107 protein-coding genes and 8 tRNA genes (2 of these 115 only partly in view) are annotated in these 114,066 nt (G+C 57.9%); 47 read left to right on the top strand and 68 right to left on the bottom strand.

Annotated features, from left to right (window positions below):
• From DKK66_RS02580 to DKK66_RS02590, 3 genes are all read right to left on the bottom strand, one after another.
• Nucleotides 1-116, bottom strand: partial view of a glycerate kinase gene (locus DKK66_RS02580; protein ID WP_131360811.1) — the start only. Its footprint begins 1,024 nt before the window's first position; 116 of the gene's 1,140 nt are visible here — the first part of the coding sequence; the start codon lies at nucleotides 114-116; the stop codon falls past the left edge of the window.
• Between the two features lie 89 nt (nucleotides 117-205).
• Nucleotides 206-610 (bottom strand): ProQ/FINO family protein, encoded by a 405-nt coding sequence (locus DKK66_RS02585; protein ID WP_045845699.1) that lies wholly within the window; start codon nucleotides 608-610, stop codon nucleotides 206-208.
• Nucleotides 611-821: 211 nt separating this feature from the next.
• Nucleotides 822-906, bottom strand: a tRNA-Leu gene (locus tag DKK66_RS02590).
• Nucleotides 907-1,124: 218 nt separating this feature from the next.
• On the opposite strand from DKK66_RS02590, the gene DKK66_RS02595 reads away from it, so the two are divergent.
• Complete coding sequence (locus tag DKK66_RS02595; protein WP_131355291.1) at nucleotides 1,125-2,321, top strand: amino acid aminotransferase; 1,197 nt, start codon at nucleotides 1,125-1,127, stop codon at nucleotides 2,319-2,321.
• Nucleotides 2,322-2,432: 111 nt separating this feature from the next.
• On the opposite strand, the gene DKK66_RS02600 is transcribed toward DKK66_RS02595, so the two are convergent.
• Complete coding sequence (locus DKK66_RS02600) at nucleotides 2,433-3,440, bottom strand: nucleoid-associated protein (RefSeq protein WP_131355294.1); 1,008 nt, start codon at nucleotides 3,438-3,440, stop codon at nucleotides 2,433-2,435.
• Nucleotides 3,441-3,790: 350 nt separating this feature from the next.
• Here DKK66_RS02600 and DKK66_RS02605 point away from each other — a divergent pair, with 350 nt between their 5' ends.
• The 5 genes from DKK66_RS02605 to DKK66_RS02625 all read left to right on the top strand — a co-directional run bounded on the left by DKK66_RS02605 (nucleotide 3,791) and on the right by DKK66_RS02625 (nucleotide 9,619).
• The gene (locus DKK66_RS02605) at nucleotides 3,791-4,342 is read left to right on the top strand and encodes a fimbrial protein (protein ID WP_131355297.1); all 552 of its coding nucleotides are present in this window, start codon (nucleotides 3,791-3,793) and stop codon (nucleotides 4,340-4,342) included.
• An 88-nt stretch (nucleotides 4,343-4,430) separates the two neighbouring features.
• Nucleotides 4,431-4,985: a fimbrial protein gene (locus tag DKK66_RS02610; protein WP_131355300.1), complete on the top strand. Its 555-nt coding sequence runs from the start codon at nucleotides 4,431-4,433 to the stop codon at nucleotides 4,983-4,985.
• Between the two features lie 80 nt (nucleotides 4,986-5,065).
• A complete protein-coding gene (locus DKK66_RS02615) occupies nucleotides 5,066-5,803 on the top strand; it encodes a molecular chaperone (RefSeq protein WP_165494095.1) in 738 nt (245 codons plus the stop codon).
• 35 nt (nucleotides 5,804-5,838) lie between these two features.
• The gene (locus tag DKK66_RS02620; RefSeq protein ID WP_131355306.1) at nucleotides 5,839-8,328 is read left to right on the top strand and encodes a fimbria/pilus outer membrane usher protein; all 2,490 of its coding nucleotides are present in this window, start codon (nucleotides 5,839-5,841) and stop codon (nucleotides 8,326-8,328) included.
• A gap of 226 nt (nucleotides 8,329-8,554) precedes the next feature.
• Nucleotides 8,555-9,619 (top strand): fimbrial protein, encoded by a 1,065-nt coding sequence (locus DKK66_RS02625; RefSeq protein ID WP_131355309.1) that lies wholly within the window; start codon nucleotides 8,555-8,557, stop codon nucleotides 9,617-9,619.
• A 75-nt stretch (nucleotides 9,620-9,694) separates the two neighbouring features.
• Here the strand turns inward: DKK66_RS02625 and DKK66_RS02630 are convergent.
• The 8 genes from DKK66_RS02630 to DKK66_RS02665 all read right to left on the bottom strand — a co-directional run bounded on the left by DKK66_RS02630 (nucleotide 9,695) and on the right by DKK66_RS02665 (nucleotide 13,160).
• A tRNA-Cys gene (locus DKK66_RS02630) sits at nucleotides 9,695-9,768 on the bottom strand.
• A gap of 42 nt (nucleotides 9,769-9,810) precedes the next feature.
• Nucleotides 9,811-9,886, bottom strand: a tRNA-Gly gene (locus tag DKK66_RS02635).
• 31 nt (nucleotides 9,887-9,917) lie between these two features.
• Nucleotides 9,918-9,993 (bottom strand) — tRNA-Gly (locus DKK66_RS02640).
• Between the two features lie 46 nt (nucleotides 9,994-10,039).
• A tRNA-Gly gene (locus tag DKK66_RS02645) sits at nucleotides 10,040-10,115 on the bottom strand.
• A gap of 28 nt (nucleotides 10,116-10,143) precedes the next feature.
• Nucleotides 10,144-10,219, bottom strand: a tRNA-Gly gene (locus tag DKK66_RS02650).
• 88 nt (nucleotides 10,220-10,307) lie between these two features.
• Nucleotides 10,308-10,889 (bottom strand): CDP-diacylglycerol--glycerol-3-phosphate 3-phosphatidyltransferase, encoded by a 582-nt coding sequence (gene pgsA / locus DKK66_RS02655; RefSeq protein ID WP_045845694.1) that lies wholly within the window; start codon nucleotides 10,887-10,889, stop codon nucleotides 10,308-10,310.
• Nucleotides 10,890-10,915: 26 nt separating this feature from the next.
• Nucleotides 10,916-12,721, bottom strand: coding sequence for an excinuclease ABC subunit UvrC (gene uvrC / locus DKK66_RS02660; protein WP_131355312.1), 1,806 nt, complete (start codon nucleotides 12,719-12,721; stop codon nucleotides 10,916-10,918).
• Between the two features lie 4 nt (nucleotides 12,722-12,725).
• Complete coding sequence (locus DKK66_RS02665) at nucleotides 12,726-13,160, bottom strand: DUF4124 domain-containing protein (RefSeq protein WP_045845692.1); 435 nt, start codon at nucleotides 13,158-13,160, stop codon at nucleotides 12,726-12,728.
• Between the two features lie 133 nt (nucleotides 13,161-13,293).
• Between DKK66_RS02665 and guaB the strand changes: the two genes are divergently transcribed.
• Nucleotides 13,294-14,757, top strand: coding sequence for an IMP dehydrogenase (gene guaB / locus DKK66_RS02670; protein WP_045845691.1), 1,464 nt, complete (start codon nucleotides 13,294-13,296; stop codon nucleotides 14,755-14,757).
• Nucleotides 14,758-14,837: 80 nt separating this feature from the next.
• Here the strand turns inward: guaB and DKK66_RS02675 are convergent, their stop codons facing one another.
• Nucleotides 14,838-15,323 (bottom strand): GyrI-like domain-containing protein, encoded by a 486-nt coding sequence (locus DKK66_RS02675; RefSeq protein ID WP_131355315.1) that lies wholly within the window; start codon nucleotides 15,321-15,323, stop codon nucleotides 14,838-14,840.
• Between the two features lie 260 nt (nucleotides 15,324-15,583).
• Here DKK66_RS02675 and DKK66_RS02680 point away from each other — a divergent pair, with 260 nt between their 5' ends.
• The gene (locus tag DKK66_RS02680) at nucleotides 15,584-16,456 is read left to right on the top strand and encodes an alpha/beta fold hydrolase (RefSeq protein WP_131355318.1); all 873 of its coding nucleotides are present in this window, start codon (nucleotides 15,584-15,586) and stop codon (nucleotides 16,454-16,456) included.
• A gap of 141 nt (nucleotides 16,457-16,597) precedes the next feature.
• Nucleotides 16,598-17,455 carry an HDOD domain-containing protein gene (locus tag DKK66_RS02685; RefSeq protein WP_131355321.1) on the top strand — a complete coding sequence of 286 codons (858 nt, stop codon included), beginning with the start codon at nucleotides 16,598-16,600 and terminating at the stop codon, nucleotides 17,453-17,455.
• A gap of 69 nt (nucleotides 17,456-17,524) precedes the next feature.
• Here the strand turns inward: DKK66_RS02685 and DKK66_RS02690 are convergent, their stop codons facing one another.
• The 8 genes from DKK66_RS02690 to ilvD form a co-directional block, all read right to left on the bottom strand.
• Nucleotides 17,525-19,015: a carboxypeptidase M32 gene (locus DKK66_RS02690; RefSeq protein ID WP_131355324.1), complete on the bottom strand. Its 1,491-nt coding sequence runs from the start codon at nucleotides 19,013-19,015 to the stop codon at nucleotides 17,525-17,527.
• 85 nt (nucleotides 19,016-19,100) lie between these two features.
• Nucleotides 19,101-19,802 carry a hypothetical protein gene (locus DKK66_RS02695; RefSeq protein ID WP_207389842.1) on the bottom strand — a complete coding sequence of 234 codons (702 nt, stop codon included), beginning with the start codon at nucleotides 19,800-19,802 and terminating at the stop codon, nucleotides 19,101-19,103.
• Nucleotides 19,803-19,967: 165 nt separating this feature from the next.
• The gene (gene ribD, locus DKK66_RS02700; RefSeq protein WP_131360813.1) at nucleotides 19,968-21,074 is read right to left on the bottom strand and encodes a bifunctional diaminohydroxyphosphoribosylaminopyrimidine deaminase/5-amino-6-(5-phosphoribosylamino)uracil reductase RibD; all 1,107 of its coding nucleotides are present in this window, start codon (nucleotides 21,072-21,074) and stop codon (nucleotides 19,968-19,970) included.
• A 105-nt stretch (nucleotides 21,075-21,179) separates the two neighbouring features.
• Complete coding sequence (gene nrdR, locus DKK66_RS02705; RefSeq protein WP_045845686.1) at nucleotides 21,180-21,638, bottom strand: transcriptional regulator NrdR; 459 nt, start codon at nucleotides 21,636-21,638, stop codon at nucleotides 21,180-21,182.
• A 147-nt stretch (nucleotides 21,639-21,785) separates the two neighbouring features.
• Nucleotides 21,786-23,033, bottom strand: a complete 1,248-nt coding sequence (gene glyA, locus DKK66_RS02710) for a serine hydroxymethyltransferase (RefSeq protein ID WP_045845685.1) — start codon at nucleotides 23,031-23,033, stop codon at nucleotides 21,786-21,788.
• A 120-nt stretch (nucleotides 23,034-23,153) separates the two neighbouring features.
• Nucleotides 23,154-24,257, bottom strand: a complete 1,104-nt coding sequence (locus DKK66_RS02715) for a hypothetical protein (protein WP_131355327.1) — start codon at nucleotides 24,255-24,257, stop codon at nucleotides 23,154-23,156.
• Nucleotides 24,258-25,011: 754 nt separating this feature from the next.
• Nucleotides 25,012-25,650: a glutathione transferase gene (gene yfcF, locus DKK66_RS02720; protein ID WP_131355331.1), complete on the bottom strand. Its 639-nt coding sequence runs from the start codon at nucleotides 25,648-25,650 to the stop codon at nucleotides 25,012-25,014.
• Between the two features lie 118 nt (nucleotides 25,651-25,768).
• A complete protein-coding gene (gene ilvD, locus DKK66_RS02725; RefSeq protein ID WP_062786133.1) occupies nucleotides 25,769-27,622 on the bottom strand; it encodes a dihydroxy-acid dehydratase in 1,854 nt (617 codons plus the stop codon).
• Nucleotides 27,623-27,820: 198 nt separating this feature from the next.
• Here ilvD and lgt point away from each other — a divergent pair, with 198 nt between their 5' ends.
• From lgt to DKK66_RS02765, 8 genes are all read left to right on the top strand, one after another.
• Entirely contained in the window at nucleotides 27,821-28,672 is an 852-nt protein-coding gene (gene lgt, locus DKK66_RS02730; protein ID WP_131355334.1) for a prolipoprotein diacylglyceryl transferase, read from the top strand.
• A gap of 130 nt (nucleotides 28,673-28,802) precedes the next feature.
• Entirely contained in the window at nucleotides 28,803-29,651 is an 849-nt protein-coding gene (locus DKK66_RS02735; protein WP_062786139.1) for a putative selenate ABC transporter substrate-binding protein, read from the top strand.
• On the top strand, nucleotides 29,648-30,445 hold the full coding sequence (locus DKK66_RS02740) for a phosphonate ABC transporter ATP-binding protein (RefSeq protein ID WP_131355337.1): 798 nt from the start codon (nucleotides 29,648-29,650) through the stop codon (nucleotides 30,443-30,445). The genes DKK66_RS02735 and DKK66_RS02740 overlap by 4 nt, the downstream gene beginning before the upstream one ends.
• A complete protein-coding gene (gene phnE, locus DKK66_RS02745; protein ID WP_242673559.1) occupies nucleotides 30,439-32,007 on the top strand; it encodes a phosphonate ABC transporter, permease protein PhnE in 1,569 nt (522 codons plus the stop codon). The genes DKK66_RS02740 and phnE overlap by 7 nt, the downstream gene beginning before the upstream one ends.
• Nucleotides 32,008-32,173: 166 nt before the next feature.
• Nucleotides 32,174-32,980 (top strand): ABC transporter substrate-binding protein, encoded by an 807-nt coding sequence (locus DKK66_RS02750; RefSeq protein ID WP_131355340.1) that lies wholly within the window; start codon nucleotides 32,174-32,176, stop codon nucleotides 32,978-32,980.
• Nucleotides 32,981-33,070: 90 nt separating this feature from the next.
• On the top strand, nucleotides 33,071-33,808 hold the full coding sequence (locus DKK66_RS02755; protein WP_207389843.1) for an amino acid ABC transporter permease: 738 nt from the start codon (nucleotides 33,071-33,073) through the stop codon (nucleotides 33,806-33,808).
• Nucleotides 33,805-34,479 (top strand): amino acid ABC transporter permease, encoded by a 675-nt coding sequence (locus DKK66_RS02760; RefSeq protein ID WP_131355343.1) that lies wholly within the window; start codon nucleotides 33,805-33,807, stop codon nucleotides 34,477-34,479. Before DKK66_RS02755 ends, DKK66_RS02760 begins: the two co-directional genes overlap by 4 nt.
• Nucleotides 34,480-34,673: 194 nt before the next feature.
• Nucleotides 34,674-35,441, top strand: a complete 768-nt coding sequence (locus DKK66_RS02765; RefSeq protein ID WP_131355346.1) for a 3',5'-cyclic-nucleotide phosphodiesterase — start codon at nucleotides 34,674-34,676, stop codon at nucleotides 35,439-35,441.
• Nucleotides 35,442-35,454: 13 nt separating this feature from the next.
• Here DKK66_RS02765 and DKK66_RS02770 read toward each other — a convergent pair whose 3' ends face one another.
• The 12 genes from DKK66_RS02770 to DKK66_RS02825 all read right to left on the bottom strand — a co-directional run bounded on the left by DKK66_RS02770 (nucleotide 35,455) and on the right by DKK66_RS02825 (nucleotide 46,520).
• Nucleotides 35,455-36,219 carry an ABC transporter substrate-binding protein gene (locus DKK66_RS02770; protein ID WP_131355350.1) on the bottom strand — a complete coding sequence of 255 codons (765 nt, stop codon included), beginning with the start codon at nucleotides 36,217-36,219 and terminating at the stop codon, nucleotides 35,455-35,457.
• A gap of 116 nt (nucleotides 36,220-36,335) precedes the next feature.
• Nucleotides 36,336-36,551 carry a heavy-metal-associated domain-containing protein gene (locus DKK66_RS02775; protein ID WP_045845673.1) on the bottom strand — a complete coding sequence of 72 codons (216 nt, stop codon included), beginning with the start codon at nucleotides 36,549-36,551 and terminating at the stop codon, nucleotides 36,336-36,338.
• Between the two features lie 16 nt (nucleotides 36,552-36,567).
• Nucleotides 36,568-38,916 (bottom strand): heavy metal translocating P-type ATPase, encoded by a 2,349-nt coding sequence (locus DKK66_RS02780; protein WP_131355353.1) that lies wholly within the window; start codon nucleotides 38,914-38,916, stop codon nucleotides 36,568-36,570.
• A gap of 123 nt (nucleotides 38,917-39,039) precedes the next feature.
• Entirely contained in the window at nucleotides 39,040-40,107 is a 1,068-nt protein-coding gene (gene corA / locus DKK66_RS02785; RefSeq protein ID WP_131355355.1) for a magnesium/cobalt transporter CorA, read from the bottom strand.
• A gap of 3 nt (nucleotides 40,108-40,110) precedes the next feature.
• Nucleotides 40,111-41,577 (bottom strand): exopolyphosphatase, encoded by a 1,467-nt coding sequence (ppx, locus tag DKK66_RS02790; protein WP_045845746.1) that lies wholly within the window; start codon nucleotides 41,575-41,577, stop codon nucleotides 40,111-40,113.
• A 173-nt stretch (nucleotides 41,578-41,750) separates the two neighbouring features.
• The gene (gene phoU, locus DKK66_RS02795; protein WP_062786160.1) at nucleotides 41,751-42,455 is read right to left on the bottom strand and encodes a phosphate signaling complex protein PhoU; all 705 of its coding nucleotides are present in this window, start codon (nucleotides 42,453-42,455) and stop codon (nucleotides 41,751-41,753) included.
• 123 nt (nucleotides 42,456-42,578) lie between these two features.
• On the bottom strand, nucleotides 42,579-43,238 hold the full coding sequence (gene rpiA / locus DKK66_RS02800; protein WP_131355358.1) for a ribose-5-phosphate isomerase RpiA: 660 nt from the start codon (nucleotides 43,236-43,238) through the stop codon (nucleotides 42,579-42,581).
• An 84-nt stretch (nucleotides 43,239-43,322) separates the two neighbouring features.
• A complete protein-coding gene (ispF, locus tag DKK66_RS02805) occupies nucleotides 43,323-43,802 on the bottom strand; it encodes a 2-C-methyl-D-erythritol 2,4-cyclodiphosphate synthase (protein WP_131355361.1) in 480 nt (159 codons plus the stop codon).
• A gap of 5 nt (nucleotides 43,803-43,807) precedes the next feature.
• Nucleotides 43,808-44,491 (bottom strand): 2-C-methyl-D-erythritol 4-phosphate cytidylyltransferase, encoded by a 684-nt coding sequence (gene ispD, locus DKK66_RS02810; RefSeq protein WP_131355363.1) that lies wholly within the window; start codon nucleotides 44,489-44,491, stop codon nucleotides 43,808-43,810.
• A complete protein-coding gene (gene dnaQ / locus DKK66_RS02815) occupies nucleotides 44,488-45,210 on the bottom strand; it encodes a DNA polymerase III subunit epsilon (protein ID WP_131355364.1) in 723 nt (240 codons plus the stop codon). The genes ispD and dnaQ overlap by 4 nt, the downstream gene beginning before the upstream one ends.
• 59 nt (nucleotides 45,211-45,269) lie before the next feature.
• On the bottom strand, nucleotides 45,270-45,713 hold the full coding sequence (gene rnhA, locus DKK66_RS02820; RefSeq protein WP_045845665.1) for a ribonuclease HI: 444 nt from the start codon (nucleotides 45,711-45,713) through the stop codon (nucleotides 45,270-45,272).
• Between the two features lie 42 nt (nucleotides 45,714-45,755).
• Nucleotides 45,756-46,520, bottom strand: coding sequence for a class I SAM-dependent methyltransferase (locus tag DKK66_RS02825; RefSeq protein WP_045845664.1), 765 nt, complete (start codon nucleotides 46,518-46,520; stop codon nucleotides 45,756-45,758).
• 20 nt (nucleotides 46,521-46,540) lie between these two features.
• On the opposite strand from DKK66_RS02825, the gene gloB reads away from it, so the two are divergent.
• On the top strand, nucleotides 46,541-47,299 hold the full coding sequence (gene gloB / locus DKK66_RS02830) for a hydroxyacylglutathione hydrolase (protein WP_131355367.1): 759 nt from the start codon (nucleotides 46,541-46,543) through the stop codon (nucleotides 47,297-47,299).
• Between the two features lie 166 nt (nucleotides 47,300-47,465).
• Entirely contained in the window at nucleotides 47,466-49,460 is a 1,995-nt protein-coding gene (locus DKK66_RS02835; protein WP_131355370.1) for a LysM peptidoglycan-binding domain-containing protein, read from the top strand.
• An 80-nt stretch (nucleotides 49,461-49,540) separates the two neighbouring features.
• Here the strand turns inward: DKK66_RS02835 and dtd are convergent, their stop codons facing one another.
• Entirely contained in the window at nucleotides 49,541-49,993 is a 453-nt protein-coding gene (dtd, locus tag DKK66_RS02840) for a D-aminoacyl-tRNA deacylase (protein WP_131355373.1), read from the bottom strand.
• Between the two features lie 51 nt (nucleotides 49,994-50,044).
• On the opposite strand from dtd, the gene DKK66_RS02845 reads away from it, so the two are divergent.
• On the top strand, nucleotides 50,045-50,884 hold the full coding sequence (locus DKK66_RS02845; protein ID WP_131355376.1) for a PhzF family phenazine biosynthesis protein: 840 nt from the start codon (nucleotides 50,045-50,047) through the stop codon (nucleotides 50,882-50,884).
• 50 nt (nucleotides 50,885-50,934) lie between these two features.
• On the top strand, nucleotides 50,935-51,708 hold the full coding sequence (gene yaaA / locus DKK66_RS02850; protein ID WP_131355379.1) for a peroxide stress protein YaaA: 774 nt from the start codon (nucleotides 50,935-50,937) through the stop codon (nucleotides 51,706-51,708).
• A gap of 11 nt (nucleotides 51,709-51,719) precedes the next feature.
• Here yaaA and DKK66_RS02855 read toward each other — a convergent pair whose 3' ends face one another.
• From DKK66_RS02855 to DKK66_RS02880, 6 genes are all read right to left on the bottom strand, one after another.
• Nucleotides 51,720-52,709 carry a 2-hydroxyacid dehydrogenase gene (locus DKK66_RS02855; protein ID WP_062786175.1) on the bottom strand — a complete coding sequence of 330 codons (990 nt, stop codon included), beginning with the start codon at nucleotides 52,707-52,709 and terminating at the stop codon, nucleotides 51,720-51,722.
• 161 nt (nucleotides 52,710-52,870) lie between these two features.
• Nucleotides 52,871-52,947: transfer RNA gene (locus tag DKK66_RS02860), tRNA-Met, on the bottom strand.
• 397 nt (nucleotides 52,948-53,344) lie between these two features.
• Nucleotides 53,345-53,965, bottom strand: coding sequence for a VC0807 family protein (locus tag DKK66_RS02865; protein ID WP_131355382.1), 621 nt, complete (start codon nucleotides 53,963-53,965; stop codon nucleotides 53,345-53,347).
• Between the two features lie 139 nt (nucleotides 53,966-54,104).
• Nucleotides 54,105-54,290: a hypothetical protein gene (locus DKK66_RS02870; protein ID WP_045845657.1), complete on the bottom strand. Its 186-nt coding sequence runs from the start codon at nucleotides 54,288-54,290 to the stop codon at nucleotides 54,105-54,107.
• 221 nt (nucleotides 54,291-54,511) lie between these two features.
• Nucleotides 54,512-56,572: a methionine--tRNA ligase gene (gene metG / locus DKK66_RS02875; protein WP_131355385.1), complete on the bottom strand. Its 2,061-nt coding sequence runs from the start codon at nucleotides 56,570-56,572 to the stop codon at nucleotides 54,512-54,514.
• Nucleotides 56,573-56,717: 145 nt separating this feature from the next.
• Nucleotides 56,718-57,977, bottom strand: coding sequence for an MFS transporter (locus tag DKK66_RS02880; protein ID WP_131355388.1), 1,260 nt, complete (start codon nucleotides 57,975-57,977; stop codon nucleotides 56,718-56,720).
• A 357-nt stretch (nucleotides 57,978-58,334) separates the two neighbouring features.
• Between DKK66_RS02880 and apbC the strand changes: the two genes are divergently transcribed.
• Genes apbC through DKK66_RS02900 form a run of 4 tightly spaced genes read left to right on the top strand, consistent with a single transcriptional unit; the run spans nucleotide 58,335 to nucleotide 60,941 of the window.
• Complete coding sequence (gene apbC / locus DKK66_RS02885) at nucleotides 58,335-59,426, top strand: iron-sulfur cluster carrier protein ApbC (protein WP_165494242.1); 1,092 nt, start codon at nucleotides 58,335-58,337, stop codon at nucleotides 59,424-59,426.
• Nucleotides 59,427-59,436: 10 nt separating this feature from the next.
• On the top strand, nucleotides 59,437-60,216 hold the full coding sequence (gene murI, locus DKK66_RS02890) for a glutamate racemase (protein WP_082695889.1): 780 nt from the start codon (nucleotides 59,437-59,439) through the stop codon (nucleotides 60,214-60,216).
• 3 nt (nucleotides 60,217-60,219) lie between these two features.
• A complete protein-coding gene (locus tag DKK66_RS02895; RefSeq protein ID WP_045845653.1) occupies nucleotides 60,220-60,672 on the top strand; it encodes a ribonuclease domain-containing protein in 453 nt (150 codons plus the stop codon).
• Entirely contained in the window at nucleotides 60,663-60,941 is a 279-nt protein-coding gene (locus DKK66_RS02900) for a barstar family protein (RefSeq protein ID WP_242673560.1), read from the top strand. The genes DKK66_RS02895 and DKK66_RS02900 overlap by 10 nt, the downstream gene beginning before the upstream one ends.
• 76 nt (nucleotides 60,942-61,017) lie before the next feature.
• Here the strand turns inward: DKK66_RS02900 and DKK66_RS02905 are convergent, their stop codons facing one another.
• Entirely contained in the window at nucleotides 61,018-62,169 is a 1,152-nt protein-coding gene (locus DKK66_RS02905; protein ID WP_207389844.1) for a pyridoxal phosphate-dependent aminotransferase, read from the bottom strand.
• A gap of 194 nt (nucleotides 62,170-62,363) precedes the next feature.
• Between DKK66_RS02905 and DKK66_RS02910 the strand changes: the two genes are divergently transcribed.
• The 4 genes from DKK66_RS02910 (at nucleotide 62,364) to alkB (ending at nucleotide 66,195) form a co-directional block, all read left to right on the top strand.
• Nucleotides 62,364-62,453 (top strand) — tRNA-Ser (locus DKK66_RS02910).
• A gap of 825 nt (nucleotides 62,454-63,278) precedes the next feature.
• On the top strand, nucleotides 63,279-64,298 hold the full coding sequence (locus DKK66_RS02915) for a porin (RefSeq protein ID WP_131355396.1): 1,020 nt from the start codon (nucleotides 63,279-63,281) through the stop codon (nucleotides 64,296-64,298).
• 159 nt (nucleotides 64,299-64,457) lie between these two features.
• On the top strand, nucleotides 64,458-65,558 hold the full coding sequence (gene ada, locus DKK66_RS02920; protein ID WP_131355399.1) for a bifunctional DNA-binding transcriptional regulator/O6-methylguanine-DNA methyltransferase Ada: 1,101 nt from the start codon (nucleotides 64,458-64,460) through the stop codon (nucleotides 65,556-65,558).
• Entirely contained in the window at nucleotides 65,548-66,195 is a 648-nt protein-coding gene (gene alkB, locus DKK66_RS02925) for a DNA oxidative demethylase AlkB (protein WP_131355402.1), read from the top strand. Before ada ends, alkB begins: the two co-directional genes overlap by 11 nt.
• A 58-nt stretch (nucleotides 66,196-66,253) precedes the next feature.
• On the opposite strand, the gene DKK66_RS02930 is transcribed toward alkB, so the two are convergent.
• The 8 genes from DKK66_RS02930 to DKK66_RS02965 form a co-directional block, all read right to left on the bottom strand.
• Nucleotides 66,254-67,480: a beta-ketoacyl synthase gene (locus tag DKK66_RS02930; RefSeq protein WP_131355405.1), complete on the bottom strand. Its 1,227-nt coding sequence runs from the start codon at nucleotides 67,478-67,480 to the stop codon at nucleotides 66,254-66,256.
• Nucleotides 67,477-67,713 carry an acyl carrier protein gene (locus DKK66_RS02935; RefSeq protein ID WP_045845640.1) on the bottom strand — a complete coding sequence of 79 codons (237 nt, stop codon included), beginning with the start codon at nucleotides 67,711-67,713 and terminating at the stop codon, nucleotides 67,477-67,479. The genes DKK66_RS02930 and DKK66_RS02935 overlap by 4 nt, the downstream gene beginning before the upstream one ends.
• A 259-nt stretch (nucleotides 67,714-67,972) precedes the next feature.
• On the bottom strand, nucleotides 67,973-69,397 hold the full coding sequence (locus tag DKK66_RS02940; protein ID WP_045845639.1) for an EAL and HDOD domain-containing protein: 1,425 nt from the start codon (nucleotides 69,395-69,397) through the stop codon (nucleotides 67,973-67,975).
• 48 nt (nucleotides 69,398-69,445) lie between these two features.
• A complete protein-coding gene (aroC, locus tag DKK66_RS02945) occupies nucleotides 69,446-70,546 on the bottom strand; it encodes a chorismate synthase (protein WP_045845638.1) in 1,101 nt (366 codons plus the stop codon).
• A gap of 75 nt (nucleotides 70,547-70,621) precedes the next feature.
• Nucleotides 70,622-71,254 carry a 2OG-Fe(II) oxygenase gene (locus tag DKK66_RS02950; RefSeq protein ID WP_131355412.1) on the bottom strand — a complete coding sequence of 211 codons (633 nt, stop codon included), beginning with the start codon at nucleotides 71,252-71,254 and terminating at the stop codon, nucleotides 70,622-70,624.
• Between the two features lie 64 nt (nucleotides 71,255-71,318).
• Nucleotides 71,319-72,242, bottom strand: a complete 924-nt coding sequence (locus tag DKK66_RS02955; RefSeq protein ID WP_131355415.1) for an alpha/beta fold hydrolase — start codon at nucleotides 72,240-72,242, stop codon at nucleotides 71,319-71,321.
• A 142-nt stretch (nucleotides 72,243-72,384) separates the two neighbouring features.
• Complete coding sequence (gene pepN / locus DKK66_RS02960; protein ID WP_131355418.1) at nucleotides 72,385-75,009, bottom strand: aminopeptidase N; 2,625 nt, start codon at nucleotides 75,007-75,009, stop codon at nucleotides 72,385-72,387.
• A 121-nt stretch (nucleotides 75,010-75,130) separates the two neighbouring features.
• Entirely contained in the window at nucleotides 75,131-76,912 is a 1,782-nt protein-coding gene (locus DKK66_RS02965) for a M61 family metallopeptidase (RefSeq protein WP_131355421.1), read from the bottom strand.
• A 455-nt stretch (nucleotides 76,913-77,367) separates the two neighbouring features.
• Between DKK66_RS02965 and ccoN the strand changes: the two genes are divergently transcribed.
• From ccoN to DKK66_RS03000, 7 genes are all read left to right on the top strand, one after another.
• Nucleotides 77,368-78,795 carry a cytochrome-c oxidase, cbb3-type subunit I gene (ccoN, locus tag DKK66_RS02970; RefSeq protein ID WP_131355424.1) on the top strand — a complete coding sequence of 476 codons (1,428 nt, stop codon included), beginning with the start codon at nucleotides 77,368-77,370 and terminating at the stop codon, nucleotides 78,793-78,795.
• 20 nt (nucleotides 78,796-78,815) lie between these two features.
• Nucleotides 78,816-79,430 (top strand): cytochrome-c oxidase, cbb3-type subunit II, encoded by a 615-nt coding sequence (gene ccoO / locus DKK66_RS02975; RefSeq protein WP_045845632.1) that lies wholly within the window; start codon nucleotides 78,816-78,818, stop codon nucleotides 79,428-79,430.
• Nucleotides 79,431-79,433: 3 nt separating this feature from the next.
• Nucleotides 79,434-79,628 carry a CcoQ/FixQ family Cbb3-type cytochrome c oxidase assembly chaperone gene (locus DKK66_RS02980; RefSeq protein ID WP_045845631.1) on the top strand — a complete coding sequence of 65 codons (195 nt, stop codon included), beginning with the start codon at nucleotides 79,434-79,436 and terminating at the stop codon, nucleotides 79,626-79,628.
• Nucleotides 79,625-80,539 (top strand): cytochrome-c oxidase, cbb3-type subunit III, encoded by a 915-nt coding sequence (ccoP, locus tag DKK66_RS02985; protein ID WP_131355427.1) that lies wholly within the window; start codon nucleotides 79,625-79,627, stop codon nucleotides 80,537-80,539. The genes DKK66_RS02980 and ccoP overlap by 4 nt, the downstream gene beginning before the upstream one ends.
• 147 nt (nucleotides 80,540-80,686) lie before the next feature.
• The gene (gene ccoG, locus DKK66_RS02990) at nucleotides 80,687-82,132 is read left to right on the top strand and encodes a cytochrome c oxidase accessory protein CcoG (protein ID WP_131355431.1); all 1,446 of its coding nucleotides are present in this window, start codon (nucleotides 80,687-80,689) and stop codon (nucleotides 82,130-82,132) included.
• Nucleotides 82,133-82,135: 3 nt separating this feature from the next.
• Entirely contained in the window at nucleotides 82,136-82,663 is a 528-nt protein-coding gene (locus DKK66_RS02995; RefSeq protein WP_045845628.1) for a FixH family protein, read from the top strand.
• The gene (locus DKK66_RS03000) at nucleotides 82,663-83,064 is read left to right on the top strand and encodes a YbaY family lipoprotein (RefSeq protein ID WP_165494096.1); all 402 of its coding nucleotides are present in this window, start codon (nucleotides 82,663-82,665) and stop codon (nucleotides 83,062-83,064) included. The genes DKK66_RS02995 and DKK66_RS03000 overlap by 1 nt, the downstream gene beginning before the upstream one ends.
• 64 nt (nucleotides 83,065-83,128) lie before the next feature.
• Here DKK66_RS03000 and DKK66_RS03005 read toward each other — a convergent pair whose 3' ends face one another.
• Nucleotides 83,129-84,520: a tryptophanase gene (locus DKK66_RS03005; protein ID WP_062786215.1), complete on the bottom strand. Its 1,392-nt coding sequence runs from the start codon at nucleotides 84,518-84,520 to the stop codon at nucleotides 83,129-83,131.
• 770 nt (nucleotides 84,521-85,290) lie between these two features.
• Here DKK66_RS03005 and DKK66_RS03010 point away from each other — a divergent pair.
• From DKK66_RS03010 to DKK66_RS03030, 5 genes are all read left to right on the top strand, one after another.
• A complete protein-coding gene (locus DKK66_RS03010; protein WP_165494097.1) occupies nucleotides 85,291-86,667 on the top strand; it encodes a peptide MFS transporter in 1,377 nt (458 codons plus the stop codon).
• 153 nt (nucleotides 86,668-86,820) lie between these two features.
• Nucleotides 86,821-88,293 carry a glycosyltransferase family 39 protein gene (locus DKK66_RS03015; RefSeq protein WP_131355439.1) on the top strand — a complete coding sequence of 491 codons (1,473 nt, stop codon included), beginning with the start codon at nucleotides 86,821-86,823 and terminating at the stop codon, nucleotides 88,291-88,293.
• Entirely contained in the window at nucleotides 88,290-89,321 is a 1,032-nt protein-coding gene (locus DKK66_RS03020; protein WP_242673561.1) for a glycosyltransferase family 2 protein, read from the top strand. The genes DKK66_RS03015 and DKK66_RS03020 overlap by 4 nt, the downstream gene beginning before the upstream one ends.
• Nucleotides 89,318-89,707: a GtrA family protein gene (locus tag DKK66_RS03025; protein ID WP_131355442.1), complete on the top strand. Its 390-nt coding sequence runs from the start codon at nucleotides 89,318-89,320 to the stop codon at nucleotides 89,705-89,707. Before DKK66_RS03020 ends, DKK66_RS03025 begins: the two co-directional genes overlap by 4 nt.
• Entirely contained in the window at nucleotides 89,704-90,510 is an 807-nt protein-coding gene (locus DKK66_RS03030; protein ID WP_242673562.1) for a ChbG/HpnK family deacetylase, read from the top strand. The genes DKK66_RS03025 and DKK66_RS03030 overlap by 4 nt, the downstream gene beginning before the upstream one ends.
• Here DKK66_RS03030 and DKK66_RS03035 read toward each other — a convergent pair.
• Both DKK66_RS03035 and DKK66_RS03040 read right to left on the bottom strand, forming a co-directional pair.
• Nucleotides 90,507-91,184: a TIGR01621 family pseudouridine synthase gene (locus tag DKK66_RS03035; protein ID WP_131355445.1), complete on the bottom strand. Its 678-nt coding sequence runs from the start codon at nucleotides 91,182-91,184 to the stop codon at nucleotides 90,507-90,509. The two genes, DKK66_RS03030 and DKK66_RS03035, sit on opposite strands and share 4 nt — an antisense overlap.
• Before the next feature lie 44 nt (nucleotides 91,185-91,228).
• The gene (locus DKK66_RS03040; protein WP_045845740.1) at nucleotides 91,229-91,714 is read right to left on the bottom strand and encodes an acyl-CoA thioesterase; all 486 of its coding nucleotides are present in this window, start codon (nucleotides 91,712-91,714) and stop codon (nucleotides 91,229-91,231) included.
• A 281-nt stretch (nucleotides 91,715-91,995) separates the two neighbouring features.
• Between DKK66_RS03040 and DKK66_RS03045 the strand changes: the two genes are divergently transcribed.
• Nucleotides 91,996-92,625: a putative metalloprotease CJM1_0395 family protein gene (locus DKK66_RS03045; RefSeq protein ID WP_207389845.1), complete on the top strand. Its 630-nt coding sequence runs from the start codon at nucleotides 91,996-91,998 to the stop codon at nucleotides 92,623-92,625.
• Between the two features lie 153 nt (nucleotides 92,626-92,778).
• On the opposite strand, the gene DKK66_RS03050 is transcribed toward DKK66_RS03045, so the two are convergent.
• A complete protein-coding gene (locus tag DKK66_RS03050) occupies nucleotides 92,779-93,462 on the bottom strand; it encodes an LrgB family protein (RefSeq protein WP_233160536.1) in 684 nt (227 codons plus the stop codon).
• 1 nt (nucleotide 93,463) lies between these two features.
• Nucleotides 93,464-93,883, bottom strand: a complete 420-nt coding sequence (locus tag DKK66_RS03055) for a CidA/LrgA family protein (RefSeq protein ID WP_045845620.1) — start codon at nucleotides 93,881-93,883, stop codon at nucleotides 93,464-93,466.
• A gap of 105 nt (nucleotides 93,884-93,988) precedes the next feature.
• Here DKK66_RS03055 and DKK66_RS03060 point away from each other — a divergent pair, with 105 nt between their 5' ends.
• Nucleotides 93,989-94,879 (top strand): LysR family transcriptional regulator, encoded by an 891-nt coding sequence (locus DKK66_RS03060; protein ID WP_045845738.1) that lies wholly within the window; start codon nucleotides 93,989-93,991, stop codon nucleotides 94,877-94,879.
• Entirely contained in the window at nucleotides 94,876-95,328 is a 453-nt protein-coding gene (locus DKK66_RS03065; RefSeq protein ID WP_131355448.1) for an LEA type 2 family protein, read from the top strand. Before DKK66_RS03060 ends, DKK66_RS03065 begins: the two co-directional genes overlap by 4 nt.
• Before the next feature lie 5 nt (nucleotides 95,329-95,333).
• Here DKK66_RS03065 and DKK66_RS03070 read toward each other — a convergent pair whose 3' ends face one another.
• From DKK66_RS03070 to DKK66_RS03135, 14 genes are all read right to left on the bottom strand, one after another.
• Nucleotides 95,334-95,768 (bottom strand): hypothetical protein, encoded by a 435-nt coding sequence (locus tag DKK66_RS03070; protein ID WP_131355451.1) that lies wholly within the window; start codon nucleotides 95,766-95,768, stop codon nucleotides 95,334-95,336.
• Between the two features lie 170 nt (nucleotides 95,769-95,938).
• Nucleotides 95,939-96,823 (bottom strand): succinate--CoA ligase subunit alpha, encoded by an 885-nt coding sequence (sucD, locus tag DKK66_RS03075; protein ID WP_045845617.1) that lies wholly within the window; start codon nucleotides 96,821-96,823, stop codon nucleotides 95,939-95,941.
• Nucleotides 96,824-96,850: 27 nt separating this feature from the next.
• On the bottom strand, nucleotides 96,851-98,020 hold the full coding sequence (gene sucC, locus DKK66_RS03080) for an ADP-forming succinate--CoA ligase subunit beta (RefSeq protein ID WP_045845616.1): 1,170 nt from the start codon (nucleotides 98,018-98,020) through the stop codon (nucleotides 96,851-96,853).
• 200 nt (nucleotides 98,021-98,220) lie between these two features.
• Nucleotides 98,221-99,654: a dihydrolipoyl dehydrogenase gene (gene lpdA / locus DKK66_RS03085; RefSeq protein WP_131355454.1), complete on the bottom strand. Its 1,434-nt coding sequence runs from the start codon at nucleotides 99,652-99,654 to the stop codon at nucleotides 98,221-98,223.
• Between the two features lie 13 nt (nucleotides 99,655-99,667).
• Nucleotides 99,668-99,856: a hypothetical protein gene (locus tag DKK66_RS03090; RefSeq protein ID WP_059287349.1), complete on the bottom strand. Its 189-nt coding sequence runs from the start codon at nucleotides 99,854-99,856 to the stop codon at nucleotides 99,668-99,670.
• A gap of 68 nt (nucleotides 99,857-99,924) precedes the next feature.
• The gene (gene odhB, locus DKK66_RS03095; RefSeq protein ID WP_045845613.1) at nucleotides 99,925-101,166 is read right to left on the bottom strand and encodes a 2-oxoglutarate dehydrogenase complex dihydrolipoyllysine-residue succinyltransferase; all 1,242 of its coding nucleotides are present in this window, start codon (nucleotides 101,164-101,166) and stop codon (nucleotides 99,925-99,927) included.
• A 67-nt stretch (nucleotides 101,167-101,233) separates the two neighbouring features.
• The gene (locus DKK66_RS03100) at nucleotides 101,234-104,062 is read right to left on the bottom strand and encodes a 2-oxoglutarate dehydrogenase E1 component (protein WP_131355457.1); all 2,829 of its coding nucleotides are present in this window, start codon (nucleotides 104,060-104,062) and stop codon (nucleotides 101,234-101,236) included.
• A 223-nt stretch (nucleotides 104,063-104,285) separates the two neighbouring features.
• A complete protein-coding gene (gene gltA / locus DKK66_RS03105; protein ID WP_062790705.1) occupies nucleotides 104,286-105,575 on the bottom strand; it encodes a citrate synthase in 1,290 nt (429 codons plus the stop codon).
• A 61-nt stretch (nucleotides 105,576-105,636) separates the two neighbouring features.
• Nucleotides 105,637-105,885, bottom strand: a complete 249-nt coding sequence (locus DKK66_RS03110; protein ID WP_045845611.1) for a succinate dehydrogenase assembly factor 2 — start codon at nucleotides 105,883-105,885, stop codon at nucleotides 105,637-105,639.
• Complete coding sequence (locus tag DKK66_RS03115) at nucleotides 105,882-106,592, bottom strand: succinate dehydrogenase iron-sulfur subunit (RefSeq protein ID WP_045845610.1); 711 nt, start codon at nucleotides 106,590-106,592, stop codon at nucleotides 105,882-105,884. Before DKK66_RS03115 ends, DKK66_RS03110 begins: the two co-directional genes overlap by 4 nt.
• Nucleotides 106,593-106,605: 13 nt before the next feature.
• Entirely contained in the window at nucleotides 106,606-108,378 is a 1,773-nt protein-coding gene (gene sdhA / locus DKK66_RS03120) for a succinate dehydrogenase flavoprotein subunit (RefSeq protein ID WP_045845609.1), read from the bottom strand.
• Nucleotides 108,378-108,722: a succinate dehydrogenase, hydrophobic membrane anchor protein gene (gene sdhD, locus DKK66_RS03125; protein ID WP_045845608.1), complete on the bottom strand. Its 345-nt coding sequence runs from the start codon at nucleotides 108,720-108,722 to the stop codon at nucleotides 108,378-108,380. Before sdhD ends, sdhA begins: the two co-directional genes overlap by 1 nt.
• Entirely contained in the window at nucleotides 108,716-109,090 is a 375-nt protein-coding gene (gene sdhC / locus DKK66_RS03130; RefSeq protein ID WP_045845607.1) for a succinate dehydrogenase, cytochrome b556 subunit, read from the bottom strand. The genes sdhD and sdhC overlap by 7 nt, the downstream gene beginning before the upstream one ends.
• A 225-nt stretch (nucleotides 109,091-109,315) precedes the next feature.
• A complete protein-coding gene (locus DKK66_RS03135) occupies nucleotides 109,316-110,050 on the bottom strand; it encodes a GntR family transcriptional regulator (RefSeq protein ID WP_045845736.1) in 735 nt (244 codons plus the stop codon).
• Nucleotides 110,051-110,254: 204 nt separating this feature from the next.
• Between DKK66_RS03135 and DKK66_RS03140 the strand changes: the two genes are divergently transcribed.
• From DKK66_RS03140 to lysS, 3 genes are all read left to right on the top strand, one after another.
• Nucleotides 110,255-111,235, top strand: a complete 981-nt coding sequence (locus DKK66_RS03140) for a malate dehydrogenase (RefSeq protein ID WP_045845606.1) — start codon at nucleotides 110,255-110,257, stop codon at nucleotides 111,233-111,235.
• A gap of 111 nt (nucleotides 111,236-111,346) precedes the next feature.
• A protein-coding gene (prfB, locus tag DKK66_RS03145) for a peptide chain release factor 2 (RefSeq protein WP_131355459.1) occupies nucleotides 111,347-112,454 on the top strand; the annotation gives its coding sequence in 2 pieces (ribosomal slippage) (nucleotides 111,347-111,430 and nucleotides 111,432-112,454; 1,107 coding nt in all).
• A gap of 122 nt (nucleotides 112,455-112,576) precedes the next feature.
• A protein-coding gene (gene lysS, locus DKK66_RS03150; protein ID WP_045845605.1) for a lysine--tRNA ligase crosses the window boundary here: on the top strand, nucleotides 112,577-114,066 show its 5' portion. Its footprint extends 19 nt past the window's final position; the window shows 1,490 of its 1,509 coding nt (coding positions 1-1,490); its start codon is at nucleotides 112,577-112,579; its stop codon lies off the right edge, out of view.

A 114,066-nucleotide genomic window follows, 5' to 3' on the forward strand; every position in this document is an offset into this window, starting at 1 on the left:
CGCAAAACACATTCCGCACGAGGATCTGCCCGTTCAATTCCGTGGCACATGGCACTTGCCACGTCAGCCGCATCCAGCGACCCCTTGAAGGAGTCAGGTGCAAGTACCCAGCGCATAGCACACCCCCATGACAAAAACAGCCAACATAAATGCAAAACCCCTCGTTGCCAAGGCAAGGAGGGGTCTGAAAACAGGGCTACTTCGCTTATTCAGTAGCAGCCTGATCGTTCTGTACAGCTTCGACAGCCGGGGTTTCCGCTGCGGGCTTGGGTGCCGACATCAGCTGGGCGGCCTTTTTCTCTTCGGCGCTCACTTCACCAGCAGGCTTGCCGGCAAGGTCAAAACGCTTGCCACCACGCGCCAGCGACTTCACGTAACGCGGCTTTCTGCAATGATTTGCCACCACGCGGGAAATCAGGGTTGCATCGAATTGCGGCAGGGCGGCAATCAGGCTCTCATGGATGCCCAGAGCCAGCGGACGGAATTGACGGAACACTTCGAACTTGCTGTATACATGTTCCGCAATCATTTCAGTCTGTTTTTTCTTGGACAGACTCTGAACAGCGGACTTGAGAGCAGCACCCAGTGCCGTTTCGGTATTTGGCTTCATGAACTTCTATCTAGATCCAGTGATGCTTTTGTAATGACAGGCAAGCCTGCCAGACAGGGGGAACGGCCTCAAACCGTCACAATGCCAACTTGTCGTTTGATCCACGACACCGCAGCGTCCTGTATGGTAATGCAGCTTGCCAAGCCGTGCCAGCAAAAGGCAGGAACGAATAGCAGCAGGACAGATTTGCGTATCAGGCTGGCAACGGTGATGGTGCGCCCAGCCGGGGTCGAACCGGCACAACCGAAGTCGAGGGATTTTAAGTCCCTTGCGTCTACCAATTTCGCCATGGGCGCACCGAGACGCGGATTATGCCAGTACTTGGGCACTGCGTCATCTTTCTAACGTGCATTTTGCTGCCACCCGGCAGAGAAGATGCGCATGGCTTGCTGCCAGAGCATGCTTTGCGCGAAGATGCACGATTAGCATTTGGCATCAGCCCAATCATCCAGACAGGGGCTGAATCGCTGCTCACTCATTCAATAACAATCCGCTACAAAGGAAGTACCGTCTCATGTTCGAACATATCGAAGCGTACCCAGGCGACCCCATTCTGACCCTGGTAGAAACATTTCATGCAGATCAACGTCCGCAAAAAGTGAACCTCGGCATCGGGCTTTATTATGATGAAGAAGGCCGTATCCCGCTGCTCTCTTCTGTGCAGAAAGCCGAAGCCGCGCGCGCAGCCAGCCCCTCGCCCCGCCCCTACCTGCCGATGGAAGGCGCTGCCAATTACCGTACAGCCGTTCAGCATTTGTTGTTTGGTGCAGCCCACAAGGCTGTCGTCGAGAAGCGCATCTCCACCATCCAGACCATTGGCGGTTCCGGCGCACTGAAGGTAGGCGCGGACTTCATCAAACGTTACTTTCCGCAGAGTGAAGCCTGGATCAGCAATCCCAGCTGGGATAACCACCGCGCCATCTTTGAAGGTGCGGGCATCAAAGTGCACGATTATCCCTACTACGACGCTGTCAGCGGTGGACTGCTGTTTGAGGAAATGCTTGCCACCATCAAGCAATTACCAGCCCAGAGCGTCGTGCTGCTGCACCCCTGCTGCCACAACCCGACCGGCGTTGACTTGACCCCGGCGCAATGGGACATCCTGATTCCGCTACTCAAGACTGGTCAGTTGATTCCATTCCTGGACATTGCCTACCAGGGTTTTGGCCAGGGTCTCGACGAAGATGCTTATGCCATTCGCAGCATGGCCGATGCCGGCATCAGCTTCTTTGTCAGCAACTCCTTCTCCAAAAATCTGTCCTTTTATGGCGAACGTTGCGGTGGGCTCTCCATCGTCTGTCAGGATGCGGAAGAAGCCACACGCGTACTGGGCCAAATGAAGGCCACCGTGCGTCGCAACTACTCCAGCCCTCCGACGCATGGCGGTCAGATCACCGCCGCCGTCATGAATGACCCGGCTCTGTTTGCAGAATGGCAAGAAGAAGTTGCCCAAATGCGCGTCCGCATCAAGGCCATGCGCCAAAGCCTGTACCAAGTCCTGAGCGAGCGCGTGCCCGGTCGTGACTTCAGCTACTTCGTCACACAGCAAGGCATGTTCAGTTACACCGGTCTCACTCCTGAACAGGTTGACCGGCTGCGTGAAGAATTTGCAGTCTATCTGGTGCGTTCTGGCCGGATGTGCGTGGCGGGCTTGAATAGTCGCAATGTGAATTATGTTGCCGAAGCCATGGCTGCCGTGCTGAAAAACTGACTATTACCAGCCAGCAAAAAGCCCGGTCTTGTACCGGGCTTTTCTCTTTTCTGTAGATACCGTTATCAGCTGACCGTGATAGAAAACATAGTCCTGACCGGCCGCGTCATCTCACTCTCTTTTGTGCAACTTCAACACCAAAGTCAGTTCACCTTCGCCATCATTCTGCGACTGGATATTCTTCAAGGTAATGCCACTAGGCAACAACACGCTGATACCGTGACCGATACCATATTTTGACAGCGACTTTTCCAGTCGCTTAGCCATGCTTTGCGCAGGCAGGCGGGCCTCGTCATCAAGGGCGAAACCATAAGTTTCCGCAGCATCATCAAAAGCCTGGCTGACCTGCTCCTTGCCAACAAACTTTTCTGCAATCGAGCTGACCTGAGCTGCGGACATTTCTTCCTCGGTTTCGCATACCGCCAGAAACTCATCCTTGAAGCGGGCCTGTTCCAACGGGTCGGCAATCTCTTCAGACAGCTGCTCCACCACGCTGGCAACCATCCGGCTACTACTCGTAGCATCCGGAACCCGCATGGCCTTGAGAAAATCATCCAGCCAGAATTTTGCCTGCTGACCTCCACGGTCCACCGCATACACAAGAGGGCCGGACTCCAGAATCAAAGCCCCTTTGTCAATCAACCTGGGGTTGATACCGGATGCATGGCGGATATCAAACACCTCACCAGCCTCAATAACAGAAAGGAAGTCATCACGCACTTCTGACTTGAACACCCCCAGACCACGTAACTCACACTCGCCATCCGACAAGCCGGAAAACAGGATGACAAACAAGTCACCGGCACTGATGTTGGGATGCTGTGAACGTGCATACAGGTGCTTGGCAATGCGCTGTGACAGTGCAAGGAAGTCGAGTTCACCCCGGAAAAACTGGCGGGTGTAATGGTAAATCTCGTTCAGATTGAGATCGGACTCATGAAAGAACTGATGCTTTTTCTTGTCCGACACCACACCACGCAGATAGCCACTAAGGATCAGCGACGAGACACCATCATCAACATCAGAAGCACGCTCAGACAACTGAAGCGGTTCACCTCGCGCCTGATTTCCCACCCGATGCACTACCAAGCGCTCAACGCGCGACTCGCCAATCAACATGTTCTGTCCTGCTACGCCAAAAAAGGTGAATTATTACCCTCAGCCAATGCTGTGACAAGAAATTGCCATATGACTTCATGAGATTATGACTAGTACCTAATGCAAATCATCATGACATATAACTTGCTCTTTACTATATAAATGACATTTAGCTAATCAAGCATTAGAGAATGTTATTAATTGGCCGTAAATTTAGAACAGCTTGATAGATAATTTGCAACCCACAGATGTTGGGAATTTTCCTAGACAATTCAGGGACTAGTCTTAATTACAGTCATCGTTGAGTTAGCGATAGTTACGTCACACAAGAACACTCTTGTTGACCAACAAACACTCGCCAAGGACTCATCATGAAAAAACTTCTGACTATCGCCAGCGCCCTCGCACTGGGTGGCTTCGCTACTCAAGCCTTCGCCTATGACGGCACCATCAATTTCACCGGCACCATTTCAAACGTAACCTGCACGCTTGCTGTGTCAGGCACTACCCCAGGCACCATTACACTGCCGACGGTGACCCAATCAGCATTGAAAGCTGTTGGTGATACAGCTGGCACAACGCAATTCAGTATCAAACTGTCTGCCTGCACGGGGACACCAGCACCGACACAGGCTGCTGCATGGTTTGAAACCGGCGCTGAAGTCAATGCAGCGGGCCGCTTGCTGACTACCGTGGGCGGCACAGCAACAGATACCTTGAGTATCGCTCTCTATAACATGGGTAGCGCAACCCCCATCGCCATTGGACAGGGCAATGGCAGCATTGGCAGCAGCGGCTCCCCGTTCCCGATCACCAGTGGCAGTGCAACGCTCAACTATCAAGCCAAATACTATGCTGAAAAAACAGGTGTTCCTGCAGGTGCAGTACAAGCCAAGGTGAACTACACCATTCAATACCAGTAAGCCTCAGATTCTGAGCGAATACTCAGCAGGCATGCATGGCAATCAACATCAATATCTATTGATTGCCATGCTGTACCAAGGATAAACGATGAAAAGATATATCGTACTCGCTAGTACAGCTGCGATGGCTGTGATTGCTGCCGAGGCTTACGCGTTTGACGGCACAATTAACTTCGCAGGAAATGTATCCAACGTAACCTGTACCATTGCTGCAGCAAGTGGCGACAATATTGGGACAGTGACGCTTCCAACCGTAACACAGTCTGCATTAAAAGCAGCTGGCGATACCGCAGGTACCACGCAATTCAATATTCAACTATCAAATTGTGCTGGCAACCCTGCTCCAACAAAAGCCGCTGCATGGTTTGAAACAGGCAGCGAAGTGAATGCTGCAGGACGTCTCATTGCAAGCGTTGAAGGTACGGCAACAAGTGCTTTAAGCATTGCACTATATAACATGGGAAGTCCAACCCCTATTGTGATTGGCCAAGGAGATGGAAGCCTGGGAAGCAGCGGCAGAGACTTTGACATTTCGGGATCAGGAACTACGCTGAAATACCAGGCAAAGTACTACGCAGAAACAACCGGCGTACCTCCTGGTAAGGTTCAGGCCAAGGTCAATTACACCATTCAATATCAATAATCGTTTGACACATCACAGATTGTTAACAAACAAAAAAGGAGATGCGCAGGTTATCTCCTTTTTTATTCCGGGGAAAGACAATGCCAATATTTAATAAAAGTAATTTCTTCACTCTATCGGCATTACTTGCGCTTAATTCAGCTAATGCAGACGTCTACATCAATGCTACCCGAGTGATTTATCCAGCCGAAAAGCGAGAAATTACATTCACTGTAGGTAATGGGGCGAACACGAAATCACTCATTCAGACTTGGGTTGATGAAGGAAATGCCAAAGACACTCCAGACAATTCCAAAGCACCATTCATTCTCACCCCACCGCTGGCCGTCATTGGAGCACAAAAAACACAAAACATAAGAATGAGCTACAGCGGTGAGCAGGCTCTACCTAGCGACAAGGAATCGCTATTCTGGATTAATGTTCTGGAAGCACCAAAAAACACACAGGATCCAAATGAATTAAGAATTTCACTACGCACCAGAATAAAACTATTTTACAGGCCAAGCGGGCTGGAAATGAAACCAGAGGAAGCACCACAAAATATTTCCTGGAAAATAGATCACAGCAATGGAAAATGGCTATTATCAGCTCAAAATAACAGCCCATACTTTATCACATTAAGTCAAGCAAAAATGAAAACGTCACAATTCACTGGAATTACAAAGTTAACACCACAAAACTCAATGATTCCTCCACAACAGACAATACAGTTGCCATTAGTAGCAGATAACGCACCAACAGAACCTGGAGTCAGCTTCAGTACTATTAATGACTATGGCGGGACGAGCGACTACAGCTCTAACTTAAGTCCGCACTAAAATATTTTAAATTTAACCATAGCAAGAAAAACATCATGACAACCATTACTGACTTCAAACAAAATAAAATCAGTTTACTGGTTTTGTGTGCCTTGAGCATGCCTTACGACTATGCGCTGGCTGGGGAAGAAAGCAAGGTTGCCCTATTTGATAAAAGCATGCTGTGGGGAAACTTAAAAGAGCTGGACATTTCCAAATATGAAGAAGGCAATATTATACCGGATGGCACGTATAGCATTGATATTGTCTTCAATGATACTCTTAAAGGGAGATATGAGCTTGCAGTAAAGAAAAATTCTGCCAATAGTCAATCAATGCCGTGCATTTCTCGTAAATTACTGATTACATTTGGAGTTAAAGAGGAAAGCCTGCCTCCGACTGTAGAAGACAGCGAATGCATCGACATCTCCAAATATATACCAGATGCATTCTATGCATTTGATACGAACGACCTATCATTGCGAATTAGTGTTCCTCAGATTGATGTTAAACATTACCCAAGGGATTACTCGCCTCCGGAAAAGTGGGAAGCAGGGATTCCAGCATTCCTTCTTGACTACAATGGCAACACCTATTTTTCCAAAAACAATAATAGCAACACGGAAAATGCTTATCTATCAACCAAATTAGGATTTAATTTTGGTGAATGGCAATTCAGAAATACAACTTCAATTAGTTGGGACAACAATAATGGCAGATCTGTCGTGCCAATGGAAAGCTATGTAAAAAAAGACATCGACTCGTTGCGGGCACAACTCGTTCTAGGTGATAGTTTCACCGATGGTGATTTATTTGATTCTGTCTCATTACGCGGTCTACGTTTAGTCACTGATGACCGCATGAAACCTGTTTCTCAAACAGGCTATGCACCTATTGTGCGTGGAATTGCCAATAGTAATGCTGTTGTGACAATCAAACAGAATGGATATGTCATCTCTGAAACAACAGTCGCGCCTGGCGCATTTGAAATTAGTGACATTCCGCCGGGTTCTTACAATGGTGACCTGGATGTGACTGTGACTGAAGCAGATGGGAAAAAGAGTACTTTCACAGTACCATTCTCTGCAGTTCCACGCTCCATGCGGGAAGGTTCAGACCGCTTTAATTTCAATATTGGTAAAGTACGCAATTTACTCAATACCAGTCCTATGCTTGGGCAATTTACTTATCAGCGCGGCTTGAGTAATTTATTGACGGGCAATACCGGACTTACCCTTTCCGAAGGGTACACTGCCTTCCAGGCCGGTACGGTATTCAATACCAGCCTTGGTGCAATTGGTGTTGATGCTACTCATTCCAATACAAAAATCAATGACACGCTGCTCAAGGGACAATCTTATCGTTTCAGCTTTAACAAGCTTTTTCTCAACACTGGGACAAACGTTACGCTTGCTGCTTATCGATACTCGACAAGTGGCTATTTCAGCGTGCGTGATGGTCTTAATGCGCGGGACCTAGCCGTCAAAAGTGCAGAAAACCCAGCCACTTCCTTTTCCAGGCTCCGTAGCCGTGCTGAAATAAATATTAACCAAACATTTAACCAGAGTAGCTCAGTATATTTAAATGCATCAGTACAGAACTACTGGAACTCTGACACTCGAAATGTGCAGTATCAGGCAGGTTTTAGAAAAAACCTGCGCTGGGGCTCTATAGGTGTCAGCGTGAACCAGGTACGCGACAACAATAACAATAAAGTTGCCACGATGATGTTTAACTTGTCCATCAATATGGATGGTGGAAAATCATTTAGCTCTACTCTTCAGCACGATACGGAAGGAAATAATAATCAGCAAGTTAGCCTTTCCGGTAATGCTGGAGAAGATAAAAGATGGAGCTACAATATTAATGCAAACAGAAATACCAATAGCACAACTGAAGATAATACCATTGGTGGAAGTGTAAATTACTCCGGCAGTAAAGCTTCTGTAAATGCAACTTCCAGTGTTAACAAAAACAGCAAACAACTTTCACTTGGTGTGACTGGTTCTGTACTTGCTACCACACATGGCATTTTCTTTGGCCAGAGCATGGGTGAGAGTGCAGCTATTGTTGAAGCCAAAGACGCTGAAGGCGCGGAAGTCATGCCTGCAGTTGGCGTGAAGATTGATCGTTCCGGTTATGCATTACTACCTTCATTGTCTCCATATAAACTGAATGATGTACAACTACAAACTGGCAGTATGAATGAAGGTGTTGAATTGCAGGGCAGTAGCAACCAAGCCGTGCCGCGAAGTGGTGCTGTAGTGTATGTCAACTTTAAAACATCAAAAGGATTACCCATTCTGTTTAAAGTAACACAGTCAAACGGTGAAGTACTGCCATTTGGTACGGATGTAATGGATGAAAATGACAATGTAGTTGGCAACATTGGTCAAAATGGGAAACTGCTGGCACGCGTCAAGAATGCGAAAGGCACTTTACATGCAACTTTGAACAATAAGAGAAGCTGTCGATTTAGTTATAGCACATTTGAAAATTCAAAACAAAACACTCTACAACAAGCCACCTGTAATTCGAGTGACTGACTATCAGAAAGCATAATGAATTTCTAGTATTTTGCGTAATACCGTTAACTGTTAACTCATTTTTTTGAATAAAATTTACAATGTCACAAAAATCGAAAATACAGGATCCTGCGAGAACTAGAGATGCATTGCGTGCGAATGAAATAAAAAACACATCTGACTAATATTTTAATATGCCTACTAACCAATCAACTTAAAAATAAAAAATATCAAGGAGTACCACGGCATGAAAATATTAATTAATTACAGAATTTCACTATTTATATTATTATTTTTCGCCACATCCTCCTATGCCTATTCCGCCCCAGTAGATTGCGGTGGCGGAATAAACGGAACGGTACCTGACATGACAATAAATGCTGGCCTAACCCCATCTCCACTCAACTATTCCGGCCCCGCAAATAAATCAGGATATGCTGGCGCACAATATTCCAACACTTGGTCTTATTTTAGCTGCAATGCAGGTTTTCAACCACAGCTTGCATATAGAGTTTGGGCTCAAGCAGATCCCTCTTTAAATTTCGATAAAAATGGATTGGTCACACTACCACTCGCACCAGGAGTCGGTTTAAAAATCATGCTAGGCATTCCTGGCACATCACTCTTTAATTTCAAAAACAATAGTAGAAATTATATAGGGCAAATACAACCTACAAATTCTTTATATATTACTGCAATACTTCCTGATTTAAGTCTACAATTTAATGGAATTTCGATTAAATCTGGTAGTTACACTATACCAGCAACGAAGCTACTGACAGTAGAACTAAGAGATCCAAGCGATACTGCAGGGAATGGAAATAAAGTTAGCTATGCCACCCTTTGGCTTAAATCCTTTACCATCAATGCAACTACAGCAACATGCACGGTAAATTCAAATAATTTACTAATTACATTCCCTAGCATAACTGCCAACTCAACGAATAATGTTAGTCTAGGCTCCGCATTATTTGCTAAAAATTTTTCAATTAATTTAAGTTGTCCAGCGACCAACGGGCCAAATATCTACACCACCTTCACAGACAATATCAACCCTGCTAATTTTACAAATATACTTAGTCTCGACCCAGCAAGTAGCGCACAAGGTATTGGCGTTCAGATAAAATATAATAATTCTCCAATAAAATTTGGGCCAGACTCCGGTTTACCAGCCACGACGAATCAGTTTTTATTAAAAAGTAACGTCAATGGACCAACAACATTTAATTTCGCTGCCCAGTTAATTAAAACTGGCGTAGTCTCTAGTGGAGACTATAAGGCAACTGCAACATTCACTTTAAGCTACCAATAAGGGCTTTACCGGAATCAACTAAATATTGATAGTGAAATAGAAAAAGCCCTTGCAGTTATCTGCAAGGGCTTTTTTTGGAGGCGCGAGCCGGAGTCGAACCGACCTACACGGATTTGCAATCCGGTGCATAACCGCTTTGCTACCGCGCCGTAGCTGGAATTCAAACAGCACATTGTCTGCTTGATAAAATGTGGAGCGGGAAACGAGGCTCGAACTCGCGACCTCAACCTTGGCAAGGTTGCGCTCTACCAACTGAGCTATTCCCGCGTCGTGGGTACTACGTGTTTGCTAGTGTAGGTGGAGCGGGAAACGAGGCTCGAACTCGCGACCTCAACCTTGGCAAGGTTGCGCTCTACCAACTGAGCTATTCCCGCATCGCATGGTACTACCAAACAATTTTACTACTGCCAATACAGTGGATGGAGCGGGAAACGAGGCTCGAACTCGCGACCTCAACCTTGGCAAGGTTGCGCTCTACCAACTGAGCTATTCCCGCGTCGCATATACTGCTGCAAATCAAGTAGTGGAGCGGGAAACGAGGCTCGAACTCGCGACCTCAACCTTGGCAAGGTTGCGCTCTACCAACTGAGCTATTCCCGCATACAACTTGGTTTGCTTCTCTTGTCTGCCACCGAAGTGGCGTCGAGAGAGTGAGAATTATAAGGGTTTCTCAGACCCTGTCAACACTTCACACATCAATTTTTTTACCGGAAAACTCGCGTGCAGCCATGCGCAGATAGTAAACCATTGACCACAAAGTCAAAATCACGGCAATCACCATGAAAATATTTCCCAGCAGCAAGGTGCTGACACCCGGCAAAAGCGGGCCAGCGTACAGCAAAAGCAAGATGGCCAGCATTTGTGCCGCCGTTTTCAGCTTGCCGATATAGGCCACGGCTACGCTGCCACGACTGCCCATGCCGGCCATCCACTCACGCAAGGCTGAGATGGTGATTTCCCGGCCGATGATGATCATGGCCATCCAGCCTGGCGTGCGGCCCATTTCAACCAGCAGGATGAGCGCAGCGGCCACAATCAGCTTGTCGGCCACCGGGTCCAGAAAAGCACCAAATGCCGATGTCTGTCCCAGCTTGCGTGCCAGAAAGCCATCCAGCCAGTCGGTCCAGGCGGCGAGAAAGAAGATGAGCGCGCCGACGTTGTTACGGTCGGTGGCCATCAGCATGGAATCTGGCAGGAAAAAGACGGCTACACACAGTGGTATCAGCGCAACGCGCAGCCAGGTTAGGAAGATCGGCAAATTGAAGGGCATGTAGTTAATCTGCTTATGGTTTTCGTTTAATGCAAAGCCTGGTAGATCTTTTCCGCGAGGGTTTGACTGATGCCATCTACCTGCGACAAATCGTCAATACTGGCTGCCACTACACCGCGTAAACCACCAAAGCGCAGCAACAATTGCTGACGTCGCTTGGCGCCAACGCCCGGAATCTCTTCCAGCGTGGATGCCGTGCGCGCCTTGGCGCGTCGTGCGCGGTGTCCGGTAATGGCAAAGCGATGCGCTTCGTCCCGGATGGTCTGGATCAGATGCAATGCCGGGTGGTCACTGCGCAATTGTAGCGTCTTTTGCTGATAAGGGAGGATGAGCGTTTCCAGCCCGGGCTTGCGCTCTTCGCCCTTGGCCACACCGATGATGGGCAAGGTGAGGCCCAGCTCGGCAAAAACATCCATGGCTACCCCAACCTGTCCCTTGCCGCCATCAATCAGTACGGCATCAGGCAAAGTCCCCTCCCCTGCCGCCAAACGGCTGTAGCGGCGGGTAAGCGCCTCGCGCATGGCTGCATAGTCGTCACCTGGTTTGGCCGTTTCGATATTGAAGCGGCGGTACTGGCCCGGCTGCATGGCTTCCTTGTCATACACCACACAAGAGGCCACCGTGGCTTCACCCATGGTATGGCTGATATCGAAACATTCCAGCCGCTGCACACCTTCCAGGCCCAGGGCTTCGTTGAGCTGTGCCAGGCGATGCTGCTGCGTGGCCTTGCTGCTCAGACGCTGGCTAATGGCCAGCGCAGCGTTCTTTTCCGCCATTTCCAGCCAGACGCGCCGTTCGCTGATGGGGTTGCTGACCAGATGAACCCGTCGCTCCGACTGTTGTTCCAGCAGTTCGCGCAATGCTGCTGATACATCCTGATTGACAATGATGACCGGCGGCATGGGCGCACCCAGATAATGCTGGGCGAGAAATGCGTCCAGATGGCTAGCGGCATCGTCGTCAACCGTCCCTTGGGGAAAGAAGCTCTTGTCTCCCAGATGGCGACCGCCACGTATCATCACCAGATTGATGCACACCAGCCCGCCATCGGCAACGGCGGCCACCACATCGCAATCCTGCTGGCTGGCATTACTGGAAACAAACTGCTTTTCCTGTACCCGGCTCAGGGCCTGGATCTGGTCGCGCAGTTCGGCCGCCTGCTCGAACTCCAGCGCCAGCGCAGCTTGTTCCATGCGCTGGGTCAGCGTGTCGATCAGCTCATTCTGCCTGCCTTGCAAAAAGGCTACGGCGCTTTGCACATCGCTGCGGTATTCCTCTGCCGAGATATGTTCGACACAAGGGCCGGAGCAGCGTTTGATCTGGTATAGCAGGCAGGGACGCGAGCGGTTGGCAAACACCGCGTCTTCACAGGTACGCAGGCGGAATACCTTTTGCAGGATCTGGATGCTTTCGCGTACAGCGTAGCTATTGGGATAAGGGCCAAAGAACTGATGCGGCTTCTTGGGTTCGCCCCGGTAATACGCCAGTTGCGGGAAGACATGACCGGACAGCATCAGATAGGGGTAGGACTTGTCATCCCGGAACAGGATGTTGTACTTGGGCGCCAGCGCCTTGATCAGGTTGTTTTCCAGAATCAGTGCTTCGGCTTCCGAGCGGGTCACCGTGGTTTCGATATTGGCAATCTGCCTAACCATCAGCTGGATACGCGGGGAGTGGTCGGTCTTCTGGAAATAAGAGCTGACCCGCTTTTTGAGGTCGATGGCCTTGCCCACATAAAGCACATTGCCCGACGTATCGAACATGCGATAAACGCCGGGCAAATTGGGAAGGTTGGCCAGTACCGATTGGGGATCGAAACTGTTTGTTGTCATGAGTTCACTGATTGCACCAGTTTTGCACATCCTGCTGGGCTTGCTGCAACAGCGCACTGCGCTGGCTGTCAGTGGCCAGCGCATTGCTGCCCGGCATCTTGATCCGGCCGTTTTGCTGAATCGCCGCCTGGTTTTCCCGCGCTCGCTTGCAGTTTTCCTGTGCGACCTTCTTGTTTTGTTCTTTCACCTTGGCATTGTCGGCCGCGATTTCTGCGTTCTTCTTGTCAGCTTCGCTTTGCGGGGCCGACTTGACCGCCTTGGCCGGGGATGAAGCAGGACCGTAAGCGCGTACATTCACCTGCTTGGCCTTGGAGCCTGGCGGCGGCTGATCAGAAAAAACAGTCTTGCCGTTGGCATCGACATACTGATACACCTCCGCCATGACCGGGGCGGACAGCACACATGCAACAAGCACACTCAGAATCGCAGGGGATTTCATTGTTTGGTGTCCTAAGCTGAAACATGCTGATTGTACGGTGTAGGCAGGCTGATCGCAAAAGCAAGCATCAGCATTTTTTGCAACACATCAACAGTCTCGGTATAATGCCGCTTTGCCGCAAAGGAAACGCCAGATGCGTATCATCGAGAAAGCCTATACTTTCGACGACGTTCTCCTCGTCCCGGCCCATTCTGAAGTTCTGCCGCGCGACGTAGTCCTCTCTACCAAACTCACCCGCAATATCACGCTGAACCTGCCTCTGGTTTCTGCCGCCATGGATACGGTTACCGAATCCTCGCTGGCCATTGCCATGGCACAGGAAGGCGGCATTGGCATCATTCACAAGAATATGTCGGCCGACAAGCAAGCTGCGGAAGTGTCCAAGGTAAAACGCCACGAAAGCGGCGTGGTCAAAGACCCGATCACCATTGCCCCGGACATGCTGGTGCGCGATCTGGTCCTGCTGACCCGCCAACACAAGATTTCCGGCCTGCCGGTGATCGAAAACGGCAAGGTTGTTGGCATTGTCACCAACCGTGACCTGCGTTTCGAAACCCGTCTGGAGCAAACCGTCGGTTCCATCATGACGCCGCGTGATCGCCTGATCACCGTGAAGGAAGGCGCCAGCATCGACGAAGCCCGCGAACTGATGCACACCCACCGCTTGGAGCGCGTGCTGGTGATCAACGATCAGTGGGAGCTGAAGGGTCTGATTACTGTCAAGGATATCGTCAAGACCAGCGAACACCCGAACGCCAACAAGGATAGCCAAGGCCGTCTGCGTGTAGGTGCTGCCGTAGGTACTGGTGGTGATACCGAACAGCGTGTGGCCGCACTGGTGGCAGCCGGCGTGGATGTAATCGTGGTGGATACCGCGCATGGCCACAGCCAGGGCGTGATCGAACGCGTGCGCTGGGTAAAGCAAACCTACCCGCAAGTCGATGTGATTGGCGGCAATATTGCTACCGCTGCTGCGGCTCGCGCCCTGGTGGAAGCCGGTGCCGATGGCGTGAAAGTGGGTATTGGCCCGGGTTCCATCTGCACCACCCGTATCGTGGCCGGTGTGGGCGTGCCGCAACTGACCGCCATTCACAATGTTTCCGAAGAACTGAAAGGCACTGGCGTGCCGATGATCGCCGACGGCGGCATCCGCTTCTCCGGCGACATCTCCAAGGCACTGGCTGCCGGTGGCAACTGCGTGATGCTGGGCGGCATGTTTGCCGGTACCGAAGAAGCACCGGGTGAAGTCGAGCTGTATCAGGGCCGTTCCTACAAGTCCTACCGCGGTATGGGCTCGCTGGGTGCCATGAGCCAGGGTTCGGCTGACCGTTACTTCCAGGACAGCTCCAACGCTGCCGACAAGTTCGTACCGGAAGGTATTGAAGGTCGCGTACCGTACAAGGGCCCGATCGCTGCCGTGATCCATCAGCTGATGGGCGGCCTGCGCTCCTCCATGGGTTACCTGGGCTGCGCCAACATCGATGAAATGCATGAAAAAGCCGGCTTTGTGGAAATCACCTCCGCCGGTATGCAGGAATCGCATGTACACGACGTACAAATCACCAAGGAAGCGCCGAACTACCACGTTTCGCGTTAATCCTCGGTCACAGCCGGTCCCCGACCGGCTGACGAAGAAAAGCCCGCATTTAACGATGCGGGCTTTTTTGTGTCTGTTACTCAGGCCAAGGGCAGCAACAAGCGGGTACGCCACGCCTCCGGTGCCACATCATGCGGACCGATCAAGGCTTCATCCAGCAAGGGGCGTTGGCCAAACTGCTCGCCACTACCTGGCAGCCACTCTTGCAGCAACCAGTTCCATGCCGCTGCCAGACCCTGATACGGCCCCTGATACACAATGCTGGCATAGCGCCCTGCCGCCAGCTCGCCATAGACAAAGCCCAGTTCTTGCACTTCGGCAGCAGTCAGTGACAAAGCCGGGGGCGGCGTCAGGCAAGCCGCTGCACGCAATGCCTGCGGCGCCACCGTGGCAGGGTCATCCAGGTACTGCCCGAATGCGCGCACGGTTTGTGGACAAGCCGCATGCTGCTGCATCAGCGTACGCAAGGCAGCAAATGCAGCAGCAATGCCGGAATAAGGCCCCTGGTGCGGCTTCATCAGCACCGGCAGCGGCTGTTGGTAATGGATGATTTCTATCTGATACATGATGGGCTCCGGTTTAATCTTGCAAAGCCAACAGCAAACGGCTGCGCAGCTGGGTGGGCGACGTATTGTAAGGGGAGTTCAGATACTGCCCGCAGCACAGCATATTGGCTGGACTCCCAGCGGCTGCCTCCCACATGCAACATATCACCTTTCGAATGTCATGCTGGCCTGCATGCACCATGTCTCTTACGCCTCATGATGAGCCGGCACTGATTTTTCCGTACACTGATGCCCTGCCCATTCCTGCCGACTAGCCTGCCATGCAACCTGTTAAGCCCAGCCGTAGCGAATTCATCACATTGATCCGGCACCACTACCACCTGCGCCACTGGGGAGATCCTGCAGCCCCCTTGCTGGTCATGCTGCATGGCTGGATGGATAGTTCGGCCACTTTCCAGTTTCTGGTGGATGCCCTGCCCGGCAACTGGCATGTGGTGGCACCCGACTGGCGCGGCTTTGGCGACAGCGCCTGGAATACCGGTAGCTATTATTTCCCGGATTACCTGGCCGATCTGGATGCCTTGCTGGATCATCTCTCGCCCAATCAGCCCGTACACCTGCTGGGTCACAGCATGGGGGCGATGGTTGCCGGCATTTATGCTGGCGTTAGGCCAGCGCGCATCGCGCGGCTGTCACTGGTGGAAGGCTTTGGCCTGAATGCCACGCGTCCGGCTGAAGCCCCGGGCCGCTATGCCCGCTGGCTGCGCGAACGACAGGAGCCGCCCGTCTTCAATCCCCTGGACAGTCTGGAAAGTGTTGCGGCCAAACTGATTGAACGCAGCCCGAGGCTGGAACAGCCCGCAGCCCTGTGGCTGGCAGCCTCACTGACCCGTTGCAATGAACAGGGCGAGCTGGTTTATCGCGCAGACCCGCGCCATAAAATGGTTAACCCGGTGCTGTACCGGCTGGAAGAAGCCAAGAGTTGCTGGCAGCGCATTACCGCACCAGTGCAATGGGTGATTGGCGGGGCCCACTGGGACCACCCCATGGCCAAAGGGGTGAGAGATACCCTGCCGGAACGTCGCGCCTGCTTTGCCCGCTTGCAGGAAGATGTCATTGCCGATGCAGGCCATATGGTGCAGTGGGAACAGCCGAAGCGCCTGGCGCAGGTCATTCAGTCCTTCCTGCTTTAAGCTGTATCCAGCAACGTTTTCAGACCAGCATCAAACACGCTTGACCAGTGTCAAAATTGGCAAACAAGTGCACAAGATGGGCCTACATTGCGTAAGAAGGCTGATAAAATGAACGATAACCCTACACTCTAGTTGCCCAGCATGACGCCCTTGATCAGCACCGACGAACGCGACGAGCTCCTGAAAAACCTGGTTATCCCTCCCCGCCCGGATGTGCTGGACAAGCTGATGGGCTTGCGTCAGGACCCTGATATCACCCTGCAAAAGCTGGATGACATCATCAATGAAGACCCGGCGTTATGCGTGGCCATGCTCAAGGCTGCCAATACGCCCATTCTGGGTCGCGGCCGGCACATCACTTCGGTGCATCAGGCAATCAGCCTGCTGGGTATCAAGAATGTCATCAGTCTGGTAAGCGGCCTGGTATTGCGCACCCGGCTGACGGCGGAAACTCCGCCGGCACTGGAACAGTTCTGGGATGGCACCTTGCAGATTGCCATGATCAGCTCTGCCCTGTGTGACCGCATTGTCCACGTCACCGACGACTGCCGCAGCTTTGCCCTGTTTCACAACTGCGGCATGGCCATCATGCTGATGCGTTTCCCCAGCTACAGTCGCACGCTGCGCCTGGTGGAAATGGCCAGTGATGATCGTGTCGGACTGGTGGAACAGGAACTGCACGGTACCCGTCACGATGTGGTGGGTTATCTGGTGGCCCGCAGCTGGAACATGCCGGAAAACTTTGCCAAAGCCATCCTGATGCAGAATGACGATACGGTGATGGATACCAGCCCGGATGCACCACTGGACCACGATGGCCGCATGATGGTGGCAGTCACCCGTGCAGCACGCCATGTATGGCGCACCCTGACCCCTGGCAAGGAAGATGCCGGCTGGGATGCCCGCAAGGATGAGGTGCTCAATTACCTGGGCATGTCGGATGTGGAATTTGAAGACTGGGTGGATGCCATGCATCAGGAGCTGGCAGTCACGGCATGAATGCAGTGCCGCCCCAACAAAAAACCGCGTGTCAGACACGCGGTTTTTTTTATTGCTGATGACGAACAATCAGCCCAGGTAGCGGGCTTGCAAATGCGTACGGAAATAGTCCGGATTCAGCGTTTCCCCGCATGCACGGCTTACCAGTTCTGCGGTGGAATAACGGCTGGCCTGGCTCCAGATGTTCTGCTCCAGCCAGTCAAACACGGCACTCAGCTCACCGGCTGCAATGCGTTGATCCAGGTCCGGCATACTGCGGCGCATCACGGCAAAGTACTGCGCGGCGTACATCGCACCCAGTGTGTAGCTGGGGAAATAACCGAAACTGCCGTCCGTCCAGTGAATATCCTGCAGGCAGCCTTGACGGTAATTGCCACGGGTGTCCACGCCCAGATAACTTTGCATTTTTTCATCCCACAATGCCGGAATGTCTTCAGGCTCGATATCGCCTTCAATCAGCGCCTTCTCGATTTCATAGCGCAAGATGACATGGGCGGGATAGCACAACTCGTCGGCATCCACCCGGATGTAACCCGGATGCACCCGGCTGTAGAGCAAGGCCAGGTTGTCCGGAGCAAAGGCCGGCTGCGTGCCCAGATGCTCGCCGATCAACGGTGAAATCAGCGACAGGAAGGCCGGGTTACGGCCCAGTTGCATCTCGAAAGACAGGCTCTGGCTTTCATGGATGCCCATGGAGCGTGCACGTCCTACCGGCAGATGCAGCAAGTCGCGCGGCAAGCCCTGCTCGTAACGGGCATGCCCGGTTTCGTGGATGATGCCCATCAGGCTTTGCATGAAGTCATCTTCCCGGTAACGCGTGGTGATACGCACGTCTTCCGGCACGCCACCGCAGAAGGGATGCACGCTGACATCCAGCCGGCCGGCATCAAAGTCGAAACCCAGCAGACCCATCACAGCCAGGCCCAGTTGACGCTGCTGCTCCACCGGGAAGCTTCCTTGCGGCAGCAGCAGCTTCTCCTGCGCCTGCTTTTCCATGACCTGGGCAATCAGCCCCGGCAGCCAGCTTTTGACCGCAGCAAAGATGCGGTCGATATCGGCGCTTTGCATGCCCGGCTCGTACTTGTTCATCAGGGCATCGTAAGGCGTGCAGCCCTGGGCGGATGCCAGCAATTGCGCTTCCTGACGCGACAGCTTCACCACTTCGCGGAAGTTCTGCAAAAAGCCGGTCCAGTCATTGTTGGCACGCTGTTCACGCCAGGCATGTTCACAACGGGCACCAGCCAGCGCCTGGGCTTCCACCAGTTCGGCCGGCAACAGATTGGCCTGCTGCCACTCCCGGCGCATCTCGCGCAGGCTGGCTTGTTCGAATTCGGTTTTGGCTTCCTGCTCGGCCTGTTGCAGTTCTTGTGCCAGCGCGGGGTCGGTGAGGGTGGCATGCATCAGCACCTCCAGCTCGGCCTGTGCGGCTGCCCGCGCTTCATTGCCCTTGGCGGGCATCATGGTGGCTTGGTCCCAACCGGCGATGGCAGCCAGATGGGCATAACGGTGCAAACGGGTAAACCGGGTCAGCAAGGATGCATAAGCCGAGGATTGCGACATGCAAACTCCAATGGGTGGGCCGTGCAGCGCAGCCGTTTGTCAGGCGTGGTCTGCTGCTCCGGCAAGGTTGATGGTATGGCGCTCTTCAGTGCTGGCGGGTGGTATTACCCGGTTGCATCAGGCCTAGCGGTTGGGCAGCCTCTTCGGCAAGGTGAATCCGCTCATGCGCCGGCGGGAATGACAGCCAGTAATAGAAGTACTCCCGCGCCAGCTGGACAAAGGCTTTCTGGTTTTGCGCATCGCTCAGGTGCAGCAGCATGGCATCCACCACCATGCGGAAGCTGTCCGGACGATAGGGTTGGCCCGACAGCAGGAACAACATGGCTTTGAGCAGGTATTCCCGCTCCTGGATGTCCGCTTCGGGCATACCGTCTTCAAACAGCTTGCCCAGATAGATTTCCAGCGAGGGCGGGAAGGTATTGAAGCCTTGTTGCTGCATGCGTTCGAGCAGGGATGCCAGCGAATCGGCCATCTCCAGCCGTACATTGCGCGTGGTGAAGCCGGAGCGGGAGGTGATTTCCACCAGCTTTTTGACATCACCAAGCCAGAAATAATAATACTCGCGGGCACAGGTCAGGGCGGTCACCCGGTCTGCCACTTCGGAGTCGTTGACGAAACGCTCCACCACCCGGCGAAAGGATTGGGCGTCCCGCGACACGCCAAGCAGCAGCGGCAGCAAGCGGTCCAGCAACTGGCGGCGCTCTTGCAATACCTGCTCGCTGGCACCCTGGCGCAGGATCAGGCGCAAATAGGCATCCAGTGCCTGTTGCAGGGCTTCCCTGTCCATGGCTGGAAGTGCTGAGGCGTTCTCGGTCATTGGCATGTACTCGCAAGGTCGGCCTGTGCCGCTGCAGTCTTTCGTCACGCATGTGCGCCGTAAAGACCTGTTTCATTGTGGAACAGGATAAGGGCTTCGGCCAGACGATTTCTCCGCCGGCCTTAGCCCGGTCCTTCAAGGCTGGGCAAACGTCATGTTGATACGGATGTCGGCGCCAACCATGCGCACATCCTGAATCTTCACCTGCTGTTTGTCGGCCAGATCTTCCAGCGCAGGCCAGGCAAACAAGCCCTGTGCCGTACTGCCCACCAGCGCCGGGGCCAGGAACAGGATGGCTTCGTCCACCAGCCCGGCACGCACCAGTGCACCATTCAGCCCGGCACCTGCTTCAATCATGAGTTCATTGACACCACGTTCGGCCAGTCGTTGCATCAGCATGGGCAGATTGGCATGACCGGCATCTTCGGGCAGCACCATCAGTTCGGCACCGCGCTGCAAATACGGCTGATGCCGCAGCGGGTCGGCAATGCTGGTCACCAGCAAGGTATTGCCACCGTGGAAAATGCGCCGGTCCGGCGGGGTGACCAGACGGCTGTCCAGCACGACCCGCAGCGGCTGCTGCGGCAGAATGAAATCGCGCACGGTCAGTTGCGGATTATCCACCAGCACCGTACCGCTGCCGGTAAGGATGGCGCAGCTGCGCGCACGCAGCTTTTGCACATCGTGACGGGCGGCAGGGCCGGTAATCCATTGGCTTTTTCCGTTGAGCAATGCCGTTTTGCCATCCAGTGTGGCAGCAGCCTTGAGCGTCACCCACGGACGTTGCCGCTCCACCCGCGACAGAAAACCACGATGAACGCGGCGAGCCTCGGCTTCCAGCAGCCCTGCGGTGGCATCGATGCCGGCAGCACGCAGCATGGCCAGTCCGCGACCGGCAACCTCATGGTAAGGATCCACCATGGCAGCCACCACGCGTACCAGCCCTTCCCGGATCAGCCGTTCGGCACATGGTGGCGTCCGGCCATGATGACTGCATGGCTCCAGCGTGACATAGGCAGTTGCACCCCGCGGTGAATCACCACGCGCCAGACAGTCCTTGATGGCCTGGATTTCGGCATGATCGCCACCTACTTGCGAGGTGGCACCTTCACCAATTACCTGGCCATCGCGCACCAGTACACAACCTACTCCGGGATTAGGTGCCGCCCGACGGGTGGCGGACTCGGCCAGGCGTAGCGCCTGTTGCATGAATACATGGTCTTGCGGGGAAAACAACGACATCAACAAGCCTTCCAGCGGAATGAGAATGGCCACGTCTGACTGGCAGGCAGCGGCCGATGGCGTAAGCAAGCAAGCTGACCGGCAATGTAGCGGTCAGGCTGATAGTCAGTGATTGGACTTCTGGATTTCCTTGATGGCGTCGGAGAATTCGGAAATATCCTGAAAACTGCGATAAACCGAGGCAAAACGCACATAGGCTACCTTGTCCAGCTTGGCCAGTTCGTTCATCACCATTTCACCGATCTGCCGGCTGGACACTTCGCGCTCTCCCAGTTGCAGCAGGCGATGGCAGATACGGTCGATGGCATCATCCACCAGCGCAGTGGGAACCGGACGCTTGTGCAGCGCACGCAAGAAGCTGGTACGCACTTTCTCGATATCGAATTCGGAGCGATGGCCACCAGACTTGACCACCTGCGGCATGCGCACATCAGCAGTCTCGAATGTCGTGAAGCGCTTTTCGCAAGCCAGGCAACGACGACGACGACGGATGCTGGCTCCGTCTTCACTGACGCGGGAGTCGATGACCTGCGTATCGGCATTGCCACAGAAAGGACATTTCATGACGTGTCAATCCAGTGTGTTTGATATGGTCTGATGGTATCAGCAAAGGCCACACAGGTTAATGCCTGCAATCGTAAAGCAGCGCCTATTTGCTGCAGACAAGAAAAAAGGCAGCCCGTGGGCTGCCTTGTTGATGCATGCTGGCGCTTACTTGGCGTAAACCGGGAAGCGATGGCACAGCGCGGTAGCCTGTTCGGCCACACGTGCAATGGCTGCATCGTCGTTCGGGTTGTCCAGTACGTCAGCTACCAGGTTGGCCACCATCACGGCTTCGGCTTCCTTGAAACCGCGGGTGGTGATGGCCGGGGAGCCGATACGGATGCCGGAAGTCACGAACGGGCTTTCCGGATCATTCGGAATGGCGTTCTTGTTGACGGTGATGTGACCACGGCCCAGCAGCGCGTCGGCAGCCTTGCCGGTCAGGCCCTTGGGACGCAGGTCCACCAGGAAGACGTGGCTTTCGGTACGGCCGGAGATGATGCGCAGACCACGCTCGGCCAGGGTACGGGCCATGGCGTCGGCGTTCTTCAGCACTTGTTCCTGATAAATCTTGAATTCCGGTTGCAGCGCTTCCTTGAAAGCAATGGCCTTGCCGGCAATCACGTGCATCAGCGGGCCGCCCTGCAGGGTGGGGAATACATTGCTGTTGATGCTCTTTTCGAACTCGGCCTTGGCCAGGATGATGCCGCCACGCGGACCACGCAGGGTCTTGTGGGTGGTGGAGGTCACGAAGTCGGCATGCGGCACCGGGTTCGGATATACACCAGCGGCGATCAGACCGGCGTAGTGCGCCATGTCGACCATGAAGTAAGCACCGCACTTCTTGGCGATCTGGCCCATGCGTTCGAAGTCGAAGCGCAGCGCGTAAGCGGATGCACCACCGATGATCAGCTTGGGCTTGGTTTCCATCGCTACGCGTTCCATGTCGTCGTAGTCGATTTCTTCCTTTTCGTTCAGACCGTAGGCCACGATGTTGAACATCTTGCCGGACAGGTTGGCCGGGGAACCGTGAGTCAGGTGACCACCGTGGCCCAGGTTCATGCCCATTACGGTGTCGCCCGGCTTCAGGATGGAGAAGTACACGGCCTGGTTGGCCTGGCTGCCGGAGTGCGGCTGCACGTTGGCATATTCGGCACCGAACAGTTGCTTCACGCGGTCGATCGCCAGTTGCTCGATCACGTCCACGTGTTCACAGCCACCGTAGAAACGCTTGGCCGGGTAGCCTTCAGCGTACTTGTTGGTCAGCTGGGAGCCCTGGGCTTCCATCACTGCGGGGCTGGTATAGTTTTCGGAAGCGATCAGTTCAATATGATCTTCCTGGCGTTGGCACTCGGCCTTGATAGCGGCGGCCAGTTCCGGGTCGAACTTGGCAATCGTCTGGTCAGCTGCAAACATCTTTGACTCTTCCATCAAAGGGTTAACGATGAGGCCATTCTACACGAATCGCCCGGTGGAAAATTTTCACATAAAGCTATTTTGGCAGTATCCGCAAACGCGCTACGCCATGGTTGTCCTTTATTGCCCGCTCAGCTGCGGCAGGTCGTCAGCGGTAAAGAATAGCGGTATTCCGTCACGGTTTTCCGGGTAAACCTCGGCCAGCACATGCACATCGCGAACCCGGCATTCAGCCATCAGTTCACGGAAATTCGATTCAATCAGTGCCACATTGTCCATGGCAGCCAGCGGCCAGACAAAAGCCTCCCAGTTACGCTCGTCGCCTTCTGCCGACAGGGTGATGTGCAACTCACCGTTGTCATGGGAGGACAGAATGGCCACCGGGTCTTTCGACAGCTCGCGCAGGCGGCGGATCTGACTGCTGGCAAACACCTGCAAGGCCACCTCGAAGCGGGCGAAATTGCCAGCCACCAGGGCCTGCATCACCGGCAAGGGCGGACGGGCAATCGGGAACAGCGTCACTCCATCGGTGTGCAATTGTTCGCCCAGGAATTTCATCAGCGGCATGCCCCAGGCACCGACGGCACCACCCAGCTTTACCGGGACCGCATCGCCTTCCGGCTGGATGGCGACACCCAGCAGGTAGCGCAGGAACACGCCCTCTTCTTTCAGGGTAATGGCGGCACCGTTCAGTGCTTCGCCAACACCATCAGCCGCGCTGGTCAAATCACGGGTCAGGCGGTACAGCCTGGCCGCATCCATCGCCACTACCGTGTCCGGATGCAGCAATTGACCAAACACGCGGACATCGCCATCCGAGCTGATGACACCGTGTTGGCGCAGCAACGCGTTCAAACCGTCTTCATCCGCAATGGCGGCAGGCAGCGTTGCCTGGTTCTTGCTACCGGCCACCAGCACCAGCGGCAAGGCAAACACATGTGCACAGCGCCCGTCCGGCTGCTCGACTGCGGCCCGCAATGCATCCCAGACAATCTTATAAGTGTCCTGTGACGGCACCATCGCCAAAGCGACCGAAATGGAGAGCAATTCGCCACGTTGCAGCATTTGCGCCATGGCATCGCGGATGGCGACAAACCACATCTCACGATCCGCTTCTGTCGTTGCGTTCTGCACCGACAGCGCGTTGTGGATCAGCATATTGGTCAGCGATACCTGCGGGTGGTATTGGCGCGGGTCCGGGAGAGTGAGAAGCGGCTGCGACATCTTGTCATCCTGCTGAAATCGGGAAAGGCGATATTGTCGCACAGTCAGCCGCTGACGGCTCATCAAGCAAGCGCTTGACTTTCAATTTAAAACATAAGAATGTGCTAATTTGCGACAAAAATGGATGTTTTTTCGTTTTCCGAAAATTCAGATGTTGACACTCGCACACGGCATCTGGATAATCCGTACTCGTTGAGATGCAGCAATTGCTTCTTGATAGTTTCTCCTCTATTTCTCCTTTGTAGACTTGGCGCGGGCCTCACGGCACCGCGCATTTTTTTTGCCTACGCGCACCAAACCCCCTTCAAACAATGCTGTAACACAATGTTATTAAAGATTTTTTACGAAACAGCATAATAAATCCGCCTTGCCACAAGCACAGCCCAAGCTGCAACATCCCCCACAACAGCCCTCCGGAACGCCGTCAGCACGCTATCGCTGGACAGCCCGATTCATGCCAATGGGAAATGTTCGAATGTGATTAATTGCAGCGCAATTAGCACTTATATATTGTATACAAGTTCAAATTGTGACAAAAAAGAAAAACCGAACATGCGGAAATGTTCGGTCTTGCAGGAAGAGCAAGAAGACGTAGCGCCAGAACACGCTACCAATCAGGGAATCCGGTGCGCTTGCGTGACCGGAAATGATGTGACTTGGCGCCGAATTTTAAGTTCACCGCCCAAGAAAAATCTTATCCTGGATCAAACAGGGTTGTGGCAAATACCCGACAGTTTTACTTGGTCTTCACCACTCATGACAAGGCAGGCCGTGACAGACCCAGCCAGGCCTGCACGGATGGCCGTTGCCATTGCAAGGCAGCGTAATCTGCCAGTCGCTGCGGCATGGGGTCGCCATTCAGGCGCAAACGGTTGAGCATCAGTGCCAGATCGACATCGACAATGCTCCACTCTCCAAACAGGGTGTCCGAACCCGGCGGCAGGATCTGCTCGGCCACGCGTAGCAATTTGTGCGCCGCGCGCTGCGCAGCGTCAGACAAGGGGTGTGCGACTGGCCGGTAGAACACCACCAGCGTGTCACGCTCCTCACGCAGAGGCAGCAGATCGCTGCGCAGCCAGGCCTGGATTTGCCGCGCCCGCCCCCGGGCCTGTGCTGACTGCGGATACAGCGCAGGGCCGGGAAACAACTCTTCCAGATATTCGGTAATGGCAGAGGACTCGCTCAGCACGAAATCGCCATGCTGCAAGGCAGGCACACGTGCAGTCAGCGAACTGAGCGCATAAGCCGGTGCATGATTGGCCCCGCTGTCCAGATTCAGTGTCGACAGGGTGAAGGGCAACTGCTTCTCCTGCAGCGCCACATACACCGACATGGCATAGGGACTGCAATACTGGGCATCGACGGTCAGGTGCAGTTTGGTCGTACAGGTCATCAGTGACTCACTTTCTACGGTTCAATCAGTCGGGCTTGCCATTGATTACGCGGGCAGGAACAAGCATAAAAAACGGCAGCCGCAGCTGCCGTTGTTACCGATTCAGCGGACAGCCCGCTTATTTTTCCACCTGGGTCACATCACGCACCGCACCGGTATCGGCACTGGTGGTCATGGCCGCGTAGGCACGCAGGGCGGCGCTGACCGGGCGCTGGCGATCCACCGGCTTCCAGGCGTCACGGCCACGTGCTTCCATGGCGGCGCGTCGGGCAGCCAGTGCCTCGTCGCTGATGGCCAGACGAATACCGCGGTTGGGGATGTCGATCTCGATGGTGTCACCCTCTTCCACCAGACCAATTGCACCGCCTTCGGCTGCTTCCGGCGACACGTGGCCGATGGACAGGCCGGAAGTACCACCGGAGAAACGGCCATCGGTCAGCAGCGCGCAGGCCTTGCCCAAGCCCTTGGACTTGAGATAGCTGGTGGGGTAAAGCATTTCCTGCATGCCGGGGCCGCCCTTGGGGCCTTCGTAGCGGATGACCACCACGTCGCCAGCTACAATCTTGTCGTCCAGGATGGCAGCAACAGCGTCGTCCTGACTTTCGAAGATGCGGGCACGGCCGGTGAACTTGAGGATGGAGTCATCCACACCAGCGGTTTTCACGATGCAGCCACGCTCGGCGATATTGCCGTACAGCACGGCCAGGCCACCATCCTGCGAGTAGGCATTGGCCTTGTCGCGGATGCAGCCACCGGCACGGTCGTCATCCACATTCGGATAACGCATGGATTGCGAGAAAGCGATGGTGGTGGGCACGCCGCCCGGTGCCGCGCGGTAGAAGCGGCGGGCTTCACTGTCTTCGCCATGGCGCATGATGTCCCAGGCTTCCAGACCCTCGGCCAGCGTCTTGCTGTGGATGGTGGGCACATCGCGGTGGATCAGGCCGGCACGGTCCAGTTCGGACAGGATGGCCACCACGCCACCGGCGCGGTGCACGTCTTCCATATGGTATTTCTGCGTGGCCGGGGCCACCTTGGACAGGCAGGGAACCGAACGCGAGATGCGGTCGATGTCGGCCATCTTGAAGTCGACACCGGCTTCGCTGGCAGCAGCCAGCAGGTGCAGCACGGTATTGGTGGAGCCGCCCATGGCCACGTCCAGGCTCATGGCGTTTTCAAAAGCCTGCTTGGTGCCGATGGCGCGCGGCAGCACGCTGGCGTCGTCCTGTTCGTAATAACGCTTGGTAATGTCAACGATCAGGCGGCCGGCACGCAGGAACAGTTCCTTGCGGTCGGCATGGGTAGCCACCAGGCTGCCGTTGCCCGGCAGCGACAGGCCCAGGGCTTCGGTCAGACAGTTCATCGAATTGGCGGTGAACATGCCGGAGCAGGAGCCGCAAGTCGGACAGGCCGAACGCTCAACGCGCTCCACGTCTTCATTGGAAATGGCGCTGTTGGCGGCTTCCACCATGGCGTCCACCAGGTCGAGCTTGCGGATGTCGTTGCCCCATTGCACCTTGCCCGCTTCCATCGGGCCACCGGAAACAAAAATCACCGGAATGTTCAGGCGCATCGCGGCCATCAGCATACCGGGAGTAATCTTGTCGCAGTTGGAGATGCACACCAGCGCGTCGGCACAGTGGGCATTCACCATGTATTCCACGCTGTCGGCAATCAGGTCGCGGCTGGGCAGGCTGTACAGCATGCCGCCGTGGCCCATGGCGATGCCGTCATCGATGGCGATGGTGTTGAATTCCTTGGCCACACCGCCGGCGCGTTCGATTTCACGTGCAACCAGCTGCCCCATATTGTGCAGATGGACATGGCCGGGCACGAACTGGGTAAAGCTGTTGGCAATGGCGATGATGGGCTTGCCAAAATCCTCGTCTTTCATGCCGGTAGCACGCCACAGGGCACGGGCACCCGCCATGTTGCGACCGGCGGTGGAGGTTTTGGAACGGTATTGGGGCATGTCTTGTTTCCTTGATGATCAGATGCTTGCAGAGCGCATTGCCACTGACCGCGCCTGTGTTGCAGGCAGGTCTGCCCTCTCCGGGGTGCCGCGGGATCGGGCTGGCCGCAATCTGTCATGGTAATGACAGGACGCGGCGGAACGCATTCCGTATAATTTCGTCCATATTCTTTTACCGCAAACGCACCCACCTGACAAATGATCGTTCATCCGCAGTTCGACCCCGTTGCCATTCACCTGGGCCCGCTGGCCATTCACTGGTATGGCCTGATGTACCTGCTGGGCTTTGGCCTGTTCCTGCTTCTGGGCAATGTCCGTATCCGCCAGGGCCATGCTTTCCTTACTTCCAAGCTGCTGGACGACTTGCTGATGTATGGCGTGCTTGGCGTGGTGATTGGCGGACGCCTGGGTGAAGTGCTGTTTTACGAGCCCGGCTACTACTTCAGCCATCCGGCGGAAATCTTCATGGTATGGAAGGGTGGCATGTCCTTCCATGGCGGTTTCCTGGGTGTGCTGGTAGGCATGGCCTTGTTTGCCCGCAAGCAGCAGCGCAGCTTCTGGGAGCTGACCGACTTCATCGCCCCGCTGGTGCCGCTTGGCCTGGCCGCCGGGCGTATCGGCAACTTCATCAATGGCGAGCTGTGGGGCCGCGTGGCCAGCCCCGATCTGCCGTGGGCCATGCTGTTCCCCCAGGCGCGGGCCAATGATCTGGTCGAGGGTCAGACCTCGTCCGACCTGCTGAACATGCTGATGCAGTACGGGGCACTGCCGCGTCACCCTTCCCAGCTGTATGAATTTTTGCTGGAAGGCATCGCCCTGTTCGCTGTGCTGTGGATTTACAGCAGCAAGCCGCGCGCGCGCGGGCAGGTGTCGGCGGTATTCCTGATCGGTTATGGTCTGGCGCGCTTCATCAGCGAGTTTTTCCGCAATCCGGATGCCGGCATCTTCGGCCACTCCTACATCATCAGCATGGGTCAGTGGCTGAGCCTGCCGATGATTGTCATTGGCGTGGTGTTGCTGGTCTTGTTCGGCAAACGCCAGCAGCGCTAGGCTATACTTGGCTCTGGCAGCCTTTTGCCTGCCACTGCGGTTTATCAATAAAGCCAGTCATGAAGCCAATCATCGACTGGCTTTTATTTGTCCTGCGGCCTTTTGCCCGCACAGATAAGGAATACCAGGCATGAAAACCCTCAAGCTCTCGCTGGCCACCGCCTTGCTAGCCATCTCTGCACTGGCCTCGGCCGAAGAGGCCGTACTGAAAGTCTCCGCCATTCCGGATGAAGCCCCGACCGAGTTGCAGCGCAAGTTTGCCCCGCTAGGCCAGTATCTGGAAAAGCAGCTGGGAATGAAGGTGCAGTTTGTGCCGGTGACCGACTATGCCGCCGTGGTGACCGCGCTCAATAGCGACAAGATCGACATGGCCTGGCTGGGCGGCTTTACCTTTGTGCAGGCCAGCCTGCATGGCAAGGTGGTGCCGCTGGTACAGCGTGAGGAGGACAGCAGGTTTACCTCCAAATTCATCGTCAATGCCGCCGTGGGCGCCAAGTCGCTGAAAGACCTGAAAGGCAAGAGCTTTGCCTTCGGCTCGGCCTCTTCCACCTCCGGCCACCTGATGCCGCGCTACTTCCTGCAAAAGGAAGGCATCAAACCGGAAACCTTCTTCAAGAATGTGGCTTATTCCGGCGCGCATGACGCCACCGTGGCCTGGGTGGCTTCCGGCAAGGTGGACGCCGGTGCGCTCAATGCCTCGGTATGGGACAAGCTGGTGGAAAGCGGCAAAGTGGACAGCAGCAAGGTGAAACTGCTGGCCACCAGCCCGGCCTTCTACGACTACAACTGGACAGTGCGCGGCAATCTGGACAAGAAACTGCAAGAACGCATCAGCGCCGCCTTCCTCAAGCTGGACCCGAAAAATCCGCAGGACAAGGCCATTCTGGACTTGCAACGCGCCAGCCGTTTCATTCCCACCAAGGCGGATAACTACAAGGGCATCGAGTCCGCAGCTGAAGCGGCAGGCCTGCTCAAGTGAGCCTGCTGTTTGACAACGCCAGCCTGGAACTGGCTGGCAGCAACATTCTGCGTGACATCCGGCTGGAGCTGGCCAGCGGCGAACAGGCGGCCTTGATCGGCCCTTCCGGGGCGGGCAAAACCTCGCTGTTGCTGCTGGCAGCCACCCGCTACCGCCCAAGCAGCGGCAGCATGACTGTGCTGGGCGACAACCCCTGGCATTTGTCGGCACGCTGGCTGCGCCGTTTGCGCAGCCGCATCGGCATGGTTTACCAGTCGCCGCCGCTCCCCGCCCGGCAAAGGGTGATCCACGCGGTGGCAGCCGGACGGCTGGGGCAATCCGGCGCACTGACCGGGCTGCGCCGCCTGTTGTGGCCTGATGATGGCGCCGCCATTCAGGATTGCCTGCAACAGGTGGATCTGGCCGACAAACTGTGGCAACGCTGCGACCAGCTTTCCGGCGGCCAGCGCCAGCGGGTCGGCATTGCCCGCGTGTTGTATCAACAACCCCGACTGCTGCTGGCTGACGAGCCGGTTTCGGCACTGGACCCCAGGCTGGCCGAAGACACCATCCGCCTGCTGCAAAGCTCCGCCTCCGCCAGTGGAGCAAGCCTGCTGGTGAGCCTGCATTCGGTAGAGCTGGCACTGGCCTATTTCCCGCGCATCATCGGTGTGCGTGATGGACAGATCATGTTCGACATGCCACGCGAGCAGGTACATCCCGGCGTGGTCAGCGCACTGTATGCCGGAGAAAGAATGCGTGAGCAGGTGGCTGACCGCCCGGCGGAAACCCTCACCCCCGGACTACGATGCTGAAACCCCACCCGCGCGACCCGGCACGCTGGCCGCGGCTGTTCACCCTGCTGCTGGGCCTGCTGTTGCTGGCACCCAGCTTCAGCCTGACCCAGTTCAATCCGGCCACGCTGGCCAACCCGGATAGCTGGCACACCATGGCCGGTTTTGTTGCCGGTTTCTTTCCGCTATCCACCCAGGGCAGTTTTCTGCTGGATGTGGCACGCGAAACCATCACCACGCTGGCCAGTGCCACGGCCGGTATTGCCTTGGCAATGCTGCTGGGCGCGCCACTGGCGTTTGTCACCACACGGGCACTGGAGCGCCATGTGCTGGCGGCTGAAGCAGCTTCTGCCAGCATGCTGCTGTTCAAATCCGCAGTGCGCGGTGTCATGGTCATCCTGCGCGGTATTCCGGAAATCGTCTGGGCACTGCTGTTTGTCCGGGCTGCGGGCTTGGGCAGCCTGCCGGCGGTGCTGGCCATCGGCCTGGCCTACGGCGGCATGCTGGGCAAGGTGTATGCCGAGATTCTGGAATCCCAGCCGCGCGAGCTGGCCACTGCCCTGCACTTGCAAGGCGCAAGCCGCTGGCAATGCCTGCTGTACGGCTTGTGGCCGCAAGCCCTGCCCGAGCTGGTGAGCTATAGCGTCTACCGCTGGGAATGCGCGATACGCGCCTCGGCGGTAATGGGTTTTGTCGGTGCCGGCGGGGTGGGCCAGTTGCTGGACACCAGCCTGAAAATGCTCAATGGCGGCGAGGTCAGCACCCTGTTACTGGTGTTCCTGCTGCTGGTGGGCCTGAGCGAAGGCATCAGCCTGTGCTCACGTCATGCGCTGGAACGTGCGCGTGGTGGGCTTTACCTGCTGGGCGGCGGCGTGCTGGCCGTAGTGGCCAGCGTGCTGTGGCTGCTGCCGGGCTGGCGCGACAGTGGCTTCGATCTTTCCGCCATCCCGCGTTTCATCCATGACTTTTTCCCGCCGGATGGCGACATGCTGGCCGAGCTGGTACACGGCACGCTGGAAACACTGGCCATGTCGGCACTGGGCACGGTGCTGGCTTTTGTCGTCGCAGCGGTGCTGGCGATGCCGGCCGCCGGGCGCTTTGGCAGTCTGCTCAAACTGGCCAGCCGCCTGTTGCTTAACCTGCTGCGCGGGGTGCCGGATTTGCTGTGGGCGTCGATAGCCGTACTGGCTGTCGGGCTGGGCCCAGCCGCCGGGGTGCTGGCACTGGCCTTGCACACCGCTGGCGTGCTGGGGCGGCTGTTTGCCGAGACGCTGGAAAATGCGGATCACACGCCAGAACTCGCCCTGCGCCAGTCGGGTGTCAGCCAAGTACTGGCCTTTGCCTACGGCCTGCTACCGACAGTATTCAGCCAATGGGTGGCCTATACCCTGTACCGCTGGGAAAACAATATCCGCATCGCCACGGTGCTGGGCATCGTCGGTGCCGGCGGACTGGGGCAGCAGCTTTATCTGGCCTTGTCGCTGTTCCAACAGCACAAGGCAGCCAGCCTGATCATTGCCATGCTGCTGTTGTCCTGGCTGGTGGAGCAGCTAAGCCGGGCCTGGCGACAGCATATGGCGTGAACAACTGGCCGCTACCTGCCCCACTCTAATTATTCCAAATTATGATAAAAAATTCGTTTTTAATCGTTTTACCTTCTTAACAGTCCAGCCTAGCATGGAGGCCATTCACAGCAGCACCTACCGGTACTGACTGTCATTGTCATCTCACTCCACAAGAGGCTTAGCCATGAAAACCCCTTCCCTGCTACTGGCGCTCACCCTGCTGGGCACTGCCGGCCATGCCCTGGCCGACCGTCTGGACGATATCAAGAAAGCTGGCGTACTGCGCGTGGCCGCCTTCGACAGCAACCCGCCGTTTGGTTTTCTGGATGCCAAAACCCACCAGATCAGCGGGCTGGATGTTGAAGTGGCCCAGGCCATTGCCAGCAAACTGAAAGTAAAACTGGAACTGGTGCCCACCAATCCGGCCAACCGCATTCCGCTGTTGGTGGCTGGCAAGGCCGACCTGGTTGCCGCCAACTTCACCGTGACCGAAGAACGCAAGAAGCAGGTGGACTTCAGCCTGCCCTACTTTGCTTCCGGTCAGCAGTTCATTGCCCGCAAAGGCAGCCTGAGCAAGCCGGAACAGCTGGCAGGCCTGCGTGTGGGCGTGGACAAGGGCACCACCCAGGAAATCTACCTGCGTGAGAAATACAGCAAGACCACCGTGGTGGCCTACGATGACACCCCGCTGGCCTTCACTGCACTGCGCAATGGCAATGTGCAGGCCATTTCGCAAGATGGCTCCAAGCTGGCCGCCCTGCTGGCCAATGCCCCGGACAAGGCCAAGTACGAGCTGGCTCCGTTCACCCTCACCCGCGAATACCAGGCCATCGGCCTGCCCAAGGGCGAGGCGCGCCTAACCAAGGTGGTAAACGAAACGCTGCTGGAACTGGAGAAATCCGGCCAGGCCCGCAAGATTTACGACCGCTGGTTCGGCCCCAGCACCAAGGCCCCGCTGCCGCGTGATTTCAAGATCGGCGACGCCGTCTGATTCTTGATGGCTACCTCAACCGGCCTGCGCCTCATCCGCACAGGCCGGTTTTCTGCATTGTCAAACTCCACTTGTTGAAAGAAGAAGCCGATGACACCGCCTTCCTGGCTGGGACAGGGCTGGCTGGCACCACATTATCTTGGCTGGCTGCTGCATGGCGCAGCCATGACTGCCGTACTGGCACTGTGTGTCAGCCTGGCGGCCACCTTGCTGGGCATCTTGCTGTGCGCAGCACAGGATAGCCCGCTGCGGGCGCTGCACTGGCCGGCCCGACTGTTTTGCAGCCTGCATCGCAATACGCCGCTGCTGGTACAGGTGTTGCTATGGTATTTCGGTGCCGGTGACTTGCTGCCGGATGCTGCCATGCAATGGCTGAACACCCCGCATAAATGGACATTGCCGCTGGGCTTCAGCCTGGGCTGGCCGTCCTTTGAATGGCTGGCCGCCTGGCTGGCACTAACGTTGTATTCGGCCAGCTTCATCAGTGCCGAACTGGCCGCCGGGCTGAATACCGTGGCACGCGGGCAAAAGCTGGCGGCGCGGGCGCTGGGCATGAATGAATGGCAGATTTTCCGTTTCATCGTGCTGCCGCAAGCCTTGCGGGTCATCCGCCAGCCGCTGCTGGGGCAGTACACTGCGGTGATCAAGAATACTTCGCTGACCATGGCCATTGGCGTGGCCGAGCTGTCCTATACCTCGCGCCAGGTGGAAAGCGAAACCCTGCTGGCCTTTCAGGCCTTTGCCGTCGCCACCCTGCTATACCTGCTGCTGGTGATCGGCACCCAGCTGGCAGGCAGCCGCCAAGCCAACGGAGCGCCTGACGCATGATGCTGACCCTGTTGCAAGACAATCTGGACTATCTGCTGTGGGGCAATCTGGCACAGGGGCAGCCGGGCGGGCTGCTGCTTACCGTCGGCATCAGCCTGGCCGCTGGCGTGCTGGCCACCCTGGGCGGGCTGGCCGGCGGCATTGCCCTCACCATGGGCAGTCCGCGCCTCAAGCGCAGCCTGACCCTGCTGGTGCAGGTGCTGCGTGCCATCCCGGTGCTGATGCTGATTTTCTGGTGTTATTTCCTGCTGCCCATTCTGTTCGGCATCGACATCCCCGGTGTGCTGACGGTGATTGCCGCGCTGGCGCTGATCAACGCAGCTTATCTGAGCCAGTCGGTTCAGGCAGGCATCGCAGCCATCGGCAAGGGCCAGTGGATGGCTGGCGCGGCCCTGGGCATGACGCGCTGGCAAACGCTGCGCTACGTCATCCTGCCTCCGGCCCTGCGCCACATGCTGCCGTCCTTCATCAATCAGTGGATCACCCTGCTCAAGGACAGCTCGCTGGCTTATGTGGTGGGTGTGGCGGAGTTCACTTTTGTCGCCACCCAGATCAACAATCGCGAGCAGGTTTACCCCTTGCAGGTATTCGGCATTGTAGCCATTGCCTATCTGCTGCTGTGTTCCGGCCTGGAATGGAGTGGGCGACGACTGGCGGGCAATAGCCGCTGATTTGCACGGATTTACCCTCAGCCTGCACCCGCCCGACAGTGATCCACCTACAATCCTGCATCAACATCCGCCCGCGACAATGCAGGTAGCGGATAGCACGGCAAGCGCAACCCGGAGCATGACGGCGGCGCAATGTCATGGCATCAGCTACACTGCTAAGGGCTTCATGCAGCGCTTCACGCAAGGGGATGCACATGCACGTCAAGGTTCTGGGTTCATCATCCGGCAACGATCAGGCAGCGCGTACTACCTGTTTCAAGGTGGACGATAACTGCCTGCTCGATTGCGGCAGCGGCATCAGCGAGCTGGATACCGCCGCCATGTTGCAGATTGATACCGTGCTGCTGACGCACAATCATCTGGATCATTGCTGCGGTCTGCCCTTGCTGGCCGACGCACATATCACCCACGGTGGCCGCGGAGTGGATGTCTATACCCAGCAGGAAACCATCAGCGCACTGAAGCAGCAGATGTTCAACAGCACAGACTGGCCGGACTACACACGGGCGGCACCGGGCAATGTGCCCTGGCTGCGACTGCACCCGGTGGAAGTGGGCGATGCCGTCACCTTGCCCGACGGCATTGCCACCGCCCTGCCCGCCGAGCACAGCGTACCGGCGCTGGGCTGGCTGCTGGAAGGCCCATGGCGTGCGCTGGCCTTCACCGGTGACTCCGGGCCATGTCTCGCCTTCTGGCACTGGATCAGCCATGTGCCGTCGCTGACCGACGTGATTTGCGAACTGAGTTTTCTGAACGAGAAATCCGCCAATGCCCTGGCGGCAGGCCATATGTCCCCGGCCCTGCTGGTTCCGATGCTGGAAATCCTGCCGCCCAATGTCCATGTCTGGCTGACCCATACCGACCATGCGCAGCGTGCACAGCTGCTGGAACAGGTGCGCAAGGAGCTGCCTTCGTTACTGCACCTGCATCCGCTGGATCAGAGCATCAGCATCGAACTGTAGGCGCCATGCCGTGTCATTCGCCACGGCCATAAATGCGGTTCAGTGGTGCCATGGTGCGCGCCACGCTGCCATTGCGCCGGGCTTGTTCAAAGCCCTCGCGCACCTGCTGCACCAGCGCGTCGCTGGTATCGCGGCTGAATACCATGTAGAGCGCGGACTCCAGCTCGCTCAGCACATAAACCGGCTCCATGGCATTGCAATCCAGCCCGTGCGGCGCGCATTTGGCTAGGCCAAGGGGAATCAGGTCGATGCGGCCGGCTTGCAGCATGGGTAGCAGCAGCTCACTGGAGTTCACCACCACCAAGGGCTGGCTGCCAGCTTCCCCAAAGCCCTTGCGCCGCAGGTATTCCTCGCGGAAATCCATGTTCACCACACCGATACGGTAACGCCGGGCATCATCCAGACTGTGCACCACCACATCGAGACGCCCTTTCTTGCGGAACAGGGCAATGCGGTTGGCAACCAGCGGGCCGATCCAGTGGAACTTGTCTTCCCGCTCTGCCGTTCTGGCCACCGGATACATCAGCGTGCCGGGCTTGGCCAGTGTGGTGGTATAGATGCGAGCCCAGGGCTGGATATCCATCTGGTAGGGCAGATGCGCAGCCTCCAGCGCATTGCGTACCACTGCCGTGCAGTAGCCCTGTATCGTGCCCCCTTGCCGATAGGAAAACGGCAAGTTTTCCTCTGCCAGCACTGACAGAGGCGCACCTTGTGCGGCATGGCCAGCCAGCGCCAGCAGGCAGAAGGCCGTCAGCTTGCGGATCCAGATACCCATCATCGTTTCATGTCACGGCTTTGCGCCGTTGCTGTGTCTATGAATGATGCCGGCCCCGGGACCGGCATCTGTAATGACAGGAGTATAAGTGTTTCTACGGACTTGGGGTATTTATTCCCTTACTCGGCGGCCACCACATCAAAACCGGCATCTTCCACCGCGGCGGCCAATTCTTCCGGCGACACCGTCGCGGCGTCGTAAACAATGCTGGCCTGCTTGTCTTGCAGGCTAACTTCCGCGCTGCTGACTCCGGCCATGGTGGACAGCACCTTGCTGATGCTGTTGGCGCAGCCACCGCAGGTCATGCCTTCGATTTTCAGTTTCAGTTCACTCATGCTGCTTCCTTTCCGTTTATTTCCAGCGGCGCAGCAATAGCGAATTGCTGACCACCGACACCGAACTCAGGGCCATGGCTGCGCCGGCCACTACCGGGTTCAACAAACCCAGCGCCGCCAGCGGAATGCCCAGAACATTGTAGAAAAAGGCAAAAAACAGGTTTTGCCGGATTTTTGCCAGCGTGCTGCGCGACAAGCGGATGGCAGCCGCCACCTGGGTGACATCGCCCTGCATCAGCGTGATGTCGGCAGTTTCGATGGCCACATCCGAACCCGCACCCATGGCAAAGCTGACATCAGCCGCCGCCAGCGCCGGGGCATCGTTGACACCATCGCCCAGCATGGCCACCTTGCGGCCCTGCTGCTGCAGCTCGCGCACCACCGTGGCCTTGTCTTGCGGCCGCAAACCCGCGCGGTAATCGGCAATACCGGCCTGCGCGGCAATGGCTGCTGCCGTTGAGGGGTTGTCGCCGGTCAGCATGATGACCTGCACCCCTTTTTGCTGCAAGGCTTTCACCGCTGGTGCGGCTTCCGGGCGCAGGGTATCGGCAATGGCCAGCAAGCCCAGCAAGCCGTCATCGTTTGCCACGGCAATCATGCTTTGGCCGGCCTGCGGCCAGCCTGCAGGCAAGGCAGTATTGCAGGCCCAGTCCGGCCGCCCCACCCGCAGGTGGCCATGTCCTTCGATGCTGGCCATCACTCCCTGGCCAACCTCGGCCTGAAAATTCGTCAAGGACAGTAAGCCCAGGCCACGCTGTGCCGCCTGTTGCAGGATGGCGTGCGCGAGTGGATGTTCCGACCCGCTCTCCACACTGGCCGACAGTTGCAAGACGCGGTTTTCATCACCATCAGCAGCCCAGATGGTGGTGAGTTCCGGCTTGCCGCGGGTCAGGGTGCCAGTCTTGTCCACCAGCAAGGTATCGATGCGGCCTGCGGTTTCCAGGGCCGTTGCATTACGAAACAACACGCCGCGGGCTGCGCCCTTGCCCACCCCCATCATGATGGCCGTCGGTGTCGCCAGCCCCAGCGCACAGGGGCAGGCAATCACCAGCACGGCCACCGCGCGGATCATGGCCTGGCTCCAGTCGCCCAGCCACCAGCCATTGCCCAGCAGGGTGAGCAGGGCAATACCCACCACCACCGGCACGAAGATGCCGGCAATCTGGTCTGCCAGTCGCTGGATAGGTGCTTTCGAACCCTGTGCCAACCCCACCAGGCGGATGATTTCCGCCAGCTGGGTATGACTGCCCACACTGCTGGCGCGTACCTTGAGCATGCCTTGCTGGTTGCGCGTGGCGGCATATACCTTGTCACCACTCTTTTTGCTGACAGGCATGCTCTCACCGGTCAGCATGCTTTCATCCACGGCGGCCTCGCCTTCCAGCACCACACCATCCACCGGCAGGCTTTCACCGTGACGCACTACTACCACATCGCCTACTTGCAACTGTTCAACGGCGATATCGTGCAACTGGCCATCCCGCTCGATACGCGCCTGACGCGGTGCCAGCCGCACCAGGCTGGCGATGGCTGCCGAAGTCTTGCCACGCGCACGGGCTTCCAGCAGCTTGCCCAGCAATACCAGGGTGATGACAGCGGCGCTGGCTTCAAAATACACATGCTGTTGTGATGCCCCAGACAGGGTCACCACGGTGGAGAGCAGCCAGGCCATGCTGGTACCCAGCACCACCAGTACATCCATATTGGCACCGCCACTGTGCAAGGCATGCCAGGCACCACGATAAAAGCGCCAGCCGACAATGAACTGCACCGGAGTGGCCAGCGCCAGTTGCCAGCCGCGTGACAGCATCAAGCCATGCCAGCCGAACATCATGGCCAGCATGTCGAACAGGAATGGCAGGGTGAGCAGCAAGGATGCGGCAAACCAGGCCAGCTCCTTGCCATCCTGAGCGGCTGTCTGTTCCGGGCTGGTACTGTCTGCGGCATCTGCCTGTGGCGTGGCGGTGAAGCCGGCCTTGCGTACAGCCTCCTGTGCATCAGCCAGGGCCAGCACACCGCTGGGAAACTGCATGCTGGCGGTACTGGTGGCGAAATTGACCTGTGCCGTCATGCCGGGCAGCTTGTTCAGCACTTTTTCCAGCCGTACCGCGCAGGCAGCGCAAGTCATGCCGTGGATATCCAGCTGCAGCTGTTGCTGCGGCACCGAGAAACCGGCCTTGCTGATGGCCGCCTGTATTTGCTGCAGCTGGTCTTGCCCGCCCTGATAACGCACTTGTGCCTGCTCGCTGGCAAAGTTGACGCTGGCGCTGACGCCTTCCAGCTTGCCCAATACTTTTTCCAGCCGCACGGCACAGGCGGCGCAATGCATGCCGGCGATGGGCAGGGTAACGGTAATCTCGCTCATGATGGACTCCTTGCCAGCAGTATATACCCCCAAGGGGTATATTTGCACCATCTGCTCACGCAAGTGAAGCAATAAAAAACCGCAGGGCCTGGGCCGCTGCGGTGTGTGTCGGGAAGTCCGGATTCAGATCCAGTTGCGCCGTGAAAACAGCCAGATCAGCCCGATGGCAATTGCCGCCATCAAACCCAACACCCCAAAATAGCCATAGTGCCAGTGCAACTCCGGCATGTTTTCAAAGTTCATGCCGTAAATGCCGGCAATCAGGGTGAGCGGCATGAAGATCATGCTGAATACGGTCAGCACCCGCATTTGCAGGTTCAGCCGGTGCGACTGGGTGGAAAGGTACAAGTCCAGCATGTCCGCCACCATTTCCCGCGACATTTCCAGCGACTCCACCACATGCATGGTGTGGTCGTAGGCATCGCGCAGATACACCTGGGTATCCGCCTGGATCAACTGGTGTTCCCCGCGCATCAGGTTCAGCAGGATTTCGCGCAAGGGCAGGATGGAACGGCGCAGCTTCAGGCAATCGTGCTTCAGTCGCTGCACCTTGTGCAGCACACCTTGCTCGCGCCCGTGCAGCAACAACTGATCGGTGCGCTCGACATGCTCGGTAAACTGGCTGAGCACGCCGAAGTAGTCATCGATGATGGCATCAATCAGGCCGTAAGCCAGGTAGTCCGCCCCCTTGTTGCGCAAGGCCGCGCGCCCGCCACGCAAGCGTTCGCGCACCGGCTCGAACACCCCGGTGGGCTTTTCCTGAAACGACAGGACAAAGTCTTTGCCAATCACCAGATACATCTGGTTGTAGCCCAGGCGACCACCATGTGGCGGGAAATCAAAAACGCGGGTGGCGATGAACAGATAATCGCCGTAGTCCTCCAGCTTGGGACGCTGACGATTATTGAGAATGTCTTCCTGCACCAGCGGGTGCAGTCCGAAGCGATCGCCGATGGCCTGCATGACAGCCGGGTCGTGCAGGCCGTACACATTCAGCCACAGCACAGGCTGGCTGGGCTGATAGGACAGACCGTCGGCCACGGAATCGAAGCGGGTTTCGTGCAGTTGCTGCGGGCCGTATTCCAGCAAGGTGATGCTGCTGCTGGCCACTTTCTGCTCGCCCACCGGCAGCAGCGTGCCGGGTGCTTCCCCCAAGGTGGGCACCCGTTGTTTTACCTGAGCATGGCGCATGGTTCAGCGTTGACTGATGTCGAGTTCAAAACCGACATTTTTCCACTGCGACACTTCCTGACGGAAGGCACTGGTGGTCAGTGGATTGTCTTTCAGCCAGTTCTGGCTGACTGTCAGAACAAACCCTTTGGCATCCGGTTTCAGGTCCAGCTCGGCAGGTAAAACAATGGTATTGCGGCTGCGATAAAACAGGACAGCCAGACGCAGGGCTACCACTGCTTGCCACAAGGCCGGATCATTCACCACTTGCAGCATCTTGCCCATATCGCCACGATGCCCCAGTACGATGGTGGCGAGCATGGCCTGCTCACGCTTGGAGAAACCCGGCATGTCGGCGTTTTGCAGAATATAGGCCGAGTGCTTGTGATAGGCGGTATGAGCGATGGTGAGGCCGATTTCATGCAGCCGCGCCGCCCAGATCAGCCGTTTGAGCATGTCCTGATCCAGGTCCTCGCCGGCCACCATGCGGTACAGGCGCTCGGCCAGTGCCTGCACGCGCTCGCTTTGCGCCACATCCACGTGATAGCGCCGCTTGAACAGCTGCACCGTGCTCTCGCGCATGTCCTTTTCGCGCTGGCGCCCCAGCAGGTCGTACAACACACCGTCGCGCAGCGCGCCTTCCGCCACGATCATCTTGTTGACGCCCAGTTCTTCGAAAATGGCAATCATGATGGCAAGGCCACCAGGCAATACCGGTAGCCGGTCTGCCTTCAGGCCGTTGAGGCTGACGTTTTTCAGGTTTTCCCGCCGGATCAGCTCGGCACGCAGCTTGAGCATGCCATCCAGCGTGATGTCGGACGCAGACCAATCATTGATTTCCAGGATATCGCGCAAGGAGCGGGCGGTGCCGGAAGTGCCGACGGCCAGCTGCCATTCTTCGGGACGATATTCGGCAGTGATTCGCTGGATCTCGTTACGCGCTGCCAGCGTGGCATCGGCAAAATTGCTGCGGCTGAGCTTGCCATCGGCAAAATAGCGCAGGCTGTAACTGACACAACCCAGCGGCAGGCTTTCGGTCACATGGGCCTTGAACTGGCTGCCGATGACAAATTCGGTGGAGCCGCCGCCAATATCCACCACCAGGCGCTTCTCCTTGGTGGCAGGCAGCGAATGTGCAGCACCGATATACACCAGCCGCGCTTCTTCCCGCCCGGCAATGATTTCAATCGGGAAACCCAGCAATGCTTCGGCACGCTGGATGAATTCGGCTGAGTTCTTCGCCACGCGCAAGGTATTGGTGCCCACAATGCGCACCTGGCGGGGATTGAAACCCCGCAGACGTTCACCAAAGCGTGCCATGCAGGCCAGCGCTTTCTCTTGCGTGACTTCGTCCAGGTATTTGTCCGCAGTCAGGCCGGCACCCAGACGAACGGTTTCTTTCATCGCATCCAGCGGATAAAGCTGATCTTCAACGACACGGGAGACTTGCAGGCGGAAGGTGTTGGACCCCAGGTCAACAGTCGCCAGCACATCCGGAGTAGGCAGGGTGGAGGTCAAAGGCAAGCCTTTTGCATGAGGGTTTGCTGCGAAGTCCGGGCCAATGGCAAGGATGGCACCTGACTCCGTCATCGATTATTCAATAAAAAATGGCAGTAACACCGAGGATGTTACCGCCATTTATACCGTTACGTCATTGCGCTTGATCAGCCGCCCAGTGTTTCCCGCTTGATGGTTTCCAGCGAGGTATGGCGGATGTCCTTGCCCTTCACCAGATAAACCACGTATTCGGAGATGTTCTTGGCATGGTCGCCGATGCGTTCGATGGCCTTGGAAATGAACAGGGTGTCGATGGACATGCTGATGGTGCGCGGGTCTTCCATCATGAAAGTAATCAGCTGGCGCAGTTCGGCAGCAAAGTCGTCATCCAGCCGCATGTCTTCTTCGGCCAGCTCCAGCGCAGCCGTGGCATCCAGCCGGGCAAAGGCATCCAGCGCGCGGCGCAGCATGCCCAATGCCACTTCCGCCATCTTGCGGATTTCGCGGAAGCGCGGCATCTGGTAGCGCTCGGACTGATAGATGGTCTTGCCCATGCGGGCAATTTTCTGGGCTTCGTCGCCGATGCGTTCCAGGTCGGTGATGGTCTTGATCACGGTGATGATAATGCGCAGGTCACTGGCCGCCGGCTGGCGACGGGCAATGATGTGCTGGCAGTCGTCATCAATGGTGACTTCCATGGAGTTGACCAGTGCATCTTCGGTAATCACCTTGTCGAACTTGGCGATATCTCCGGACATGAGCGCATCGATGGCAGAGAGAATCTGCTGTTCCACCAGGCCACCCATTTGCAGCACGCGGGTACGGATGGTTTCCAGTTCCATGTCGAACTGCTTGGAGATGTGTTCTGCCATGTCTGCCTCTTGAACGAATCCGGAATTCGGGGAAAGGGTAATAGTAAGCCAGCCAGATGACAGGCTGATGACATTTAATCGGAACGGGCCCGTGCAACCAGGCCCGTTGACAGGGATAAAGGCTTAGCGGATGACTTCCACGCCATCCTGACGGCCCAGCACCAGCACGTCGGCACGACGACGGGCAAACAGGCCGCAGGTCACCACACCAGCAATGTGATTGATGGTTTCTTCCAGCTCCACCGGGGTGTTGATGGTGAGGCCATGCACATCCAGGATCAGGTTGCCGTTATCGGTCACCACGCCCTGGCGCAGTTCCGGGTGGCCACCCAACGCCACCAGCTGACGGGCAACCGAGCTGCGTGCCATCGGGATGACTTCGATCGGCAGCGGGAAGGTACCCAGCTTGGTCACATACTTGGTTTCATCTGCAATGCAGACAAACTGTTCGGCGACGCTGGCCACGATCTTTTCACGGGTCAGGGCGGCGCCGCCACCCTTGATCATGTGCAGGTGATGGTTGATTTCATCGGCACCGTCGATATACACCTCGAGCTTTTCCACATCGTTCAGGTCGAACACCGGAATGTGCAGGGCCTTCAGACGGGCGGTGGATGCCTCAGAACTGGAAACAGCGCCTTTGAGCCGGCCCTTGATAGTAGCCAGTTCCTGGATGAACAGATTGACGGTACTACCGGTGCCCACGCCGATAATGCAGTCTTCCGGCACGAATTCCAGCGCTTTACGGGCAACGGCCAGCTTGAGTTGGTCTTGGGTCAGCATAGTATTTGCTCCATCAGGTGAGTTCGATTGCATGTCCGGCGCCGATTATCCCACAACGACAGCCATCTGTCGGTGCGAGCAGGCTCATTGCTGCGGCATCAGCAGGCAGATGGCCTGGGCTTCTATCGCCTCGGCACGGCCCAGATAGCCCAGTTTTTCGTTGGTCTTGCCCTTCACATTGACCGCGTTCACGGCAATGCCCAGGTCGGCGGCAATCGTCGCGCACATGGCGTCGATATGGGGCGCGAGCTTCGGACGCTGGGCAATCAGGGTGGCATCCACATTCATCACCTGCCAGCCCGCAGCACGCACGCGGGCCACTGCTTCGCGCAGCAGCACGCGGCTGTCTGCCCCTTTGAAGCGCTCGTCAGTATCCGGGAAATGGCGGCCGATATCGCCCAGGGCGGCAGCGCCCAGCAGCGCATCGGTGATGGCGTGCAACAGCGCGTCGGCATCAGAATGGCCCAGCAGGCCGTGTGTATGCGGAATGGTGACGCCACCCAGAATCAGCGGGCGGCCTTCCACCAGTTGGTGTACATCGTAACCTTGTCCGACTCGGAACATGGAGTTCAGTCCTTTCGTGAAGCCAGAATCGCCCGGGCCAATGCCAGGTCGCGCGGGTAAGTCACCTTGAAGTTCTGGGCATCGCCATCCACCAGGCGGGGCTTGTGGCCGTAATGCTCGATGGCCGAGGCTTCGTCAGTGACATCAGCGGCTTCGGCAGCCTGCAAGGCACTGCCAAGCAAGCCGGCACGGAACATCTGCGGCGTTTGCGCCAGCCACAGGCCCTGACGCGGCACCGTGGCGCTGATGCGTTCTTCGGCATCGGCCCGTTTGACGGTATCGGCCACCGGGAGCGCCAGAATGCCGCCCACCGGGTCGTCGGCCAGGGTGGCAATCAGCCGCTCCACCGCCGTCACCGACAGGCAACAGCGGGCGGCATCGTGCACCAGCACCCAGTCTTGCGCATCTGCCGACATGGCTTGCAGGCCATTGCGCACGCTTTCGGCCCGGCTGGCGCCGCCAACGCGGTATACCCGCAGTTTGGGCAGATCCCAGTCAAAATCATCAAACCATTCATCTGCCGGAGAAATCACCACCGCCACTTCGCTGATGGCTGCCACCTGGCTCAATACCTGCAAGGTGTGCCACATCAGCGGGCGATTGTTCAGCTGCAAATACTGCTTGGGACTGGGGCCACCAAAGCGACTGCCGGAACCGGCGGCCGGAACCAGTGCAAGATAGCGGCTCATGTGGCATCTCCGACGGGTGGTGCTTCCAGTGTGCGCCACAGACAGCTGCCTTTTACCGCCTTGTCCAGTTCGCCCAGATAACTGGCGTGCGCGGCCAGCTCTTCCTCACTGGCCCGCTTTACCAGCAAGGGTTTGCGTTCGAACTGGATGTCACCACCCTGGCTGTTGCCGGCATCCACGTCGATGTCCATCACCAGGCTTTCCTGGCCACGGGTCATCCACAGGTACACCTCGGACAGCAGTTCACAGTCGATCAGCGCGCCGTGCAGGGTACGGTTGGAACGGTCGATGTCAAAGCGGTCGCACAGTGCATCCAGGCTGTTGCGCTTGCCGGGGAACTGGTCGCGCGCCATGGCCAGGGTGTCGGTCACCTGGGCGGCCAGCTTGTTGATGCGCGGCAGACCAAGGCGGTCGAACTCGGCATTGAGGAACTTCACATCAAACGGCGCGTTGTGGATGATCAGCTCGGCACCGCGCATGAAGTCGGCCAGTTGCTCGGCCACCTGGGCAAAGCGCGGTTTGCCTTCCAGCGAGGCCAGCGAGATGCCATGCACCCGCTCGGCATCCGGGTCGATATCGCGCTCGGGATGAATGTACAGGTGCAGATGCTGGCCGGTGAGCTTGCGGTTGATCATTTCCAGACCGGCAAACTCAATGATGCGGTGGCCTTGATCCGGGTCGAGGCCGGTGGTTTCGGTATCGAGAATTATCTGTCTCATGCTGCTGCTTTCAGGCCGGACACGTGCATCCGGCCATATTCAATAAGAGGACAATGTGTTTACAGGGACTCAACGCCCCGGTTGGCCAGCTGGTCGGCCCGTTCGTTGAACTCGTGACCGGCATGGCCTTTTACCCAGCGCCAGTCGACATGCAGATGGCGATTGCGCTCGGCATCCAGCATTTGCCACAGGTCGGCGTTCTTGACCGGCTCCTTGGCGGCGGTCTTCCAGCCACGCGCCTTCCAGCCGTGAATCCACTCGGAAATGCCCTTTTGCACATATTGCGAGTCGGTGTAGACCACTACATGGCAGGGCCGGTTCAGAGCGGCAAGGCCACGGATGACGGCCAGCAGCTCCATGCGGTTGTTGGTGGTGCCATGCTCGCCGCCAAACAGCTCCTTCTCCTTGCCCTTGAAGCGCAACAAGGCTCCCCATCCGCCAGGGCCAGGATTACCCTTGCAGGCACCATCGGTGTAAATCTCGACACAATCTTCGCTTGTCATGTTCTCGGTTCTGTTGGCTTCGTTGATGGCAACGAAGCAGGTTTATTCTTGCGGATCGCGCAACTGACTTACCGTTGGCGGCATCTCGCGGTGTGAGGGGTGACGTTCGTTGCCGCCGGCCACCACCAGGCCCTTGGCCGGTTTGGCGGCCTTCCACGCCGGGGTGATCAGACGCATGCCCCGCTGGCGCTTGACTGCTTCGATGCCGTAAACACCAGCTGCCAGCGGCCACCATTTGTCGCCCGCGCGCTCCATGAAGCCAAAGCGCTCCAGCCAGCCCTGCTGAGACAAGGGGGGGGCGTAGGCCATGAAACAGCCCGCCACCGGCTCCAGGTCAAGCAGCTTCAGCCAGTCGCGGATACGGATCAGCGGGAAAAAATTGCCACGCCACGGAATGGCCGCCCGTCCCTGAATCAGACGGCGTACTCCCCACAAGGAAACCGGATTGAAGCCGGTCATCAGCAATCTGCCCTCAGGCACCAGCACCCGTTCCACCTCGCGCAGAACCTGATGCGGCTCGGTGGTAAAATCCAGCAAATGCGGCATCACCAGCAAGTCCAGGCTGCGGGTTTCAAACGGTAGTTGTTCGGGATGGCAGATGATTTGCGCCGCCTCCCCGCCCTCTGCTGCCCGGCATTGCCAGGGAATGCGGTTGGCACTCAGGAAGTCCACCTGGGGCAGACCTATCTGCACAGCATGAAAACCGAAAATATCGGCGACCGCCCGATCGAAAAACGCCTGCTCACACTGCAGCAGGTAAAGGCCCAGTTCGGTCGTGGTCAGCCACGTGGAAAACGCTTGCATCATTGAAGGAGTCCGATCCGACCATGTTTACCGTTACCCCCGTTCGGGCATTTGCCGACAATTATATCTGGGTTTTGCAACAGGGCACCGGTGCTCTTGCAGTGGACCCCGGTGAAGCCGCTCCGCTGATTGCCCATCTGGAGCAGCGCGGACTGGCCTTGCAGGCCGTCCTGATCACCCATCATCACGCCGATCATTGCGGCGGACTGACCGAACTGTTGCAACGCTGGCCACAGGCGCAGGTATATGGCCCGGCCAGCATCGCCGGCGTCAATCAGCCGGTCATGGAAGGCGCCAGCGTGCACTGGCATGAATATGCCTTTGATGTGCTTGCCCTGCCTGGCCATACACTGGATCACCTGGCCTATTACGGTCATGGACAGCTGTTTTGTGGCGACACCCTGTTTGGTGCCGGTTGTGGCCGCCTGTTCGAAGGCAGCCCGGCACAGATGCTGGCCTCACTGGACAAGTTGGCCGCCCTGCCGGACACCACCCGTTTTTATCCGGCACATGAATACACCTTGTCCAACCTCAAGTTTGCCCTGGCCGTAGAGCCGGACAATGACGAAATCCAGCTGCGGCAATTGCTGGATCAAAAACAGATTGCCATGGGGCTGCCCACCCTGCCCACCGAACTGGGACTGGAAAAAACCACCAATCCCTTCATGCGCAGCCAGGTGGCGGCGGTAAGACAGCAAGCCAGCCGTCATGCCGGAAAAGCATTGGAAACCCGACTGGAAGTGTTTACGGTGTTGCGTGAATGGAAAAACACCTTCAGTTGAAATTCATTCCGGGTAGATCATTCTTGTTAAAAGGCTGCTTGCCGGAATTGATTGCTTTTCCATGACCATTTTGCGCAAAGCTCATGAAATGATTTGCCTTTTTCGATTGACACACCCATGGGGGGGTGTTTAGCATCGGCCGAGATCAGAATTCCGGGCTGGCCCAATGAAAAGAATCACCCCATTGGCACTTTCGCTGTCATTTGCATTTTCCCTCCCCTCGCTGGCGCATGCCGATTCAGGCGCATTCCGTCAGTCGGTAGGTGTCGATGAAGCACAGGCAGCCGGCCTGGACATGATGTTGCTGAACTCCAGCCTGCTGCGTAACGGCGACAATGTCTGGGAGCGCGCACGCGAAGGTTTCCAGCTGCCGGAAGTCAACGCCGACATCGTCCGCAAGCAGGAACGCCTGTACAGCAGCAAGCCCGAATACTTCAAACGCATTCTCGATCGCGGCCACAAATACCTGTTCCACATCATGAATGAAGTGGAACGTCGTGGCATGCCCACCGAAATTGCTTTCCTGCCCGTGGTGGAAAGTGCTTTTGTCCCCACCGCCAACTCTCCGGTGGGCGCGGCTGGCCTGTGGCAGTTCATGCCCGCAACCGGTCGCCATTACGGCCTGGAACAAACCTGGTGGTATGACGGCCGTCGCGACATCATGGAAGCCACCCGCGCTGCGCTGGACTATCTGCAAAACCTGTATGCCCAGTTCGGCGACTGGAACCTGGCACTGGCCGCCTACAACTGGGGTGAAGGCAATCTGGCACGCGCCATTGCCCGCGCCCAGGCCGCAGGCCTGGAGCCCACCTACGAAAACATCAAGATGCCGAATGAAACCCGCAATTACGCTCCCAAGCTGATTGCGGTGCGCAACATTCTCAGCCAGCCTGAGAAGTACGGCATCCGCCTGGACAAATTCCCCAACAAGCCCTACTTCATTGCGGTATCCACCGGACGCCACATGGATATCGAAGTAGCGGCCAAGATGGCAGGCATGTCGGTCGCCGAATTCAAGGAACTGAACCCGGCGTTCAATCTGCCGGTATATGCACACAAACCCGGTCGCCAGATGCTGATTCCGCTGGCCAAGGCCGACAAGTTCGATTACAACCTGTCGCACTGGGACAAACCCTTGCTCAGCTGGCAGGTTTACACCCCGACGGCGGATGAAAACGTGGCCAGCGTGGCCGAGCGCTATGGCATGAGCCCGGGTGAACTGCAAAACGTCAACAAACTCGGTTCACGCAATCTCACCGCAGGCCGGCCGCTGCTGGTTGCACTGCGCGGCAAGAGCGATGGTGCCACCCCGCTTGATGGCACAGACAACAGCATTGCCGCCAGCGACAGCCTGATTGCCAGCGCCAAACCGCAGCCGGTAACGACTGTGGCCGTGCAAGCCAAGCCTGTTACGGTTGCCCTGAGTACCCCGGCAATAACAAAACCGCAGCCGCTGGTAGCCAGCATTCGTCCGGCAGCAGAAACCACGAGCCCGGCCATTACAGTTGCAGCAGCTGACAAGAACGTGACGCCGAGCACTTCAATTGCAGCCGCTGCCACTACAAGTGCCACTCCGGCAGTCAATACCGTTGCCACGGCATCGGCCAATGTGACTGATGTGGCTGAGGCCCCGGCAGTAAAACCTGCCAGCAAGCCGCTGGTACTGGCCAAGGCCGAAGCCCCCAGCCTGCCTTCCGGTAATACGCCGCCGCCCAAGCCGCTGGAAGCCCGGCTCGCCAGCGTCAACCCGGCAGCCAGCCAGCACACCGTGGTGGGTGGCGATACCCTGTTCAACATCTCCCGTCGCTATAACGTGAGCGTGGCCGACCTCAAGGCCTATAACAACCTCAGTGACAACACCGTCAAGCTGGGTCAGGTCATCCGGGTGAAACCGAATCCGCTGGCCAGCAACACCATGCTGGCTGAAGCCGTACCCGCCCCCTCCGCGCAAGATGAGGCACTGGTCAAGGTCAGCAGTGGTACAACACCGGCCACCGGTGCGGTTCCCGCTGAATATGTGGTGCAACGTGGTGACACCGTGTACAGCATTGCCCGTCGCTTTGGCGTGAACCATGCCGACATCCAGCGCTGGAACGATGCCAACCAGCTCACCCGCCTCCAGCCGGGACAGCGCGTCCGCATCGAGACCCAGGGCCTGTAATCCCTTGCAGACCATCCATGAAAAAAACCCGCCAAGGCGGGTTTTTTTATTTCCGTTCAGCCAGTACTGCGCTCAGGCACTCATTCCGGATTCCGGCTGTCCAGCAAGATGGTGACCGGGCCGTCATTCACCAGACTCACCTGCATGTCAGCACCGAACACCCCTGTCGGGACTGCTTTACCCAGCACTTGCGCCAGGCTGGCTACAAACTGTTCGAACAGCGGACGTGAGATATCCCCCCGCGCAGCACGACTGTAGGACGGACGATTGCCCTTGCGGGTGGAGGCAAACAAGGTGAACTGGCTGACCGACAGCGCCTCTGCACCACAGTCCAGCAGGGAAAGGTTCATCACCCCGTCAGCATCGCTGAAAATGCGTAGCTGGCTGATCTTGCGTACCAGCCAGTCGATATCCTGCTGTGTATCCACCTCCTCCACCCCCACCAGCAACAGCAAGCCGGCAGCAATCTGCCCGCAGGTTTCCCCTGCCACTGTTACCTTCGCTTCACTCACCCGTTGAACAACCACCCGCATGCCCGCATCTCCTAGAATCCGACATGTCATTTTACCCGGTAGGAGCCTGTGATGAATATTCTGAAGATTGCTGCATTTTCCGATGGCGACAGCGGCGGCAATCCTGCCGGCGTAGTCATCCAGCCCAGCCTGCCCAGTGACAGCGAAATGCAAACCATTGCCGCTCGGCTTGGCTTCTCCGAAACCGTATTTGCCATGCCACAGGACCAGGGCTGGCGAGTGCGCTATTTCTCACCAGAAGCAGAGGTTCCATTTTGCGGCCATGCCACCATTGCACTGGGAGCGGCTCTGGCGATGCAATATGGCAATGGGGATTTTCCCCTCCAACTGAATGAGGCCAATATCAGCGTCAGTGGCCAATACCAAGCGGGACAGCTTAGTGCCGCCCTGCAATCGCCACCGACACGCAGTACTGCGGCACCGGCAGCCTTACTGCAAGAAGCACTCGACTTGTTCGGACTAAGCGCCGACCAGCTCTGCCCAAAGCTGCCTCCAGCCCTGATCCATGCTGGAGCCGACCACCTGCTGCTCGCCGTACAAGAGCGTTCCACCCTATCCTCTATGCGCTACTCGCTGGAAGCTGGCCGCGACTTGATGCGCCGTGCCGGCCTGACCACCATCCTGCTGCTGTGGGCAGTGGACCAGCAACGCTTTCACAGCCGTAATGCCTTCGCCATGGGTGGCGTCTATGAAGACCCGGCCACCGGAGCGGCCACGGCCGCCCTGGCCGGTTATCTGCGAGATATTGGCTGGGAGCATGGCGGCCATATCGAGGTGGTACAGGGTGAGGATATGGGCCAGCGCTCTTGCTTGCAGGCCACGATCCCGACTGAAAAAGGCAGTTCAATTCGCGTTTCCGGCAAGGCCAGGCTCATGCCCCCCGCACGCTAATCCATCGGCTCCGTTACAATTCACCCCATTCTGCTGCAAGGACACGCCCCATGTTGATGGTACTTTCCCCGGCCAAGACGCTGGACTACACCACACCACCGAACACCACGCGCCATACTCAGCCCGACTTCCTGGCCGACAGCCAGCAGCTGATTCAGGTGCTGCGTGAGAAAAGCCCGGCAGACATTGCCAAGCTGATGGACATCAGCGACGCCCTGGCCACGCTGAATGTGGGCCGCTATCACGACTGGCACCCCGACTTCACTCCGGCCAACGCCAAACAGGCAGTACTGGCCTTCCTGGGGGATGTCTATGAAGGACTGGACGCGGCCAGCCTGAACGAAGATCAACTGGACTACCTGCAACACCACCTGCGCATTCTGTCCGGCCTGTACGGTCTGTTGCGACCGCTGGACCTGATGCAGCCTTACCGCCTGGAAATGGGAACCAAACTGGCCAATCCACGCGGGACCAACCTGTATGCATTCTGGGGCGAGCGCATTACCGATGCGCTGAACACACTACTGGACGAGTCGGACAACCCGGTGCTGGTGAATCTGGCATCCGACGAATACTTCAAATCGGTAAAACCGGCCAAACTGCATGGCCGGCTGATTACGCCGGTATTCCAGGACTACAAGAACGGCCAGTACAAAATCATCAGCTTCTACGCCAAACAGGCACGTGGCTTGATGGCGCGCTGGGCGGCACTACACAAGGTAGACACCCCGGAAGCACTGCAGGACTTCAATCTGGGCGGTTACCATTTTGACAGCAGCGAGTCAGACACCCGGCGCTGGGTATTCCGCCGTCAGCATGGCTGAGGCTGGCCGCCTCATACCTTGTTGTCCAGCAACCGTCCCTGCTCGAATGCCGTGGCATTGGCCAGCGTGGTTTCGGCAATATTGTCCAGCGCCTCGCGCGTAAGGAAACCCTGATGTGCTGTCACCAGCACATTGGGGAAGGTCAGCAGGCGGGCCAACTGGTCATCCTGCAAGCCGAGTTCCGAGTGGTTTTCAAAAAACACGCCCTCTTCCATCTCGTACACATCAAGGCCCACACCAGCCAGCCGGCCATCCTTCAATGCGGCAATCAGTGCCGCTGTTTCAATCAGCCCACCCCGACTGGTATTGATCAATACTGCACCAGGCTTCATGCCGGCCAGTGAGCTGGCATTGATCATGTGCTGCGTCTCTGCCGTCAGTGGCAGATGCAGGCTGACCACATCACATTCCGCCAGTAACTGCGGCAGCGTGACATATTCAAAACCCAGCTTTTCATCCAGCCCGGCCTGCGGGAATACATCAAATGCCAACACCCGCATGCCAAAGCCCTTGGCAATGGAAATGGTAGCCTGGCCAATGCGCCCGGTACCTACCACGCCGATGGTCTTGCGATATAGATCGAAACCTACCAGCCCGTCCAGCGAGAAATCCATTTCGCGCACCCGGACATAGGATTTGTGAATACGCCGCACCACGGCCAGCAACAAGGCAAATGCATGTTCGGCCACCGCATGGGGCGAATAGGCTGGTACGCGCGTCACGGCAATGCCGTACTGGCGGCAGGCTGCCAGATCAACGCCATTGAAACCGGCGCAGCGCAAGGTAATCAGGCGCACGCCACGCGCCGCCAGACTGGCAATCACCTCGGCATCCAGCCGGTCATTGACAAAGGGACAGACCGCATCGACATCGTGCACCAGTTCCAGCGTGTCACGGTTGAGTCGTGGTTCGAAGTAGCTCAGTTGATGACCGAACTGCTGATTGGCACCATCCAGGCTTTGGCGGTCATAGTTTTTGGTATCGAAAACAGCAATGCGCATGTTGGCTCTCTGACGGCGATGGATGAGCTTTCAGTATAAGCTGCCCACCCGAGCAACTGCTGCCTGCACGGCAGGGCTGCTGGAATAACAAAAAACCCCGTAGAAACGATGTTCTATCGGGGTTTCCTGACTAGTGCCGGCCATCATGCCGGGACTATTTTTGGTTGCGGGAGCAGGATTCGAACCTACGACCTTCGGGTTATGAGCCCGACGAGCTACCAGACTGCTCCATCCCGCGTCAGTGTTCTGTCGCTGTCTTCTGCTGTGTTTCTTCAGAAGAGGAGTGCATAGTACAAGAAAGGCATTCGTCTGTCAACAGTTTCTTAAAATTTTTTTAATATGACAGCCAGCTTATTTGTAAAACTTATTAACATTTGCCGCTTTGCATGACACATCTTCTCAACATTGCTGGCCTAAAGTTATACCTGTGTTACCGCCAATCACTTCTGCCCCAAGAGTGCTTGGCAGCCCGCCGCTCATCCCGTCACCGTTCTTGCGGTGAACGTGCGACAGACAGGTAGCCAGTGCAGTTCGAATCGTTCTGCGCCACCCCCTCAGGTGTGCAGCACGTATTCTCCTAAGTGTTCATCACGGAAATTCAAGGCCGCCTCCCCAGGCGGCCTCTTTTTTTGCCCTCAGGAAACAGACAGGGGGCTGCTGGCCCGCAAACGGCGCCGGCCCAGCCAGGTACCGGCCAGCAGCAAGCCCATGATGCCGTAGCTGACAAAGGGCGACACAATCAGGAAACGCTCCACTGGCAACTGCCAGATCAGCAAGGCACGCAACAGCGTTTCAGCACACAATCCCCCGCCCCAGAGCAAGGTGAGCTGGCGAATGCCGCGCCTAAAGGCTGCTTCCTGCCAGCGCACATCAAACCGCCACTCCCCTTCGGCTGATTCACGCGCCACCGTTGCACGCGCCAGATAGAACAGCAGCGGCTTGGGCAGCAACAATGAGAGCAGGAATGCCAGGCCAATCAAACCGGACAGCAAGGATTCGCGCATCAGCAATACCCGCGGACTGCCACCGAGAAAGATGGCCAGCAAGGACAAGGCAATGCCGCCCAGTACCAGCAGACTGAGCGCATCAATACGGCGAAAGCGCAGCAGCTCGACCACGCTCCAGGCAATGGGCGGCAAGGAAGATGCAATCAGCCCGGCAGTTTCGCCCCATTGCGGTTGTGCCCAGCGATAACACAGCCAGGGCAACACAAAGTTGGCAAGCAGTTCGGGAAGCAGTTGGTACAGGCGGGTCATGGAGAAAAGGGCTGGGGAAACACGCAGGCAGTCATGATACGGCAGAATCCAAGTCACGCGCACCGGAAAACAAAAACCCCGCCAACGGCGGGGTGCTTTGCTTGATATCGACCCGGGTTCGTCGGGTCGGTGTGCGGGCTCAGGCGGCTGCGTGGATGAAGCCGTTGGCCGGGTAGAAGGCACTGGCGAGGCCAAGTACCGACTGGAATGTCACTTCAAACATCTTGCCTACCTGGCGGATGCTGACGACGGTGTAGTGGACGATATCGCCACTGTCTTTATGCTCAAGTACGGTGTAACCCGGTTTCAATTGAGAGATTTGCATTTTTATATTTCCTTGTTTTTTTTATCATTGCGACAAAATTTTAGTTTGATCTAAAGGTTTAACACGTTATTGACAAATAAGCCAACAATATAGTTCCACATCTTTATGAGGAAAGACTCTAACAGCCCCAAATGACACATTCATGACGTTTTTCTGGCACAACAAAGAAAAAGCCCTGCCACATCAAGGGCAGGGCTGTATGGGTGTGAAACGCAGTCCGCTTAACCGATACGCATGCCTGGTGCCGCGCCCTGATCCACGTCCAGCAGGAACAGGCCGGAATTGTCGTCAGCACCGGAGGCGCAGACGATCATGCCTTGCGACACGCCAAAGCGCATCTTGCGCTCGGCCAGGTTGGCCACCACCACCACATTGCGGCCCACCAGCTTTTCCGGTTCCTGATAGGCAGATCGGATGCCGGAGAAGATATTGCGCTGTTCAAAGCCCAGGTCCACAGTGAACTGCAGCAGCTTGTCCGAACCTTCAACAAAGCTGCAGGCCAGTACTTTACCGATGCGCAGGTCTACCTTGGCAAAGTCGTCGATCTTGATGGTATCGGCCAGCGGCTCGTAAGCAGCGGCAGCCGGGGCATTGCTGGTGGCTTGCATATTCTGTTTGTTTGCTTCGATCAGTTTGTCGATCAGCGCCGGGTCGATGCGCTGCATCAGGTGCTGATAAGTATTGATGGTATTGCCCAACAGCAGGCTGTCGGCATCAGACCAGGCCAGCGGTGCCACGCCAAGGAAGGCTTCCACGCCTTCGGCCAGCTTGGGCAGTACCGGCTTCAGGTAGATGGTGAGCAGGCGGAAGGCGTTGATCAGCACGGTGCAGACTTCCTGCAGGCGTGCGTCCTGCCCTTCCTGCTTGGCCAGTTCCCACGGCTTGTTGGCGTCGACGTAGGCATTCACCTCGTCGGCCAGTGCCATCACGTCGCGCAGTGCCTTGGCGTACTCACGTGCTTCAAACGCGGCTGCCAGTTCCGGCGCAGCGGCTTGCAGCTTGTGCAGGATGGCGGTATCCGCCACGCTGTCCGCCAGCTTGCCGCCAAAGCGCTTGCTGATGAAACCGGCGGAGCGGCTGGCGATGTTGACATACTTGCCCACCAGATCGGAATTCACGCGGGCTACGAAGTCATTGAGGTTGAGGTCGATGTCTTCGATGCGGCCATTCAGTTTGGCGGCCATGTAGTAGCGCATCCATTCCGGGTTCAGGCCGCAGTCCAGATAGCTCTTGGCCTGGATGAAGGTGCCGCGCGACTTGGACATTTTCTGCCCGTCCACGGTGAGGAAGCCGTGGGCAAACACGCCGGTGGGCGCGCGCAAGCCGGAGTAATGCAGCATGGCCGGCCAGAACAGCGCGTGGAAGTACAGGATGTCCTTGCCGATGAAGTGATACATCTCGGCGTCCGAGTCCGGCTTGAACCAGGCGTCAAAATCGATGCCCTTGCTGTCGCACAGGTTCTTGAAGCTGGCCATGTAGCCAATCGGCGCATCCAGCCACACATAGAAGTACTTGCCCGGCGCATCCGGAATTTCAAAACCGAAATACGGTGCATCGCGGCTGATGTCCCAGTCCTGCAGGCCGCCTTCGATCCACTCGTTCATCTTGTTGAGCGATTCGGGCTGCAGGTGCGGCTGGCTCACGCCATCGGCACGGGTGCTGCTGCCGCTGGTCCAGCCCTTGAGGAAGTCAGCACACTCGCCCAGGCGGAAGAAATAGTGTTCGGAGGTTTTCAGTACTGGCTTGGCACCGGATACCGCCGAGTACGGGTTCTTCAGCTCGGTCGGGTTGTAAGTGGCACCGCACACTTCGCAGTTGTCACCGTACTGGTCCTTGGCGGCACACTTGGGGCATTCGCCCTTGACGAAGCGGTCCGGCAGGAACATCTGTTTTTCCGGGTCGAACAATTGCTCGATGGTGCGGCTGGAAATCTTGTCATCCGCACGCAGGGCCTTGTACACCTGCTCGGCGAATGCCTTGTTTTCCGGACTGTTGGTGCTGTAGTAGTTGTCGTGGCCAATCAGGAAGCCCTGCGAATCAGCCAGATGCAGCTCGCGTACTGCATCCACCAGCTGGGTCGGGGTGATGCCCTGCTTTTCGGCGGCCAGCATGATGGGGGCACCGTGGGTGTCGTCCGCGCACACGTAATAGCATTCGTGCCCGCGCATTTTCTGGAAACGCACCCAGACGTCGGTCTGGATCTGTTCCAGCATGTGGCCCAGATGCAGCCCCGCGTTGGCGTAAGGCAGTGCACTGGTTACCAGAATCTTGCGTTTGCTCATTGTGGGTGTTCCTGATGGTAAGCGATCTCAAGCCGTCGATTATAGAGCCGTATCGCCTTACCGGTCACGGCACTGTTCGGCAAAAACCCGGTGGATTGCCGACAAAAGCCATTACACCGGGTGCCTGGAGAGGGAAAATTGCGGTTTAGCTGTTCTGGCCCTGCAGCTCCAGCGGCAGGTAATCGGCCGGTGCGGCGCGCTCGGCCATGGCCTGCGGCACGGTGCGGCGCGCCAGCAGAACGAACAATACGGCAGTCAGTACCGAGCAAGCGGCAAAGCCGGCCATGCCACCAGCCATATAAGCCAGACGGAACAGCTCGATACCCAGTGCATAGCCAGCCATCGACAACATGCTCATGGCGGCCGATACCGTGCCCTTGGCCACCGGGGATGACATCAGGGCAAAGCGGTACAGCACGCCAAAGCTCAATCCTTCGCCAAAACTCATCAAGCTCATGCCGGCCACCATCAGCCACACCGGTTCGGTGGTAAACAGCACACCAGCCAGCATCAAGAGCAGGCCGCCAACAATCGGGCCCATGCCGACAAAGACCGAACGACCCAGCGGCCAGCGATCCGCCACCATGGCCAGCGCAAAGTTGCCGGCAATCAGCCCGCCAAATACCGGCAGTTGCATCAGGCCGTACTCCACAGTACTCATGCCAAGGTCACGCACCAGCAGTACCGGCGACAAGGCAATCCAGCCCATCAGCGGCAGGGCCAGCAGTGGAATGCACAGCGCAGACAGCACAAAGCGCGACTGTTTCAGCAAGCGCAGGTAATCGGCCCCCATCTGCGTCAAGGGCTGGCGGTTCTGACCCGGCACCACGGTTTCCGGCATCTTCCACACCAGCCCCAGCAAGGCAAGGCCAGCCAGCGCGGCAATCACCAGGAAGCAACTGCGCCAGGGGGCGATTTCCACCAGCGCGGCACCAGCCAGCGGGCCCACCAGTGGTGCAATCAGCGCCACATTGGCCATCAGCGCGGTTACCTTGACTGCCGTGGTTTCCTCAAACGCCTCTTGTACTGCGGCATAGCCCACCGCATTGATAAAGCACAAGCCCATGCCCTGCACGACTCGCAGCGCTATGAAAGCTTCGATGGAATGAACCAGGTAAGTGGCAAGGCAGGACAGCATGAAAAAGGCCACGCCGAACAACAGTACCGGGCGACGACCGATACGGTCCGACAGGGGGCCGGTCAGCCAGGGCAACAAGGCACCGCCAACCAGAAAAGCCGTCATGGAAGTGGGCACCCAGCTGCTGCCCACCAGAAACTCGCGGGTAACCTGCAACATGGCGGGTTGCACCATGTCATTGGCGATATAAACAGCAAATTCGAACAAAACCAGCGCCAGCGGAAACAGCAGATTCGCCGCGCTGAGGGAAACATGTTTGGACTGCAAGACAACAACCTTTCTTGGCAACAAAGATCATGGCCACGGCCTGACAGGGCCGAACCCGGGCGTGGCAGAAAACAGCAACCAGCGCACGAAAAAAGCCGGGAATTCTACACAGATCAAGTGCTTGCGGCAAATTAATTCAAGATGAAGCGATAATTGCAGACACAACTTGCCCAAGGCCAAACCCATAGCCAGCACAGGCGCGCGGGAGTAACATGCCCACTTACAGAAGGGACAACACCGCTGTCCCAAAAACATAGTAAAATTGTCGGGTATTCACCCACTTCCATCGCCCCCATGCTCTCCAAACTGACCAAGCTGTTCGGCAACAAGCCGGACGCAGATAGCGCAGCCGATACCATGACCCTGACCGACGCCCAAGTGCTGGAGGCCGTTGCCGGCCTGACCGACAGCAATACCGGTAAAACCTATGTTGCCGCCAAGGCAGTGAAGAACATCAAGATCAGCGCTGATCAGCTGTCACTGGACGTGGTACTGGCCTATCCGGCCGCCAGCCAGTTTGCACGGGTGGCCGAAGAATTCCGCACTGCCTTGCAATCCGTCGCGGCAGGCCGTGCCTTGAATGTAAGCGTGAGAAGCCAGATTACCAGCCACGCAGCCCAGCGCGGCGTTCCCCTGTTGCCTGGCGTGAAAAACGTGATTGCCGTGGCATCCGGCAAGGGCGGCGTGGGCAAATCCACCACGGCGGTCAACCTTGCGCTGGCCTTGCAAGCCGAAGGGGCACGCGTAGGGATTCTGGATGCCGACATCTACGGCCCCTCGCAACCGCTGATGCTGGGCCTGCAAGGCCAGCGCCCGGAAACGCCGGATGGCAAGAGCCTGCAACCCATCATCAATTACGGCATCCAGACCATGTCCATCGGCTATCTGGTAGATGCCGACCAGGCCATGGTGTGGCGCGGCCCGATGGTGAGCCAGGCCTTGCAACAACTGCTGAATGACACCCGCTGGGACAATCTGGATTATCTGGTCATCGACATGCCGCCGGGTACCGGTGACATCCAGCTCACCCTGTCGCAAAAAGTGCCGGTGACGGGTGCCTTGATTGTCACCACGCCGCAGGACATTGCCCTGCTGGATGCCCGCAAGGGCGTCACCATGTTCCAGAAAGTGGGTGTACCCATTCTGGGCATGGTGGAAAACATGGCCATCCATATTTGCAGCAACTGTGGTCATGCCGAACACATCTTCGGCGAAGGCGGTGCTGCGCGCATGGCAGCCGACTTTGGCGTGGAGGTGCTGGGCTCGCTGCCGCTGGACATGGGTATCCGCCTGGCGGTAGACCAGGGCAAACCCACCGTCGCCGCCGACCCGAATGGCAACGTAGCCGCCCTGTACAAGGACATTGCCCGCAAACTGGCGGTGAAGGTGGGCGAAAAGGCCCAGGACTTCTCCGGCAAGTTCCCCAAGATCGTCATCCAGAACAACTAAGCCGCATAGCATGATTGCGATGTTCGACTCCGGGCTGGGTGGGTTATCCATCTGGCGTGCCGTTCAGGCTACCCTGCCTGACTGGCCCATTACCTACCTGGCGGATCAGGCTTACTGCCCCTATGGCGGACGCAGCAAGGCCGAAATCATCGAGCGCAGCCTGAAAGTCGGCCGCTACCTGCACAGCCAGGGTGCCAGCTTGCTGGTGGTGGCCTGCAATACCGCCACCACCGCCGCCGTGGCCGCGCTGCGCCAGCACCTGCCCATTCCCATCGTCGGCGTGGAACCGGCCATCAAGCCGGCTGCGGCAGCCAGCCGGACCGGCCGCATTGCCGTGCTGGCCACCCAGGCCACGCTGGCCAGCGAACGGGTACAGGCACTACTGGACAAACATGCCGGGGAGGTGGAAGTGCTGCGTCGCCCCGGTGTGGGCTGGGTGGAACAAGTGGAAGCCGGCGAACTGGACAGCGCCCTCACCCGCGCCCGGGTTGCCGCCGTGGTGCAGCCGCTGTTACAGGAAAACATCGACCACATCGCCCTGGGTTGCACGCACTACCCCTTTCTGTCACCGCTGATCCGCGAGCTGACCGGCGAGCAGATTGCGCTGTACGACCCGGCCGAGGCCATTGCCCGGCGCGTGGACTCGCTGCTGCAGCAACATGGCAGCGACAGTATTGGCGATCGCTGCTACCGTTTCATCACCACCGCGCCGGACACCCAGCCCATGGCCAGCATGCTGCCATTGCTGATCGGTCACGGCCATGCTGTCGAATCCCTGAATCTGGAGTAAAACATGCGGCTACGTCACGTCTTGCAAGCACTGCTGCTCACCACCCTGCTCGCCCCCGCAGCCTGGGCCCTGCCCCGGTGCAGCGATGTGGCCGGCATGGTGAACCAGCAAACCGGCAACCGGCTGGACACCGCCGAACTTGGCAACGTATTGCAGGCACTGAAACAAACCGGCCGACTGCCGGATCAGTTCATTCCCAAACGTCAGGCGCAAGCCGCGGGCTGGCAACCGGGCCGCAGCCTGTGGAGCGTGCCCGCCCTGCAAGGCAAATCCATTGGTGGCGACCGCTTCGGCAATTACGAAAAGCAGCTGCCGAAGGGGCAATGGCAGGAAGCGGATTTGAACTATAAAGGTGGCAAGCGTGGCGCCAATCGCTTGGTATTTTCCCGTGCCGGCCAGCGCTTTGTTTCTGTCGATCACTACCAGCGCTTTATCGAGGTGCCTGCATGTCAGTAACCATCTGCCAGTTGCAACAGATCACATCACTGGAACAGTTTTACGATGAAATCAGCCGCCAGCTCAATCTGCCATCTCACTTCGGCCGCAATCTGGATGCCCTGTACGACAGCCTGAGCGGCGATGTCAGCGGCCCGTTTGAAATTGTCTGGCGCGACACCGAGCTATCCCGCAGCAAACTGGGAGCAGATGTCTACGCCACACTGCTGGAAATACTGCAATCGGTGGCTGAAGAGCGCGGCGATGTGACGCTGGACATTCACCACTGAACGTTGTCGCTCGCACTCCAGCAAAAAAGGCTGCCTTTCCGGCAGCCTTTTTGTTGATCACCCGTCACCGGCCCCATCAGCCCAGGCTGGCAATCCGCGCCACCGCCTCAGCCAGCCGGTCGATGCCAGTGGTGTAAGCCACGCGCACATGGCGGGCCGCGCCAAACTGGCCAAAGTCCGCTCCGGGCGTAATGGCCACGTTCACCTCTTCCAGCAAACGCGCGCAGTAGGCAAAGCTGTCATCCGTTACCGCGCTGACATCGGCATACAGATAAAACGCACCTTCAGGCTGCACCGGCAGCTGCCATCCCAGCTGCGGCAGCGCCTGCAACAGGAAATCCCGACGCCGACCAAACTCGGCACGGCGCTGTTCCAGCTCGGTAATCACACCCGGCTGGAAAGCCGCCAGCGCCGCATATTGCGCCATCGCCGGCGGGCACAGGAACAGGTTCTGTGCTAGGCGCAATGCCGGCTCGACATAATCATCCGGCACCACCAGCCAGCCCAGCCGCCAGCCCGTCATCTGGAAATACTTGGAAAAGCTGTTGATCACAAATACATCCGGGTCCACTGCCAGCGCAGTTGCCGCATCACATCCATAAGTCAGGCCATGATAGATTTCGTCCACAATCAGGCTGCCGCCATGCCGCTTACAGCTGGCACTCAGTGCCGCCAGCTCGTCTGCGGTCAGCAATGTCCCGGTCGGGTTGGCCGGGCTGGCCACCATGGCCGCCACCGTTCGCTCGCCCCAGGCGGCATCCACACCATCAGCCAGCAACTGGTAACGGGTCTCCGGCCCCACCGGCAAGCAAACCGGCTCACCACCCAGCAGACTGACAAAATGCCGGTTGCAGGGATAGGTAGGGTCGGCCATCAGCACCTGATCATCCTGATTGACCAGCAAGGACAAGGCAATCTGCAAGGCGCCCGACGCCCCCGGCGTCACGATGATGCGACGCGCATCCACCGTCACGCCATAACGCTGCTGATAAAAACCGGCGATGGCTTCGCGCAATTGCGGCAGGCCCTGCGCCGCAGTATAGAAAGTATGGCCATCCGCCAGCGCCTGCCGTCCCGCCTCGACAATGGCGTGTGGGGTGGCAAAATCCGGCTCGCCTACTTCCAGATGAATCACATCACGGCCTTCTGCCTGCAAGGCCCGCGCCCGTTCCAGAATGGCCATCACCTGAAACGGTGCCACGCCATCCATCCTGCTTGATAGTTTCACTGCAATCCCCTGTGCTGCAGCCTGCATCCGGCAGCTGCCTGATAAGCCGCTGAGTGTAGCAAGCCCATTGCAAGCCCACCACCAAGAGGCCTGACTACTCTCGCCAGACCCACTTCCGGCCCCGAAAACAGCGCTTTCATGCAGATGCTATTGACAGGAAGCACCTCCACCAATAAACTGCGCATCTCTGAGTCGGAGAGGTGGCAGAGTGGTCGAATGTACCTGACTCGAAATCAGGCGTACGTGCGAGCGTACCGAGGGTTCGAATCCCTCCCTCTCCGCCAGACCAACATTTAAGCCCTTGAGCAATCAAGGGCTTTTTTGTTTTCTGCCGTCCTCGCGACACATCCCGCTTCAGCTTGCCAAGACTGCCAGACTGCTCACAGCCAAATCACCCTGCCCCTGCGATACCGTAGATGCCATCCTGATGGCAAACCTTCCCTGTCAGCTACTGGCAAGTGCCCGGCATTGGTTTTCTCCTGCCATTGCAAGCCATGACCTAATCCTGCCCTCAGGCGCAATTTTATTGCGCAGACCTTCCAGAATGAAGCATCAGTCTTAATTTTGCTGCATCGCACCAATATCGTGCAGATTTTCTAACCGTTTCGCATGACTGCCATATTCCTGCATCAAAACTGTGAAAAATCAGCCCGATTGCGGTGAATGGGTCCACCACAACTGCCAATTAGTAAGCAAAACCCATTTCAAAGACTAAAAATTATTCACAAATACATAATATTAAATTGCAAACAATTTTGTGCATATGCAGCATAAATTCAATAAAGCCCACAAATGCGACACATCATGCCACTTTGTTGCAGATTACCAACGACAGTGAATAAGTGCTTAACTGATAAAATTTATGAAATTTCCTAGTAATAAATACGTACAAATCGTCAGAAATAACCCAAATTTAATGTAGCTAAATTACTACATACATCAGTGTCAATATGTAGTGAAAACACTACATAAAATGCGTTTGACCGTAAATGTCACAGAAATTAACAATGTCCCTGCTTTTGCGGTGGACAAGTCGGGAAAGAAACGCCGGTTGCCAGCGCAAACTTAAGTAGCAAAACAACAAAGCGAGACAATTGGAGATAGACAAGATGCAAAACAAATACATTGCTCTGGCCGTACTGGCTGCCTGCGCCGGTTATGCCCATGCTGATGAAGGCGTAACCATTTCCGGTTTTGTCCGTGCCGGCGTTCTGCAATACAACGGTGCAGCAAACAGTTCCTGGGGTTACACCACCAACCCGGCTGCCGTTTCCACCACCAATGTGGCCGGTCGTGGTCAGATCAACTTCAATGGTGAAGAAAACCTCGGCAATGGCCTGAGCGCCATCTTCCAGGTGAACAACCGTTTCTCGCCGACCGGTAGCGGCTACGATGAAATGGGCAAACAAGCCAACACCTTTGCCAGCGACGACAGCTTTGTTGGCCTGAAGGGTAGCTTCGGTATGATCCGTGCCGGCAAGGGTACCGGCAACGTGGAAGACGGCAAGTTCGATTACAGCGTATGGGCTGGCCCGGACAACCACTTGGGCTGGTATGGCGGCGTAACCGGCAACAACATGGTCCGTTACGACCTGCCGGGCAATCTGGGCGGCTTCTATGGTGGCGTGCAGTTCTCCACCGATGAAAACAAGACCACCAGCAATAGCGGCACCAATCGCTACTCCGTGCTGGCCGGTTTCAGCGGCAGCAACTGGACGGTTTCTGCCAACTATGGCGCCTCCAGCAACACCACCAACAGCAACGCCAACAACACCAGCCAGCTGGGTAGCAATCGCCAGCTGCACCTGACCGCCAACTACAAGCCGATTGATGCGCTGGAACTGGCAGTGGAATATCAACGTAACAAGCTGGCCGATGACAGCGTGATCAACGCCACCTCGCTGTATGCCTATTACACCATCGGCAATACCCAGCTGGGCCTGCAAACCGGGGTACGCAAGGACAATTCTCCGGCGCTGGTGCAAGGCACGGAGAAGTACGTCAACCTGCTGGTGCATTACAACCTGAGCAAGCACACCATGGCTTACATCGAGCTGTCGCATGACAAGCCGCAAGCCGGTGGCAGCGCCCGTAATGGCGAGCTGATCGGTCTGTCCAAGAGTTTCTAAGCCCTTCGCAAGTCAGTTGATCCTTCTCAAGCCTGCCATCGTGCAGGCTTATTTTTTTGCAGTTGGCCTGGTCTGCTAGAATTTGAGCGCAAGTAAGCGGGTGTCAGCGCAATCGATTGTGCTTATTGTTCCTTCATTCCACACCCGGAGTAACAGACCATGGCCTCCACTTCTTCCTCACCAGAGCTACCGGATGAGCTGACGGATGCGCGTTGGCAAGATGTGATGACACGCAACCCGCAGGCTGACGGACAGTTTGTCTATGCTGTGCGGACAACCGGTATTTACTGCCGGGCTACTTGCCCTTCACGCTTGCCCAAACGGGAAAACGTGCTGTTTTTTGCCAACGGGGAGGATGCAAGAGCAGCAGGCTACCGCGCCTGCCTGCGCTGCACACCGGATGAAACCAGTCTGTCCCAGCGTCAGGCGGACATCATTACCTCCGCTTGCCACTACCTGGCACAGGCAGAGGAAACGCCCACCCTGCAGCAGCTGGCAAAGAGAGCCGGCATCAGTCCGTTTCACTTTCATCGCCTGTTCAAGCGCATTACCGGCCTGACGCCCCATGCCTACGCCACGGCCTTGCGACATGAGCGCCTGCAACAGCAGCTGCCAAATGCTCGCACCATCACCCATGCCATTCTTGATGCCGGCTATCAGTCCAGCAGCCGCTTTTATGCACAGGCCAATCAAAGGCTGGGCATGACCGCCAGCGAACGCCGGGCGGGCGCGCCGCGTAGCATCATCCACTTTGCCATTGCCCAGTGCAGCCTGGGGGCCATTCTGTTGGCGCAAAGCCAGCTGGGTATTTGTGCCATTTTGCTGGGGGATGATCCGGCGTTATTGCTGAAGCAATTGCAGGATCAGTTTCCCAAGGCCGACTTGCGCGGTGACGAACAGGCATTCGAACAGCAGATGGCTGCCGTGATCAGCCTGATCGACCAACCACAGCTGGGCCTGGACTTGCCCCTGGACATTCGCGGTACTGCTTTCCAGCAGCGCGTGTGGCAAGCCTTACGTGATATCCCTCCGGGCCAGACCATGAGCTATGCCGAACTGGCCGCCAGGATTGGCCAGCCATCCGCCGTGCGTGCCGTGGCGCGGGCTTGTGCGGCCAATACGCTGGCTGTGGCCATTCCCTGCCACCGGGTGATTCGCCAGGATGGCAGCTTGTCCGGCTATCGTTGGGGTCTGGAACGTAAGCAGTCATTATTGCAGCGCGAACGCGATGCCACAGAAGGAAGGGACAATGCAGACTGATCTGTTTGGTGATGCCAGCCTGTTCCCCTCACAACAGCAGTTGGCAGAAGGCGTCTGCCTGCTTTCCGGGCAGGCCAATTCCATGATGTCCGCCATCTGGCAGGCCGTGGAAGACGTCTTGCGGCAAGCACCCTTGCGGCAGATGCAAACACCGGGTGGACACACCATGTCGGTGGCGATGAGTAATTGCGGTGAATTGGGCTGGGTCAGCGATCGCCATGGTTATCGCTACAGCAGGCTGGACCCGCAAAGCGGCCGGCCATGGCCCGCCATGCCGGAGGTTTTGCAGGAACTGGCCCGCATCTGGGCAGCCGCAGCCGGATTTGACAACTTTGTCAGCAATGCCTGTCTGATCAACTGCTATCAGGCAGGTAGCAAGATGTCCTTGCATCAGGACCGGGATGAACGCGACTTCGCGCACCCCATCCTTACCTTGTCACTTGGCTTGCCAGCCCGCTTCATGCTGGGCGGCCTGCAACGGAAAGACCCCTACCGTAAACTGTTGCTACAACATGGCGATGTACTGGTTTTTGGCGGGCCTGCACGTTTGTGTTTCCACGGCATCATGCCCCTGGCGGATGGAGAGCATGCCTTGCTCGGTAAACGACGCATCAGCCTGACCTTTCGCCGTGCATGAGCCGGGACATCAATGAAAAAGCCCGCCGAAGCGGGCTTTGACAAGATGGGTACAGCCATTACTGATGGCGACGCAATACCAGGCTGGCATTGCTGCCACCGAAAGCAAACGAGTTGCTGATGGCGGCGGACAGCTGTGGTGCTTCCACACCACGGCCCAGCACATGTTGCACCCGGCAGTTTTCATCCAGTTGCTGACAATGTGCAGTCGGCGGAATTTGGCGATGGTACAAGGCCAGCGCGGTGATGGCGGTTTCCAGCCCGCCGGTGGCACCCAGCAAGTGTCCATGCATGGACTTGGTGGCACTCACGCGCAGGCCCGGCGTGTTCTCACCCCAGATGGACTGCAGGGCTTCGCATTCCACCACGTCCCCCACTTGGGTGGCCGTACCGTGGCTGTTGCAGTAGCCGATGGCCTCCGGCGCAAGGCCGGCATCTGCCAGCGCAGCACGCATGGTGCGCACCTGCCCGGCGACATCCGGCTTGGTGATGTGCGTGGCATCACTGCGGCAGGCATAGCCATCCAGCGTGGCATAAATGCGTGCACCGCGCGCGACTGCTTCATCCAGCCGCTCCAGCACCAGAAAGGCAGCGCCTTCAGCCAGTACCAGCCCACTGCGCGTCTTGTCATAGGGACGGCAGGCCTGCTCGGGGTGTTCTCCATCCGGATTGGCCAGCACCTGCATGGACTGCCAGCCATTGATGATGCCGGGCAGCAACATGGCTTCAGCACCACCGGCAATGGCCTGACGGATTTCGCCATGGCGAATGGCACGCATGGCTTCACCCAGCGCAATGGCAGAGGAAGCACAAGCGACCGAATAGTTTACCGCAGGGCCGGTAATGCCAAAGCGCATGCTGATATGCCCGGCTGGCGCATTGGCCATGCTGGCAATCACCGACAGAGGGGATACGCGGGTATGGGTCTGGTAGAAGTTCTGGAAGCCCTTGTCCAGGGCAGTACTGCCACCCATGGCACAACCGACATAGACACCAACCTGCTCCTTGTCTTCCGGCAATTGCAAGGCGGCATCATCCAGCGCCTGGGTGGCTGCGGCCACCGCCATCTGGCTGACCCGGTCCACACCGGAGAGCTGCAGGCGGGTAAACCAGTTGGCCGGATCAAAATCCACCGCACCAACCACCGCAGGCTTGCACCCGGTTTGTTCCGCTTCCCACCGGCGAATGCCTGAGGTCCCCGACATCAGCTTGTCAAAGACCAGATCAAGCTGATTGCCCAGCGGCGAAATCAGGCCAATACCGGTGATGGCTACCGCCTGCGTCATTGGGCGGTACTCTTGTAGCGGTCTACCAGGTCGGCCAGTTCCTGCAGGTTGGCGACATGCGCCTCTTCTTCAGGAATGGAGACCGAGAAATGTTCTTCAATCGCAAACAGCAATTCAATTTGTCCGAGAGAGTCCAGGCCGTATTCACTCAGCGCACGTTCGGCCTGAATTTCTTCGGCTTTCACGCCGAACTTTTCCACAATCAACTGCTTGATCTGCTCAATAGTGTTCATCACATTGCCTTGCCCGCACCGCCCGGCATCTGGGCTGCACTTGGGGTTATATTTTCTGTCGAACGCCATTGTATGCCGCAGTCCGATGGAAATTTATGGTGTTTGTTGTCTAGTTTTATGCCAGTTGTTGACAAGAACCGTCTGCCACGCGCTTCCCGTCATCACAAGACGCTACTATAAGCGAATTACAGAAATTTACACGACCATGAAAAAAGCCAGCAAGGAATGCTGGCTTGCTCACCGCCTGGCTGTTTAAGACTCAGACGGCTTCCACATCATTGTGCACATCGCTTTCGCGCAGCACCTCCTGCGCCCATACCACTGAGTCGATGTAGTAGCGGCAGGTATGTTCCACCTCGAAATTCAACACCTTGCACAGGGCATTGATACGCTGGTCATCACCTTGTTCGCAGGCCAGTGCCAGGGCCAGATAGGGGCTGAACATGCCCTTGTTTTCCACCACGGCGTCCCGCACCGTGGGAGGCAACTCCAAGGGATCCAGCACATCCGGGAAGGGTTGGTTCAGCAGTACATCCAGCAAGGAGAACATCCCGGTCAGGAACAGGTGCTCGGCCTCCAGCTTGTTGCCACGATAGGCCCCCAGCCGTTCCAGAAAACGGGCACGGATCAGCGATTTTTCCAGCAATGCCAGCGCTGTTCCATCTTCCTTCTTGGCGGTGAACAACAGCATGGACAGCCATTTGAACAGCGTTTCCCTGCCCAGCAGCAACAGGGTTTCCTCGATGGTTTGTACCTTGCGGGCCAGACCGTTCACCGGGGAGTTGATGAAACGCAGCAGCTTGAACAACAGCACCGAATCCAGCTTGAACTGGGCCTCCAGTTCGCGCGGTTCGGCATTGGCACGCAGCATGCGCATGATTTGCAGCACACGGGTCTGGTTGCTATCCACCTTGCCGCTTTCCAGGCTGCGAACCGTGGCGATGAACGGACCATGGAACAGGGCGAAACGGTTACTGCCCGGTGCGCGCAAGCAGATGTCCAGATCCTCGGCGGTACCGACATTGCGGGCCATCCAGCGGGCGTTGGGGTAGCGACGCGGCAACTGGTCCAGAATGGGTGCCAGCACCCTGGTGGACGGTGCGGCGAAGTCCAGCAGCATGAAATCCATGCGGTTGAACAGTTCCGGTTGCAAGCGCTCCGCCAGTACCTGGCTGTCAAAGGCAGCCGGCTCCACGGCAAAGCGCAGGCCCTTGCTGCGCAGGTCGTCCAGAATCGGCATCACCTCGACTGTCACTGCCTGACCCGGATCCGGCTCCAGCACGAAAATCACGCTCTTGGCGGGCATCTGCAACAACAAGGGCTCGGTCAGCGAGCTGATGGAGATGTGTACCAGGGCGCGACGATAGGCCAGCAGGCGGAATACTTCCATATTCTGCAGGGTGGTCAGCATCAGGCGGTCGAAATCCTGCTGCTTGCCCCCTTTGGCTGCGGCCCCGGACTTGACGAAAAACTCGTAAGCCACCACACGATGCTGACGGTCCATCACCGGCTGGTGCGTGACAAAACCGAGAGTGGGAGGCAGCTGTTCGATCAGTTCCGGCTCAGCGCTGGGCTTGACCGGCGAGGCTTCCAGCTCTTTTTCGACAGCAGCAATCTCGTCGTCGGGACTGTCTTCGTTTTTTTTCAGTCGACCGGCCAAACCGCCAATCAGGTTCTTCAACATGGTGTGCTCTCTCTTGGTGCCAGGCTGTCAGACAGGCTTTATCCCAGTTTAGCTGATCCGCCCCGGAATTTTCGGGGTATCCACTACCACATCGCCACATTGGGCACGATGGCGCAAGGCATGATCCATCAGCACCAAGGCCAGCATGGCTTCGGCGATAGGCGTGGCCCGAATGCCGACGCAGGGGTCGTGACGACCATGGGTTTCCATCAGTATCGGATTGCCTTGCTTGTCGATGGAACGGCGCGGCTGGGCAATGGAGGATGTCGGCTTGATGGCAATGGATACTTCGATATCCTGCCCGGTGGAAATGCCACCCAGAATGCCACCAGCGTGATTGCTGGCAAAGCCTTGCGGTGTCAATTCATCACCGTGCTCGCTACCACGCTGGGTGACGCAGCCAAAACCGGCACCGATTTCAACGCCCTTGACCGCATTGATGTTCATCATGGCATAGGCAATATCGGCATCCAGTCGATCGAACACCGGCTCACCCCAGCCGACAGGAACATTCTCGGCCACCACCCGCAAGCGTGCCCCTACCGAATCCAGGCTCTTGCGTATGCTGTCCATATAGTTTTCCAGCTGCGGCACCACGCTTTCATCCGCAGCGAAGAAAGGATTGTTGTTGACCACATCCCAGCTCTGGAACGGAATGTCCACTTCGCCGATCTGGGTCATGTGGCCGCGCACCACCACACCGTAACGCTCTTTCAGCCATTTCTTGGCAATGGCACCGGCAGCGACGCGCACCGCGGTTTCCCGGGCGCTGGAGCGACCACCGCCGCGCGGGTCGCGCACGCCGTATTTATGCCAGTAAGTATAGTCGGCATGCCCGGGACGGAAGGTTTCCGCGATATTGCCGTAGTCCTTGGAGCGCTGGTCGGTATTGCGAATCAGCAAGGCAATCGGTGTGCCGGTGGTCTTGCCCTCAAACACACCAGAGAGGATTTCAACGGTATCGGGCTCGCGTCGCTGGGTGACATGACGGCTGGTACCCGGTTTACGGCGGTCCAGCTCCAGCTGGATTTCCTCGGCGCTGATAGCCAGGCCGGGCGGGCAGCCATCCACCACACAGCCAATGGCTGGTCCGTGGCTCTCGCCAAAAGAGGTAACAGTAAACAGCAGCCCCATGGTGTTGCCTGACATCTTGATTCGTCCCTTGTCATTTCATCCGGTTTTGGCTGATTCTAGCACGGCAATACCACAGCAAGATGGTCAGGCTTATATCCGCGGCCTGCGGCGGAACCATCCGGTCACCGACAAGCGTTGTTGGGTGGCCGGGAGGACTTCATGCCAGAAACGGTCAGACAGGAACAACACCAGCGTGCCGGCAGTGGGCGCAATGTCCAGCGACTGGCTGCATGCATCGTCCAGATAAAGCCGGATTTGCCCACCGGCATCATCCGGCCAGTCTTCGTTCAGGTACAGCACGACAGTCAGGGCGCGGGCATCATCGTCGCGGAATCGATCCAGATGCTTCTTGTAAAAGCTGCCGGGCGGATAGACGGCGAAATGGGATTCCAGGTCCTCCAGTCCCATATAGAAGGCCTGATTGACGGCCTGACGCACCTGATCCAGCGTGAAAAAATAATGCCGGATGGCGGGTGCGGCATCAGCGGACTCCAGCCACAGCACCGAGTCCGAGCGAATTTCGCTGCGCCGTCCTTGCTGGTCGCCCCGCCCCACCGCGGCCTCATGAAAGCTGCCGGCTTGCCATTGCTCCAGGCAGCATTGTTGTAACTGTTTGATGGCCTCGCGGCTGAACAGGGTGTGATCCACCACCCAGCCGTGTTCGGCCAGCTGGTCGATCATGGTATCCAGCTTGCCTGCTTCGATCACTGATTCTTGATTCATGCACACATTCTCCACTAGAGCGCGCTGTTCTACCACAGCGTCTTGACAAGTGGAATGATCTTCATCAGTTGTGGTCGATTACCTGATCATGGCGGCCAGCCAGCCATTCCAGCACCAGCGGAAAGTGATCGGCCGGTGCGTCCGGATGGGTGAGCAAAGACACATGATCGTAGTCATGCCAATGCCCGGTGGAGCGCGCCAGCAGCCTGAAGCGCGACAAATGCGGACCAGACTCGGCACGGAAGCGGCGAACATCGTCGGGATGGCCGCGGCAAGGATCGTTGTGCGCAGCAAAGTACAGGGCAGGTGGCAAGGAGACGTGGCGTGCGGCAGCGCCATAATCAAACCCATCGTCACTATCAATCCAGGGGCGCTGTTGTGCCCAGCGCTTGCTTTGCCGATGGCTCTTTTCGGTTTCGTCATCGGCCCCCAGCCCCAGACGGGCAGCAGGCAGATAGCCCACCGCGCGGATGATCCAGCGCGCCAGTATATTCCACACCAGATCCACCTCCAGCCATTTGCGCCAGTTGCGCACGGCAATACTGCGCTTGCTGCCGAAGTACACCAGCGATGCAACCTGTGAGCACAAACGTGGATGGCGCAACAGACAGCTGCTCATGTGCACACCACCCCAGGAGTGCGCCATCCAGTGCACGGCGACATCGCCCTTGATACTGCGGATGGCGGCCTGCAAGGCTGGCAGGTCGCGGCAGATGATTTCTGTTTGGCCATGCCGGCTGGCCGCATTGATTTTGGGCGTGCTGCGGCCACGGCCACGCAGGTCGGCAACGAACACGTCATAGCCCGCCGCCGCCAGAAACGGCGCCAGCCCCCTGCCCTTGTCGCTGTAAAAAATACGGCCATTGGCCATGACGCCATGAATCAGCAACACCGGCTCTCCCTTGCCTGCCCGGGAAATGCGCCGCATGTATAACTGTTCACCATCGTCCAGCGTCAGGTAGTGATCTTGCTGTGTGATTTCCGTCATCGCCATCCTGGCCAGAATAAAGTCAAACAGTCGTATGATCCAAACAAGCACCTCACAGGTCAATATCCCTGCCTGCTGAAAATGAAAAAGGGCCGCTTGCGCGACCCTTTTGCTGCATGTCTGTCAACAACCATCAGCCGCTTCAGGCATTCAGGTTCTTGTAGACAATTTCGTAGACATCCTTGGACAGCGGGCTGGCCAGCATGCGCTCCAGCTCAGCCTTCATCAGTGCCTGGCGTACCGGCTCCAGCTTCTTCCAGCGGTTGAAAGCACGGACGATGCGGCTGGCCACTTGCGGGTTGATGGCATCCAGCGCCAGTACCTGATCCGCCAGGAAGCGATAGCCACTACCGTCTTGTGCATGGAAGTGCGCCATATTGTTGCCGAAGGTGGCAATCAGGGCGCGCGCCTTGTTGGGGTTTTTCAGGCTGAATGCCGGGTGCTCCATGGCGGCACGCACATGACTGAGCGTACCTTCCAGCTGGCTGGACGCCACCAGCATGAAGAACTTGTCCATGACCAGTGCATCGCGCTGCCAGCGGGCGGCAAAGGCGGTATAGCACTCGTCCCTCTCTTCGCCGTCATGGTCGCGCAAGGCCAGCATGGCCCCCATCTGGTCGGACATATTGTCCGCCTCCAGTACCTGCTTGCGCGCCGCTTCCGCCGGCCAGGCCACGTTCAGCCGGGTCAGCATCTGCAAGGCGCGGTTTTTCAGGTCACGCTTGCCGGCATCTTCGGGCTTGTACTCACGGGTCTGGTTCAACTGGTAGGCCTCGTGCCATTCACCACGCAATGCTTCTGCCAACTGGTCCAGCACAAAGTCACGCACCTGATGGATGACGGCAGGGTCGGCGACATCCACCATTTCCAGGATTTCCGCTTCCGACGGCAGGCCGAGCATCAGGGCGCGCAAGGCCGGGTCAGCCGCGTGATCCTTCAGCACGGCGCGGAAGGCGGCAACAAAGGTTTCCGGCAGCACCAGCGCCCGCCCGGCAGCCTGGGCTGCAATCAACTGGCGGAACAGCCGCTCGGCCAGGGTCTGGCCCGCTTCCCAACGGCAGAAGCTGTCGCTGTCGTTGGCCATCAGGAAGGCAAGCTGATCGTCACGCCAGTCGTATTCCAGCTTCACCGGGGCGGAAAAACCGCGCAGCAGGGACGGCACCGGCTCTTCCGGCACATTGATGAAAACAAAGGTTTGCTCGTCCTGTTTGACATCCAGCACGCGCGTTCCGGGACGCGCCTCATCCTCACCTTCAAGCTGGAGCGGCAGATCCTGGCCATTCGCTCCCACCAGGCCCAGGGCCAGCGGGATGTGCAGGGCTTGCGGTGCAGGCTGGCCAGCCACAATGCGGCAGGACTGCTTGACCGTAAGGGCATAGCGCTGCGCGGCGGCATCGTAAGCGCTGCTGACTTGCAGCAGCGGGGTTCCGGCCTGGCTGTACCACAAGGCAAACTGCTCCAGATCCACCCCGTTGGCGTCGGCCATGGCGGCACGGAAGTCGTCGCAGGTCACCGCCTGGCCATCGTGGCGCTTGAAGTACAGATCCATGCCCTTGCGGAAGCCTTCTTCGCCCAGCAGGGTGTGATACATGCGGACGACTTCTGCCCCTTTTTCATACACCGTCATGGTGTAGAAATTGTTCATCTCGATGTAGGAATCGGGGCGAATCGGGTGCGCGGTCGGGCCGGCATCTTCCGGGAATTGCAAGGCACGCAAGCTTTTGACATCGTCAATGCGCTTGACGGCACGGCTGCCCAGATCGGAGCTGAACTCCTGATCACGGAATACGGTGAGCCCTTCCTTGAGCGAGAGCTGGAACCAGTCGCGGCAGGTCACGCGGTTGCCGGTCCAGTTATGGAAATACTCGTGCGCGATGATGGCTTCCACGCGCTGGAATTCAGCATCGGTACGGGTGTCCTTGCGCGCCAGCACGGCCGAGGTATTGAAAATATTGAGGCCCTTGTTTTCCATGGCCCCCATATTGAAGTCGCTGACCGCCACGATCATGTAGATGTCCAGGTCGTATTCCAGCCCGAAACGCTGCTCATCCCATTTCATCGCCCGCTTGACGGCACCCATGCCGAAGGCAACCTTGTCCTGATCCGCAGGTTCGGTCCAGATTTCCAGCGTCACTTCCCGGCCACGCACGGTGGTGAACTTGTCACGCGCAGCCACCAGCTTGCCCGCGACCAGTGCAAACAGGTAGGAAGGCTTGCGGTAGGGGTCCACCCACTTCACCCAGTGACGCTTTTTGTCCAGCATGCCCTCGCCCACCTTGTTGCCATTGGACAGCAGCACGGGATATTTCTGCTTGTCGGCCACAATGGTGGTGGTGAACTTGGCCATCACGTCCGGACGGTCCATGTAGAAGGTAATCTTGCGGAAACCTTCCGGTTCGCACTGGGTGAACAGATTGCCATTGGACGCATACAGGCCCATCAGGCTGGTATTGGAGGCAGGGTCGAGTTCGGTTTCCAGCTCCAGGATGAAGCTGTCGGGTACGCCGGGAATCAGCAAGCCTTCTGCGTTCAACTGGTAGGCATCGGCAGACAGGCGCTCACCATCGAGCGTGACCGATCGCAAGGTGGCCGTTCCGTCCAGCCACAGATCGGCTGGCGCAGCAGATTGCTGGTTACGCTTGATCACCAGTCGCGAATGGACTCGCGTTTGCGCTTCCTCTATATCGAACTTCAAATCCACCCGGTCCACCAGATAGGCCGGGACGGCATAGTCTTTCAGATAGTTCACTTGAGGCTGCTGCGCCATGTTCTTCTCTCTAATTTTCAGGTCGTTGCCGGTTGGTGCCGGTCTGAGTCATGAACCGGGCAGGATCGCCACCCAGATTCGCTTTACTGTTTGAACCATCATGTCCGTCGCACCATGGCACTCAGCCCTGTGGCCACGGACCAGTCTTTTCCTGCAGTTGCAAACGGCAGGTCGTCTGCGGCTGGGCTTGCAGACATACTTCACGCACCAGAAGTTCATCGCGCCGGAACACATGCAGGGTGATGCTCTCCCCCACACGATAACGGCTGAGCATCTTGTCCAGGTCGCTTGCCTTCAGCCCATCCACCGCCAGCAGAATATCCCCGCCGGCAAGTCCAGCCTCTTGCGCTGCGCCGCCATCGTAAACATGGGTCAGGCGCAAACCTGCCGGGTCCGCTTGTGTCTTCACCCCCAGGCTGGCTTTGGGTTTGCGCTGCGGCGCCGGCAGGCCGATGCCACCGGCATCGCCGGCATGATCCGCGTAGTCCCAGTTCATGTCTACCCCCTGGGACAAAAACAGCTGCGGCAGGGGCAGATCAGTGGTGGAGCGCAGCGCCTGATCGAAGAAGTCCTGCAAGGAGAAACCAGCCACCTGCTGGGCGATTTCTTCCCATTCCTGCTCGGCCAGTCCCTTGCCGTCTGCCAGCCATTTTGTCCACAAGGCACGCATGATGTCGTCCAGCGTCGTCACCCCCTGGCTACGCTCACGCAGGGTCAGGTCCAGCGCCAGGGCAGCCAGCGCGCCCTTGGTGTAATAGCTGACAATGCTGTTCGGACTGTTTTCGTCTTGCCGGTAGTATTTGATCCAGGCATCAAAGCTGGACTCTTCCAGCGTTTGCTTCAACCGGCCTGCACCGCGCTGCACGCCGCTGATGGTCTGAGCCAGCAGGCCAAGATAGCGTTTGCTGTCAATCAGCCCGCAACGCAACAGGGTCAGGTCATCATAATAGGAAGTAATACCCTCGAACGCCCACAGCAAACGGGTATAGCCTTCACTGCGCAAGTCATAGGGGCTGAAGGCAGCCGGCTTGATACGCTTCACATTCCAGCTGTGGAAATACTCATGACTGATCAGACCCAACAGTTTCAGATAACCGTCGGAGATTTCGGTTTGGTCGAAGGCTGGCAAATCATCACGATTGGCCACCAGCGCCGTGGATGCCCGGTGCTCCAGCCCTCCGTAGATGTCCTTGCCCACATAAAGCATGAATACATAACGCTCGAACGGTGCTGGCGTGCCGAACAGGCGGATCTGGTATTCGCAGATTTTCTTGGTATCACGCGCCAGGCGCTTCAAGTCGCCACGGAATCGTCCTGACACCACAAACTGATGCGGCACACCGCAAGCCTTGAAGCTCACCGTATGGAAATCGCCCAGCTCTACCGGATGGTCCAGCAATTCGTCGTAGTTCGCGGCACGGTACAGCCCGAAGCCGCTTTTCTTCACCTTCACCGCGGGCAAGGCAGTCGCCACCTTCCAGTCCGCATGGGCCTTGCCCTTGGCAGGCCGGATTTCCACCTCGCATGCCTCATGCTCACGGCCGGCAACGGACAGGAACACACTGCTGGCATTGAAGAAACCGCGTGAGTCATCCAGGTATGCACCACGCACCGACAGGTCATAGGCATACACCTGGTAGACCAGTGTCAGGCTGCTGCTTACCGGGTCCGCCTGCCAGCTGTGTTTGTCCAGCTTGCGCAGCCCAACACTTTTACCAGCGCTACTGGCTTGAATACTGACAATATGGCGGGAAAACTCTCGGATCAGATAACTACCCGGAATCCAGGCAGGCAAGGAAAACACCTGTCCGCCGCTGGCCGGCTTGTCAAGCTGCAGCGTAATTTCGAAACAATGGGTTTCCGGCGAGCACGGACGAATGGAGTAACGGACGGCTTTGGTCATGATCTGCCCAGGAAAGGATAGAAAACGGCAGATTCTAGCACCCGCGTCGCAACAGGGGGGCTGCCGATCACGATTTGACTTAAGTCAAGGGCTTGGACAGGCATGACAATATAATCCCCAGTAAGCGGCATCAGGTTAATAGCTTGCTGCCAGCTCGCTTGAAATCAAGAAAATGGTGGACGTAAAAATCCCGCAGGCATACTAATCAACTGGCCCGTCATGGGTATTTGCTTTAGAATCCCTGCTGAATAAATGGGGAAAAAGTGTGTGTCTGACCACGCTTTGCCAGGTTTCTGGCAGAACATTGTCAACACGGGTCAAACACTTTGCTAGTCTGAAATTGCTCAGGTTCCTCAGCGGCTTTTCCTGCTCATTTCAGTTTGGGGCAGCGGGCAGGAAATCAAGTCGCCACGGTTTGTCACGTTCTAAGTTAGCAACCTTGGAGAAAACCCTAAATGGAAACGCAATCCACTTATAACTATAAGGTGGTGCGCCAGTTTGCCATCATGACCGTAGTATGGGGCATTGTAGGCATGCTGGTGGGCGTCATCATTGCGGCCCAATTGGTGTGGCCGGAGCTCAATTTTGGGCCCTGGTTCCACTTTGGCCGCTTGCGCCCGCTGCACACCAACGCCGTGATTTTTGCCTTTGGCGGCAGCGGCCTGTTTGCCACCTCTTACTACGTCGTGCAGCGCACCTGTAACGTACGACTCATTTCGGACAAGTTGGCCGCCTTCACCTTCTGGATGTGGCAGCTGATCATTGTCCTCGCGGCCATCACCCTGCCCTTGGGTTACACCTTCGGCAAGGAATACGCCGAACTGGAATGGCCGATCAAGCTGATGATCGCCGTGACCTGGGTGGTATATGCCATCGTGTTCTTCGGCACCATCGCCATCCGCAAGGTTAAACACATCTATGTAGCCAACTGGTTCTACGGTGCGTTCATCCTGGCAGTTGCCCTGCTGCACATCGTCAACAGCGCCTTTGTACCGGTTTCCCTGACCAAGTCCTACTCCGTGTACGCCGGTGCCGTGGATGCCATGGTGCAATGGTGGTATGGCCACAATGCCGTGGGCTTCTTCCTGACCGCCGCCTTCCTGGGCATGATGTACTACTTCGTGCCGAAGCAAGCAGGTCGTCCGGTTTACTCCTATCGCCTGTCGGTAGTTCACTTCTGGGCCCTGATCTTCACCTATATGTGGGCTGGTCCTCACCACCTGCACTACACTGCCCTGCCTGACTGGACCCAGTCGCTGGGTATGGTGTTCTCGCTGGTGCTGCTGGCTCCGAGCTGGGGCGGCATGATCAACGGCATCATGACCCTGTCCGGCGCATGGCACAAACTGCGTACCGACCCGGTTCTGAAGTTCCTGGTGGTTTCCCTGTCCTTCTACGGTATGTCCACCTTCGAAGGCCCGATGATGTCCATCAAGTCCGTGAATGCCCTGTCGCACTACACTGACTGGACCATCGGTCACGTGCACTCCGGTGCTCTGGGCTGGGTTGGCTTCATCACCATCGGTTCCATGTACTACCTGCTGCCGCGCCTGTTCGGCCGTGAGTCCATGCACAGCACCAAGCTGATCGAAGCTCACTTCTGGCTGGCTACTGTTGGTGTGGTTCTGTACATCGCCGCACTGTGGATCTCCGGTGTGACCCAGGGCCTGATGTGGCGTGCCCTGAATGCCGACGGCACCCTGACTTATGCCTTTGTGGAAGCCGTGAAAGCAACCTACCCCTACCACTTCGTGCGTTTCCTGGGTGGTACGCTGTACCTGACCGGTATGCTGCTGATGGCTTACAACACCTTCCGCACCGTTGCCAGTGGCAAGGCTGTTGACGCCAAGATCCCGGCTGTCAACGCATCGGCTCACGCTTAAGCGGATAAAGGTAGAAGAACATGGAAAAGATCCAGAAACTGATTGAAGAGCACGTGGGTTACCTCATCGTGTTCACCCTGATCGTGATCAGCTTTGCCGGCCTGGTGGAAATCCTGCCGCTGGCATTCCAGAAGTCCACCACGCAGCCTGTTGCCGGCGTCAAGCCCTATACCGCGCTGCAACTGGCTGGTCGCGACATTTACATCCGTGAAGGCTGCTACAACTGCCACTCCCAGATGATTCGTCCGTTCCGCGCAGAAACCGAGCGTTATGGTCACTACTCCGTTGCGGGTGAGTCGGTTTACGACCATCCCTTCCAGTGGGGTTCCAAGCGTACCGGTCCGGACCTGGCCCGTGTAGGCGGTCGTTATTCCGACGAATGGCACCGTGTCCACCTGACCAATCCGCGTGACGTGGTTCCGGAATCCAACATGCCTGCTTTCCCGTGGCTGTCGAAGAACCTGGCCGATGCCGAAATCATGCCGAAGAAAATGGAAGCCCTGCGCGCTGTAGGTGTTCCCTATACCGACAAGGATATCGCCGAAGCCAAGGCTCAGGTGGAAGGCAAGTCGGAAATGGATGCCCTGATTGCATATCTGCAGGGCTTGGGTCTCGCACTGAAGAATGTTCGCTAAGTCATGGACTGGGTAACGATTGGGCGTTCTGCCTTCACCGTGATGTGCTTCACCTTCTTCATTCTGGTGTTGTTCATCGCCTATAGCAGACGCTCAAAGAACCGGTACGATGAAGCGGCCAATGTGCCCTTTCTCGACGACGACAAGGTGCAGGAGGCCGACAACCATGAGTCGGCTTCTAACGGAGCAAAACAATGAGTGATTTCGTAAGCGATTTCTGGGGCATCTGGATCACGGCCATCGTGGTTGCAGGTTTTGTTGGCCTGTCCCTGCTGTTGTTCACCCAATCCAAGACTACGGTCAAGAAGGGTGAGCAGGTTGAAACCATGGGTCACGTATGGGATGGCGACCTCGAAGAATACAACCACCCGCTGCCGCGCTGGTGGATGCTGATGTTCTACATCACGCTGATCTTCGGTGCCTGCTATCTGGTGCTCTACCCTGGCCTTGGCAAGTGGCAAGGTATCCGTGGCTGGACTTCCGTAGGTCAGTACAAGGAAGAACGTGCCCAGGCAGAAGCCAAGTACCAGCCGCTGTATGACAAGTACCTGAAGGAAGACCTGAAGCAGGTTGCTGCCGATCCCAAGGCACAGGAAATGGGCAAGCGCCTGTTCCAGACCTACTGCGTACAGTGCCACGGCTCTGACGCACGCGGTGCCAAGGGCTTCCCGAACCTGACCGACAACGACTGGCTGTGGGGTGGCGATCCGAAAACCATCGAAACCACCATTCAGGGTGGTCGTCATGGTCAGATGCCGGCCTGGGGTTCGGTACTGGGCGAAGAGAAGGTCAAGGACGTTGCCAACTACGTGATGTCGCTGTCCGGCAAGAAGCATGATGCCGAACGTGCAGCACGCGGCAAGGAAACCTTCACCACCATCTGCGCAGCCTGCCACGGTCCGGACGGCAAGGGTAACCAGCAACTGGGTGCACCGAACCTGACTGACAACATCTGGCTGTATGGCGGTACTGAAAAGACCATCATCGAGACCATCACTAATGGTCGCAACAACCAAATGCCGGCCTGGAAGGACTTCCTGGGCGACGGCAAGGTTCACCTGCTGGCAGCCTACGTGTGGGGCTTGTCCAATAACGCCAAGGCGCAGTAAGCCTTAGCCAACATACTGCCCGCGCAAGCGGGCAGTATGCTTTACATCAAACACTATACTGATTCATATAATATAATTACTTGCAAGATGCTTGTGCAAAGTCCATCACCCAGGTGTACTTTGCGAAATCCTCTTCAGGAAAACACCATGTCTGATTCGTTAAAAGATATCCCGGTCAAAGTAGAACACACCCCCCCCTCTCCCAAACCCGGTTCCGAAACCGTGTCCTTGTACGAGGCACAGAAGAAGATCTACCCGCGCAGCGTCAAGGGCATCTTCAATAACTGGCGTATTCTGTTTGTCCTGGGCACTCAGCTGGTTTTCCTGGGCTTGCCCTGGCTGACCTGGAACGGCCGGCAAGCGGTGTTTTTCGACATGGTCAACCGCAAGTTCTTCATTTTCGGGCTGACCATCTGGCCGCAGGACTTTGTCTATCTGGCGGCACTGCTGATGAGCTGTGCATTTGGCCTGTTTGTATGGACCACCATTGCCGGCCGCTTGTGGTGTGGTTATTCCTGTCCGCAAACGGTCTACACCGAAGTCATGCTGTGGATCGAACAGCTGGTGGAAGGCGACCGCAACAAGCGCATCAAGCTGGACAAGGAGCCGATGAGCTTGCGCAAGGCGCGGCTGAAACTGACCAAGCACGGCCTGATGATCGTGTTCTGTCTGTGGACCGGTTTCTCGCTGGTCGGCTATTTCACGCCGATCCGCGATCTGGTCAAGGCGATGCCGACTTTTGACTACGGCCCGTGGGAAAGCTTCTGGATTTTCTTCTACGCCGGTTTTACCTACCTGCTGGCTGGCTTCATGCGCGAACAGGTATGCAAATACATGTGCCCGTATGCCCGCTTCCAGAGCGTGATGTTTGATGCCGACACCCTGATCATTTCTTACGATGAAGCACGTGGCGAACCGCGCGGCGCACGCAAGAAAGGCGTGGACTTCAAGGAACAGGGCCTGGGTTCCTGCGTCAACTGTGGCATCTGTGTACAGGTTTGCCCGGTAGGCATTGATATCCGTAACGGCCTGCAATACGAATGCATCGGCTGTGCCGCCTGTATCGACGCCTGTGATGAAGTGATGGACAAGGTGGGCTATCCGCGTGGCCTGATCCGCTACACCACGGAAAACGCGCTGGAAGGCAAGTATCCGGAAAGCGAAATCATCAAGCACCTGCGCCGCCCGCGGGTGATCATGTATACCGTGGTGCTGCTGATTGTACTGGGTGCCGCACTGGGTTCGCTGGCGATGCGCAAGCCGTTCAAGGTGGACATCCTGCGTGATCGCGCCTCGCTGGTGAAGGAAACCGACGCTGGCATGCTGGAAAATGCCTACACCATCAAGATCATCAACACCACAGAACGCGATCAGGAGTTTAAAATCTCGGTGGACGGCATGCCTGATCTGAAACTGGAAACAGACAGCAAGCAGATCAAGGTCAAGGCAACCGAAACCGAAAGCTTTGGCGTGCGCGTTCAAGCCGACCCGCAAGTAGCCACCAAGGGCAGTCACGAGATCCATTTCAAGGTGGAAACCGTCAGCACCCCGGTACTGCATGTGGAAGAAAAATCCAGCTTCATCGGAGAGTAAGTCATGCAACTGGACACCCCCGTATCCCGCCCCTGGTATAAAGAACCCTGGGTGTGGTTTCTGATCAGCTTTCCGCTCGCTGCAGTCATCGTGGGCAGCTGCTACATCACCACCGCGCTGAAGACCGATGATGGCCTGGTAACGGACGACTATTACAACAAGGGCAAGGCCATCAATATGGAATTGCGCCGCAACACCGCAGCTGCAGCGCTGGGCATTACCGCCCAGGTCATGCTCAGCAGCGATGGTCATACCGTTACGGTCAACACCACCAGCAAGCAGCCTTTGCCGGACACGCTGAGCCTGAAGCTGGTGCATCCGGCGCAGGACGACTATGACGTGACGGCCGACCTGCGCAAGCTGGCGGCCAATCAGTACAGCGGCAACTTCAACAAGGAACTGGTGAAGGCCAACCACTGGTATGTGCAGCTGGAAGACAAAGGCAACCAGTGGCGCGTACAGGGTGAATGGAAGCCGGAGCAAGGCCCGGTGATCATGCTGGGCCAACCCAAGCTGGAGGCTGTGGACTGATGCGCCTGCACCTGCGTAGCACTGCCCTTCTTTCACTGGCACTCGGCCTGACAGGCTGTGCCAGCCAGGCGTATCAGCCGCAGTACCTGAACGGCAAGGTGGCGCTGGCCACTGCAGCCAACCTGCCGCTGGCCACCACACTGGTACGGGTCCGCCTGCTGGATGATGGCAAACAGGCTGACGCACCGGCCCGTCTGCTGGCCGAACAGACTCTGGAAAAACCCAAGGCCTTCCCGGTGAGCTACTCGCTGTGCTACGACAAGCAGGCCATTCAGGCCAGCGGCAGCTACAGCGTGCAGGCCCAGGTGTATGTGGATGGTGAACTGCGCCTGCAGAACACCAGCCGCATCAATGCCTTCGGCACGGAAGCGGCCGTAATTCCGGTCGAGCTGATCAAGTAAGACAGCCCGCCGTAAACACAAAAAAATGGCTGCCCGATGGCAGCCATTTTCATTGCAACAAGCCTCAGGCCAAGGGCTTGAGACGGGCGGTGAAGTGCCGCAGGATGGGCGGCTCGTATTCAAAGCCAAGGCCGGTGATACTGGCAGCCCGCGCCTTCACTTCGATCAGGCAATCGGCAATGTAGTCCATGTGGTCGTTGGTATAGACCCGGCGCGGAATGGTCAGCCGCAGCAATTCCAGCGGCGACGGTTCCTGTTCACCGGTCTGCGGATTGCGCCCCAGCAGCAGGGAGCCGATTTCCACGCCGCGCACCCCGCCTTCCAGATAGAGCGCGCAAGCCAGCGCATGCGCAGGGAACTGCTCGGCAGGAATATGCGGCAACAGGCGCTTGGCATCGACAAACACGGCATGTCCGCCCGTCGGATACTGGATGGGAACGCCACCGGCACGCAAACGCTCGCCCAGATATTCCACCTGGCTGATACGGTAGGTCAGATAGGCCGGATCCAGCCCTTCTTTCAGACCGATGGCCAGGGCCTCCATATCACGTCCGGCCAGGCCGCCATAGGTCACAAAGCCTTCCATCGGCACACAACGTACCTGTACCGCACGGAAAAGATCAACATCCTCCTTGAAGCAGCACAGGCCACCAATATTCACCAGACCGTCCTTCTTGGCCGACATGGTCAGCATGTCGCCGTGACTGAACATTTCCAGCACGATTTCTTCAATGCTGTGTTTGGCGTAATCCGGGTCGCGCTGCTGGATGAACCAGGCATTTTCGGCAAAGCGGGCAGCATCGATGATCACCGGAATACCATGCTGACGTGCCAGCTGGCTGGCAGCACGGATATTGGGCAGGGACACCGGCTGTCCGCCTGCGCTGTTGCAGGTGATGGTGATGATGAGACCAGCCACGTTCTGGGCACCGGCACTGGCAATCACATCAGCCAGCCGCTCCAGATCGAAATCACCCTTCCAGTCATAAGCCGCCTCGGTATCCAGCGCCTTGGGCGTCAGCACATTGATGGCGCGCGCACCGGCAATCTCGACGTGTGCCTTGGTGGTGTCGAAGTGATAGTTGGAGATGAATACCGGCTGATCGCCACGGCAGCGTTTCACCAGTTCCGGAAACAGGATCTGCTCTGCACCACGACCCTGATGGGTGGGAATCGTGTGTTCGTAGGCAAACAGCTGCTTGACCGTATCCGCCAGATGAAAATAGTTGCGGCTGCCGGCATAGGCTTCGTCACCCATCATCAGGCCGGCCCATTGGCGGTCGGACATGGCGCCGGTGCCGCTGTCGGTCAGCAGGTCGATGTAGACATCTTCACCACGCAGCAAGAAGGGGTTCCAGCCCGCTTCTGCCAGCGCCTGCTGGCGGTATTCCGGGGTGGTTTGCTTGATGGGTTCCACCATTTTGATGCGGAACGGTTCAGGAATGCGTCGTGCCATGCGTAATACTCCCTTTGCTCTGGCCAGCGGGCAGGCGTGCAGCAGCCGTCGCAGGCGCAAATCAGCCAGGCGCGGCAAAGCCAGAGTTGTGATTCAGATAGAAAAATGAATGCAGCAGAATGCAGCCGGGAACCGGCTAGCAGGGGAGATCAGCGACGGGGAAAGTCGTAGGCCAGCACGATGTCGAGGGTAAACCAGTTTTTGGGCAGGCTACCATGGTTGGCAGCCGTCCGGGTCAAGCTTGCCAACGTGTTCATGTGAAACACCTTAGTAAAAATCATTGCCGGATGGCGCGGCCAGATTACCTCTTGGCAGTTTTCATCGCAAGAAAATTGTCAACCATCCATCCAGACAGTCAATCCAGTGTGACCGTGATGCCACGCCACCACAGCACCATCCTCTCCCGGCACAGCTTTCCATGTCCTTGTGTCAGCACCATCAGCACAGCTCTGCCTTTAGTCTGTCAGCCCCGGTTCCACTATGTACGCGGCTGTAGCGTTTTGCGCGATTTACCACAGCCCGGCGATGGAAACCATCGTCTTCAAACCAACAAGCAATAGGAAAATTCCCTTTCCATTGAAATACTTGCCGCATGTCAAACCATGAATATCAATTTTCTCTTATACTGCACAACATGCAAAATATGCAGCACAAACACTCCACAGAGAGTGATTAAGTCGCTACTATCGCCGCCTGCTTGAAATAGCAAGCAATAAAATATCACAACAAGCCATCGACAGATGGCATCCCAAGCTGCACAAGGAATGTCTATGACCACCCAATCCCATCCCAAAGGGCTGTATCTGCTCTTTGTCACCGAGATGTGGGAGCGCTTCAGCTACTACGGCATGCGCGCCATTTTTGTCCTGTTCATGATCAAGGCCCTGATGTTTGACAAGGCACACGCCGCTGACATCTATGGCAGCTACACCGGCCTGGTTTATCTCACGCCCCTGATTGGCGGCTACATTGCAGACCGCTACTGGGGGAATCGCCGCTCCATCCTGACCGGCGGCGTCCTGATGGCCTGCGGTCAGTTCCTGCTGTTCTGTTCCGGCAGCCTGCATGCCAGCAATGTGCCGCTGGCTTCCAGCTTGCTATACACCGGCCTTGGCCTGCTGATTGCTGGCAATGGCCTGTTCAAGCCCAATATTTCCTCCATGGTGGGTCAGCTGTATGCACCGGACGACAAGCGGGTGGATTCGGCCTTCACCATTTTCTACATGGGCATCAATGCCGGCTCGCTGATCGCCCCACTCATTTGCGGCACCCTGGGCGATACCGGCAATCCGGATGACTTCAAATGGGGCTTCCTGGCCGCCGGCTGCGGCATGCTGTTCAGCCTGCTGGTCTTCAGCCTGTTCAAGCACAAATATCTGGTGACCCCGGAGGGCAAGCCCATCGGGCTGGCACCGCAGCGCCATCACGCCAGTGGTGAAAAGGTGGTCCATGCGCCACTGACGCGGGTGGAAAAGGAACGCCTGGCCGTCATCCTGATTGTCTCGGCCTTTGTGATCTTCTTCTGGTCGGCCTTCGAGCAGGCCGGAGCCTCGCTGACCTTCTTTGCCGAAGAGCAGACCAACCGCAATTTGCTGGGCTTTACCGTTCCGGCCTCCTACTTCCAGTCCGTCAATCCGATTTCGGTGGTCATTTTTGCCCCGCTGTTTGCCATGCTGTGGACCTGGCTTGGCAAGCAAGGCCGCGAGCCGGCCTCGCCGGTAAAGATGGCGCTGGGCCTGTTGTTCCTGGCCATTGGCTATCTGGTCATCGCATTCGGGGTGGATGGACTGCAACCTGGCGTCAAGGTCAGCATGCTGTGGCTGGTCAGCCTGTATGTGCTGCACACCTTCGGTGAGCTGTGTCTGTCGCCAATCGGCCTGTCGCTGGTGGTAAAGCTGTCACCGGCACGCTTTACCAGCCTGATGATGGGCATCTGGTTCCTGTCCAATGCCGCTGCCAACAAGCTGGCTGGCACCCTGTCCGAGCTGTACCCGGACCCGGCCAAGCCCGCCCCGCATCTGTTGGGTTACGCCATCAACAATCTGCATGACTTCTTCATGGTGTTTGTGGTCATGGCCGGTATTGGCGCACTGATCCTGTTCCTGCTGTCCAGCAAACTGAAAAAGATGATGCACGGTCTGCAATAAGCCAGCGCACCCTGCCAGACTCAAGCGCCGCCCAAGAGCGGCGTTTTGCATGGGGCCTGGCGGGTGCTTAAGACTAAAACAAGGCTGGCATGGTAAGCTGTGCGGGTTTTTTTCGACTTTGCCCAGCCGCCCAAAGCGTGCTCACCGGACTTCATGAAACCGTCCTCCCACACACAATGGCAACGCCTTGCCGTTTATGTTCTGCTCGCTTTGCTGCTGATTCGTCTGCTGGCAATGTGGGCCATTCCGCTGACCGACACCACCGAAGCCCGCTATGCGGAAATTGCCCGCAAGATGCTGGAAACCGGCAACTGGGTAACCTTGTGGCACGACTATGGCATTCCATTCTGGGCCAAGCCGCCGCTATCCACCTGGACTTCCGCCGCCAGCATGGGCCTGTTCGGCGTCAATCCGCTGGCGGCCCGACTGCCCGCCTTGCTGCTGTCCATCGCAGTGCTGTGGCTGGTGGCCGATGCCGCCCGGCAACGGCTGGGACGTGAAGCCGGGCTGGCTGCAGCACTGATTCTGGCTGGCAGCCTGCTGTTTTTCGCAGCAGCCGGCACGGTGATGACCGACCCGTCCCTGATGTTCTGCGTCGCCTTGTCCCAGTTGTCGTTCTGGCATGCCATGCAGGCACGCGGCACCCGCTGGGGCTATCTGTTTTTTGCCGGGCTGGGGCTTGGCCTGCTGGCCAAGGGGCCGCTGGCCATCGTACTGGTTGGCATGCCGATTTTCTTCTGGGTATTGCTGCGCAATGGCTGGAAAGCCATGTGGCAACGCCTGCCATGGATCAGCGGCAGCCTGCTGATGCTGGCCATCGCCCTGCCCTGGTATCTGCTGGCGGAATTCCGCACGCCAGGCTTCCTCAATTACTTCATCATGGGCGAGCATGTCAGCCGCTTCCTCGACCCTGGCTGGAAGGGTGACAAATACGGCTATGCCCATGCCACCCCGCGCGGCATGATCTGGCTGTACTGGCTGGGGGCCATTTTCCCCTGGTCGCTGGCCATGCTGGTCTGGCTGGCGCGTCATGGCAAAAACATGCTGAAGCACACTGCCGACACCGATGGCTGGCGCTTGTATGTCTTGCTGTGGAGCCTGATGACACTGCTGTTTTTCACCATTTCCGGCAATATCATCTTCCCTTATCCGCTGCCCATGCTGCCGGGTTGTGCCTTGCTGTTTGCCACCTTGTGGCAAGGCTGCCGCCAGCCACAGCAAGGCAGCGGCCTGCCCTGGCTTGCCATGGTGTCCGGCGTATTGTTGCTGCTGGCCGTTGCACTGCAATGGACGCAGGGGCAGCGCTACTTCCGCACGCAACAGCTGGTGATTGCTGCCTGGCAACAACAGCAACCGGCAGCGGGCAGCACGCTGGTTTTCTGGGACAGCCGCCGCGAGTTCTCCGCCGAGTTCTATAGCCAAGGCAAGGTCAAGACCACGCAACAGCCGCAGGTACTGCGCCAGTTGCTGGCAGAAGGTCACAGCCATTTCATTGTTACCGAACAGCGCGACCTGCCCAGCCTGCCTGCCGATATCAAGCAGCGCTTCAAGCCGGTTGCCAGCTTTACGGTGATGAAGGACCAGATGCTGCTGCTGCGCGAACAAGCCAGCGGATCAACGCCATGAATAACAAGGAGACGCCGATGACCACTACGCCACCTAGCGCCTTCGTCCCACCGTTCCTCTTGCAACAACGGGCGGCTGCACGACCGGCCGACCCGCTGGTCAGCTGCATTTTGCCGGCCTACAACGAGAGCGAAAACATTGTCCCCATGTTGCAAACCCTGCATGGCTTGCTGACCGAAGCAGGGTTTCGCCACGAGCTGATCGTGGTGGATGACGGCAGCCGCGACAACACGGTGGAACAGGTCATGAGCCAGATCGACCATCTGCCGGTGACGCTGATCCAGCTGTCGCGCAATTTTGGCAAGGAACTGGCACTGACTGCCGGGATCGACCACGCCCACGGCGATGTGGCCGTGCTGATCGATAGCGACTTCCAGCATCCGCCGGCCATGGTGCCGGAATTCCTGCGCCAGTGGCGTGCCGGCTACGACATGGTGTACAGCGTGCGCTCCAGTCGCGATACGGAAACCCTGGGCAAACGCCTGTTCACCCGCGTGTTCTACACCCTGCTCAACAGCGGTGCACGCCACAAGATTCCGGAAAACACCCAGGACTTCCGCGTGATGGACCGCTGTGTGCTGGACGCGCTGCGCCAGATGCCGGAGCGCAACCGCTTCATGAAAGGCCTGTACAACTGGGTGGGCTTTACCCAGCTGCCGATGGAAACCCATACCCAAGAGCGCCGGGCGGGCAAAAGCAGCTTCAACTTCTTCAGCCTGCTGAACCTGGGGCTGACCGGCCTCACCGCGTTTTCCAATGTGCCCTTGCGCATGTGGACGCTGATTGGCAGCGCCATCTCGCTGGCGTCCATCCTGTATGCTTCGTGGGAGCTGCTGCACACCCTGCTGTTCGGCAACGACCAGCCCGGCTGGCCCACCCTGGCGGTGGCCGTATCTTTTCTGGGTGGGGTACAGCTGCTGTCCATCGGCATTCTCGGCGAATACATCGGCCGGATTTTCAGCGAAGTGAAGCAGCGCCCGATTTACCTGATCAGCCGCGTCAGCCGCAGCGAGCAGGACCAGCAATGAACCGTGAGCTGCTGTGGTTCGGCATCATCGGCGTCAGTGCCATGCTGGTGCACTTTCTGCTGGTGGCCGTGGTTCTGGTGCCAGTGGGCCTGCCGCCCTTGCTGGCCAATATCCTGGCTTTCCTGCTGGCATTCCAGGTGAGCTACTGGGGGCATCGGCACAAGACATTCGAGGCCGCCCACGTACCGCACCGTCAGGCGCTGCCACGCTTTTTCATGGTGGCCTGCCTGAGCTTTGCGCTGAATGAAGCCATGTATTTCGTGCTGCTGCGCTTCACCCCGCTGGGTTACCGTCTGTCCCTGCTGATCGTGCTGGCCACGGTGGCCGTGTTCACCTTTGTCTTCAGCAAGTTGTGGGCCTTTGCCGACAAGGAGCAAGCTGCATGATGCCGCGCCGCCTGACCTTGTGTGCCGATGACTATGCCCAATCGCCTGCCATCAGCCAGGGCATTGTTGCGCTGCTGCAGACAGGTCGGTTGTCCGCCACCAGCGTGATGACACAGTCCCCGCACTGGCCCGCACTGGCAACCCCTTTGCGCGAGCTGGCACAACAAGCCGACATCGGCCTGCATTTCAATCTCACTCACGACTTTGCCAATGGACCGCAGCTGATCAAGCCCTTGTCGCACTGGCTGCTGCTCAGCCAGTTGCGCTGTCTGTCTCGCACCGCCTTGCGCGACAGCCTGCTGCGACAGATCGACCAGTTCAGCCAGCAGCTGGGGCGCTTGCCGGACTTCATCGACGGCCACCAGCATGTGCATGCCTTGCCGGTGGTGCGCGACGCCCTGTTCGACGCCATCGCCCTGCGCTGGACTGCAAACAGCAAACCCTATCTGCGCGCACCGGAGCGTCTGGGTCACCCGGGTGACAGCCGTCTGAAAGCGCTGGTGTTGCAACAGGTATGCCGTGGTTTTGCCTCTGCTGCCGAGCAGAATGGCCTGCGCTGCAATCTGTGGTTTGCCGGCCTGTATGCCTTACAGCCGGAAGCCGGTTTTGCCGGTCTGATGCGGCAATGGCTGCACAGCTGCCCCGATGGCGGGCTGATGATGTGTCACCCCGGCCTGCCGGCCAGCGATGCCAGCGACCCGATTGCCGCTGCGCGCGCGGTGGAATATCAGCATTTTTCCAGTCAGGCCTTTGCCGATGATTGCCAGCAGGCCGGAATAACACTGGGAAGGTTCCAACACTAGATTTTCGGCCAGGCCAGCTCCCACGGTGCGCTGGCTTCGCGTTGCAGGCAGGTGTGCAGTGCCTCGCTCACAAACTCGGCCCCATGGTCTGGCGGACAGACAAAACTGAAAGCCTCGCCATCCAGCATGAAGCGCAAGGCATAGGCATGCAGATAAGCCCGGTCTGCCGGGCTGCCGCCATACAGGACATCGCCCAGAATCGGGGCGGATTGCGACTTCATCGCCACGCGCAGCTGGTGCGTCTTGCCACTGTGTGGCCGCAACAGAAACAGGCGCAAGCCCGGCTGTACCGAGAAGCTGAAGAACTGGGTAATGGCCGGATTCTGCACGGCAGGAAGCAAGCGCCATGCGCCACCCCGGCCCTTTTCCATATCGCCCTTGATCAGGCCCTGCTTCTTTTGCGGTTTGCGGTCCGACAGCGCCAGATAGTATTTCTCCACCGCATGGTCGGCAAAGGCGCTGCCAAACTGGCTGGCCACCTGACTGGAACGGGCCAGCAGAATCAGGCCGGAAGTCACCCGGTCCAGGCGGTGGACCGGCCATACTGCGTCGTCTCTCAAACCCGCACGCACCGCGTCCAGCAAGCCGTCTTCCTCCCCTTCGCGGTGAAAACTCACACCGGCATGCTTGTTGATCAGATAAAAGCGCGGGTCGCTGTACAGCAGGCTAAACATGGGATGACACCTGGAGGAATGAGCAAGGCGGCGATTCTACGCCTTCAGCACGGATCGCTGGTTTTTTGCTGTGCTTCCATGCGCAATTTCTTGCGGATTTCCGCATCACGGAAGCGCTTTTTCTGTTCATCCGTTTCCAGGCTCAAGGGCGGCACGGCCACTGCCTTGCCGTTTTCAAACGCCACCATGGTGAAATAGCAGCTATTGGTATGGCGCACCGAGCGCTGCTGGATGTCTTCCGCCACCACCTTGATGCCGATTTCCATCGAGGTGCGCCCCACATGGTTCACGCTGGCCATGAAGGTCACCAGCTCGCCCACATGAATGGGCTGCTTGAACAACACCTGATCCACCGACAAGGTCACCACATAGCAGCCGGCATAGCGGCTGGCACAGGCATAGGCCACCTGGTCCAACAGTTTCAGCAGCACGCCGCCATGGACATTGCCGGAGAAGTTGGCCATATCCGGCATCATCAATACCGACATCACGAGTTCACGCTGGTTTTCCTGATTTACCTGTTGTTGCATGCTGTGGATTTCCTGAAATTCATCATGGCCGCAAGGCGCGGCGGCCTGCTGCGGCAAGAATGCGCATCCGGCCGATAAGGCCAGAGAACGCGAACAGGCCTCATTCTGCCGCAGTCCTCGCAGGCTGTCGCGGGCGATCCGGCCACAGCGCTTGCCGCAGCACCTGCCCACAGTGCGTTTCTGCCAGCCACCGCAGGTGCAATTGCAAGAATAGCTGTTTGCATTCAATGCATTAAGGCAAGCACTGCACTAGAATGAAGTGAATCCGGATCATGCGCACCATGAGTCTATCGTCCATCAATGCCAGCTCAGGCTATGGCATCAGCACACTGTCGCAACACGGGCCCAATTGCACCTGTGCGGCTTGCACTGCTGCGCGCATGGCGTCGATTGCCACGCCAGTGCCGGGCGTAAGCACCCCTTCCCCTTCTGCCATTTACCAGGGCAGTACCCTCACTCCGGACCAACAAAAGCAACTGGATGAACTGCGCGCGCGTGATAGCGATGTCCGCCAGCACGAGCAGGCGCATATGGCAGCGGGTGGCGCACTGGTCAGCGGTGGTGCCAATTACAGTTATCAGGAAGGGCCGGACGGCAAGCAATATGCCATCGGCGGGGAAGTCAGCATCCGGCTGGCCAGCGGGCAAAGCCCGCAGGAAACCCTGGCCAATGCCAGACAGGTAGCTGCTGCCGCCCTGGCACCAGTAGACCCATCCGGGCAGGACCGCGCCGTTGCAGCCGAAGCTGAGCAGATGGCGCGCGAAGCACAAAGCCAGATCGACAAGCAGCAACAGCAGCAACTGCAGGCATCACAGAACAACCCTGCCATCGCCACCACCAAGGCCATTTTTGCTGCCTTGAGCGGCAAGCCGGACAGCAGCAAGGGCAGCAGCATCGATACCTTTGCCTGATTCGCTCCATCCCCACGCGACAAAAAAAATGGGCTGACCGGATAGGGTCAGCCCGAACAACGCTCGTTTTGGGAGGACAACAAGAGGAGAGACACCACACACCACTCCCGATGGCATGGGCTTACTACAGAGAAATCTTCAATCCGGCCCGCATCACACAAACCAGGCAATCAGTGGGGCGGCAAACACCGTGGCAATGCCACCCAGCATCATGGTCAGGCTGGCCACCACACCTTCTTCGGCACCCAGCTCGTTGGCCTTGGCAGTACCGGCACCATGTGCGGCAGCACCCAGCAAAGCCCCCTTGGCCAGTCGTGAACGCAAGGGCAACAGCATCAGCATCAGTTCACCCAGCAACATGCCGGCCACACCGGTAATCACCACAAACACCGCGGTCAGGTCCGGCGGAGCACCAATGCTCGATGCCGTGGCCATGGCAAACGGTGTACTGATGGACCGTGGCGCCAGGCTTTTCTGCAACAGCTCGGACAAACCGAAAGCGCGTGCCAGCCATACCGAACTCATCACGGCCACCGGCATGGCAACCAGCACCCCGCAGCTCAGCGACAGCGCATGCTTGCGTATCACCTGGCGCTGCTCGTAAATCGGAATGGCAAATGCCACCGTTGCCGGGCCAAGCAACCAGCTCAGCCAGTGCGTATCCTGAAAGTAGGTGTGGTAAGGAATATGCCCCACCACTACCGCACCAATCACCAGCAAGGGAACCGCCAACAACGGTGCGGTCCACCAGTTACCCGTGCGGCGATACAGCTTCTTTGCCAGCCAGTACAACACCAGCGTCAACACCAGACAGCCAAATGCCAGCAGGTTTTCCATCTCACAACACTCCATGCTGTCGTTTGCGACGTTTCAGCATGATTTCGAATTTGTAGCCTGCGTCCACCACCAGCGAAGTCACGGTCATCACCAGTACGGTAGACAACAGGATCACCAGCACAATGCGCAGGCCGATGCTGCCCATCAGTTGCGGGTACTGCACCACGGCAACGGTAGCCGGAATGAAAAACAGCAACATTTCGGCCAACAGCCAGCGGGCCCCGCTCTTGCACCAGGCCAGTGGCAACCAGCCCAGGGCCAGTGCAGCCAGCACCAGGAACATGCCCAGCACACCAGCCGGAATTTCCGGCACATAAGCGTGGCTCAGGCGACTGGCCAGCAGCCACACCAGGCAGAGCATCAGCACTTGCAATACAGTGGCCAGGCTTTGCTTTACGGCAGGGTCGGACAGGCGTTTCATGGTGCGCTCGCTCCATCAGCAGCAACGAGTACCGAGTATAGTCGCGCCCATTTCATTCAAAAAATGAATTAAAATTATCTGACTCATTCTTAAATGGAATTGATCATGGACATTCGTGCCTTGCGTTACTTTGTGGAAGTGGTGAAACGTCACAGCTTTACCAAGGCTGCCGATGCACTGTTTGTCACCCAGCCCACCATCAGCAAAATGGTGAAGCAGCTGGAAGAAGAACTGGGCACGCCGCTGATCATCCGGGAAGGCCGCAGCTTCCGGCTGAGTGATGCCGGCAAGGTGGCGTTCGAGCGCGGCATGGATGTGCTGTCCGCCATGAACCAGCTGAAGAACGAACTGAATGATCTGGCCGGCCTCACCCGCGGTGAACTGGTGGTTGGTCTGCCGCCCATGGTAGGGGTGGCGTTTTTCGCCCCGGTAGTGGGTGCCTTTCGCGAACGCTACCCTGGCATCGAGCTGAAGATGGTGGAAGACGGTGCACTGGCCATTGAAAACAGCGTGCGCAGTGGTGAACTGGAAATCGGCGTTGCCGTACTGCCGGTGGACAACAGTTTCTTTCAGCAATTTGCCGTGGTGCGCGACCCGCTGTGCCTGATTGCACCGGCCGGTTCGCCATGGCATGGACGCTCGTCCATTACGCTGCCGGAAATTGCCGATCAGAACTTTGTGCTGTACCCGGAAGACTTCACCCTGTCCAGCCGCATCAGCCACGCCTTCCGTGAAATGGGCAAGCCGCTGAACATTGTCGGGCGCAGCGCACACTGGGATTTCATTGTCGAACTGGTGAATGCACGACTGGGTGTCACCCTGCTGCCCCGTTCGGTGGTAGAACGGCTGGACCGGAAGGAATACGACGTGATTCCGGTTTCCAACCCCTGGCTGATCTGGCATCTGGCCTTGATCTGGCAGCAAGGCGGCTATCTGTCCCATGCGGCCCGCGCCTGGATCGCCGTCACGCAGGATGTACTGGGAGGATTGCAATGAAACACCATGGACTGGCAGGACTGCTCACCCTGTTGCTTTGCCTGTGGCTGACAGGCTGCGGCACCTTTGGACTGAAAAAACCACAAGTCAGCCTGGTGGATATCCGCCCGGCGGCATCTACCCTGCTGGAGCAGAATTTCGACCTTACCCTGCGTTTGCAGAACCCCAACAGCGTGCCATTGCGTGCCGGCGGGCTCAGTTTTGACCTGAGCGTAGCCGGCCAGCACATGGCCAACGGGGTAAGCAATCAGGCCATCAATGTGGCCGCGCTGGGGGAAAGCGAAATCAAGGTCAGGGTGCATACCTCGCTGGGCAGCTGGCTGAAGCAGCTGGGCAAGGCATTGCAGGGTGATGGCAAGCTGGACTACCAGCTGCAAGGCCGGCTGGAGGACTTGCAAGGCATCGCCAGCCTGCCGTTCAGCAGTAACGGGGAATGGAAGCTGCCATAGGCAAATTACTGCCGGGGGGTGGCCACGCAGTCGTTGCCGTCAAAGCTGACAGATTCGATCAGCTGAGTCTGGGCATTCACCACGAAATTGGTGGTACAGCTGTAGTGCATGACGCCGCCACCGATGCTGCCATCGTAAACCCAGCGCCCCGGCGTTTCGATCACCCGGCTCTGGCCGTTTTCCGTCACCGTGAAGCGGCTGCCCGGCTCGAAGCGGCGGTTGTCAAAATACGGCTGCTGCTGAGTATAGGACTTGCTGTAGGTATACAGCGTGTTGCCATTGGGCATGGTCATGCTCTTGCTGGGTGCACCCCATTGCGCCAACAAGGTATTGGCATCCTTGCCCTGCCAGTAATACACCTTCTGTGCATACCCCTCGCGGGTGGGGAAACTGCTGCAGGCGCTGGTGGCAAGCACCAGCAGACAAAGCCAGTAGCGCATGGTTTTACCTCTTCTCATTCAGCTGTCGTCAGTGTTTTCGGACCAACCGGCGACCTTGCAGTTCTACCATAAACAGCCGCCGCCGGGCAGTCATGCGACCATCGCTGACTGACCATAAAAAAAACGCCACCCGAAGGTGGCGTTTTTGCTGCAGCAAGTGAAACCTGCGATCAGATCATGCCCTTGGACTTCAGCAGTTCGAACATGGTCTTGCCGATTTCGGCCGGGCTGCGGGTGTAGGCGATGCCAGCCTTTTCGAAGGCCTTGAACTTCTCTTCGGCAGTACCCTTGCCGCCAGAGATGATGGCACCGGCGTGGCCCATGCGCTTGCCCTTGGGAGCAGTCACACCGGCGATGTAGCCGACTACCGGCTTGGTCACGTAGGCCTTGGCGAATTCAGCCGCTTCTTCTTCGGCGGTACCACCGATTTCACCGATCATCACGATGGCGTCGGTATCCGGATCGTCCTGGAACAGCTTCAGGGCGTCGATGTGGCTGGTACCCGGGATCGGGTCGCCGCCGATACCGATGCAGGTGGACTGACCCAGACCCAGGGCGGTGGTTTGTGCCACGGCTTCGTAGGTCAGGGTGCCGGAACGGGACACGATACCGATGCGGCCCGGATTGTGGATATGCCACGGCATGATGCCGATCTTGCACTCACCCGGGGTGATGATACCCGGGCAGTTCGGGCCGATCAGGCGGATGCCGGCTTCGTCCACGGCTTTTTTCACGTACAGCATGTCCAGGGTGGGCACGCCTTCGGTGATGCAGACAATCAGCTTCACGCCGCTGTCGATGGCTTCCAGGATGGAATCCTTGGCAAAAGCTGCCGGTACGTAGATGACCGAGGCATCAGCCTGGGTTTGACGCACGGCATCCTTCATGGTGTTGAACACCGGCAGGCCCAGATGCTCGGAACCGCCCTTGCCCGGGGTAACGCCACCCACAACCTTGGTGCCAACCTTCAGCGCCTGTTCGGCGTGGAAGGTACCATTCTTGCCGGTGAAACCTTGCACCAGCACTTTGGTGTCTTTGTTTACCAATACGCTCATTTTGAAATCCTTATGCGGTGCAGGTGATTAAAGCGCAGCAACGGCAGCGACGATCTTCTCGGCTGCGTCGTTCAGGCCCTGGGCGGAAACCAGCTTCAGGCCGGATTCGTCCAGAATCTTGGCGCCCAGCTCGGCGTTGTTGCCTTCCAGGCGCACAACAACCGGCACGGTCACGTTCACTTCCTTCACCGCGGCGATGATGGCTTCGGCAATCATGTCGCAACGTACAATGCCGCCGAAGATGTTGATCAGCACGCCCTTGACCGAATCATCGGCCAGGATCAGCTTGAAGGCTTCGATCACGCGGTCCTTGGTGGCACCACCACCCACGTCCAGGAAGTTGGCCGGCTGGCCACCCTTCAGCTTGATGATGTCCATGGTGGCCATGGCCAGGCCAGCGCCGTTCACCATGCAGCCGATATTGCCTTCCAGGGCCACGTAGTTCAGGTCGAATTCGGAAGCTTTCACTTCGCGTTCGTTTTCCTGCGACTTGTCGCGCTGGGCCAGCAGGGCCGGGTGACGGTACAGGGCGTTGGAGTCCAGGTTGATCTTGCCATCAACGCAGGCCAGTTCGCCGTTTTCACGCAGTGCCAGCGGGTTTACTTCGAACAGGGCGAAGTCGTTTTCCACGAAAGCCTGGTAAGCGCCCAGCATCAGCTTGCTGAAGGCAGCGATTTGCGAACCGGACAGACCCAGGGCAAACGCGGCATCACGCGCCTGGAACGGCTGCATGCCGACCAGCGGGTTGATTTCGATCTTGATGATCTTTTCCGGGGTTTCTTCGGCTACTTTTTCGATTTCCACGCCGCCTTCGGTGGACACCATGAACACAACGCGCTGGCTGCCACGGTCCACTACGGCGCCCAGGTACAGTTCGCGCTGTACCGGGTACATGTCTTCGCATACCAATACGCTGTTGACCGGCTGGCCGGCTGCGTCGGTCTGATAGGTCACCAGGTTGGTGCCGATCAGGCTCTTGGCGACTTCAGCGGCTTCTTCGCGGGTCTTGACCACTTTGACACCACCGGCCTTGCCACGGCCACCGGCATGCACCTGGGCCTTGACGACGGCAAACTTGCCGCCCAGTTGGTCATAAGCGGCAGCGGCTTCTTCCGGCGTGGTGGCCAGAATGCCCTTTTGTACCGGCAAGCCGTATTTGGCCAGCAGCTCTTTCGCTTGGTATTCGTGCAGGTTCATCTATGGTTTCCTTTCGGTGGAAATGATGGCGGGCCCTGTCTGGCCAACGTCTCTATTCCTTGGTCGCTTCCTCAACCCTAATGTATCGGGGCGGAACTGTTCTCGCGGCAGCCCCTGCTCCCATACCCTCTTTGCAAATCTGCCCGACAGTTACCGGGCAGATTCATGGGGCCGTGTCATTGTACACGGCCCCGCAGCACTTAGCCGTGCAATGCGCGCTTGTCAGCAGCCAGTGCAGCTTCGTGTACCACTTCCGACAGGCTGGGGTGTGCGTGGACAATGCGGGCCAGGTCTTCGCTGGCGGCCTTGAATTCCATCGACACCACGCCTTCGGTCACCAGCTCGGACACCATCGGGCCGATCATGTGCAGGCCCAGGATGCGGTCGGTCTTGGCATCGGCCAGGATCTTCACCGTGCCTTGTGCCTGACCCAGACCCAGTGCACGACCGTTGGCAGCGAAACCGGAAGTACCCTTCTTGTATTCGATGCCTTCAGCCTTGAGCTGCTCTTCGGTCTTGCCTACCCAGGCGATTTCCGGCGAGGTGTAAATCACCCACGGAATCACGCCGAAATCGACATGCGGCTTCTGGCCGGCAATGCGTTCTGCCACGGCAACGCCTTCTTCGGAAGCCTTGTGGGCCAGCATCGGGCCGCGCACCACGTCGCCAATGGCCCAGATGCCCGGCAGATTGGTGTGGCAGTGGTCGTCCACGGCAACAAAGCCACGCTCGTCCAGTTGCAGGCCAACGGCCTCGGCACCCAGACCGGCGGTGTTCGGCACGCGGCCGATGGAAACGATCAGCTTGTCAAACTCGGCAGCCACGGCTTCGCCGTTCAGCTCGTAGTTGACGGTAACGTGCTTCTTGGTGGCCTTGATTTCGCCAATCTTCACGCCCAGCTTGATGTCCAGACCGGTGTCCTTGGTCAGGGTCTTGAAGGCTTCCTTGGCGATTTGCTGGTCGGCAGCGGCCAGGAAGGTCGGTGCGGCTTCCAGAATGGTCACTTCCGCGCCCAGACGCTTCCACACGCTACCCATTTCCAGACCGATCACACCGGCACCGATCACGCCCAGGCGTTTCGGTACGGCGGTCAGCGCCAGAGCACCTTCGTTGTCCAGCACCATATGGTTGTCGGTGGCCAGGCCCGGCAGCTGACGCGGGCTGGAACCGGTGGCGATGATGACGTTGGTGGCTTCCAGCGTATCAACCACTGCGCCGTTGTCGGTGACTTCGATCAGCCACTTGTCGCCCTGACGGCCCTTGAGAGCGGCCAGACCGTGGATGTTGGCAACCTTGTTCTTCTTGAACAGGAAGCTGATACCAGCGGCGTTTTTGGTGATGATGCCGGTCTTGCGTTCCAGCATGGCAGCCACGTCCATCTTGGCACCGGACACGGTGATGCCGTGCTTGGCAAAGTCGTGCTGTACAGCGTGGAAGTTTTCCGAGGATTGCAGCAGCGCCTTGGACGGGATGCAACCCACGTTCAGGCAGGTACCACCCAGCGAAGGCTTGCCTTCCGGGTTTTTGAATGCATCGACGCAAGCGGTATTGAAACCCAGCTGGGCAGCACGAATGGCAGCCACATAACCGCCAGGGCCGCCACCGATTACAACTACATCAAACTGTTGGCTCATTGATTTTCCTTGATCAGGATTTACCGACCTTGAACAGCAAGATCCCGAAAGCAATCATGAACACGGCAATGATGAGCTTGCCCACCAGGGTGTAACGGTCTTCGCGGATACCGCGTTGCTGCTTCTTCCAGGTCAGTACCGCAATGGCGACCCCAGCCAGGATGGAAGCTACCGCATACAGCCAGTCAGGCAAAATCATCATTTCTCCGTTCACATTATTCAAAGTGGCCGCAAGCGAGCTTGCGGCCAACAGACATTACAGACCCGGTATTACAGGTCCAGGATCAGGCGGGCCGGATCTTCAATGGCATCCTTGATGGCCACCAGGCTCAGTACCGCTTCGCGACCATCGATGATGCGGTGGTCGTACGACTGGGCAAGGTACATCATCGGGCGCACGACAACTTGACCATTCTCAACCACTGCGCGCTCCTTGGTGGCGTGCATGCCCAGAATGGCGGATTGCGGCGGGTTGATGATGGGGGTGGACATCATGGAACCGAAAGTACCGCCGTTGGAGATGGTGTAGGTGCCACCGGTCAGTTCTTCCACGGTCAGCTTGCCTTCCTGGGCGCGCTTGCCGAAGTCGGCGATCTGCTTTTCGATCTCGGCCAGGCTCAGCTGGTCGGCATTGCGGATGACCGGAACCACCAGGCCACGCGGGCTGCCAACGGCCACGCCGATGTCGAAGTAACCGTGATAGATGATGTTGTTGCCATCAACGGAAGCATTGACGATGGGGTATTTCTTCAGCGCGGCAACCACGGCCTTGACGAAGAAGCCCATGAAGCCCAGCTTCACACCGTGTTCTTTCTCGAAGCGGTCCTTGTAACGGGCACGCAGGTCCATCACCGGCTTCATGTTCACTTCGTTGAAGGTGGTGAGGATGGCGTTGGTCTGCTGGCTCATTACCAGACGCTCGGCCACGCGCTGACGCAGGCGGGACATCGGCACGCTCTGTTCCGGACGGTCGCCCAGTACGGCAGCCACGTTCACGGCAGCCGGGGTAGCGGACAAGGCAACACCGGCGGAAGCCAGTACCGGACCGGCTTGCGACGGAGCAGCGGCAGCAGCCTGTACGTCTTCTTTCAGGACACGACCATCACGGCCGGTGCCGGTCACGTTGGCCAGGTTCACGCCGGTTTCGGCAGCCAGCTTGGCAGCGGACGGCATGGCAGCGCCACCCGGTGCAGCAGCCGGAGCAGCCTGTACCGGAGCCGGAGCGGCAGCAGCCGGGGCCGCCGCAACGGCAGCCGGGGCATCGCCAGCCTTGGCGGCGGTGTCGATGCGGGCGATCAGCTGACCGGAAACCACGGTAGCGCCGTCCTGTTCGATGATTTCAACAATCACGCCAGCCTGCGGTGCCGGCAGTTCCAGCACAACCTTGTCGGTTTCCAGGTCGATGACGTTTTCGTCGCGATTGACGAAATCGCCAGCTTTCTTGTGCCAAGTCATCAGCGTGGCTTCGGAAACGGACTCGGGCAGTTGGGGGACTTTGACTTCAATAATCATGTTCTTCTCCAGAGCGGGGCGGTCATCCTGCCGCCCCCGTCAGTGTAATCGTTGTGTTGGCGTGTACTTACTTGGCAATCGTCATGGCTTCTTCGACGAAGGACTTGAGCTGGGCAACGTGCTTGCTCATGTAGCCTACGGCCGGCGAAGCAGAAGACGGACGACCAGCGAACGACAAGAACTGCTTGCCGATCAACAGACCTTCCAGGCGATGGCGGATCTGGTACCAGGCACCCTGGTTACGCGGCTCTTCCTGCACCCACATCACTTCCTTGGCTTGCGGGAAGCGTGCCAGCTCGGCGGCTACCTGCTCGGTCGGGAAGGGATACAACTGCTCGATGCGCACGATGGCGATTTCGTCTTCCAGGCCCTTTTCCTTGCGGCCGGCAGCCAGGTCGTAATACACCTGACCGGCACACAGCACCACGCGCTTCACTTTCTTCGGATCCTGCACCACGGCATCGCCGATCACCGGACGGAAACTGCCGTTGGTGAAGTCTTCGATCGGGCTCATGGAGTCCTTGAAACGCAGCAGGCGCTTGGACAGGAAGATCACCAGCGGCTTACGGTACGGACGCAGCACCTGACGGCGCAGCATGTGGAACATCTGGCTGGCTTCGGACGGCATCACGATCTGCATATTGTGCTCGGCGCACAGTTGCAGCCAGCGTTCCAGACGGGCGGAGGAGTGTTCCGGACCCTGGCCATCGTAGCCGTGCGGCAGGATGGTGGTCAGGCCGCACAGACGGCCCCACTTGGTTTCGCCGGAGGAAATGAACTGGTCAATCGCCACCTGGGCGCCGTTGGCGAAGTCGCCGAACTGGGCTTCCCAGATCACCAGCTGATCCGGTGCGGAGCAGGCATAGCCGTATTCGTAGGCCAGTACCGCTTCTTCGTTCAGGATGGAGTCGATCACCAGGAATTCGGCCTGGTTGTCGGACATATTGCGCAGCGGCACGTAGGAGCCCTGGTCCCAGCGTTCGCGGTTCTGGTCGTGCAGCACGGCGTGACGGTGGGAGAAGGTACCACGGCCGGAGTCTTCACCGGACAGGCGGACACCGAAGCCATTGGTCACCAGACTTGCATAGGCCAGGGTCTCGGCCATGCCCCAGTCGGCATTCTGTTCACCGGCGGCCATGGCCTTGCGTGCAGCCAGCACCTTTTGCACGGTGGGGTGCAGCTTGAAGCCTTCCGGCAGGGTGGTGAACTTCTCGGTCAGGCGCTGGATGTCGGCGCGCGGCAGCGAAGTGTCGGTCGGGTGTGCCCAGTGGGTGCCCATGTACTGGCTCCAGTCCAGGGCATGTTCGCGCTTGTAGTTGGTGAGCGCGGTCTGTTCCACGTGCTCGCCCTTGTCCAGCGCATCGCGGTAGGCCTGGATCAGTGCTTCGGCCTCTTCTGCCTTCAGCACGCCTTCCTGTACCAGACGCTCGGCATACATGGCGCGTACGCCCTGATGCTTGGCAATCTTCTTGTACATCATCGGCTGGGTCAGGAAGGGATCATCACCTTCGTTGTGACCCAGTTTGCGGTAGCAGACCAGATCGATGACCACGTCCTTGTTGAACTGCATGCGGTAGTCCAGCGCAGCCTGCATCACGTAGCAGACGGCTTCCGGATCATCACCGTTGACGTGGAAAATCGGCGCTTCAACCATCTTGGCCACGTCGGTACAGTACAGGGTGGAACGCATGTCGCGCGTGTCCGAGGTGGTGAAACCTACCTGGTTGTTGATCACGATGTGGATGGTGCCACCGGTACCGTAGCCGCGGGTTTGCGACAGGTTGAACGTACCCTGGTTGACACCCAGGCCGCCAAAGGCAGAGTCACCGTGAATCAGTACCGGCACGGCGCACTTGCGCTCGCTGTCCTTGCGGCGGTCCTGACGGGCGCGTACCGAGCCTTCCACCACCGGGTTGACGATTTCCAGGTGCGACGGGTTGAACGCCAGCGACACATGCATCGGACCACTGGCAGTGGGGATGTCGGAGGAGAAGCCCATGTGGTACTTCACGTCGCCGGAGGCCATTTGCTGGGCGGCCTTGCCTTCAAATTCGGCAAACAGGTCACGCGGCAGCTTACCCAGGGTGTTCACCAGCACGTTCAGACGGCCACGGTGGGCCATGCCGATGATCAGCTCCTGCACGCCAACCGCAGTGGCGTTGTGGATCAGGTGGTCCAGCGCAGCAATGGTGGATTCGCCACCTTCCAGCGAGAAGCGTTTCTGGCCAACGTATTTGGTATGCAGATAGCGTTCCAGGGTCTCGGCCGCGGTGATCTGCTTGAGGATGCGCATTTTCTTGGCGGCATCGTAGCGCGGGGTGGACAGATCGCCTTCAAAGCGTTTCTGTACCCAGTGCTTTTCGTCCGACTTGGTGATGTGCATGAATTCCAGACCGATATTGCCGCAGTAGGTCTGTTTCAGACGCGACAGGATATCGGACAGCGGCAGCTTTTGCGGTGCCACCAGCGAACCCACATTGAACTGTACCGCCATGTCGGCATCGGTCAGGCCGTGCTTGTGCGGATCCAGCTCTTGCAGGGTAGCCTGGTCCATACGCTTGAGCGGGTCGAGATTTGCCTGACGGGAACCCAGTACGCGGTAGGCCGAAATCAACTTCAGCACGCCCACTTGCTTCTGCATGGTTTCCCATTCGCCGCCAGTAGTGTTGCGCGGGCCGCTGGCCGGTTTCTTGGCCAGTTGAATGAAGGATTCCTGGATGGGCATGTGCGGTACATCGCGCTCGGCGGCACCCGGTGCCTGTGCCAGCTTGTCGAAGTAGTCGCGCCATTCGGCCGGAACCGAATTCGCATCAGCGAGGTACTGTTCGTACAGTTCCTCGATGAACGGTGCATTCCCACCGAACAGGTAGGAATGACTGTACATGGATTGCATCATTATTCGACCCTTTGTTTTATCTACGTACGTGTCTACGTTTGGCTACATTGCTGCGTGGAGAAAGCGTTGTGGAAAAGACGCAAGAGGGGCTTTGGCAGGGCAAATCCGTCTCCGTTTTTTCCGCAGCGCTCTATCGGCGTCTGTCGTTAAACTGCTGACTGTATTCTGTAAGACAAGGTAAAAAGTTGGCCGAAACGTGTCCGGCCAACTCGTCACTGCCTGATTAGCGCTTGTCGATATCGACAATGTCGCGGCGCGGTGCGCCGGTGTACAGCTGACGCGGACGGCCGATCTTCATGGCCGGGTCGGCGATCATCTCGCTCCAGTGCGCGATCCAGCCCACGGTACGTGCCAGGGCGAAGATCGGGGTGAACATCGAAACCGGAATGCCGATGGCAGACAGTACGATGCCGGAGTAGAAGTCGACGTTCGGGTACAGCTTGCGCTCGATGAAGTACGGGTCTTCCAGGGCGATCTTTTCCAGAGCCATGGCCAGCTTGAACTTCGGATCGTTGTGCAGGCCCAGTTCGTTCAGCACTTCGTCGCAGGTCTGCTTCATGATGGCGGCGCGCGGGTCCATGTTCTTGTACACGCGGTGGCCAAAGCCCATCAGCTTGTAGCGCTTGTCCTTCACGCCTTGCATGAAGTCGGCCACGTTGTCCACGCTGCCGATTTCGTCCAGCATTTTCAGCACGGCTTCGTTGGCGCCACCGTGGGACGGGCCCCACAGGCAGGCGATACCGGCAGCGATACATGCGAACGGGTTGGCACCGGAGGAACCAGCCAGACGCACGGTGGAGGTGGAAGCGTTCTGCTCGTGGTCGGCGTGCAGGGTGAAGATGCGGTCCAGCGCACGGGCCAGAACCGGGTTCACCTTGTACTCTTCACACGGGGTGGAGAACATCATGTGCAGGAAGTTTTCCGCATAGGTCAGGCCGTTTTTCGGGTAGGAGAACGGCAGGCCCTTGTTGTAGCGGTAGGCTTGGGCGGCGATGGTCGGCAGCTTGGCCACCAGACGGTGGGCAGAGATGCGACGGTGTTCCGGATTGGTGATGTCCAGCGAGTCGTGGTAGAAGGCGGACAGCGCGCCAACCACACCCACCATCACGGCCATCGGGTGTGCGTCACGACGGAAGCCCTTGAACAGGCTCATCAGCTGGTCGTGCAGCATGTTGTGGCGCATCACGCCACGTTCGAATTCCTTGCGCTGGGCTGCGGTCGGCAGGTCGCCGTTCAGCAGCAGGTAGCACACTTCCAGATAGTCGCTCTTTTCAGCCAGCTGCTCGATCGGATAGCCGCGGTAGTAGAGCTGACCCAGATCACCGTCGATGAAGGTGATGGCGGACTCACAGCTGGCGGTGGCCAGGAAGCCCGGGTCAAAGGTGAACATGCCGGTCTTGGAGAAGGCACGGATATCGACGACATCCGGACCCAGGGTGCCGGACAGTACCGGCATCTCCAGTGTGTCCTTGCCCTCGTTGTAAGCGAGCGTCACTTTGCGGTTAGTTTCCACAGCAATACTCCCAGTCAGTTTTGTGGTGTTGTAATCGTTTTTGGGCCCTGCAGCCTGCAACTCAAACAGAGCGCAGGATCTCGATGATGGCGGCTTCTTCCGGATCGTCCAGGTCAGCCTTGCCGTTCACCACATCCAGGAAGTCGGTGTCGGGCAAATCGAGAATACGCTTGTAGGCGTCGATCTCCGCCGGGGAGAGTGAATCGAAGCGCTGGGCAAAAAACCGCTCCAGCACCAGATCCAGCTCCAGCAAGCCCCGGCGGGACCGCCAACGGATCCGCTTGAGTTCAATCGGATCGTAAGCGGTCATACTGCACGCTTGACCATCAGGTCTTTGATCTTGCCGATTGCCTTGGTGGGGTTCAGGCCCTTGGGGCAAACATCGACACAGTTCATGATGGTGTGGCAACGGAACAGACGGTACGGATCTTCCAGGTTGTCCAGACGTTCGTTGATAGCGGTGTCGCGGGTATCGGCAATGAAACGATAGGCTGCGAGCAGGCCGGCCGGGCCAACGAATTTGTCCGGGTTCCACCAGAACGACGGGCAGCTGGTGGAGCAGCAGGCGCACAGAATGCACTCGTACAGGCCGTTGAGTTCTTCACGGTCTTCCGGGCTTTGCAGGCGCTCGCGTTCCGGCGGCGGCGTGTCGTTGATCACGTACGGCTTGATCGAGTGGTATTGCTTGAAGAACTGGGTCATGTCGACGATCAGGTCGCGCACCACCGGCAGGCCCGGCAGCGGACGCAGCTCGATCGGCTGTTTCAGATCGCGGAAATCGGTCAGACAGGCCAGACCGTTCTTGCCGTTGATGTTCATGGCGTCAGAGCCACACACACCCTCGCGGCAGGAACGACGGAAGGTGATGGTGTCGTCCTTCACCTTCAGCTTGGTCAGCGCATCCAGCAACTTGCGGTCGGTGGAATCCAGCTCCACGCTGATGTCCTGCATGTAGGGCTTGGCATCCTTGTCCGGATCGTAACGGTAGATGCGGAATTTGACGGTTTCTGTAGTCATCTTGTTCAAGCCCTTAGTAGGAACGTGTCTTCAGAGCAATGGTGTCGACAGTCAGCGGCTGCAGGTTCACCGGCTTGTATTCCAGACGGTTGCCTTCGCGGCTCCACAGGGTGTGCTTCAGCCAGTTGGCATCGTCACGGCCGTTCGGGGTTTCCGGTGTATCCGGTGCATCGTCACGCACGTGTGCGCCGCGCGATTCGGTACGGGCATTGGCCGAGATCATGGTGGCCTTGGCCACTTCGATCAGGTTTTCCAGCTCCAGTGCCTCGATGCGGGCCATGTTGAACACGCTGGATTTGTCGGAAATTTCGGTCTGTTGAACCATCTTTTCCACTTCCAGAATCTTCTCAACGCCTTGTGCCAGCATGTCCTTGAAACGGAACACGCCGCAGTGTGCCTGCATGGTACGCTGCATGGCGGTACGGGCATCGTTGACGGCCACACCGTTGGTCTGCTTGTTCAGGCGCTCTACACGGGCAACCGAACGTTCTACGTCGGCAGTAGCCAGTTGCGGCAGTTCCAGCGGCTGTTGCTTGATGAAGTCGATCATCGAGTTGGCCGAGCTCTTGCCGAATACCAGCAGGTCGAGCAGGGAGTTGGTACCCAGGCGGTTGGCACCGTGCACCGAAGCGCAAGCGCATTCGCCGGCAGCGTAGAAGCCGTGTACCGGTTTGCCTTCCACCACCACTTCGCCGTGGTAGTTGGTGGGGATGCCACCCATCTGGTAGTGACAGGTCGGCACTACCGGAATCGGGGCCTTGATCGGGTCCACACCGGCAAACTTGATGGAAATTTCACGGATGCCCGGCAGCTTGGACATGATCACGTCGGGGTCGAGGTGAGTGATATCCAGCAGCACGTGATCCTTGTTCGGGCCACAACCACGGCCTTCGTTGATCTCGGTCACCATGGCACGGGACACCACGTCACGCGAAGCCAGATCCTTGGCATTCGGTGCATAGCGTTCCATGAAGCGTTCGCCCGCGCTGTTGCGCAGGATACCGCCTTCGCCACGGACACCTTCGGTAATCAGTACACCGGCACCGGCAACGCCAGTGGGGTGGAATTGCCAGAATTCCATGTCTTCCAGCGGGATGCCGGCACGTGCGGCCATGCCCAGACCATCACCGGTGTTGATGAAGGCATTGGTGGAAGAAGCATAGATACGACCGGCGCCGCCAGTAGCAAACAGGGTGGCCTTGGCCTGGAACACCACGATTTCCGAGGTTTCCATTTCCATGGCAACAACGCCTTGCACATTGCCGTCGGCATCGCGAATCAGGTCCAGTGCCATCCATTCCACAAAGAAGTGGGTATTGGCACGCACATTGCGCTGGTACAGCGCGTGCAGCATGGCATGGCCGGTACGGTCGGCGGCAGCACAGGCGCGACGCACCGGCTTTTCACCGAAGTTGGACATGTGACCGCCGAACGGACGCTGGTAGATGGTGCCATCAGCGTTACGGTCGAACGGCATGCCGTAGTGTTCCAGCTCGGTCACCACCTTCGGTGCCTCGCGGCACATGAATTCGATGGCATCCTGGTCACCCAGCCAGTCCGAACCCTTTACGGTGTCGTACATGTGCCAGGTCCAGTGATCTTCCTCGGAGTTACCCAGAGAGGCGGACACACCGCCCTGCGCCGCTACGGTATGCGAGCGGGTGGGAAATACCTTGGACAGAACGGCAGTCTTCAGGCCAGCTTCGGACAGCTGCAGGGCGGCACGCATGCCGGCACCACCTGCGCCAACGATTACTGCATCAAAATGACGAACAGGTACGCCCATTACAGCCCCCAGACAACTTTAACGGAATAGATGAAACAGGACACCAGCCACACGATGGTGAAGGCATGCAGCGCCAGGCGCAGGCCGGTCGGCTTGATGTAGTCCATCCACACATCGCGAATACCAACCCATACGTGCAGGAACACTGCCAGCAAGGTGGTCTGGGTCAGTACCTGAACCCAGGTTTGCGCGAAGAAGTCTTTCCAGCCGGCATAGCTGGACGGCATGGTCAGCAGGAACAGTGCCAGAGCTACGGTATAGATCACCATGATGGTGGCCGTCACGCGCTGCATGACCCAGTCGCGCAAACCGTAGTGAGCGCCGATGACAGAGCGGTTTACCATAGTGCTACTCCCAGAATCAGAGTCAGAGCCAGGCTCACCACCACAACAGTCTTGGCGGTAGCGCGAGCGGTTTGCAGTTCCAGACCCTTATGGATATCCAGGAACAGGAAACGGATACCGGCACAGAAGTGATGCATGTAGGCCCACAGCAAGCCGATGAGGATGATCTTCATCAGCGGGTGCGCGACTACGGCACGGTAGGTTTCAAAGGACTCTGCTGAACTGAGCGAACCATGTAGGAGGTAGATCAACAGCGGGAGGGAAAAGAAGAGCGCCACACCACTGACCCGGTGCAAGATCGAGACGATGCCCGGGATGGGCAGTCTGATCGTGGCCAGATCCAGGTGCTTCGGTCGTTGCTTCTGCATATGGCTTCCTTGGATGTATTTGAACCAAGTGGTTATCTCCGGGCCCCTGTCTGGAAGCCCGCCTGAAAGGTCCGCCCTTGTAGAAACCGGGTGGTCCCCTTCAATACTTAAACATCATGCTGCCCGATGCTGCAGGGCAATATGATCTGGAAATTCTAGCAAAAATCACCCGGCTACTGACCGTTTTTTGCCTGACAAGCGACATTTGCATGCCGGCAGGCGACATCAGCAGCCCTTTTGCAGCAGCGCCAGGTCCCGACTCAGGCAGTAGCGCTGCCGCCATTCAACCCGCTCTCCAACTGACGAAAAGGTCAGTCGAAGCATGCTCAACACCGGCTCTTCCAGTGCCGCCCCGGACAGGCCAAGCAGGCTGGCATCCTCACGCGGCAGCATCACTGCACGGTATTGCTCACGACTCTCAACCACTCTTACCCCGAAGCGCTGCTGCAAGGTGGCATACACACCAACACCAGACCTGAACCAGCGTGCCTCCATGCCATCGAAGCGTTCGGCAGGCAGATAAGCCTCATCCAGCGCCACCGGCCTGCCCTGCCCCCGCCACAACTGGCGCACCCGGAACATCGGTGCATGCCGACGCAACTGCAAGGCCACCGCCATGTCATCGCTGGCATTCATCCGGGAGATGGCCAGAAACTCGCAACTTAGCCGGTCCGGCACTTCGTCAAACACACCGGGCGACTGCAGCAAGGCATTACCCCAGTCACTGAGCACCGGAGCAACAAATGTTCCCTTGCCTTGCTGGCGGTAAAGCAGACCATCGGCCACCAACTCGCTCAGCGCCTTGCGGACCGTTCCCTGGCTGACGGACATCTCATCAGCCAGATCCCACTCACTGGGCAAGGCATCATGCTCCAGCCACTCGCCTTCGGCGATACGACGCAGTAAAAACTGCTTGATCTGCACATACAGCGGCTGTCGACGTGGGGCATTTGCAATCATGTAGTGGCTTTGTATCATCAAACAAATCAAGCGTAAAGGGATGTCTTATATAAGACACAAGAGTAAAACCAGCATATCAGAATTTCTGATGGGGATTCCAGCCCCACATGGTCTACACTCCGTGATACACTCGCTTCACACTTATAGTGCAGAGCAACATCTGCTATTTGAGACAGTCTCGGATATCTAAAGGAGAGTCCACCAATGAAAGCTCCCGTTCGCGTTGCCGTTACCGGCGCTGCTGGTCAGATTGGCTACAGCCTGCTGTTCCGTATCGCCAGTGGTGAAATGCTGGGCAAAGACCAGCCGGTCATCCTGCAACTGCTCGACCTGCCGCAAGCCCAGACCGCCGTTAAAGGCGTGATGATGGAACTGGAAGACTGTGCCTTCCCGCTGCTGGCCGGCATGGTTGCCACCGACGATCCGAACGTCGCTTTCAAGGACGCTCAGGTAGCCCTGCTGGTGGGCGCGCGTCCGCGTAGCAAAGGCATGGAACGCAAGGACCTGCTGGAAGCCAACGGCGCCATCTTCACCGTTCAGGGCAAGGCACTGAACGACCACGCCGACCGCAATGTCCGTGTTCTGGTAGTTGGCAACCCGGCCAACACCAATGCCTGGATCGCCATGAAGAGCGCTCCGGACCTGAACCCGAAAAATTTCACCGCCATGTTGCGTCTGGACCACAACCGCGCCCTGTCGCAAATCGCTGCCAAGACTGGCAAGCCGGTTTCCGCCATCAAGGACCTGGCTGTATGGGGCAACCACTCCCCGACCATGTACGCCGACTACCGCTTCGCCACCATCGATGGCCAGTCGGTAAAAGCCATGATCAACGACGAAGCCTGGAACCGTGACGTATTCCTGCCGACCGTTGGCAAGCGTGGTGCCGCCATCATCGAAGCACGTGGCCTGTCCTCTGCTGCTTCCGCTGCCAACGCCGCCATCGACCACATCCACGACTGGGTGCTGGGCAGCAATGGCAAGTGGGTGACCATGGGCATTCCGTCCGACGGTTCCTACGGCATTCCGGAAGGCGTGATGTACGGCTTCCCGGTTGTATGCGAAAATGGCGAGTACAAGATCGTTCAAGGCCTGGAAGTGGACGAGTTCAGCCGCGAACGCATGAACTTCACCCTGGCCGAGCTGGAAGAAGAGCGCGCAGCTGTCGCTCACCTGTTTGGCTAAGACTTAGCCAGATCAGCGAAAAGCGCACCGCATGGTGCGCTTTTTGTGTTTGATCAATACCGCCAAGCATATTTGAATTTACTAATACAGACTGCTAACTGGAGCAAGAGCATGATTGAAGTTGAAGTCCTGAACCAGATCGCGGCCACGATTGAAAACCTGGCCGAACGCGCCGCCGATATTCGGGGGTATCTTTGACTACGACGGTAAAAAAGACCGTCTGGAAGAAGTAAGCCGCCTTACCGAAGACCCTGACATCTGGAACGACCCCAAGCGCGCCCAGGAACTGGGCCGCGAACGCAAGCAGCTGGAAGACGTGGTACTGGTGCTGGACAGCATCAATGCCAGCATTGCCGATGGCCGCGAACTGCTGGAAATGGGCAAGAGCGAAGAGGATGACGAAACCATTCTCGCCGTGCAGTCCGACATGGAAGAAGTCGAAGCCAAGGTGGCCAAGATGGAATTCCGCCGCATGTTCCACGACCCGATGGACCCGAACAACTGCTTCCTGGACATCCAGGCTGGTGCCGGTGGCACCGAGGCACAGGACTGGGCCGGCATGCTGTTGCGCATGTACACCCGCTATGCCGAGCGCAAGGGCTTCAAGGTAGACGTACTGGAAGTATCCGAAGGCGAAGTGGCTGGCATCAGCAGCGCCACGCTGAAGATCGAGGGCGAATACGCCTACGGCCTGCTGCGTACCGAAGTGGGCGTTCACCGCCTGGTGCGCGTATCGCCGTTTGACTCCAACGCCCGTCGCCACACCTCGTTCTCCTCGGTATTCGTATACCCGGAAGTGGACGACAGCTTCGAGATCGACATCAACCCGGCAGATCTGCGTATCGACACCTATCGCGCCTCCGGTGCCGGTGGTCAGCACATCAACAAGACGGACTCGGCCGTACGTATCACCCACTTGCCCACCAATACCGTGGTGCAGTGCCAGAACGACCGCTCGCAGCACCGCAACCGCGACGAAGCCATGCAGATGCTGCGTGCCAAGCTGTACGAGCTGGAGCTGAAAAAGCGCAACGAGGCCAAGCAGGCGCTGGAAGACACCAAGACCGATGTGGGTTGGGGTCACCAGATCCGCTCCTACGTGTTCGACCAGTCCCGCATCAAGGACCTGCGTACCAGCCATGAAGTGGGCAATATCAAGGGCGTCATGGATGGCGACCTGGACGGCTTTATTGAAGCCAGTCTGAAACAGGGCGTGTAAACGTCCGGGCCGGCAGCAGCTGCCGGCCTGCATTACAGCAGCGTAAAACCTTAATTGTTGGCCGATGAGGCCTGGCGGGGGAATGGCCCCCTGCCCTTACCGCAGTAGTCAACGGAGTCATCATGTCTGAACGTGAACAAGCATCATCCCTGAGTCAGGACGAAAACCAGATCATGGCGGAACGCCGCCAGAAGCTGAAGAGCATCCGCGAAAAACGCGTCGCTTTCCCCAACGATTTCAAACGCAGCCACTTTGCCAAGGATCTTCAGGAAAAACACGCGGGTAAAGACAAGGAAGCTCTGGAAGCCGAGAAGATCGAGGTTGCCGTTGCCGGCCGCATGATGCTCAAGCGCGTCATGGGCAAGGCCAGCTTTGCCACCCTGCAGGATGGCAGCGGCCGCATCCAGGCTTACATCGCCAACGACGGTGTCGGTGAAGAAGCCCACGCCGAGTTCAAGCACTTTGACCTGGGCGACATCATCGCCATCCGTGGCGAGCTGTTCAAGACCAAGACCGGCGAGTTGACCGTCAAGGCCAGCGAAGTGCGCCTGCTGTCCAAAAACATCCGTCCGCTGCCGGAAAAATTCCACGGCATGACCGATCAGGAACAAAAGTACCGTCAGCGCTACGCCGACCTGATCATGAGCGAAGAAAGCCGCACCACCTTCATCAAGCGCTCGCAGATCGTGCAGAAGATCCGCGACGTGATGGTGAGCGAAGGCTATCTGGAAGTAGAAACCCCGATGATGCACCCCATCCCGGGCGGTGCCACGGCCAAACCGTTCGTGACCCACCACAATGCGCTGGACATGCCGCTATACCTGCGCATTGCGCCGGAACTTTATCTGAAGCGTCTGGTAGTAGGTGGCCTGGAACGCGTGTTCGAGATCAACCGCAACTTCCGTAACGAGGGGATGAGCACACGCCACAACCCCGAGTTCACCATGATCGAGTTTTACGAAGCCTACAGCGACTACCAGCGCATGATGGAGATGACCGAAAACATCATCCGTCGCTGTGCCGAAACCGTGTGTGGCAGCACCACCATCAGCTACAACGGCAAGGAAGTGGAACTGGGCAAACCGTTCGACCGCTTCACCATTGTTGGTGCCATCAAGCACTACAACCCGCAGTACACCGACGAACAACTGGCCGACGCGGCCTGGGTTGCCAGCGAAATCAAGCGCCTGGGTGGCAAGCTGCCGCCGGCACCGGGCCTGGGCAGCCTGCAACTGGCCCTGTTTGAAGAATGTGCCGAAGGCCTGCTGTGGAACCCGACCTTCATCATCGACTATCCGGTAGAAGTGTCCCCGCTGGCCCGTGGTTCCGATGCTGACCCGTCCATCACCGAACGCTTCGAACTGTTCATCGTGGGCCGTGAGCACGCCAATGGCTACTCCGAGTTGAATGACCCGGAAGACCAGGCCGCCCGCTTCATGTCCCAGGTGGCCCAAAAGGACGCCGGTGACGACGAAGCCATGCACTACGACGCCGACTACATCCGCGCCATGGAATACGGCCTGCCGCCGACTGGCGGTTGCGGTATCGGCATCGACCGTCTGGTGATGCTGCTGACCGATGCCCCGTCCATCCGCGACGTTATCCTGTTCCC

The sequence above is a fragment of the Aquitalea sp. USM4 genome (genome assembly GCF_004328945.1).
GTDB lineage: Bacteria > Pseudomonadota > Gammaproteobacteria > Burkholderiales > Chromobacteriaceae > Aquitalea > Aquitalea pelogenes.

Bases quoted from the DNA above. Each gene is read 5' to 3' on its own strand.
- DKK66_RS02915 (WP_131355396.1), top strand. From the start codon at position 63,279: ATGCAAAACAAATACATTGCTCTGGCCGTACTGGCTGCCTGCGCCGGT.
- lgt (WP_131355334.1), top strand. From the start codon at position 27,821: ATGATCGTTCATCCGCAGTTCGACCCCGTTGCCATTCACCTGGGCCCG.
- yaaA (WP_131355379.1), top strand. From the start codon at position 50,935: ATGTTGATGGTACTTTCCCCGGCCAAGACGCTGGACTACACCACACCA.
- DKK66_RS03010 (WP_165494097.1), top strand. From the start codon at position 85,291: ATGACCACCCAATCCCATCCCAAAGGGCTGTATCTGCTCTTTGTCACC.
- DKK66_RS02680 (WP_131355318.1), top strand. From the start codon at position 15,584: ATGCAACCTGTTAAGCCCAGCCGTAGCGAATTCATCACATTGATCCGG.
- DKK66_RS02715 (WP_131355327.1), bottom strand. From the start codon at position 24,257: ATGTCGCAGCCGCTTCTCACTCTCCCGGACCCGCGCCAATACCACCCG.
- DKK66_RS03015 (WP_131355439.1), top strand. From the start codon at position 86,821: ATGAAACCGTCCTCCCACACACAATGGCAACGCCTTGCCGTTTATGTT.
- alkB (WP_131355402.1), top strand. From the start codon at position 65,548: ATGCAGACTGATCTGTTTGGTGATGCCAGCCTGTTCCCCTCACAACAG.
- phnE (WP_242673559.1), top strand. From the start codon at position 30,439: ATGCTGAAACCCCACCCGCGCGACCCGGCACGCTGGCCGCGGCTGTTC.
- DKK66_RS02955 (WP_131355415.1), bottom strand. From the start codon at position 72,242: ATGACGGAAATCACACAGCAAGATCACTACCTGACGCTGGACGATGGT.
- DKK66_RS02685 (WP_131355321.1), top strand. From the start codon at position 16,598: ATGACGCCCTTGATCAGCACCGACGAACGCGACGAGCTCCTGAAAAAC.
- phoU (WP_062786160.1), bottom strand. From the start codon at position 42,455: ATGGCAGAACACATCTCCAAGCAGTTCGACATGGAACTGGAAACCATC.
- DKK66_RS02900 (WP_242673560.1), top strand. From the start codon at position 60,663: ATGTCAGTAACCATCTGCCAGTTGCAACAGATCACATCACTGGAACAG.
- sucD (WP_045845617.1), bottom strand. From the start codon at position 96,823: ATGAGCGTATTGGTAAACAAAGACACCAAAGTGCTGGTGCAAGGTTTC.
- DKK66_RS02675 (WP_131355315.1), bottom strand. From the start codon at position 15,323: ATGTATCAGATAGAAATCATCCATTACCAACAGCCGCTGCCGGTGCTG.
- pepN (WP_131355418.1), bottom strand. From the start codon at position 75,009: ATGGCGCAGCAGCCTCAAGTGAACTATCTGAAAGACTATGCCGTCCCG.
- ispD (WP_131355363.1), bottom strand. From the start codon at position 44,491: ATGAGCCGCTATCTTGCACTGGTTCCGGCCGCCGGTTCCGGCAGTCGC.
- DKK66_RS03090 (WP_059287349.1), bottom strand. From the start codon at position 99,856: ATGATGATTTTGCCTGACTGGCTGTATGCGGTAGCTTCCATCCTGGCT.
- DKK66_RS02855 (WP_062786175.1), bottom strand. From the start codon at position 52,709: ATGCGCATTGCTGTTTTCGATACCAAAAACTATGACCGCCAAAGCCTG.
- ccoN (WP_131355424.1), top strand. From the start codon at position 77,368: ATGGAAACGCAATCCACTTATAACTATAAGGTGGTGCGCCAGTTTGCC.
- DKK66_RS02695 (WP_207389842.1), bottom strand. From the start codon at position 19,802: ATGGACAGGGAAGCCCTGCAACAGGCACTGGATGCCTATTTGCGCCTG.
- ada (WP_131355399.1), top strand. From the start codon at position 64,458: ATGGCCTCCACTTCTTCCTCACCAGAGCTACCGGATGAGCTGACGGAT.
- DKK66_RS02940 (WP_045845639.1), bottom strand. From the start codon at position 69,397: ATGTTGAAGAACCTGATTGGCGGTTTGGCCGGTCGACTGAAAAAAAAC.
- ccoO (WP_045845632.1), top strand. From the start codon at position 78,816: ATGGAAAAGATCCAGAAACTGATTGAAGAGCACGTGGGTTACCTCATC.
- corA (WP_131355355.1), bottom strand. From the start codon at position 40,107: ATGCGCCATGCTCAGGTAAAACAACGGGTGCCCACCTTGGGGGAAGCA.
- DKK66_RS02770 (WP_131355350.1), bottom strand. From the start codon at position 36,219: ATGATGGGTATCTGGATCCGCAAGCTGACGGCCTTCTGCCTGCTGGCG.
- DKK66_RS03060 (WP_045845738.1), top strand. From the start codon at position 93,989: ATGGACATTCGTGCCTTGCGTTACTTTGTGGAAGTGGTGAAACGTCAC.
- DKK66_RS03100 (WP_131355457.1), bottom strand. From the start codon at position 104,062: ATGATGCAATCCATGTACAGTCATTCCTACCTGTTCGGTGGGAATGCA.
- DKK66_RS03050 (WP_233160536.1), bottom strand. From the start codon at position 93,462: ATGGAAAACCTGCTGGCATTTGGCTGTCTGGTGTTGACGCTGGTGTTG.
- DKK66_RS03135 (WP_045845736.1), bottom strand. From the start codon at position 110,050: ATGATTGCAAATGCCCCACGTCGACAGCCGCTGTATGTGCAGATCAAG.
- DKK66_RS02865 (WP_131355382.1), bottom strand. From the start codon at position 53,965: ATGACCCGCCTGTACCAACTGCTTCCCGAACTGCTTGCCAACTTTGTG.
- murI (WP_082695889.1), top strand. From the start codon at position 59,437: ATGATTGCGATGTTCGACTCCGGGCTGGGTGGGTTATCCATCTGGCGT.
- aroC (WP_045845638.1), bottom strand. From the start codon at position 70,546: ATGTCAGGCAACACCATGGGGCTGCTGTTTACTGTTACCTCTTTTGGC.
- dtd (WP_131355373.1), bottom strand. From the start codon at position 49,993: ATGCGGGTGGTTGTTCAACGGGTGAGTGAAGCGAAGGTAACAGTGGCA.
- DKK66_RS03115 (WP_045845610.1), bottom strand. From the start codon at position 106,592: ATGACTACAGAAACCGTCAAATTCCGCATCTACCGTTACGATCCGGAC.
- pgsA (WP_045845694.1), bottom strand. From the start codon at position 10,889: ATGCCCTTCAATTTGCCGATCTTCCTAACCTGGCTGCGCGTTGCGCTG.
- DKK66_RS02930 (WP_131355405.1), bottom strand. From the start codon at position 67,480: ATGACGCAGGCGGTAGCCATCACCGGTATTGGCCTGATTTCGCCGCTG.
- DKK66_RS02620 (WP_131355306.1), top strand. From the start codon at position 5,839: ATGACAACCATTACTGACTTCAAACAAAATAAAATCAGTTTACTGGTT.
- DKK66_RS03040 (WP_045845740.1), bottom strand. From the start codon at position 91,714: ATGCAACAACAGGTAAATCAGGAAAACCAGCGTGAACTCGTGATGTCG.
- DKK66_RS03140 (WP_045845606.1), top strand. From the start codon at position 110,255: ATGAAAGCTCCCGTTCGCGTTGCCGTTACCGGCGCTGCTGGTCAGATT.
- rpiA (WP_131355358.1), bottom strand. From the start codon at position 43,238: ATGCTGACCCAAGACCAACTCAAGCTGGCCGTTGCCCGTAAAGCGCTG.
- odhB (WP_045845613.1), bottom strand. From the start codon at position 101,166: ATGATTATTGAAGTCAAAGTCCCCCAACTGCCCGAGTCCGTTTCCGAA.
- rnhA (WP_045845665.1), bottom strand. From the start codon at position 45,713: ATGACAAGCGAAGATTGTGTCGAGATTTACACCGATGGTGCCTGCAAG.
- apbC (WP_165494242.1), top strand. From the start codon at position 58,335: ATGACCCTGACCGACGCCCAAGTGCTGGAGGCCGTTGCCGGCCTGACC.
- DKK66_RS02835 (WP_131355370.1), top strand. From the start codon at position 47,466: ATGAAAAGAATCACCCCATTGGCACTTTCGCTGTCATTTGCATTTTCC.
- DKK66_RS02965 (WP_131355421.1), bottom strand. From the start codon at position 76,912: ATGACCAAAGCCGTCCGTTACTCCATTCGTCCGTGCTCGCCGGAAACC.
- DKK66_RS02605 (WP_131355297.1), top strand. From the start codon at position 3,791: ATGAAAAAACTTCTGACTATCGCCAGCGCCCTCGCACTGGGTGGCTTC.
- uvrC (WP_131355312.1), bottom strand. From the start codon at position 12,721: ATGACAACAAACAGTTTCGATCCCCAATCGGTACTGGCCAACCTTCCC.
- DKK66_RS02995 (WP_045845628.1), top strand. From the start codon at position 82,136: ATGCAACTGGACACCCCCGTATCCCGCCCCTGGTATAAAGAACCCTGG.
- DKK66_RS02755 (WP_207389843.1), top strand. From the start codon at position 33,071: ATGACACCGCCTTCCTGGCTGGGACAGGGCTGGCTGGCACCACATTAT.
- DKK66_RS02825 (WP_045845664.1), bottom strand. From the start codon at position 46,520: ATGATGCAAGCGTTTTCCACGTGGCTGACCACGACCGAACTGGGCCTT.
- sdhD (WP_045845608.1), bottom strand. From the start codon at position 108,722: ATGGTAAACCGCTCTGTCATCGGCGCTCACTACGGTTTGCGCGACTGG.
- DKK66_RS02600 (WP_131355294.1), bottom strand. From the start codon at position 3,440: ATGTTGATTGGCGAGTCGCGCGTTGAGCGCTTGGTAGTGCATCGGGTG.
- ccoP (WP_131355427.1), top strand. From the start codon at position 79,625: ATGAGTGATTTCGTAAGCGATTTCTGGGGCATCTGGATCACGGCCATC.
- ilvD (WP_062786133.1), bottom strand. From the start codon at position 27,622: ATGCCCCAATACCGTTCCAAAACCTCCACCGCCGGTCGCAACATGGCG.
- DKK66_RS02780 (WP_131355353.1), bottom strand. From the start codon at position 38,916: ATGAGCGAGATTACCGTTACCCTGCCCATCGCCGGCATGCATTGCGCC.
- DKK66_RS03110 (WP_045845611.1), bottom strand. From the start codon at position 105,885: ATGACCGCTTACGATCCGATTGAACTCAAGCGGATCCGTTGGCGGTCC.
- glyA (WP_045845685.1), bottom strand. From the start codon at position 23,033: ATGTTTGCAGCTGACCAGACGATTGCCAAGTTCGACCCGGAACTGGCC.
- gloB (WP_131355367.1), top strand. From the start codon at position 46,541: ATGTTTACCGTTACCCCCGTTCGGGCATTTGCCGACAATTATATCTGG.
- DKK66_RS03035 (WP_131355445.1), bottom strand. From the start codon at position 91,184: ATGTTTAGCCTGCTGTACAGCGACCCGCGCTTTTATCTGATCAACAAG.
- DKK66_RS02595 (WP_131355291.1), top strand. From the start codon at position 1,125: ATGTTCGAACATATCGAAGCGTACCCAGGCGACCCCATTCTGACCCTG.
- DKK66_RS03055 (WP_045845620.1), bottom strand. From the start codon at position 93,883: ATGAAACGCCTGTCCGACCCTGCCGTAAAGCAAAGCCTGGCCACTGTA.
- DKK66_RS02585 (WP_045845699.1), bottom strand. From the start codon at position 610: ATGAAGCCAAATACCGAAACGGCACTGGGTGCTGCTCTCAAGTCCGCT.
- DKK66_RS02760 (WP_131355343.1), top strand. From the start codon at position 33,805: ATGATGCTGACCCTGTTGCAAGACAATCTGGACTATCTGCTGTGGGGC.
- DKK66_RS02935 (WP_045845640.1), bottom strand. From the start codon at position 67,713: ATGAACACTATTGAGCAGATCAAGCAGTTGATTGTGGAAAAGTTCGGC.
- DKK66_RS03005 (WP_062786215.1), bottom strand. From the start codon at position 84,520: ATGGCACGACGCATTCCTGAACCGTTCCGCATCAAAATGGTGGAACCC.
- DKK66_RS02690 (WP_131355324.1), bottom strand. From the start codon at position 19,015: ATGTCGCAATCCTCGGCTTATGCATCCTTGCTGACCCGGTTTACCCGT.
- ispF (WP_131355361.1), bottom strand. From the start codon at position 43,802: ATGTTCCGAGTCGGACAAGGTTACGATGTACACCAACTGGTGGAAGGC.
- DKK66_RS02625 (WP_131355309.1), top strand. From the start codon at position 8,555: ATGAAAATATTAATTAATTACAGAATTTCACTATTTATATTATTATTT.
- ccoG (WP_131355431.1), top strand. From the start codon at position 80,687: ATGTCTGATTCGTTAAAAGATATCCCGGTCAAAGTAGAACACACCCCC.
- DKK66_RS02610 (WP_131355300.1), top strand. From the start codon at position 4,431: ATGAAAAGATATATCGTACTCGCTAGTACAGCTGCGATGGCTGTGATT.
- sdhC (WP_045845607.1), bottom strand. From the start codon at position 109,090: ATGCAGAAGCAACGACCGAAGCACCTGGATCTGGCCACGATCAGACTG.
- lpdA (WP_131355454.1), bottom strand. From the start codon at position 99,654: ATGAGCCAACAGTTTGATGTAGTTGTAATCGGTGGCGGCCCTGGCGGT.
- DKK66_RS02980 (WP_045845631.1), top strand. From the start codon at position 79,434: ATGGACTGGGTAACGATTGGGCGTTCTGCCTTCACCGTGATGTGCTTC.
- DKK66_RS02750 (WP_131355340.1), top strand. From the start codon at position 32,174: ATGAAAACCCCTTCCCTGCTACTGGCGCTCACCCTGCTGGGCACTGCC.
- DKK66_RS03045 (WP_207389845.1), top strand. From the start codon at position 91,996: ATGAGTCTATCGTCCATCAATGCCAGCTCAGGCTATGGCATCAGCACA.
- DKK66_RS02870 (WP_045845657.1), bottom strand. From the start codon at position 54,290: ATGCAAATCTCTCAATTGAAACCGGGTTACACCGTACTTGAGCATAAA.
- DKK66_RS03070 (WP_131355451.1), bottom strand. From the start codon at position 95,768: ATGCGCTACTGGCTTTGTCTGCTGGTGCTTGCCACCAGCGCCTGCAGC.
- DKK66_RS02665 (WP_045845692.1), bottom strand. From the start codon at position 13,160: ATGAAATCCCCTGCGATTCTGAGTGTGCTTGTTGCATGTGTGCTGTCC.
- DKK66_RS03000 (WP_165494096.1), top strand. From the start codon at position 82,663: ATGCGCCTGCACCTGCGTAGCACTGCCCTTCTTTCACTGGCACTCGGC.
- ribD (WP_131360813.1), bottom strand. From the start codon at position 21,074: ATGTCGTTGTTTTCCCCGCAAGACCATGTATTCATGCAACAGGCGCTA.
- DKK66_RS03065 (WP_131355448.1), top strand. From the start codon at position 94,876: ATGAAACACCATGGACTGGCAGGACTGCTCACCCTGTTGCTTTGCCTG.
- metG (WP_131355385.1), bottom strand. From the start codon at position 56,572: ATGAGCAAACGCAAGATTCTGGTAACCAGTGCACTGCCTTACGCCAAC.
- DKK66_RS03025 (WP_131355442.1), top strand. From the start codon at position 89,318: ATGAACCGTGAGCTGCTGTGGTTCGGCATCATCGGCGTCAGTGCCATG.
- DKK66_RS02845 (WP_131355376.1), top strand. From the start codon at position 50,045: ATGAATATTCTGAAGATTGCTGCATTTTCCGATGGCGACAGCGGCGGC.
- sucC (WP_045845616.1), bottom strand. From the start codon at position 98,020: ATGAACCTGCACGAATACCAAGCGAAAGAGCTGCTGGCCAAATACGGC.
- DKK66_RS02775 (WP_045845673.1), bottom strand. From the start codon at position 36,551: ATGAGTGAACTGAAACTGAAAATCGAAGGCATGACCTGCGGTGGCTGC.
- dnaQ (WP_131355364.1), bottom strand. From the start codon at position 45,210: ATGAGACAGATAATTCTCGATACCGAAACCACCGGCCTCGACCCGGAT.
- yfcF (WP_131355331.1), bottom strand. From the start codon at position 25,650: ATGACCTGTACGACCAAACTGCACCTGACCGTCGATGCCCAGTATTGC.
- DKK66_RS02950 (WP_131355412.1), bottom strand. From the start codon at position 71,254: ATGAATCAAGAATCAGTGATCGAAGCAGGCAAGCTGGATACCATGATC.
- DKK66_RS02895 (WP_045845653.1), top strand. From the start codon at position 60,220: ATGCGGCTACGTCACGTCTTGCAAGCACTGCTGCTCACCACCCTGCTC.
- DKK66_RS03020 (WP_242673561.1), top strand. From the start codon at position 88,290: ATGAATAACAAGGAGACGCCGATGACCACTACGCCACCTAGCGCCTTC.
- DKK66_RS03030 (WP_242673562.1), top strand. From the start codon at position 89,704: ATGATGCCGCGCCGCCTGACCTTGTGTGCCGATGACTATGCCCAATCG.
- DKK66_RS02765 (WP_131355346.1), top strand. From the start codon at position 34,674: ATGCACGTCAAGGTTCTGGGTTCATCATCCGGCAACGATCAGGCAGCG.
- nrdR (WP_045845686.1), bottom strand. From the start codon at position 21,638: ATGAAATGTCCTTTCTGTGGCAATGCCGATACGCAGGTCATCGACTCC.
- DKK66_RS02735 (WP_062786139.1), top strand. From the start codon at position 28,803: ATGAAAACCCTCAAGCTCTCGCTGGCCACCGCCTTGCTAGCCATCTCT.
- sdhA (WP_045845609.1), bottom strand. From the start codon at position 108,378: ATGGGCGTACCTGTTCGTCATTTTGATGCAGTAATCGTTGGCGCAGGT.
- DKK66_RS02615 (WP_165494095.1), top strand. From the start codon at position 5,066: ATGCCAATATTTAATAAAAGTAATTTCTTCACTCTATCGGCATTACTT.
- guaB (WP_045845691.1), top strand. From the start codon at position 13,294: ATGCGTATCATCGAGAAAGCCTATACTTTCGACGACGTTCTCCTCGTC.